120 protein-coding genes, 2 tRNA genes, 1 pseudogene and 1 riboswitch (2 of these 124 running past the window's edge) are annotated in these 111,170 nt (G+C 65.0%); of the genes and pseudogenes, 65 read left to right on the top strand and 58 right to left on the bottom strand.

Features of this window, described 5'->3' with window-relative positions; all coding sequences use genetic code 11:
• On the top strand, window positions 1-1,000 hold the 3' portion of the coding sequence (locus M0209_RS02320; protein ID WP_258886631.1) for an endonuclease/exonuclease/phosphatase family protein. The gene continues 170 nt to the left of window position 1, outside the view; 1,000 of the gene's 1,170 nt are visible here — the last part of the coding sequence; its start codon lies beyond the left edge, outside the window; it ends in the stop codon at window positions 998-1,000.
• A gap of 162 nt (window positions 1,001-1,162) precedes the next feature.
• Here the strand turns inward: M0209_RS02320 and M0209_RS02315 are convergent, their stop codons facing one another.
• The 4 genes from M0209_RS02315 to M0209_RS02300 form a co-directional block, all read right to left on the bottom strand.
• The gene (locus tag M0209_RS02315; RefSeq protein WP_258886630.1) at window positions 1,163-1,606 is read right to left on the bottom strand and encodes a DUF3429 domain-containing protein; all 444 of its coding nucleotides are present in this window, start codon (window positions 1,604-1,606) and stop codon (window positions 1,163-1,165) included.
• Window positions 1,603-2,205 (bottom strand): class I SAM-dependent methyltransferase, encoded by a 603-nt coding sequence (locus tag M0209_RS02310; RefSeq protein WP_258889545.1) that lies wholly within the window; start codon window positions 2,203-2,205, stop codon window positions 1,603-1,605. The genes M0209_RS02315 and M0209_RS02310 overlap by 4 nt, the downstream gene beginning before the upstream one ends.
• Before the next feature lie 22 nt (window positions 2,206-2,227).
• Entirely contained in the window at window positions 2,228-3,469 is a 1,242-nt protein-coding gene (locus M0209_RS02305; RefSeq protein WP_258886629.1) for a DUF3419 family protein, read from the bottom strand.
• Between the two features lie 95 nt (window positions 3,470-3,564).
• Complete coding sequence (locus M0209_RS02300; RefSeq protein WP_258886627.1) at window positions 3,565-3,804, bottom strand: hypothetical protein; 240 nt, start codon at window positions 3,802-3,804, stop codon at window positions 3,565-3,567.
• Window positions 3,805-3,895: 91 nt separating this feature from the next.
• On the opposite strand from M0209_RS02300, the gene M0209_RS02295 reads away from it, so the two are divergent.
• The 6 genes from M0209_RS02295 (at window position 3,896) to rpsD (ending at window position 8,396) form a co-directional block, all read left to right on the top strand.
• A complete protein-coding gene (locus tag M0209_RS02295) occupies window positions 3,896-4,357 on the top strand; it encodes an RpiB/LacA/LacB family sugar-phosphate isomerase (RefSeq protein WP_258886626.1) in 462 nt (153 codons plus the stop codon).
• Window positions 4,358-4,366: 9 nt separating this feature from the next.
• The gene (gene glyA, locus M0209_RS02290; protein ID WP_309547046.1) at window positions 4,367-5,686 is read left to right on the top strand and encodes a serine hydroxymethyltransferase; all 1,320 of its coding nucleotides are present in this window, start codon (window positions 4,367-4,369) and stop codon (window positions 5,684-5,686) included.
• 55 nt (window positions 5,687-5,741) lie between these two features.
• Window positions 5,742-6,005, top strand: a complete 264-nt coding sequence (locus M0209_RS02285) for a hypothetical protein (RefSeq protein ID WP_258886624.1) — start codon at window positions 5,742-5,744, stop codon at window positions 6,003-6,005.
• 6 nt (window positions 6,006-6,011) lie between these two features.
• A complete protein-coding gene (nrdR, locus tag M0209_RS02280; protein WP_258886623.1) occupies window positions 6,012-6,503 on the top strand; it encodes a transcriptional regulator NrdR in 492 nt (163 codons plus the stop codon).
• Window positions 6,500-7,630 carry a TrmH family RNA methyltransferase gene (locus M0209_RS02275; RefSeq protein ID WP_258886620.1) on the top strand — a complete coding sequence of 377 codons (1,131 nt, stop codon included), beginning with the start codon at window positions 6,500-6,502 and terminating at the stop codon, window positions 7,628-7,630. Before nrdR ends, M0209_RS02275 begins: the two co-directional genes overlap by 4 nt.
• A gap of 151 nt (window positions 7,631-7,781) precedes the next feature.
• Window positions 7,782-8,396 carry a 30S ribosomal protein S4 gene (rpsD, locus tag M0209_RS02270; protein ID WP_258886612.1) on the top strand — a complete coding sequence of 205 codons (615 nt, stop codon included), beginning with the start codon at window positions 7,782-7,784 and terminating at the stop codon, window positions 8,394-8,396.
• Window positions 8,397-8,448: 52 nt separating this feature from the next.
• Here the strand turns inward: rpsD and M0209_RS02265 are convergent, their stop codons facing one another.
• Entirely contained in the window at window positions 8,449-10,416 is a 1,968-nt protein-coding gene (locus M0209_RS02265) for a S9 family peptidase (RefSeq protein WP_258886610.1), read from the bottom strand.
• A gap of 140 nt (window positions 10,417-10,556) precedes the next feature.
• On the opposite strand from M0209_RS02265, the gene M0209_RS02260 reads away from it, so the two are divergent.
• The 4 genes from M0209_RS02260 to M0209_RS02245 all read left to right on the top strand — a co-directional run bounded on the left by M0209_RS02260 (window position 10,557) and on the right by M0209_RS02245 (window position 14,578).
• Entirely contained in the window at window positions 10,557-12,185 is a 1,629-nt protein-coding gene (locus tag M0209_RS02260; RefSeq protein WP_258889543.1) for a M28 family peptidase, read from the top strand.
• 143 nt (window positions 12,186-12,328) lie between these two features.
• Complete coding sequence (locus M0209_RS02255; RefSeq protein WP_258886609.1) at window positions 12,329-13,300, top strand: agmatine deiminase family protein; 972 nt, start codon at window positions 12,329-12,331, stop codon at window positions 13,298-13,300.
• A 139-nt stretch (window positions 13,301-13,439) separates the two neighbouring features.
• Window positions 13,440-14,288: an N-carbamoylputrescine amidase gene (aguB, locus tag M0209_RS02250; protein WP_258886607.1), complete on the top strand. Its 849-nt coding sequence runs from the start codon at window positions 13,440-13,442 to the stop codon at window positions 14,286-14,288.
• A complete protein-coding gene (locus tag M0209_RS02245; RefSeq protein WP_258886605.1) occupies window positions 14,288-14,578 on the top strand; it encodes a hypothetical protein in 291 nt (96 codons plus the stop codon). The genes aguB and M0209_RS02245 overlap by 1 nt, the downstream gene beginning before the upstream one ends.
• Here the strand turns inward: M0209_RS02245 and M0209_RS02240 are convergent.
• A complete protein-coding gene (locus M0209_RS02240; protein WP_258886604.1) occupies window positions 14,556-15,215 on the bottom strand; it encodes a uracil-DNA glycosylase in 660 nt (219 codons plus the stop codon). The two genes, M0209_RS02245 and M0209_RS02240, sit on opposite strands and share 23 nt — an antisense overlap.
• 224 nt (window positions 15,216-15,439) lie before the next feature.
• Between M0209_RS02240 and folK the strand changes: the two genes are divergently transcribed.
• The 8 genes from folK to M0209_RS02200 all read left to right on the top strand — a co-directional run bounded on the left by folK (window position 15,440) and on the right by M0209_RS02200 (window position 22,042).
• Window positions 15,440-15,796, top strand: coding sequence for a 2-amino-4-hydroxy-6-hydroxymethyldihydropteridine diphosphokinase (gene folK, locus M0209_RS17395; protein WP_408988170.1), 357 nt, complete (start codon window positions 15,440-15,442; stop codon window positions 15,794-15,796).
• Window positions 15,797-15,816: 20 nt separating this feature from the next.
• Window positions 15,817-15,892 (top strand) — tRNA-Lys (locus M0209_RS02230).
• Between the two features lie 213 nt (window positions 15,893-16,105).
• A riboswitch (cobalamin riboswitch) is annotated at window positions 16,106-16,333 on the top strand.
• A gap of 83 nt (window positions 16,334-16,416) precedes the next feature.
• A complete protein-coding gene (locus M0209_RS02225; RefSeq protein WP_258886601.1) occupies window positions 16,417-18,345 on the top strand; it encodes a TonB-dependent siderophore receptor in 1,929 nt (642 codons plus the stop codon).
• Between the two features lie 55 nt (window positions 18,346-18,400).
• The gene (locus M0209_RS02220) at window positions 18,401-18,934 is read left to right on the top strand and encodes a hypothetical protein (protein ID WP_258886600.1); all 534 of its coding nucleotides are present in this window, start codon (window positions 18,401-18,403) and stop codon (window positions 18,932-18,934) included.
• A 208-nt stretch (window positions 18,935-19,142) separates the two neighbouring features.
• Window positions 19,143-19,481: a hypothetical protein gene (locus M0209_RS02215; protein ID WP_258886599.1), complete on the top strand. Its 339-nt coding sequence runs from the start codon at window positions 19,143-19,145 to the stop codon at window positions 19,479-19,481.
• Entirely contained in the window at window positions 19,481-20,548 is a 1,068-nt protein-coding gene (locus M0209_RS02210; RefSeq protein ID WP_258886598.1) for an alpha/beta fold hydrolase, read from the top strand. The genes M0209_RS02215 and M0209_RS02210 overlap by 1 nt, the downstream gene beginning before the upstream one ends.
• Complete coding sequence (locus M0209_RS02205; RefSeq protein ID WP_258886597.1) at window positions 20,545-21,111, top strand: GNAT family N-acetyltransferase; 567 nt, start codon at window positions 20,545-20,547, stop codon at window positions 21,109-21,111. The genes M0209_RS02210 and M0209_RS02205 overlap by 4 nt, the downstream gene beginning before the upstream one ends.
• Before the next feature lie 136 nt (window positions 21,112-21,247).
• Complete coding sequence (locus M0209_RS02200; protein ID WP_258886596.1) at window positions 21,248-22,042, top strand: triacylglycerol lipase; 795 nt, start codon at window positions 21,248-21,250, stop codon at window positions 22,040-22,042.
• 116 nt (window positions 22,043-22,158) lie between these two features.
• Here M0209_RS02200 and M0209_RS02195 read toward each other — a convergent pair whose 3' ends face one another.
• The 10 genes from M0209_RS02195 to M0209_RS02150 form a co-directional block, all read right to left on the bottom strand.
• A complete protein-coding gene (locus tag M0209_RS02195; RefSeq protein WP_258886595.1) occupies window positions 22,159-22,491 on the bottom strand; it encodes a phasin family protein in 333 nt (110 codons plus the stop codon).
• Entirely contained in the window at window positions 22,488-23,993 is a 1,506-nt protein-coding gene (locus M0209_RS02190) for a wax ester/triacylglycerol synthase family O-acyltransferase (protein WP_258886594.1), read from the bottom strand. Before M0209_RS02190 ends, M0209_RS02195 begins: the two co-directional genes overlap by 4 nt.
• Window positions 23,994-24,101: 108 nt before the next feature.
• Window positions 24,102-25,502: an amino acid permease gene (locus M0209_RS02185; RefSeq protein WP_258886593.1), complete on the bottom strand. Its 1,401-nt coding sequence runs from the start codon at window positions 25,500-25,502 to the stop codon at window positions 24,102-24,104.
• An 11-nt stretch (window positions 25,503-25,513) separates the two neighbouring features.
• Entirely contained in the window at window positions 25,514-28,687 is a 3,174-nt protein-coding gene (locus tag M0209_RS02180; protein WP_258886592.1) for a cytochrome P450, read from the bottom strand.
• Between the two features lie 89 nt (window positions 28,688-28,776).
• On the bottom strand, window positions 28,777-29,871 hold the full coding sequence (locus M0209_RS02175) for a histidinol-phosphate transaminase (RefSeq protein ID WP_258886591.1): 1,095 nt from the start codon (window positions 29,869-29,871) through the stop codon (window positions 28,777-28,779).
• A 140-nt stretch (window positions 29,872-30,011) separates the two neighbouring features.
• On the bottom strand, window positions 30,012-31,127 hold the full coding sequence (locus tag M0209_RS02170) for an OmpA family protein (RefSeq protein WP_258886590.1): 1,116 nt from the start codon (window positions 31,125-31,127) through the stop codon (window positions 30,012-30,014).
• 189 nt (window positions 31,128-31,316) lie between these two features.
• Complete coding sequence (locus tag M0209_RS02165) at window positions 31,317-31,817, bottom strand: DUF2793 domain-containing protein (RefSeq protein WP_258886589.1); 501 nt, start codon at window positions 31,815-31,817, stop codon at window positions 31,317-31,319.
• A gap of 13 nt (window positions 31,818-31,830) precedes the next feature.
• Window positions 31,831-33,990, bottom strand: a complete 2,160-nt coding sequence (locus M0209_RS02160) for a phage tail protein (RefSeq protein WP_258886588.1) — start codon at window positions 33,988-33,990, stop codon at window positions 31,831-31,833.
• 3 nt (window positions 33,991-33,993) lie between these two features.
• Complete coding sequence (locus M0209_RS02155; protein WP_258886587.1) at window positions 33,994-34,365, bottom strand: NlpC/P60 family protein; 372 nt, start codon at window positions 34,363-34,365, stop codon at window positions 33,994-33,996.
• Window positions 34,355-35,182 (bottom strand): DUF2163 domain-containing protein, encoded by an 828-nt coding sequence (locus tag M0209_RS02150; RefSeq protein WP_408988169.1) that lies wholly within the window; start codon window positions 35,180-35,182, stop codon window positions 34,355-34,357. Before M0209_RS02150 ends, M0209_RS02155 begins: the two co-directional genes overlap by 11 nt.
• A 24-nt stretch (window positions 35,183-35,206) precedes the next feature.
• On the opposite strand from M0209_RS02150, the gene M0209_RS02145 reads away from it, so the two are divergent.
• Complete coding sequence (locus M0209_RS02145) at window positions 35,207-35,629, top strand: hypothetical protein (protein ID WP_258886585.1); 423 nt, start codon at window positions 35,207-35,209, stop codon at window positions 35,627-35,629.
• Window positions 35,630-35,833: 204 nt separating this feature from the next.
• Here the strand turns inward: M0209_RS02145 and M0209_RS02140 are convergent, their stop codons facing one another.
• From M0209_RS02140 to M0209_RS02035, 22 genes and pseudogenes are all read right to left on the bottom strand, one after another.
• Window positions 35,834-38,161, bottom strand: a complete 2,328-nt coding sequence (locus M0209_RS02140; RefSeq protein WP_258886584.1) for a DUF2460 domain-containing protein — start codon at window positions 38,159-38,161, stop codon at window positions 35,834-35,836.
• 151 nt (window positions 38,162-38,312) lie between these two features.
• Window positions 38,313-38,891 (bottom strand): tail tape measure protein, encoded by a 579-nt coding sequence (locus M0209_RS02135; RefSeq protein WP_258886583.1) that lies wholly within the window; start codon window positions 38,889-38,891, stop codon window positions 38,313-38,315.
• Entirely contained in the window at window positions 38,884-39,084 is a 201-nt protein-coding gene (locus M0209_RS02130) for a phage tail assembly chaperone (protein WP_258886582.1), read from the bottom strand. The genes M0209_RS02135 and M0209_RS02130 overlap by 8 nt, the downstream gene beginning before the upstream one ends.
• Window positions 39,074-39,352 carry a gene transfer agent family protein gene (locus M0209_RS02125; RefSeq protein WP_258889542.1) on the bottom strand — a complete coding sequence of 93 codons (279 nt, stop codon included), beginning with the start codon at window positions 39,350-39,352 and terminating at the stop codon, window positions 39,074-39,076. The genes M0209_RS02130 and M0209_RS02125 overlap by 11 nt, the downstream gene beginning before the upstream one ends.
• A 26-nt stretch (window positions 39,353-39,378) precedes the next feature.
• Window positions 39,379-39,786, bottom strand: coding sequence for a phage tail protein (locus M0209_RS02120; protein ID WP_258886581.1), 408 nt, complete (start codon window positions 39,784-39,786; stop codon window positions 39,379-39,381).
• 22 nt (window positions 39,787-39,808) lie between these two features.
• Window positions 39,809-40,198 (bottom strand): hypothetical protein, encoded by a 390-nt coding sequence (locus M0209_RS02115; protein ID WP_258886580.1) that lies wholly within the window; start codon window positions 40,196-40,198, stop codon window positions 39,809-39,811.
• Window positions 40,195-40,719 (bottom strand): head-tail connector protein, encoded by a 525-nt coding sequence (locus tag M0209_RS02110; RefSeq protein ID WP_258886579.1) that lies wholly within the window; start codon window positions 40,717-40,719, stop codon window positions 40,195-40,197. The genes M0209_RS02115 and M0209_RS02110 overlap by 4 nt, the downstream gene beginning before the upstream one ends.
• A 152-nt stretch (window positions 40,720-40,871) precedes the next feature.
• A complete protein-coding gene (locus M0209_RS02105) occupies window positions 40,872-41,393 on the bottom strand; it encodes a hypothetical protein (protein WP_258886578.1) in 522 nt (173 codons plus the stop codon).
• Window positions 41,394-41,397: 4 nt separating this feature from the next.
• A complete protein-coding gene (locus M0209_RS02100; protein WP_258886577.1) occupies window positions 41,398-41,904 on the bottom strand; it encodes a hypothetical protein in 507 nt (168 codons plus the stop codon).
• 10 nt (window positions 41,905-41,914) lie between these two features.
• Window positions 41,915-42,418, bottom strand: coding sequence for a hypothetical protein (locus tag M0209_RS02095; protein WP_258886576.1), 504 nt, complete (start codon window positions 42,416-42,418; stop codon window positions 41,915-41,917).
• On the bottom strand, window positions 42,415-42,735 hold the full coding sequence (locus tag M0209_RS02090; protein ID WP_258886575.1) for a hypothetical protein: 321 nt from the start codon (window positions 42,733-42,735) through the stop codon (window positions 42,415-42,417). Before M0209_RS02090 ends, M0209_RS02095 begins: the two co-directional genes overlap by 4 nt.
• A gap of 137 nt (window positions 42,736-42,872) precedes the next feature.
• Window positions 42,873-43,937 carry a phage major capsid protein gene (locus tag M0209_RS02085; RefSeq protein WP_258886574.1) on the bottom strand — a complete coding sequence of 355 codons (1,065 nt, stop codon included), beginning with the start codon at window positions 43,935-43,937 and terminating at the stop codon, window positions 42,873-42,875.
• A 186-nt stretch (window positions 43,938-44,123) separates the two neighbouring features.
• Window positions 44,124-44,483 carry an HK97 family phage prohead protease gene (locus tag M0209_RS02080; RefSeq protein ID WP_258886573.1) on the bottom strand — a complete coding sequence of 120 codons (360 nt, stop codon included), beginning with the start codon at window positions 44,481-44,483 and terminating at the stop codon, window positions 44,124-44,126.
• Entirely contained in the window at window positions 44,480-44,734 is a 255-nt protein-coding gene (locus M0209_RS02075) for a DUF6127 family protein (RefSeq protein ID WP_258886572.1), read from the bottom strand. Before M0209_RS02075 ends, M0209_RS02080 begins: the two co-directional genes overlap by 4 nt.
• 152 nt (window positions 44,735-44,886) lie before the next feature.
• Window positions 44,887-45,336, bottom strand: coding sequence for a hypothetical protein (locus tag M0209_RS02070; protein ID WP_258886571.1), 450 nt, complete (start codon window positions 45,334-45,336; stop codon window positions 44,887-44,889).
• 1 nt (window position 45,337) lies between these two features.
• Window positions 45,338-45,784: a hypothetical protein gene (locus M0209_RS02065; RefSeq protein WP_258886570.1), complete on the bottom strand. Its 447-nt coding sequence runs from the start codon at window positions 45,782-45,784 to the stop codon at window positions 45,338-45,340.
• Between the two features lie 8 nt (window positions 45,785-45,792).
• Window positions 45,793-46,878, bottom strand: a complete 1,086-nt coding sequence (locus tag M0209_RS02060) for a phage tail tip lysozyme (RefSeq protein ID WP_258889541.1) — start codon at window positions 46,876-46,878, stop codon at window positions 45,793-45,795.
• Window positions 46,879-46,902: 24 nt separating this feature from the next.
• Window positions 46,903-48,021 (bottom strand): annotated as a pseudogene (locus M0209_RS02055) (phage portal protein); the annotation flags it as partial.
• A 9-nt stretch (window positions 48,022-48,030) separates the two neighbouring features.
• Window positions 48,031-49,347 (bottom strand): DNA-packaging protein, encoded by a 1,317-nt coding sequence (locus tag M0209_RS02050; protein WP_258886569.1) that lies wholly within the window; start codon window positions 49,345-49,347, stop codon window positions 48,031-48,033.
• Window positions 49,340-49,768: a hypothetical protein gene (locus tag M0209_RS02045; RefSeq protein WP_258886568.1), complete on the bottom strand. Its 429-nt coding sequence runs from the start codon at window positions 49,766-49,768 to the stop codon at window positions 49,340-49,342. The genes M0209_RS02050 and M0209_RS02045 overlap by 8 nt, the downstream gene beginning before the upstream one ends.
• Window positions 49,769-50,035: 267 nt before the next feature.
• The gene (locus M0209_RS02040) at window positions 50,036-50,674 is read right to left on the bottom strand and encodes a glutathione S-transferase family protein (protein ID WP_258886567.1); all 639 of its coding nucleotides are present in this window, start codon (window positions 50,672-50,674) and stop codon (window positions 50,036-50,038) included.
• Between the two features lie 78 nt (window positions 50,675-50,752).
• The gene (locus tag M0209_RS02035; RefSeq protein WP_258886566.1) at window positions 50,753-51,364 is read right to left on the bottom strand and encodes a LysE family translocator; all 612 of its coding nucleotides are present in this window, start codon (window positions 51,362-51,364) and stop codon (window positions 50,753-50,755) included.
• 157 nt (window positions 51,365-51,521) lie between these two features.
• Between M0209_RS02035 and M0209_RS02030 the strand changes: the two genes are divergently transcribed.
• The 4 genes from M0209_RS02030 to M0209_RS02015 all read left to right on the top strand — a co-directional run bounded on the left by M0209_RS02030 (window position 51,522) and on the right by M0209_RS02015 (window position 55,331).
• On the top strand, window positions 51,522-52,061 hold the full coding sequence (locus tag M0209_RS02030; protein ID WP_258886565.1) for a glycine zipper 2TM domain-containing protein: 540 nt from the start codon (window positions 51,522-51,524) through the stop codon (window positions 52,059-52,061).
• A gap of 258 nt (window positions 52,062-52,319) precedes the next feature.
• Window positions 52,320-53,867 (top strand): tyrosinase family protein, encoded by a 1,548-nt coding sequence (locus M0209_RS02025; RefSeq protein ID WP_258886564.1) that lies wholly within the window; start codon window positions 52,320-52,322, stop codon window positions 53,865-53,867.
• Window positions 53,868-53,895: 28 nt separating this feature from the next.
• Window positions 53,896-54,672, top strand: coding sequence for a DUF2182 domain-containing protein (locus M0209_RS02020; RefSeq protein WP_258886563.1), 777 nt, complete (start codon window positions 53,896-53,898; stop codon window positions 54,670-54,672).
• Window positions 54,673-54,686: 14 nt separating this feature from the next.
• Entirely contained in the window at window positions 54,687-55,331 is a 645-nt protein-coding gene (locus tag M0209_RS02015) for a DJ-1/PfpI family protein (protein ID WP_258886562.1), read from the top strand.
• A 4-nt stretch (window positions 55,332-55,335) separates the two neighbouring features.
• Here M0209_RS02015 and M0209_RS02010 read toward each other — a convergent pair whose 3' ends face one another.
• Window positions 55,336-56,412: a DUF2855 family protein gene (locus tag M0209_RS02010; protein ID WP_258886561.1), complete on the bottom strand. Its 1,077-nt coding sequence runs from the start codon at window positions 56,410-56,412 to the stop codon at window positions 55,336-55,338.
• Between the two features lie 227 nt (window positions 56,413-56,639).
• Here M0209_RS02010 and pnuC point away from each other — a divergent pair, with 227 nt between their 5' ends.
• On the top strand, window positions 56,640-57,209 hold the full coding sequence (gene pnuC / locus M0209_RS02005) for a nicotinamide riboside transporter PnuC (protein ID WP_258886560.1): 570 nt from the start codon (window positions 56,640-56,642) through the stop codon (window positions 57,207-57,209).
• Window positions 57,206-57,742, top strand: coding sequence for an ATP-binding protein (locus tag M0209_RS02000; RefSeq protein ID WP_258886559.1), 537 nt, complete (start codon window positions 57,206-57,208; stop codon window positions 57,740-57,742). The genes pnuC and M0209_RS02000 overlap by 4 nt, the downstream gene beginning before the upstream one ends.
• Before the next feature lie 139 nt (window positions 57,743-57,881).
• On the opposite strand, the gene M0209_RS01995 is transcribed toward M0209_RS02000, so the two are convergent.
• Window positions 57,882-58,340 (bottom strand): DUF6456 domain-containing protein, encoded by a 459-nt coding sequence (locus M0209_RS01995; RefSeq protein ID WP_258886558.1) that lies wholly within the window; start codon window positions 58,338-58,340, stop codon window positions 57,882-57,884.
• A gap of 94 nt (window positions 58,341-58,434) precedes the next feature.
• Here M0209_RS01995 and M0209_RS01990 point away from each other — a divergent pair, with 94 nt between their 5' ends.
• The 3 genes from M0209_RS01990 (at window position 58,435) to M0209_RS01980 (ending at window position 59,547) form a co-directional block, all read left to right on the top strand.
• A complete protein-coding gene (locus tag M0209_RS01990; RefSeq protein WP_258886557.1) occupies window positions 58,435-58,998 on the top strand; it encodes a helix-turn-helix domain-containing protein in 564 nt (187 codons plus the stop codon).
• Window positions 58,995-59,429: an ABA4-like family protein gene (locus M0209_RS01985; RefSeq protein ID WP_258886556.1), complete on the top strand. Its 435-nt coding sequence runs from the start codon at window positions 58,995-58,997 to the stop codon at window positions 59,427-59,429. Before M0209_RS01990 ends, M0209_RS01985 begins: the two co-directional genes overlap by 4 nt.
• Before the next feature lie 42 nt (window positions 59,430-59,471).
• Window positions 59,472-59,547: transfer RNA gene (locus M0209_RS01980), tRNA-Val, on the top strand.
• A gap of 105 nt (window positions 59,548-59,652) precedes the next feature.
• Here M0209_RS01980 and M0209_RS01975 read toward each other — a convergent pair.
• Entirely contained in the window at window positions 59,653-60,843 is a 1,191-nt protein-coding gene (locus M0209_RS01975) for a hypothetical protein (RefSeq protein ID WP_258886555.1), read from the bottom strand.
• 116 nt (window positions 60,844-60,959) lie between these two features.
• Here M0209_RS01975 and rimO point away from each other — a divergent pair, with 116 nt between their 5' ends.
• Window positions 60,960-62,288, top strand: coding sequence for a 30S ribosomal protein S12 methylthiotransferase RimO (gene rimO / locus M0209_RS01970; protein ID WP_258886554.1), 1,329 nt, complete (start codon window positions 60,960-60,962; stop codon window positions 62,286-62,288).
• A 1-nt stretch (window position 62,289) separates the two neighbouring features.
• Here rimO and M0209_RS01965 read toward each other — a convergent pair whose 3' ends face one another.
• A complete protein-coding gene (locus M0209_RS01965) occupies window positions 62,290-63,435 on the bottom strand; it encodes a serine hydrolase (RefSeq protein WP_258886553.1) in 1,146 nt (381 codons plus the stop codon).
• A gap of 96 nt (window positions 63,436-63,531) precedes the next feature.
• On the opposite strand from M0209_RS01965, the gene M0209_RS01960 reads away from it, so the two are divergent.
• The 4 genes from M0209_RS01960 to argC all read left to right on the top strand — a co-directional run bounded on the left by M0209_RS01960 (window position 63,532) and on the right by argC (window position 66,559).
• Complete coding sequence (locus M0209_RS01960) at window positions 63,532-64,929, top strand: M17 family metallopeptidase (protein ID WP_258886552.1); 1,398 nt, start codon at window positions 63,532-63,534, stop codon at window positions 64,927-64,929.
• A 112-nt stretch (window positions 64,930-65,041) separates the two neighbouring features.
• Window positions 65,042-65,353, top strand: coding sequence for a MarR family transcriptional regulator (locus M0209_RS01955; protein ID WP_258889540.1), 312 nt, complete (start codon window positions 65,042-65,044; stop codon window positions 65,351-65,353).
• On the top strand, window positions 65,298-65,660 hold the full coding sequence (locus tag M0209_RS01950; protein WP_258886551.1) for an SH3 domain-containing protein: 363 nt from the start codon (window positions 65,298-65,300) through the stop codon (window positions 65,658-65,660). The genes M0209_RS01955 and M0209_RS01950 overlap by 56 nt, the downstream gene beginning before the upstream one ends.
• Window positions 65,657-66,559 carry an N-acetyl-gamma-glutamyl-phosphate reductase gene (gene argC / locus M0209_RS01945; RefSeq protein WP_258886550.1) on the top strand — a complete coding sequence of 301 codons (903 nt, stop codon included), beginning with the start codon at window positions 65,657-65,659 and terminating at the stop codon, window positions 66,557-66,559. The genes M0209_RS01950 and argC overlap by 4 nt, the downstream gene beginning before the upstream one ends.
• Window positions 66,560-66,598: 39 nt before the next feature.
• Here the strand turns inward: argC and M0209_RS01940 are convergent, their stop codons facing one another.
• A complete protein-coding gene (locus M0209_RS01940) occupies window positions 66,599-67,177 on the bottom strand; it encodes a peroxiredoxin (RefSeq protein ID WP_258886549.1) in 579 nt (192 codons plus the stop codon).
• 76 nt (window positions 67,178-67,253) lie between these two features.
• Entirely contained in the window at window positions 67,254-68,204 is a 951-nt protein-coding gene (mltG, locus tag M0209_RS01935) for an endolytic transglycosylase MltG (RefSeq protein ID WP_258886548.1), read from the bottom strand.
• A 149-nt stretch (window positions 68,205-68,353) separates the two neighbouring features.
• Between mltG and M0209_RS01930 the strand changes: the two genes are divergently transcribed.
• Window positions 68,354-69,034 (top strand): SIMPL domain-containing protein, encoded by a 681-nt coding sequence (locus tag M0209_RS01930; RefSeq protein ID WP_258886547.1) that lies wholly within the window; start codon window positions 68,354-68,356, stop codon window positions 69,032-69,034.
• Window positions 69,035-69,044: 10 nt separating this feature from the next.
• Here the strand turns inward: M0209_RS01930 and fabF are convergent, their stop codons facing one another.
• The 3 genes from fabF to radA all read right to left on the bottom strand — a co-directional run bounded on the left by fabF (window position 69,045) and on the right by radA (window position 72,060).
• Complete coding sequence (gene fabF / locus M0209_RS01925; protein WP_258886546.1) at window positions 69,045-70,301, bottom strand: beta-ketoacyl-ACP synthase II; 1,257 nt, start codon at window positions 70,299-70,301, stop codon at window positions 69,045-69,047.
• 80 nt (window positions 70,302-70,381) lie between these two features.
• Window positions 70,382-70,618, bottom strand: coding sequence for an acyl carrier protein (locus tag M0209_RS01920; protein WP_258886545.1), 237 nt, complete (start codon window positions 70,616-70,618; stop codon window positions 70,382-70,384).
• Between the two features lie 80 nt (window positions 70,619-70,698).
• Entirely contained in the window at window positions 70,699-72,060 is a 1,362-nt protein-coding gene (gene radA, locus M0209_RS01915) for a DNA repair protein RadA (protein ID WP_258886544.1), read from the bottom strand.
• Between the two features lie 251 nt (window positions 72,061-72,311).
• Here radA and M0209_RS01910 point away from each other — a divergent pair, with 251 nt between their 5' ends.
• A complete protein-coding gene (locus M0209_RS01910) occupies window positions 72,312-75,398 on the top strand; it encodes a calcium-binding protein (RefSeq protein WP_258886543.1) in 3,087 nt (1,028 codons plus the stop codon).
• 35 nt (window positions 75,399-75,433) lie between these two features.
• Here M0209_RS01910 and M0209_RS01905 read toward each other — a convergent pair whose 3' ends face one another.
• Entirely contained in the window at window positions 75,434-76,660 is a 1,227-nt protein-coding gene (locus M0209_RS01905) for a Coenzyme F420 hydrogenase/dehydrogenase, beta subunit C-terminal domain (RefSeq protein WP_258886542.1), read from the bottom strand.
• A gap of 104 nt (window positions 76,661-76,764) precedes the next feature.
• Here M0209_RS01905 and M0209_RS01900 point away from each other — a divergent pair, with 104 nt between their 5' ends.
• Together M0209_RS01900 and M0209_RS01895 are read left to right on the top strand one after the other, a co-directional pair.
• A complete protein-coding gene (locus M0209_RS01900; protein ID WP_258889539.1) occupies window positions 76,765-77,478 on the top strand; it encodes a response regulator in 714 nt (237 codons plus the stop codon).
• Window positions 77,471-78,730: a HAMP domain-containing sensor histidine kinase gene (locus M0209_RS01895; RefSeq protein ID WP_258886534.1), complete on the top strand. Its 1,260-nt coding sequence runs from the start codon at window positions 77,471-77,473 to the stop codon at window positions 78,728-78,730. Before M0209_RS01900 ends, M0209_RS01895 begins: the two co-directional genes overlap by 8 nt.
• A gap of 132 nt (window positions 78,731-78,862) precedes the next feature.
• On the opposite strand, the gene M0209_RS01890 is transcribed toward M0209_RS01895, so the two are convergent.
• Window positions 78,863-79,798 carry an intradiol ring-cleavage dioxygenase gene (locus M0209_RS01890; RefSeq protein ID WP_258886532.1) on the bottom strand — a complete coding sequence of 312 codons (936 nt, stop codon included), beginning with the start codon at window positions 79,796-79,798 and terminating at the stop codon, window positions 78,863-78,865.
• A gap of 98 nt (window positions 79,799-79,896) precedes the next feature.
• Here M0209_RS01890 and M0209_RS01885 point away from each other — a divergent pair, with 98 nt between their 5' ends.
• The 10 genes from M0209_RS01885 to M0209_RS01840 all read left to right on the top strand — a co-directional run bounded on the left by M0209_RS01885 (window position 79,897) and on the right by M0209_RS01840 (window position 89,328).
• Window positions 79,897-82,101, top strand: a complete 2,205-nt coding sequence (locus M0209_RS01885; protein ID WP_258886530.1) for a patatin-like protein — start codon at window positions 79,897-79,899, stop codon at window positions 82,099-82,101.
• 85 nt (window positions 82,102-82,186) lie between these two features.
• Window positions 82,187-82,504: a hypothetical protein gene (locus M0209_RS01880; RefSeq protein WP_258886529.1), complete on the top strand. Its 318-nt coding sequence runs from the start codon at window positions 82,187-82,189 to the stop codon at window positions 82,502-82,504.
• On the top strand, window positions 82,501-83,172 hold the full coding sequence (gene pyrF, locus M0209_RS01875; protein ID WP_258886527.1) for an orotidine-5'-phosphate decarboxylase: 672 nt from the start codon (window positions 82,501-82,503) through the stop codon (window positions 83,170-83,172). Before M0209_RS01880 ends, pyrF begins: the two co-directional genes overlap by 4 nt.
• 13 nt (window positions 83,173-83,185) lie before the next feature.
• Entirely contained in the window at window positions 83,186-83,755 is a 570-nt protein-coding gene (locus tag M0209_RS01870; RefSeq protein ID WP_258886523.1) for a hypothetical protein, read from the top strand.
• Between the two features lie 2 nt (window positions 83,756-83,757).
• Window positions 83,758-84,399, top strand: coding sequence for a phosphoribosylanthranilate isomerase (locus M0209_RS01865; RefSeq protein WP_258886521.1), 642 nt, complete (start codon window positions 83,758-83,760; stop codon window positions 84,397-84,399).
• A 116-nt stretch (window positions 84,400-84,515) separates the two neighbouring features.
• Entirely contained in the window at window positions 84,516-85,724 is a 1,209-nt protein-coding gene (gene trpB, locus M0209_RS01860; protein WP_258886519.1) for a tryptophan synthase subunit beta, read from the top strand.
• A 244-nt stretch (window positions 85,725-85,968) separates the two neighbouring features.
• Window positions 85,969-86,748 carry a tryptophan synthase subunit alpha gene (trpA, locus tag M0209_RS01855; RefSeq protein ID WP_258889538.1) on the top strand — a complete coding sequence of 260 codons (780 nt, stop codon included), beginning with the start codon at window positions 85,969-85,971 and terminating at the stop codon, window positions 86,746-86,748.
• Window positions 86,745-87,596: an acetyl-CoA carboxylase, carboxyltransferase subunit beta gene (gene accD, locus M0209_RS01850; RefSeq protein ID WP_258886517.1), complete on the top strand. Its 852-nt coding sequence runs from the start codon at window positions 86,745-86,747 to the stop codon at window positions 87,594-87,596. The genes trpA and accD overlap by 4 nt, the downstream gene beginning before the upstream one ends.
• Window positions 87,596-88,807 (top strand): folylpolyglutamate synthase/dihydrofolate synthase family protein, encoded by a 1,212-nt coding sequence (locus M0209_RS01845; protein WP_258886512.1) that lies wholly within the window; start codon window positions 87,596-87,598, stop codon window positions 88,805-88,807. Before accD ends, M0209_RS01845 begins: the two co-directional genes overlap by 1 nt.
• A gap of 92 nt (window positions 88,808-88,899) precedes the next feature.
• The gene (locus M0209_RS01840) at window positions 88,900-89,328 is read left to right on the top strand and encodes a DUF6628 family protein (RefSeq protein ID WP_258886510.1); all 429 of its coding nucleotides are present in this window, start codon (window positions 88,900-88,902) and stop codon (window positions 89,326-89,328) included.
• Here the strand turns inward: M0209_RS01840 and M0209_RS01835 are convergent.
• Window positions 89,325-90,656 carry an AmpG family muropeptide MFS transporter gene (locus M0209_RS01835; RefSeq protein WP_258886509.1) on the bottom strand — a complete coding sequence of 444 codons (1,332 nt, stop codon included), beginning with the start codon at window positions 90,654-90,656 and terminating at the stop codon, window positions 89,325-89,327. The genes M0209_RS01840 and M0209_RS01835 overlap by 4 nt on opposite strands.
• A 102-nt stretch (window positions 90,657-90,758) precedes the next feature.
• Between M0209_RS01835 and M0209_RS01830 the strand changes: the two genes are divergently transcribed.
• Genes M0209_RS01830 through rsmD form a run of 3 tightly spaced genes read left to right on the top strand, consistent with a single transcriptional unit; the run spans window position 90,759 to window position 93,597 of the window.
• Window positions 90,759-91,985 carry an aromatic ring-hydroxylating oxygenase subunit alpha gene (locus tag M0209_RS01830; protein WP_408988168.1) on the top strand — a complete coding sequence of 409 codons (1,227 nt, stop codon included), beginning with the start codon at window positions 90,759-90,761 and terminating at the stop codon, window positions 91,983-91,985.
• Entirely contained in the window at window positions 91,985-93,052 is a 1,068-nt protein-coding gene (locus tag M0209_RS01825; RefSeq protein ID WP_408988167.1) for a pseudouridine synthase, read from the top strand. The genes M0209_RS01830 and M0209_RS01825 overlap by 1 nt, the downstream gene beginning before the upstream one ends.
• Window positions 93,049-93,597, top strand: coding sequence for a 16S rRNA (guanine(966)-N(2))-methyltransferase RsmD (rsmD, locus tag M0209_RS01820; RefSeq protein WP_258886508.1), 549 nt, complete (start codon window positions 93,049-93,051; stop codon window positions 93,595-93,597). The genes M0209_RS01825 and rsmD overlap by 4 nt, the downstream gene beginning before the upstream one ends.
• Here the strand turns inward: rsmD and M0209_RS01815 are convergent.
• Window positions 93,588-94,043: a GNAT family N-acetyltransferase gene (locus M0209_RS01815; RefSeq protein WP_258886502.1), complete on the bottom strand. Its 456-nt coding sequence runs from the start codon at window positions 94,041-94,043 to the stop codon at window positions 93,588-93,590. The two genes, rsmD and M0209_RS01815, sit on opposite strands and share 10 nt — an antisense overlap.
• Window positions 94,033-95,292 (bottom strand): MFS transporter, encoded by a 1,260-nt coding sequence (locus tag M0209_RS01810; protein ID WP_258886500.1) that lies wholly within the window; start codon window positions 95,290-95,292, stop codon window positions 94,033-94,035. The genes M0209_RS01815 and M0209_RS01810 overlap by 11 nt, the downstream gene beginning before the upstream one ends.
• 28 nt (window positions 95,293-95,320) lie before the next feature.
• Between M0209_RS01810 and M0209_RS01805 the strand changes: the two genes are divergently transcribed.
• From M0209_RS01805 to M0209_RS01775, 7 genes are read left to right on the top strand one after another with little or no spacing between them, the layout of a single operon-like run.
• Window positions 95,321-95,497: a stability determinant gene (locus M0209_RS01805; protein WP_258886498.1), complete on the top strand. Its 177-nt coding sequence runs from the start codon at window positions 95,321-95,323 to the stop codon at window positions 95,495-95,497.
• Entirely contained in the window at window positions 95,490-95,765 is a 276-nt protein-coding gene (locus tag M0209_RS01800; RefSeq protein WP_258886496.1) for a type II toxin-antitoxin system RelE/ParE family toxin, read from the top strand. Before M0209_RS01805 ends, M0209_RS01800 begins: the two co-directional genes overlap by 8 nt.
• A gap of 20 nt (window positions 95,766-95,785) precedes the next feature.
• Window positions 95,786-96,712: a DMT family transporter gene (locus M0209_RS01795; RefSeq protein ID WP_258886494.1), complete on the top strand. Its 927-nt coding sequence runs from the start codon at window positions 95,786-95,788 to the stop codon at window positions 96,710-96,712.
• Between the two features lie 10 nt (window positions 96,713-96,722).
• On the top strand, window positions 96,723-99,017 hold the full coding sequence (locus M0209_RS01790) for an ATP-dependent helicase (protein ID WP_258886489.1): 2,295 nt from the start codon (window positions 96,723-96,725) through the stop codon (window positions 99,015-99,017).
• 28 nt (window positions 99,018-99,045) lie between these two features.
• On the top strand, window positions 99,046-99,396 hold the full coding sequence (locus M0209_RS01785; RefSeq protein WP_258886487.1) for a DUF6516 family protein: 351 nt from the start codon (window positions 99,046-99,048) through the stop codon (window positions 99,394-99,396).
• Window positions 99,393-99,761 (top strand): helix-turn-helix domain-containing protein, encoded by a 369-nt coding sequence (locus M0209_RS01780; protein WP_258886486.1) that lies wholly within the window; start codon window positions 99,393-99,395, stop codon window positions 99,759-99,761. Before M0209_RS01785 ends, M0209_RS01780 begins: the two co-directional genes overlap by 4 nt.
• Before the next feature lie 19 nt (window positions 99,762-99,780).
• The gene (locus M0209_RS01775) at window positions 99,781-100,437 is read left to right on the top strand and encodes a hypothetical protein (RefSeq protein ID WP_258886484.1); all 657 of its coding nucleotides are present in this window, start codon (window positions 99,781-99,783) and stop codon (window positions 100,435-100,437) included.
• 4 nt (window positions 100,438-100,441) lie between these two features.
• On the opposite strand, the gene M0209_RS01770 is transcribed toward M0209_RS01775, so the two are convergent.
• Window positions 100,442-100,648: a HigA family addiction module antitoxin gene (locus tag M0209_RS01770; protein ID WP_258886482.1), complete on the bottom strand. Its 207-nt coding sequence runs from the start codon at window positions 100,646-100,648 to the stop codon at window positions 100,442-100,444.
• 106 nt (window positions 100,649-100,754) lie between these two features.
• On the opposite strand from M0209_RS01770, the gene M0209_RS01765 reads away from it, so the two are divergent.
• The 5 genes from M0209_RS01765 to cysK all read left to right on the top strand — a co-directional run bounded on the left by M0209_RS01765 (window position 100,755) and on the right by cysK (window position 104,690).
• The gene (locus tag M0209_RS01765; RefSeq protein ID WP_258886477.1) at window positions 100,755-101,000 is read left to right on the top strand and encodes a type II toxin-antitoxin system Phd/YefM family antitoxin; all 246 of its coding nucleotides are present in this window, start codon (window positions 100,755-100,757) and stop codon (window positions 100,998-101,000) included.
• Entirely contained in the window at window positions 100,997-101,422 is a 426-nt protein-coding gene (locus M0209_RS01760) for a type II toxin-antitoxin system VapC family toxin (protein WP_258886475.1), read from the top strand. Before M0209_RS01765 ends, M0209_RS01760 begins: the two co-directional genes overlap by 4 nt.
• Before the next feature lie 295 nt (window positions 101,423-101,717).
• On the top strand, window positions 101,718-102,395 hold the full coding sequence (locus M0209_RS01755) for a L,D-transpeptidase family protein (protein ID WP_258886474.1): 678 nt from the start codon (window positions 101,718-101,720) through the stop codon (window positions 102,393-102,395).
• A gap of 76 nt (window positions 102,396-102,471) precedes the next feature.
• Entirely contained in the window at window positions 102,472-103,779 is a 1,308-nt protein-coding gene (locus M0209_RS01750; protein ID WP_258886473.1) for an MFS transporter, read from the top strand.
• Entirely contained in the window at window positions 103,776-104,690 is a 915-nt protein-coding gene (gene cysK, locus M0209_RS01745) for a cysteine synthase A (protein ID WP_258886472.1), read from the top strand. The genes M0209_RS01750 and cysK overlap by 4 nt, the downstream gene beginning before the upstream one ends.
• 1 nt (window position 104,691) lies before the next feature.
• Here cysK and M0209_RS01740 read toward each other — a convergent pair whose 3' ends face one another.
• Complete coding sequence (locus tag M0209_RS01740; protein WP_258886470.1) at window positions 104,692-105,660, bottom strand: MarR family transcriptional regulator; 969 nt, start codon at window positions 105,658-105,660, stop codon at window positions 104,692-104,694.
• Window positions 105,661-105,815: 155 nt separating this feature from the next.
• Between M0209_RS01740 and M0209_RS01735 the strand changes: the two genes are divergently transcribed.
• Complete coding sequence (locus M0209_RS01735; protein ID WP_258886469.1) at window positions 105,816-106,841, top strand: sigma-54-dependent Fis family transcriptional regulator; 1,026 nt, start codon at window positions 105,816-105,818, stop codon at window positions 106,839-106,841.
• Here M0209_RS01735 and M0209_RS01730 read toward each other — a convergent pair.
• Both M0209_RS01730 and M0209_RS01725 read right to left on the bottom strand, forming a co-directional pair.
• Entirely contained in the window at window positions 106,838-107,026 is a 189-nt protein-coding gene (locus M0209_RS01730) for a hypothetical protein (RefSeq protein WP_258886467.1), read from the bottom strand. The genes M0209_RS01735 and M0209_RS01730 overlap by 4 nt on opposite strands.
• Entirely contained in the window at window positions 107,023-107,619 is a 597-nt protein-coding gene (locus tag M0209_RS01725) for a flagellar assembly protein FliH (protein WP_258886466.1), read from the bottom strand. Before M0209_RS01725 ends, M0209_RS01730 begins: the two co-directional genes overlap by 4 nt.
• Before the next feature lie 23 nt (window positions 107,620-107,642).
• On the opposite strand from M0209_RS01725, the gene M0209_RS01720 reads away from it, so the two are divergent.
• The gene (locus M0209_RS01720; protein WP_258886465.1) at window positions 107,643-110,111 is read left to right on the top strand and encodes a TonB-dependent receptor; all 2,469 of its coding nucleotides are present in this window, start codon (window positions 107,643-107,645) and stop codon (window positions 110,109-110,111) included.
• A gap of 144 nt (window positions 110,112-110,255) precedes the next feature.
• Here M0209_RS01720 and M0209_RS01715 read toward each other — a convergent pair whose 3' ends face one another.
• Both M0209_RS01715 and M0209_RS01710 read right to left on the bottom strand, forming a co-directional pair.
• Complete coding sequence (locus M0209_RS01715) at window positions 110,256-110,807, bottom strand: sigma-70 family RNA polymerase sigma factor (RefSeq protein ID WP_258886464.1); 552 nt, start codon at window positions 110,805-110,807, stop codon at window positions 110,256-110,258.
• Between the two features lie 132 nt (window positions 110,808-110,939).
• On the bottom strand, window positions 110,940-111,170 hold the end of the coding sequence (locus M0209_RS01710) for a M20/M25/M40 family metallo-hydrolase (protein WP_258886462.1). It continues 1,284 nt past the right edge of the window; 231 of the gene's 1,515 nt are visible here — the last part of the coding sequence; its start codon lies beyond the right edge, outside the window; it ends in the stop codon at window positions 110,940-110,942.

Below are 111,170 nucleotides of genomic sequence, written 5' to 3'. Positions count from 1 at the left end.
CGGCGATGGCGGCGGTTACGACCGCACCCCCGAATCGATGTTGTACATCGCCGAGATCATCGACGCGTTCGACCTGGTCGCGGTTCAGGAGGTCAATCGCGACCTGAGCAAGTTTCAGGAATTGCTCGAGGACCATCTGGGCAACGAGTGGGACTATCTCGTCACTGATACCACCGGTGGCAAGGCGTCCGACCATGGGCCGGGAAACAACGAACGCCTCGCCTTTCTCTACCGCAGGTCGAAGGTGCAGTTCTGCAAGGAGACCGGCGAAATCGTGCTGCCCGACGGTCAGGAAATCGTTGCCCCCGGCGCGACGGCTGGAACCGGCTCGAAAGTGCAGTTCGCCCGCACGCCCTTTTCGGTCTCGTTCCGCTGTTCCTGGCTCCGGTTCAAACTGTGCACGGTCCACATCTTCTTCGGCGAGGGCGCTGCGGGACTCGCGCAGCGCAAGGATGAAATCGAGAAGCTCGCACAGTTCCTCGCCGACCGTCAGCAGGACGAAGGCGATGCCATGGTCAGGCAAGCCAAGGCGCGCAAATGGACGCGGCCCGAGGATGCGCGCTGGGACTCCAACTATATCCTGCTCGGCGATTTCAACATCATCTCACCCGAGCACGAGACGATGAAGGCCCTCGAAGCAGCAGGTTTCGTCGCGGCAACCAAGACCAACCCCAGCAACCTCGACGGGACCAAGCATTACGACCAGATTGCGGTCAAATCGGCACATCCCGGTTTCAAGGTCGTCAAAAGCGGCGTCTTCGACATGCTCAAACATGTCTACCGCGACGAGGATGCGGCCTTTTACGTCGATACGGTCAAGCCGCCGATCATGGCCATCGACAGCAAGAAGCAGCCGCGACCGCGCGACAAACAGATCGCCTATTTTGCCGACACCTATCGCAAAAACCAGATGTCCGACCACAAGCTGCTCTGGTGCGAACTCCGCGTCGACTATGCCGAAGCCTATCTCGACGACATCATCAAGGCCGCGACGCCCTGACGCAAAACGGCCAAGCGCGGCGACAGACTGCCTGTCGTCGAATCTGGGGTAGCTTGATGCGGCGGGCCATAGCCGCTGCCGGGGAACGGTGGTCGCACAGCTCGGTGTGTGGCGACAGTGATCGCTCTAGCGTAAAGTCTCTTTTCGCGATGTCGACACGCGCTAACGGGTCGCAAGCAGCAGGGTCAATGCTCCAAGCCCCGGTGAGAGAATGAGACGCAATCCAAGCAGGTTTTTGTCGATCAGCCCCAGCTGAAACAACGCACGATCGACCAAAATCGATAGCAACAGTGCAATTCCGAGGAGCACCAGGGACGGCCCCGGCCATGTCGTTCCGTTCATCCAAGGAATGCCGCTGGCGAACGCGATCAGGCTCGGCGCAACTGCGGCGACGTAAAGCCATTCCGGTGCCTCCTTCCGGCTCGCCGCCACGCCCCACCACAAACCGCCGAGAAAGCTGAGAATCAGGGCCGCATAGAAATATCCTGCCGCAAGACCGATGAAGCGATCAGCCTCGCTGAACGTGGCCAAAACTGCGGCGATCTGTGGCAGCAACCCAGCCAGACCGAGAACGGCAGCCATGCGGGGCAACGGTGCTGCGCTCATCGCCGCAACTCCCCGCTCCATGCATAACCGCGAAACAGCGGGCGGCATGCAAAGGTGGGATCGAGCGACTTCAGGAAATCGAACAGTCCGGCACGCGGCTCGACATCGAACTTCGTGAGCCACGCTTTCATGCCGCGTCCGAACCACCCCGGCAGCCGTTCGAACTGGCCGAAATCGATGAGGTGCAGAGCGCCGCCGGTGACGCTCGCGCCTTGACGCAACGCAGCCTGCCAGTCGGGGATCATCGACAGGGTATAGCTGAACAACACACGGTCGAAAGTTGCCGCGCCGAACAACGCAGCGGCATCGAAATCGGTCGCATCGGCCTGTTGCAGCACGATCCGATCAGACAATCCGGCGCGGGTGACGCTGGCGCGAGCGGTGGTCAACATTTCCTCGCTGATGTCGAGGCCGTAGAGTTTTGCTGCCGGATAGCGCTTCGCAACAGCGATCAGGTTGCGCCCGGTGCCGCAGCCAACCTCGAGCACGGTCCCGCCCGACGGCACGTCCAATCGCGCAATCAACCGGTCACGGCCGAGCAGGTAATATTTGCGCGTCAGATCGTAGAAATGCCGCTGGCGCGCGTAGATCGCATCCATCCGCGCCTTGGTATCGGCCACGTCAGCCCTTCAGCACGTACAAGTGCACACCGCCGTAGATCGACGAACGATCCCGCTTCGTAAAATCGAGCGACTCCGCCGCGCGATAATCCCAGCGATCCAGAATCGCGTCGGGCACCCGTCCCGGCAGCAAGGTCGGCGCTGCGGCCGTGCGGAACAGGACCCGCGCACCCGGTTTCGCCGTGCGCGTGATCTCGCTCCACAGCGACGTCAGCAATTCGTCAGTCATCCAGTCCTGCGCGTCGAGCAGAATGTAGCGGTCGCGGCTCGCAGCGGGCAGCGACGCCAGATGCTCGATGAAATTGGCGTGGAGCATCTCGACGCGGTCGATGCGCCCCTTCACCGCGTCGTAATTCGCCGGTTCGAGATACGGGGGCAGCGAGGCACCCGCGCCGCGTTCGTAGCGCCGCCCGAATGCCTGTTGCGCGAAATAATTGTCCTTCACATCGAAATCGCAGGCGAGCTTTTCGAGCCGTTCCTTCAGCACCGCACGGATGCCGTTGGGACTGTCCCCGGCCAGCGCTTCGTACTGCGCAGGCGGAATGCCGAGGCCGAACAGCGAAGCCGGCTGGTCGATCAACCACCGCACGAATTTCTTGTCGAACACCGGGGCCAGCCGCGTCTCGAAAATGCGGCGCTGCTCCTCGACCGATCCGGCGTCGAGCACTTCCTTTAGGTCGATGCCGTACAGCTTGCCGAGCAAATGGGCGGTGCCGATAAAATTGCCGAGCAGCCCGCGCTTGTAGATATTCTTCGCGAATCCGCCGATCCGCCGCCGCCCGACCATATCGCGGCCCTCCCAATAGCGGCGTGTCGGTTCGTCGAGGTGGGGACGCAGAAACTGGCGGTAAGCGGCAAGATTTGCCTTACTGTCCGCCGCGCCGAAGAAGCGGTAGAGCGCGTCGTAATCCGGCAAGTGGCGGACAGCCGCAATCTTGAGCTTGTTGTATGCGACATGCGCGGTGTTGAGATCGACTGCGGTGATCGCCTTCGGATCGGCGGTCAGGTAGCTCAGCACATTGCACCCGCCGCTGGCGATCGTGACGATATGACTGTCGGGCGTAATCGCCAGCGCTTCCATATCGACGACGGGGTCTTCCCAGATCTGGGCATAGACCAGACCCCGGAATGCGAAGGTGAAAGCGCGCTCGAGCAACCCCGCTTTCGATGCGGCCTCATGCTGGTGGACGGCCTTTTGCACGGCGGCGTTGCGCGGTGCCTTGGTCGTAACGGTCGAGGACATCGGGGTCGGGTCTCCAGGGCGCTCGCGCATGGCGCGACTATGTCCGCGCTGTGACGCCGCCGTGACGGTTTCGCAAGCCGCAGTCCGCGCTGCGCCTATTGTTCGCCACGATCCTTTTTGGCGGCCTCTTCGTCCTTGCGGTCCTGTTCGCTGCTCTGGACCGGCACGGGCGCGGTGCTTTCGGCCGGGGGAGCGGTGGCGCTGTCATCCTGCACCTCGGTCACATCGTCGGCGATCATGTTGTTGGCGGCAACATCCTGGACGTTGTTCTGGGGCGGGGGAGATCCGCAAGCGGCAAGGGCCAGGAGCGGTGCAGCGATGATGTAAATTTTCATGTTCGACAGATTGGACAGATTGAATGCAGCGGTCAACTTCTCCGCAAAGCGGGTGGCAATCATTGCACAGTCTGCCTAGAGGGCAGTTGCAATGACCGCCCGCCCCGCCCCGCTCGCAATTGCGCTCGCTTCCGACCACGCCGGGTTCGAGATGCGGACGATGCTGGCGGACTGGCTGCGGATGCAGGGGCATGAAGTGGCCGACCTCGGTCCGCACGACACCGCCTCGGTCGATTATCCCGACTATGGGTATAAGCTCGCGTCTAGCATCGCGTCGGGCGACGCGGCGTTCGGGGTCGCGGTCTGCGGCTCGGGCATCGGGATATCCATTGCGGTCAACCGCAACCCCGCGGCGCGCTGTGCGCTGGTGTCCGACACGCTGTCGGCGCGCTTGGCCCGCGAGCATAACGACGCCAATGTCATCGCGTTCGGCGCGCGTCTGATCGGTCCAGATACCGCCAAGGATGCGCTCGCCACTTTCATCGCCACGCCCTTTGCCGGCGACCGCCATGTCGGACGCGTCGCCAAATTGTCCCAGCCAACGCTCGCCTAAGGAACCCGCATGAGCAGCCAGCCCCTTTCCGCCGCCCATGACATGCATTCGGACGGATTCTTCACGCGCGGTCTCGCCGAGGCGGACCCCGAAATCGCGGGCTGGATCGGCAAGGAACTCGGCCGCCAGCGCGACAAGATCGAGCTGATCGCGTCGGAGAACATCACCAGCCTCGCCGTGCTCGAGGCGACCGGATCGGTGCTGACCAACAAATATGCCGAGGGCTATCCGGGCAAGCGCTATTATGGCGGCTGCGAATATGTCGACGAGATCGAGACGATCGCGATCGAGCGCGCCAAGAAATTGTTCGGGTGCAATTTCGCCAACGTCCAGCCCAACAGCGGTAGCCAGATGAACCAGGCGGTGTTTCTGGCGCTGCTCCAGCCCGGCGACAGCTTCATGGGCCTCGACCTCGCCGCCGGGGGCCATCTGACCCACGGGTCGCCGGTCAACATGAGCGGCAAGTGGTTCAAGCCGATTCCGTACACCGTACGCCAGGACGACTGCCGCATCGACATGGGCGAAGTCGCACGAATCGCGCGCGAGAACCGGCCCAAGCTCATCATCGCGGGCGGCACCGCCTATTCGCGCGAATGGGACTGGGCGGGCTTCCGCGCAATTGCCGATGAAGTCGGCGCAGTGCTTATGGTCGATATGTCGCACATCTCGGGGCTGGTCGCGGGCGGCGCACATTCGTCGCCGATCCCGCACGCGCATGTGACAACATCGACGACGCACAAATCGCTGCGCGGCCCGCGCTCGGGCATCATACTGACTAACGACGAAGCACTAGCGAAGAAGTTCAACTCGGCGATCTTCCCGGGGCTTCAGGGCGGGCCGCTGATGCACGTCATCGCGGCCAAGGCCGTGTGCTTCGCCGATGCGATGACCCCCGAGTTCAAGCACTATGCGCGTGCCGTGGTCGAAAATGCCAAGGCGCTCGCGGCCAGTCTGGAAGAGCAAGGCCTCGACATCGTATCGGGGGGCACCGACAATCACTCGATGCTCGTCGACCTGCGGCCCAAACAAGCCAAGGGCAAACATGCCGAGCATGCGCTCGACCGCGCTGCAATCACCTGCAACAAGAACAACATTCCGTTCGATACCGAGAAGGCGACCTTGACCTCCGGGCTGCGGCTCGGGTCGCCGGCGGGTACGACGCGCGGTTTCGGCCCCGCCGAGTTCCGTCAGATCGGCGTATGGATCGCCGATGTCGTCGAGGGTCTCCGCAAGAACGGCGAAGCGGGCGACGCCCAGATCGAAGCGCGGGTGGCGCGCGAAGTGACCGAGTTGTGCGGACGTTTCCCGATCTATCCGACGCTCTCTTGAACGAGGTGTATTAGATTACTATAACAGTTGCTCCACAACCCAAGGAGTGAAAGCCATGGACCCGACCGAAAACGACACGCTGAAGCCCGAACCGACCGCGAGCGACGCAAAATCCGTCGGCACGAAAATCGTCGAGACGCTCGACGCTGTCATCGACGACACCGGCGACCTGATGGGCGGATCGAAGGCGGCCAAGGTCGCAGGCGGTGCCGCCATCGGCGTGGTCGCGGGCGTGATCCTGCCGTTTTCGATCCTTACCGGCGCGGTGATCGGCGGTGCCTATGCCGCGTGGCGCCAGTCGCAGCGCAAGGACGCGTAGAACCGCGTGCGCTGCCCCTTCTGCGCCCATGACGATTCGCAGGTAAAGGACTCGCGCCCGACCGAAGACGGCGCAGCGATCCGGCGGCGGCGGCAGTGCGAAGGGTGCGGTGCGCGCTTCACGACGTTCGAGCGCATCCAGCTGCGCGAATTGACCGTGCTGAAAAGCGAGGGGCGGCGCGAGACGTTCGAACGCGACAAGCTGGCGCGGTCGGTTGCGCTCGCCTGTCGCAAGCGCCCGGTGACGGGCGGGCAAATCGACCAGATGGTGTCGGGCATCCAGCGGCAGTTGGAGACGCTCGGCGAACAGGAAATCACCACCGCGCAGATCGGCGCGCTGGCGATGGAGGCGCTCAAACGCCTCGACAGCGTCGCGTACATCCGGTTTGCGAGCGTCTATAAGGACTTCGCAGAGGCGCGCGATTTCGAGGAGTTTGCGGGGAGCGTGAGGGAAGTGGCGGATCCCAACCATCCCGTGCTGCCAATGGGGGACGGGTGAGTTTCTGGACGTATATGCTGCGCTGTGCGGACGGGACGTATTACGTTGGTGAAACTGCGGACCTCGACGCACGGGTTTGGCATCATCAAGAAGGGGTGGTGCGCGGCTACACCTACTCGCGGCGTCCTGTTGAGCTTGTCTGGTCCGAAGCATTCGAAGAGCGCGCACAGGCACGAGAAGCTGAGCGCGTTCTCAAGGGCTGGTCGCGCACCAAGAAAGAAGCCTTCCTCGCGGGCAACACCGAACGCTTCAAATTTTTCTCGCGCAAGCCCGCCGAAAGAAAGCTCTTCGCCGAGCGCCAGCGAGGTGCTCCTTCGAGCGCCAGCGAGAATGTGGTGGGAGAGAACCTCGCTAACGCTCGGCGGAGCACCTCGCTAACGCTCGGCGAAGAGCAATCTGCGGCCACGACGTCTCCCCAGCCCGCCATCGTCCTCGTCCGCCCCCAGCTCGCGGAAAACATCGGCAAGGCGGCGCGCGCGATGCTCAATTTCGGGCTGACCGACCTGCGCCTCGTATCGCCGCGCGATGGTTGGCCGAACCCCGATGCCGGACCCGCCGCTTCGGGTGCGGATAGTGTCATCCGCGATGCCAGACTCTACGAAACCGTTGCCGATGCCGTCGCCGATTGCGCGCATGTCTATGCAACCACTGTCCGTAAGCGCGGCGTGACCAAGCCGGTCGTCGACCCCGCAGAGGCGGCTTTGCTCGTTCGCGCCGCACCCGAACGCTCGGCGATCCTGTTCGGGCCGGAACGCGCAGGCCTCGAAACCGATGATGTCGCACTCGCCCGCACGATCCTGACCGTGCCGATCAACCCCCAGTTCGGTTCGCTCAACCTCGCGCAGGCGGTTATTCTCGTCGCCTATGAATGGTCGAAGGGCGCGAGCCTGTCGCAACCGCCCAAGGTCGCGACCGAACCGCCCGCGCCGCAGGACGAACTCGAAGGGCTGGTGCTCCAGATCGACGCCGCACTCGACCATGCCGGATTCTACTTCCCGCCGGACAAGGTGCCGACGACCAAACGCATGGTCCGCTCGCTGCTGACCAAGCCCGGCTGGAGCACCTACGAGGTCCGCACCCTGCGCGGGATGATCGGCGCGCTGGTGACACCGCGACCGAAGGGTTGACCAAAGCCCCTTCCCCCGCCATAGGCGCGCGCTTCGCAATTGACCCCGCACGCCTGGTGAAGCGGTGGTCCTGCCCGGTCCCTCCAGATCGACGTAGCGCGGACCCAGGCAACTAACAGCCCGACAAGGGCACGCAATTGAAGGATGACTTATGTCGAAGCGTCAAAGCGCGAAGCACAAACTCGACCGGCGTATGGGCGAGAACATCTGGGGCCGCCCCAAATCGCCTGTCAACAAGCGCGAATACGGCCCCGGCCAGCACGGCCAGCGCCGCAAGAGCAAGGTCAGCGACTATGGCCTGCAGCTGAAAGCCAAGCAGAAGCTGAAGGGCTATTACGGCGAAGTCACCGAAAAGCAGTTCAAGAAGCAGTATGTCGAGGCCGCGCGGATGAAGGGCGATACGTCGCAGAACCTCATCGGCCTGCTCGAGCGTCGCCTCGACATGATCGTCTATCGCGCCAAGTTCGCGCCGACGATCTTCGCCGCGCGCCAGCTGGTTTCGCACGGCCACATCCGCGTCAACGGGGTGAAGTGCAATGTCGCGTCGCGCCGCTGCGACGTCGGCGACGAGATCACGCTAGGCAACAAGGCGCAGGAAATGGCGCTGGTTATGGAAGCCCAGAGCCTGCCCGAGCGCGACATCCCCGAATATGTCGTGATCGAGGGCACCGCGAAAGCGACCTTCAACCGCGTCCCGACGCTGGACGAAGTGCCGTATCCGGTGAAGATGGAACCGAACCTCGTCGTCGAGTTCTATTCGCGCTGATCCCTCGGTCGGCACCAGACAAAAAAAGGGCGGCCCGCAATGGCCGCCTTTTTTATTTCATCCCCATGCTGGTCCTCAAAAAGGCGTCGCTTCGCCGCAGCAAGTCTGCGCGCACGCCCGAATCGATCAGGCTGTGTTGCAGCCCGGGATACAGGATGAATTCGACCGACTTGTTTGCCGCTTTCAACCGCTCGTTCATCAGCTTGCTCGCCGAAACCGGCACATTCTGGTCGAGATCGCCATGGGCGAGCAGGACCGGTGCGGAAATTCTGGCGGCATTCTGTGCCGGCGAACCCTCGACAATGTGCGGACCCGAACCGATGAAATCGCGGGCCATGTCTTCACCCGAATATTCCTTGAGATCGCGTTTCAGCGAAGCGAGGTCGGTTACCGGTGCAATCGCGACAATTGCCTTGAACAGACCCGGTGCCGTCACCCCCGATTGCAATGCGGCATAGCCGCCATAGGACCAGCCGACGATGGCGAGCTTGGCCGGATCGGCGATCCCCTCAGACACCAGCCAGCGACCCGCGTCGTTGACGTCGCCGATTGCGGCTTTCCATGATTTGAACCCGTTGTTCTGGAACCAGCTGTCGCCATAGCCGGTAGAGCCGCGGAAATTGGGCTGGAGCACGGCATAACCGCGGTTGGCATAATATTGCGACAGCCAGTCGAAGCCCCATTCGTCGCGTGCACCGGGCCCGCCGTGCGGCATGACAATGGCGGGCAGCTTCTTGCCGTCCGACCCCGGCGGCAAGGTCAGATATCCGGGCACGAGGGTGCCGTCCGCCGCCTTGACCTGCACCGCCTTCACCGTCGCGAGCGGAACTGCGGAAAGTTCGGAACGGCTGAGCAGCAGCGGTTTCAGCTGCTTGGTCGCCTTGTCGAATAGAAAGTAGCGTCCGGGATCGTTATCGGCACCGGCCCAGATCAACAGCTTTTGTTCGTCGTCGCTTGCCCCCATGAAATTGATCAGCGGCGTTTTGGGCAGGGCCTTGGCGAGGCCCGCCGCCAGCTTGGCCAGGCCCGGATCGAAATAGACGGCCTGCCGCCGCTCGGTGGCAAAGGTCACGCCGACGATGCGCTGTGCACGACCCAGCCGCATCAGGCCGTCGATGTCGACATCGGGCCGCGCAAAGACCAGGTCTTCGCGGCTCGATCCGTCGAGCGCGCGCTTGAAAATCGCCATTCGTCCGTCCTTGCGAACGAAGCCATAGGCCTCGTCGGCGACGCCATCGACCGCAATGGGATTGAATCCCTCGTCGGTCACACGTTCCAGCCGCCCGAACGCTTCCCAATCGGTCTTGCCCTGCCGCCGGAACTTGTAATCGACATAGCGCAGGTCGTAGCCATAGCCCCCGCCGCTGGGCAGGACGCCCATCATGCGGACGGCCCCGCGTCCGTCGGTAATAAATTCCAGCGCGGATTTGACCGGCTTGACCACCCGTTCGCTGGCCAGGCTTTCGGTGTCTACACGTTCGACAGCGACACCGTCGATGCTGCCGCCGATCGCTTGCACATCGGCACCTATCTTTGGAATGACAACGCGGGTCAGCAGGACCGACCCGTCCTTTCCGGGCATCCAGTCGATCACATCCCCGCCGAAATAGGACAGCATGATCTGGTTCGAGGTGTCGCGCTTGGAGATCATCTTCACATTGGTGCCGTCGAAATTGATGCCGACCATGCGCGAGCCCGTGGTCGGCACACCTCCCTCATTCTGGATAGAATAGACCTGACACACCACGCGCGTATTCGACGCCCAGTTGCACCGCCCCAGATGTTCGGGCTCGCCCGTGGCGACCAGAGTCCGCAGCGGCTTTTGCGTACCCGCCACGTCGGTGAAGTACAGCGCACTGCCCTTCGTCTTGTCGGGCGTGACAAAGGCGATGCGCGTCCCGTCGGGCGATAGCGCGACGGATGAGATCGATTCGCGGGCACCGAAAGCCACCGCCGGATCGGTCTGTGCGACTGCCGGGGTCGCCACCAGCACCGCACATATTCCCCAAACCCGATTCATCGCCCGCTCCCCGTGTCGCAAGATTTGCGTCATCGTCGCGCGGTCGCCTGCCCCCTGTCAACCGCCATTGCCGATGCGCCAAGCCTTTGTCACAAGGGGGCAATCAACCGATTTCAGGAGGTTCGCCCTTGCCCCGTTTCATGCTCGTATCGCTGGCGCTGCTCGCGTCGACGTCCGCCCTTGCCGCCCCGTCAGGCAAGGCCCCGACCGTCCCGGTCCAGACACTGAAGGACGTCACGCGCATCCTGTCGTCGGACGCCTATGCCGGTCGCGCACCTACGTCGCCGGAGGAAGCCAAGACGATCGCCTATATCGTCGCCCGCATGAAGGCGGCGGGGCTGAAACCCGGCAACAAGGGGTCGTGGACGCAGGACGTGCCGATGGCCGAGGTCTCGGCGAACCCCACCCCGCTGACCTTCACGGTCGATGGCAAGCCGCCGCTGGCGCTCGCCTACAAGACCGACATGGTGATCGGCACGTCGCGGCTGGTGCCGAACGTCGACATCAAGAACAGCGAGGTCGTCTTCGTCGGCTACGGCATTACCGCGCCCGAACTCGGCTGGAACGATTATGCGGGCCTCGACGTCAAAGGAAAGACCGTCGTCATCCTGATCAACGATCCCGACTGGGAGACCAAGACATTGGACGGCCCCTTCGGCGGGCGCGCGATGACCTATTACGGGCGCTGGACGTACAAATATGAGGAAGCCGCGCGGCAGGGTGCGGCGGCGGCGATCATCGTCCACGATACCGAACCGGCCGCTTATGGCTTCGGCGTGGTCGTCTCGTCCTGGGCCAAGCCGCGCCTCGGCCTCGACGCGAAGGACAATCATATGTCCGACAGCGCGGCGATCGGCTGGATGACGCTCGACGGCGCGCGGCGGGTGTTCGCCCAGGCGGGTCAGGATTTCGACCTGCTCCGCACCGCGGCCAAGGCCAAGGGCTTCGCGCCCGTCCCGCTCGGCTCGACGATGAGCATGTCGATGACCAACGGTATCAAGCGCCAGATGTCGAAGAACGTGGTCGGCATCCTGCCCGGCAAGGTGCGGCCCAACGAATACGTCCTGTATTCGGCGCATTGGGACCATCTCGGCCGCTGCCTTCCGGTCAAGGGCGACGGCATCTGCAATGGCGCGGTCGACAATGCGAGCGGGACGGCGGGCCTGATCGCCATGGCCGAAATGCAGGCCAAGGCAGGCCCCGCCGCGCGGTCGCAAATCTTCCTCGCGGTGACGGCGGAGGAAAGCGGGCTGCTGGGTTCGGACTATTACGCGAAAAACCCGGTCTATCCGCTCGGGCGCACCGTCGGCGGGGTCAATATGGACGGACTCAACGTTGTCGGCCCGGTGCGCGATGTGAAGGTCGTGGGCCCGGGCCTCTCCGAACTCGATGGCTATGTGACGCGCTGGGCAAAGGCGGGCGGGCGCACCATCTCGCTCGATACCGATCCCGAGAAAGGCTATTACTTCCGCTCGGACCACTTCAGCCTGGCCAAGCTCGGCGTGCCGATGCTTTATGCCGAGAGCGGCGAAGACCTGGTGAACGGCGGCACCGCTGCAGGGCGCGCGGCGGCGGAGGACTATACCACCAACCGCTACCACAAGCCGCAGGACGAATATCGCGCCGACTGGAACTGGGGCGGCGCGGTGCAGGATTTGACGATGTACTACGGCATCGGTCGCGAGCTGGCGGACGGCAAGGCGTGGCCGAACTGGGTGGCAACGTCGCAATATCGCGCGATCCGCGACAAGAGCCGCGCGGGGAAGTAGGCGACAAACCCCTTCCACTGTGTGGAAGGGGCGATGCGAGGCATCGGGAAAGGCCTGAACCGGTGGCGTTCGTGCCTTTCCCGGCTTCGCCGCGCTCCGCCGCCCCTTCCACTTGGTGGAAGGGGTAAGCTAAGGGCCGGTCCATGACCCACTTTCCCCCCGAATGGTCCCCGCATGAGGCGGTGTGGATCGGCTTCCCCAGCGCGCCCGACCTGTGGCTCGACGACCTCGACGGCGCGCAGGAGCAGGTTGCGGCGTTTGCGCGTGCGGTTCACGCCGATGGCAAGGGCGAACAGGTGCGGCTGGTCTGCGCGAACGAGGCCGCCGACCGCGCGGTCGTGCTGGCACCGGGCGCGCAAATCCTGCTGATGCCGTTCTTCGACATCTGGCTGCGTGATACCGGGCCGCTGGTGCTGAACCGCGACGGCGCGCGGATCGCGCTCGACTATCGCGGCAACGGATGGGGCGGCAAATACCCCTCCCCGCTCGACGATGCGCTCGGCGGGCTGCTCGCAGCGAGCGCCGCGCTCCCCCGCGAGCCGCGCCACATGATCCTCGAAGGGGGCGCGATCGATGTCGACGGCGCGGGGTTGCTGGTGACGACCGAACAATGCCTGCTCAACCCCAACCGCAACCCTTACATGACCCGCGACGACATCGAGGCCGAACTGAAACTGAGCCTTGGCATCGAGCGCGTGCTGTGGCTCGGCGAGGGGCTGAAGGGCGACCACACCGACGGCCATGTCGATAACCTCGCGCGGTTCGTTGCGCCGGGCGTGGTCGCGATCCCCGAGCCCGACGGCCCGGACGATCCCAATGCCGATATCTATGCAGACGCCTGGGCACGAGCGAAGGGCTTCGGCGTGACCGTCGTGCCGATGCCCTCCCCCGGCCGCATCGAACTCGACGGCGAAGTCGCGGCGGCGAGCTACATGAATTTCTACATCGGCAATGCGGCGGTGGTGGTGCCGGTGCACGGCGCGGCGAACGACGACGCGGCAGTGAACGCGCTCAAACCCTATTTCCCCGACCGTGTTGTCGTCGGGCTGCCCACCGACCATATCCTGACCGGCGGGGGGAGTTTCCATTGTATTTCGCAGCAGGTGCCGGTGTGAAGGAAAGCGCAGGGACCGCAACGCCGACTTCCCTGAGCTTGTCGAAGGGCTTTTCTTCTTTCCGCAGTGCCGAAGAAGAAGGAAGAGGCTTCGACAAGCTCAGCCAAGTCGGCGTTGAGAGCGGCGACGCGAGGACAAAATGACCAAGATCACTGTCGCTGCGATCCAGTGCGCCCTCCCCGGCCCGCTCGCCGCTAACCTCGCCACCGTCGAGGCGCATGTCCGCGAGGCCGCGCAGCATGGCGCGAAGATCATCCTGCCGCCCGAACTGTTCGAGGGGCCGTATTTCTGCAAGGTGCAGGAGCTCGATCCGTTCGCGACCGCCGCGGCGACCGCCGAGCACCCGAGCGTGGTCGCGATGCAGGCGCTCGCCAAGGAGCTGCAGGTCTATATCCCGACCAGCTTCTTCGAGCGCGACGGGCAGCATTATTACAACAGCCTCGCGATGATCGACGATGCGGGCGACGTCATGGGCGTCTACCGTAAGAGCCACATCCCCGACGGACCGGGCTATAGCGAGAAATTCTATTTCCGCCCCGGCAACACCGGGTTCAAGGTGTGGGACACGCGCTACGGGCGCATCGGCATCGGCATCTGCTGGGACCAATGGTATCCCGAAACCGCGCGCGCGCTGATGCTGATGGGCGCGGACATATTGATGTTCCCGACCGCCATCGGCGACGAGCCCGAAGCGGAGGAGCTCGACACCTCGCGGCTATGGCGGCGCGCGATGGTCGGCCATGCGGTGTCGAACGTCGTGCCGGTGGTGGCAAGCAACCGCATCGGACGCGAGGGGGACCAGACCTTCTACGGCCACAGCTTCATCGCCAACGAACGCGGCGATCTGGTCGCGGAGTACGGCGCGGCGGAGAGCGGCGTGCTGGTCGCGGAATTCGATTTGGCCGAAGCCGCGAAAAACCGCGCGGCGTTCGGGTTCTTCAGGGACCGGCGGCCCGACCTTTACGGGCGGCTGGTGGAGGATGTTTGATGAAACGGGCGATGCTCTCAGCCTTAATGTTGGCTGGATGCACGCACGCGCCTGTCGTGGTCGAGTTAAATGATTGGCGAATTGTCGCCGATAATTCGTGCGAACTCAGGCTTGGAGATGGCTATGTTACATCGGCCAAATTCGCTTCAGAATTGGTGCTGAAGCAGCCGAGTGTAAAAAATGTCGAGCTTCGCACTGCGCGAGATATGCCGTATCGCTGCATAAGCGAGTTCATCTACGTCTCGCAGCGTTCCGGCATCAAAAAAATCAGATTTGTGCCCCAAAAGTAACAGCCCGCTCAAACACCGCCTCGAACATTTCGCGCGTCAGGCGGCCCGTATTCTGGTTGTACCGCGAGCAGTGATAGCTGTCGATCAGCACGCGACCGTCGGGCATGCGGTGTTCGGCCAGATGCGCGAACCGCGCCTTGGGCAGCCGCCCACCCATCGCCTTCACCGCCGACTGGTGCGCGATCTGGCCGAGTGCCACGACGACGCGGACATTGGGCAGCGCCGCCAGTTGGGTTTCGAGGAAGGGGCGGCAAGTGCGGATTTCCTCGGGCGTCGGCTTGTTTTCGGGCGGCAGGCATTTGACCGCGTTGACGATCATCGCGCCGTTCAGCGCCAGCCCGTCGTCGACCTTCGCCGCATACAGCACCTCCGCCAGCCCGAATTTGGCGAGCGTTTCATAAAGCAGCGGCCCCGACGCATCGCCGGTGAACGGCCGCCCGGTGCGGTTCGCGCCGTGCTTGCCGGGGGCGAGGCCGACGATGGCAAGCCATGCGTTCGGGTCGCCAAACGCCTGCACCGGCGCGTTCCACCATCTCGGGAATTCAGCCTGACACGCGTGGCGATAGGCCACGAGGCGCGGGCACAGCGGACAATCGCGCGGCGGTTCGGTTTCGGGGATGGGGCTTACGGGGAACATGCCACTCGCCTAAGCACAGGCGCGTGGGCGCGCAAACTTATCTCATCGCTCTGGGAAGCAATCGGCGCAGCCGTTTCGGATCGCAAGAGCGCTTGCTTGCGCTGCTAATGGCGGGCGATTCCCCTCTCCGCATCTCCGCGTCTCCGCGTGAAACCGACCCTTCTTTTTTCACGCGGAGACGCGGAGAAGCGGAGGAAGAAAAAAGGCTTATTGCGCTGTCGCGCGTGGTTTCGTCCTCGCCGCTCGGCCCCGGCAAGCGGCGTTACGCCAATGCCGTAGCGCTGATCGAGAGCGACCTCGCCCCGCCCGCGCTACTTGCCCTCTTCAAGTCCATCGAGCGCGCGCACGGTCGCCGTCCGGGCCGCCGCTGGGGTGACCGGGTGCTCGACCTCGACATTATCGGCTGGTCGGGCGGGATATGGGCAACGCGGACATTGAGCATTCCGCACCCCGCGTTCCGTGAACGCCGGTTCGTGCTTGCGCCGCTGGTCGAAGTAGCGCCGGACTGGCGCGACCCCGTTACAAATCTTGCGGCAAGACACCTGCTCGCGCGTCTTGACCGCCGACGCCCTCGCTCATAGGGGACGCGCTCTCGGAAATGGGGCTCGTAGCTCAGTCGGTAGAGCAACGGACTTTTAATCTGTAGGTCCCGGGTTCGAATCCCGGCGAGCCCACCATTGCGAAGGGGCCGCGCTGCAATAGCGCAGCTATTGCACACTGGCCCCGAGCGCGGACGGCGAAGCCCGCAGGGCTATCGACCGACGGCGCGGCTTTGCCGCGACGCGCCTCCCACATGACACCGTGTCCCCTCACCCCGCCGCGCTTCGCGCGTGTCGCCCTCTCCCCAGAGGGAGAGGGAAGAAGGTTGCGCTGCACTGCAACACCGGCTACCCGCCACGCCCGTGACAGGTTCCCGAGAGGGATCAAAAGGGAAGCCGGTGCAAACCCGGTGCTGTTCCCGCAACTGTGACCGGCGAGTTCTCTCCTCGCACACCACTGGGCGAGGTGGATCGTAGCCAACATTGTTGGCGGTTCGATCCACCCACGAAATGTCTGGGAAGGTAGGAGAGCGCAGCGACCCGGGAGCCAGGAGACCTGCCTGTCGCGGTCGGTCCTTTGTCCGTGCGGGAAGACGCGGGCGATCGGGGGAGCACCCTCGCGTGACGACAATCGTGTGTTGTTACGTTCGAGGAGAAGACCCGTGTCCCGTTTCAAAATTGCCGCCGCAGCGATTGCGCTGCTCCCTGCCGCCGCGTTCGCGCAAGACAATACCAGTCTCCCTGCGCGTTGCGGGCCGGGTGTCGAGCGAGAGGTCGATCTTGGTGACGGAAGCGTATTCCCGGCAGTCAGCTGCAAATCCACCGATATCACCGTCACCGCGACGCGCGTAGCTCAGCTCAGAAACGAAACGGGCCTGTCGATCACGTCGTTGAACCGCACCCAAATCGAATCCCGCCAAACCACCTCCGTCGCCGACCTTCTTTCCACCACCCCTGGCATCACCGTCAGCCGTAACGGCGGCGCAGGACAGCCAACCGCGGTCCGCATTCGCGGGGCGGAGGGCGATCAGACGCTCGTCCTGCTCGACGGTGTGCGCGTCAACGATGTGTCGGCGACCGGCGGCGGATTCGATTTCGGCAATCTGCTGGCGGGCAACATCGAGCGGATCGAAGTGCTGCGCGGGCCGAATTCGGTCCCCTGGGGTAGTCAGGCCATCGGCGGGGTCGTCAATATCGTCACTGCCCCCCCATCCGGCGGGTTCAGCGCGGCGCTGAATGCCGAATACGGGTACAGCAACGCCAAGAAGCTCGTCGGCAATGTGCGCGGCGGTTTCGGCCCCGTCCGCGCGTCGTTCGGCGGCGGGTATTTCGACGACGACGGGATTTCGGCGTTCAAGCTGGGCACCGAGCGCGATGGCTATCGCCAATACGCCGCCAACGGCCGCGTCGAGATCGACCTTGCCGACAGCGTAACGCTCGACCTGCGCGGCAATTATGCCGACAGCAAGGTCGGCTTCGACGGCTTCCCGCCGCCGTTCTTCGCCTTTGCGGACACGACCGGGTTCAGCACGACGAAGCAGGCGTTCGGCTATGCCGGGCTCAACGCGGCGCTGTTCGGCGGGGCGCTGAAGAACCGGCTGGCCTTCACGATTTCGGACACAAATCGCGCGAGCTATTCCAGCGCGACGGCGACGGCGTCCCGATTCAAGGGCCGCAGCGAGCGGTTCGAGTATCAGGGCGATGCAACCGTTTCAGGCTGGCTGCGCGCGGTATTCGGCGTCGAACACGAAAATTCGCGCTTCAGCGATGCGACGACAACCTATCGCACCGGCGTCACCAGCGGCTACGCCCAACTGATCGCCAACCCGGTCGCGGCGCTGACCCTCACCGGCGGCGTCCGCGTCGACGATCACCGCACCTATGGCACCAAAGCGACGTTCAGCGCGAACGCGGCATGGCGGATCGGCAGCGGCACGGTGCTGCGCGCGAGCTATGGCGAAGGGTTCAAGGCCCCGACGCTCTACCAGCTCTATGGCTTTTACGGCACGACGACACTCAGCCCCGAAACTGCGCAAAGCTACGATCTGGGCGTCGAACAGAGCCTGGTCGAGGGGACGCTGAAGATCGGCGCGACCTTGTTCCACCGCGACACGACAAACCAGATCGATTTCACCACCACGGCAGCGCGACCGAATGGCGTCTATGTCAACACCGCCCGCACCCGCGCGCAGGGGTTCGAGACGTTCGTCGAGCTGCGCCCGTCGCGGACGTTGGTGCTGAATGCCAATTACACCTACACCGATGCGAAGAACCGGCTGACCGACACGGTTTTGCTCCGCCGCCCGCAGCACAGCGTCAACGCCAATCTCGACTGGACCCCGCACGACTGGCTGCGGCTGGGCGCGAGCGTGCAGACCGTCAGCGACAGCCGCGACAGCGATTACCAGACGTTTTCGCCGACCAGCCTCGACGGTTACACGTTGCTGAGTCTGCGCGCGTCGGTGTCGCTGGGCGAGCGGTTCGAACTCTATGGCCGCGTCGAAAATCTGACCGATACCCGATACGAAACGGTGTCGGGATACGGAGTCAATGGCCGCAACGCGCATGTCGGGGTGCGGGTGAAACTGTAAGATTGGCGAAACCGGGCAGCGCTGCTACGTTGCCCGGTAACAGGGGACTAAAACGATGACCAAGCAAACCGCCACCGCTGCACTGCTCTGGACTGCCGTGCTCGGCGCAAGCGCAATTTTCGGGAGCTGGTTCTTCGCCTGCGTCTTCCCCTTTGCTGCCATGGCGACGATTGCCGCGATGACGCTCGACCTGCGGCGCGGCGCGGCGCTGGTGGTGGCCACTTGGTCTGCCAACCAGATCGTCGGCTTCACGCTGATGAACTATCCGCAAGACGTCCCCACGGTTGCGCTCGGCATTTCGCTCGGGATCGGCGCCCTCCTCGGCTTCGTCGCGGCCCGGACCGTGCTTGCCCGGTTGACGCAGCCTGTAGCGGCAGTCGCAGCATTGGCCGCAGCATTCGTGACGTATGAGGCCGCGATCTACGTCGGTGCGCTGGGCTTCGGCGGAACCGATACCTTCTCGCCCGCGATCATCGGCGGCGTCGCGCTGAACGATGCGATCTGGTTCGCGGCGCTGCTCGGCCTGCGTGCCCTGTTGACCCGCACGTTGCCCGCACAGTTCGGCACGCAGATCGCCGCCCGCGCCTGACCGGCGGAACCTGCACGCCGCTTCTTCGTTACCCTGCCGTAACGCCGGATCGCCCGGCCTTGCGGGAGTATTCGCCTTGAAGGGTATCTTGCTCTGGCTGATCGGTATTCCGATCCCGGTCATCATCCTGCTCTATCTGTTCGTATTCAGATAGGGGGCGACGGCGGCAGGGGTTGACCACGGCCGCTTTCGGCACGACGATTGCAGAATGACCCAGACCCCTGTCGATCCGATGGCCATGTTCCGCGACGCGGTGAACCAGTGGGAAAGGCTGGCGAACGAATACGGCAGCAAGTTTCTCGCCCGCCCGGAAGCGGCACAGGCGATGCATTCTGCGACGGCGGCGGGCCTGCAGGTCCAGAACGCGGTGCAGGATGCCATGGCGAAGGTGCTGAGCGCCGCCAACATGCCGAGCAAGGGCGAGATCGAGGCGCTGGGCGAACGGCTGACGCGGATCGAAGCGGCATTGGCGCGGATCGAGGCCGGGGGCGGCAACACGGCCCCCGCCACACCCAAGCCGACACGCGGGCGCAAGCCGGCAGCCTGATGAGCGACGCGCCCGACCTGCTCGAACAATCGCGGGTCGAATTCGAACGCGCCATGCTGCGCAACATCAAGGGGCTGGAGTATTTTGCTTCGTCCGCGCCGGTGCTGGGGGCGAGCGCCAAAGAGACGTTGATCGCGCGCGGGCCCCTGCGCTTTTATCACTACAAGCCGCTGGTGGACGACGTGTACCGCGTCCCCGTCATGCTCGTCATGGCGACGACCAACCGCGGCTATATTTTCGACATGGTGCCGGGCCAGAGCTTCGTCGAATTCCTGCTGAAACAGGGCTTCGACGTGTTCATGGTCGATTGGGAAGCCCCGCGCCCCGACGAGAAGCACTTGGGCATGGAAGACTATGTCGGCGATTTCCTGCCGCAATGCGTGGCCAAGGTTGCCGAGGTCACCGGCGAGCCCGACCTTTCGGTTGTCGGCTATTGCTTCGGCGGCGTGCTGTCGATCCTGTGGGCGAGCCTCTACGCGGGCGACAATCTCAAGAACCTCGTGACGTTCACGACTCCGGTAAATTTCGAGGGTATGCCGCTGTTCCAGGCATGGTCGGACAAGCGGTTTTTCGACGTCGACCGGCTCGTCGATACGCTCGGCAATTGTCCGGCCGAGATGCTCTATACCTCGTTCGATATGCTGCGCCCCGGCCAGCGCGTCGCGGGCAATATCCGGCTGTGGGACAACCTCTGGAACGACGAATTCGTTAAATCTTACCGCATGTTCGACCGCTGGAGCGCCGATATGCTGCCGCTGGCGGGCGAGTATTTCCGCCAGACGACCAAGCAACTGATGTGGGACAACGCGCTGATGAACCGCACGATGACCGTCGGCGGGCGCGACGTCGACCTGTCGCGGATCACCGTGCCCTTCCTGCATGTGACCGCCGAACACGACCATATTGTCCCCGCTGCCGCGTCCGAACCGCTGATCGATATGGTCGGCTCGACCGACAAGCAGGCGGTCGTCCTGAAGGGCGGGCACGTCAGCCTGGTCGCGGGCGGCAATGCCATCAAACGGCTATGGCCGCAGATCGACCGCTGGCTGGGGGAACGCAGTACATGACGACGACACTCGACTGCGGCGGCATCTGGGTCAGCATTCGTCCGTTCGCGCGCGCGGATGCGACCGGCGTGGCGGAGTTTGCTGCATCGCTGCCCGAACATGACTTGCTGTTCCTCAGCCGCGACATCAAGCATGCCCGTGTGATCGAAGCGTGGACCGACGCCGTGAACGCCGGCGAAATCGACAGTCTTGTCGCCACTGCCATGATCGACGGCGTGGACACGGTGGTGGCGACGACCGCCATCGTGCGCGATCCGCTCGGCTGGTCGCCGCATGTCGCCGAGGTACGGCTGCTGGTGTCGGCGACGATGCGCGGCAAGGGGCTCGGCCGCGCGTTGCTCGACGCCAGCATCGAGCTCGCGCGCGAGGGCGGCGCGACCAAATTGATGGCCCGCATGACCCCCGACCAGCGCGGCGCGATCACCTTGTTCGAGGAAGCCGGATTTCGTGGCGAGGCGATGTTGCGCGATCAGGTGAAGGGGCGCGACGGCGCGTTGCACGACCTCGCCATATTGTCGCTCGATGTCGGGCGCGGCGATGCACGGCGCGAAGCGCTGGTCTGACCACCATTGCTGCTTGCAAATGCTGCAAGCGATCGGTTGCACAACAAAACGCTCGACAAGCGCGCCCTTTCGGGCAGGATGCGCGTTAGGTACGCAAGCCAATAGAGCCGCGACCGTTCGCGAGAAGGATTTTTACGTGCAAGCACAGACACATGAGCCGATTGCACCGCCGTCGAAATTGCTGGCGCTGACCGAACTCGGGCGCGCGGTTTTCGAATTTGGGACGCTTCCGGTGGCGGCACCCCTCCTGCTGAGCGCGCCACGCGGTGACGGCCATCCGGTGATGGTACTGCCCGGCTTCACGACGACCGACCTGTCGACGACCGTGCTGCGGCGTTATCTGCGCCAGCTCGGTTATGACGCGCACGCCTGGGAACTGGGCCGCAACCTCGGTCCGAAGGCAATCGGCTGGGAAGGCGAGAAGCTGATTGCTCGCCTCGAAGCGATTTACGCGAAGACCGGCAAGAAAGTCAGCCTCGTTGGCTGGAGCTTGGGCGGCATACTCGCCCGTCAGCTCTCGCGCCGCCGTCCCGATCTGGTGCGGCAGGTTATCACGCTCGGCTCCCCCTTCGCTGGGGATCCGCGCGCGACCAATGTCTGGAAAGCCTATGAGTGGATGACCGGGCAACGGCTCAAGGACGAAGACACGCAGCGCCAATTGCACGAAAGCGAGTTGGCGCCACCGGTGCCCTCGACCGCGATTTTCTCGAAATACGACGGCATCGTTGCGTGGCAGAATTGCCTCGAACCCGAAACCGCGACGACCGACAATATCGAAGTTGCCGGCAGCCATTGCGGGCTGGGGGTCAATGGCACAGTGCTCTACGCAGTAGCCGACCGGTTGGCGCAGGCGGAGGGCGAGTGGAAGCCGTTCGAGCGCAAGGGGCTGAAAGCGATCCTGTACCCGTCATCGGGGCACAAGGTTCACTGAGAATATCAGGGCTGCCGTCACCCCGAACTTGTTTCAGGGTCCACCCATCCGCCAAAACAGCCGTGCATGTTGAAGGGTGGATGCTGAAACAAGTTCAGCATGACGGCATGATTGGTTTAGTCCTTACCCGGCCGCCAAGCTGCCATCGCGTCGCGTCCGAATTGCGCGATCAGGTCGCCGACTTCCTTGACCTGAGTCATCGACCGGGCACCCTGTTCCTTGACATAGTCAGTCTGGATTTTGGCGAGATCGCTCACCGATTTGACGCTCGCTGCCGAACGCATCGCGGCAAATGCGGCGCGGGTGTTTGCCTCAGCGTGGTCGATCACCTTGTTGTTAAGCGCGGCGGCATTGCCCGCAGCGTTGGTCGCCGCATCCTTGAGCGACTTGCCTGCTTTTTTGACGCTCTCTGCGGCCTTTTCGCTCATTTTCTCGCCCTTGGCCATCATGCTGTCTCCTTGATCTTGCGGGATTTCGCGGTGGACTTTGCTGCTCTCTTTGCTGCGGCCTTGGGCTTGGGCGCAGCCGCCGGTCCGGCCTTGGCCGCAGCGAGCAACTCGCCGAACGACTGGCGTAGCGCAGCCGCATAGGCATCGGGATCGGGCATCATGTCGCGGTCGCAGGTAAAGCTGATCGCGATCTCGTCGACATAGGAATAAATGGTGTTGATGAGCCCCATCGAGTCGAAGATCGGACCCAGCCCGTACATCTTGACCATTTTCGCGCCGGCAAAATACAGCGGCACCCGGCTGCCCGGCACATTAGTTGCGACGACATTGAACACCGGCGCGGTTGCATTGGCGACGCCGAGCCGCGTGTAGAGCCGTGCGCCAAGGCCCGCGAGGCCGCTCGGGATTAGCTGCGAATAATCGGTCAGCGTCCGCGCGCCGACGGCGTTGGTCAGCCCCTTCGAATTCACCGCATCGGCGTGGATATGCGCGAGCCGTTCCATCGGATCAGCGATGTGCGTGCCCAGACTCACGACCATCGCCGAAACCAGATTGCCGAGCGCCGCCTTCTCATTCTCCTGCCGCACCGAAATCGGGGCCATCGCGGTCAAATTTGCCTCGGGCAGTTCGCCCTTGCCCTCGAGATAGATACGAAGGCCGCCGCCGATAATGGCGAGGATCGCGTCGTTGACCGTCGCGCCCGGCAATGCTTCCTTGATTGCACGCACATCGTCGAGCGGGAACGGCACCCCGTCGAACACCCGGTGCGACGACACCTTGGCATTGAAGCGCGTCTTTGGCGGCACCCGCGCGCCCGCAATCGACAGATCGCCCTTGGTCAGTTCGCTCGCCAACCGCGCGATGCCGGGCACCGAGCGCGCCACCGTCTCGAGGTACTTCTGCGGCTGGCGCAGCGCGTTAAAATAGCCGCTGATGAGAAGGTCGGCGATGCCGGGCTTGCTGTCGGGCTTCCATTCTTCCTCGGGGAAACGGTTCGACTTGTCGGGCGACAGATCGTGGACCGCCGCCGACATTTCGACACCTGACATGCCGTCGATGGCGGCGTGATGGACCTTTGCGACCAGCGCAAAGCAACCCTTCGGCAGGCCCGGAATATTGTCGAGCCCCTCGACGATCACGAATTCCCACAGCGGCTTGGTCAGGTCCATCGGGCGCGAATGCAGCCGCGCAACCTGGATGCACAATTGCCGCCAGTCGCCGGGCGACGGCAGCGCAATGTGCCGGACGTGATATTCGATGTCGAAATCGGGATCCTGGATCCAATAGGGGTGGTCGATGTCGAACGGCACCCGCACCAGACGTTCGCGGAACGACTTCGCGCCGCCCAACCGGCTCTCGATGAACTGCAGGATGTCCTTGAACCGCACAAAGCCGTTCGGTGCCGTCGACGGGTCGTAGATACCGACCGATCCGATGTGCATCGGCGTCGTCGGCGTTTCCATGTAGACGAAACTGGCGTCCTGCCCGCTCAGCTGTTGCATCCGGCTCTCCCCATGCGCTCTATGGCGCGGTGTCGGATGGCATGCTGGACCGGTTTGCCGCGCGCGGCAAGAGTGCGAATGGTGCCGGATTGTCCTGTTGCGAGGCGCTCAAACAGCAACAGCGTGGCGACGTGCCCACAGGAAATACACCGCCAGTCCGACGGCGTTCCAGATCAGAAAATAGAGCTGGGTCCGGCTCGGCAGGCTGGCGAACAGATAGAGACACCCGAGCGCCCCTGCGACCGCCACCGGAACGCCCAATGGCACCGTGAACGGCCGCAGCGCGTCGGGCGCACGGCGACGCAGCACGACCAGACAGACGCAGACGGCAACAAACGCAGCCAGCGTACCCGCATTGGCGAGTGCCGCGATCTCGCCGAGCGGCAACAGCCCTGCCAGCACCGCAACGATGGCAGCAGTCATCAGCGTGATCCGCACCGGCGTGCCGCGCGCCGATACGCGCGCAAGGCTGGCGGGAAGCAGGCCGTCGCGCGCCATCACGAAGAAAATACGGCTCTGACCGTAAAAGAACGCCAGCAGCACCGTCGGCAGCGCAATCACGGCTGAGGCTGCTAGGAAGGTCGCCGCCCCGCCCTGCCCGATTTCGCGCAGGATGAGTGCCAGCGGTTCAGGGCTACCGGCGAAGCGCGTGTAAGACAGCGCGCCGACCGCCGTCACCGCGACCGCCATATAGATCGCCACGCACGCCAGCATCGATCCGACAATACCGATGGACAGGTCGCGCCCGGGATTTTTCGTCTCTTCCGCCGCCGTCGAAATTGCATCGAATCCGTAGAACGCGAAGAAGATGATCGCTGCCGCCGCCATCACCCCGCGCTCGACGCCGTCGGCGGCAAGCGCCTTGGGGAAGCCATAGGGCATGAACGGTTCGAGGTTTGCGCCGTTGAAATGCGGCAAGGCGACCGCGACGAATACGGCCAGTGCGATCAGCTTCACGACCACGAGCAGCGCATTCAGCGTCGCGCTTTCGCGCGTGCCGATGCAGAGCAGCCCTGCGACGACGGCGATAATGAACACCGCAGGCAGGTTGACGATCCCGCCCAGTTCGGGCCCCTGTGCGAGAACCATCGGAAAGCCGAAGGTCGCGTGCAGCAACGGTGCAGCATAGCCGGACCAGCCGACCGCGACAGTGGAGACAACCAGCGAATATTCGAGGATCAGGCTCCAGCCGATCACCCAGGCAATGATCTCGCCCAGCACCGCATAGCTATAGGTATAGGCGCTGCCCGATGCGGGCATCATCGTTGCCATTTCGGCATAGGCCAGCGCCGCGCACGCACAGATTCCGCCTGCAATGGCAAAGGACAGGATCACCGACGGACCGGCAAGGCCTGCACCGACGCCGATCAGCGTCAGGATACCGGTGCCCACGATCGCGCCAACGCCGAGCGCGACCAGATGCGGCCAAGACAGCGTGCGCGCGAGCCGGTGATGCTCGGGCTGATCGTCGCCGAGGACGATGATTTTCTTGCGAAACAGCGAACTCAAGACAGCTTCCCCTATTTCCCGAACCCGAACACGTCCTGATGATACACGCCGTCCTCGATCAGCCCCTCGAGCCAGGTCGAGCCTGCAAGGTGATCCCCACCGGTCTTGTCCGCATGGATGCGGATCAGCGTGTCGCGCACCGCCGGAGCCATGAATCGCCCGTCGCCGCACAGGAAAATCTGGCCGCCCTTTTGCACCACGTCCCACACCCCATCGCGCGCGGCCCAGATCGCGTCCTGGACATAGCGGTGCGGATGCCCCGGCACCTGCGAATAGGCTATGTGCAGGTCGATCACCCCGTCGGCGGCCCAGCGCTCCATTTCGTCGCGGCACAGCCAGTCGTGATCGGGATGCCGCGCGCCGAAGAACAAATGACACGGCGCAGTTGCGTTGAGCGCGGCGCGTTCCTGGATGAACCCGCGTAAGGGGGCGAAGCCGGTGCCGGGGCCGATCAGCACCAGCGGCACCGCCCCGTCCTGCGGCGGCGCGAACGGCGGGTTGGGCCGACGCAAATAGGCGAAGATGTGCTCGCCGACTCCGAGGTCGCGCATGTGGGTCGAGGCAAAACCCTGATGCGTGCCGACCCCCGACCAGGCGGGTGCCTGCACCGTGCCGACGATCAAATCGCAGGCGTCGGGGCTCTCGAGCGGTGAGGAGGCAATCGAATAGAAGCGCGGCGCGACCGCCGACGACAGTTCGACGAAACTGTCGAGGCTGAGTTCGGCAGCAGGATACTTTACCAGCAGCCCAAGGAGCGTCAGCCTTTTTTCGGCGACTTCCGCCTGCCACGCAGCATCGTCCGCCAGCTTCGCCAGCTCGGCCTTCGTATTCGGACAGCGCGTTTGTGCCACCACCACATCGAGCGCGCGGCGCGGTATCGGATCCTGGATCTCGACGAAGTCGGTGAGCAACTGCCGCACTGTCACCGTGCGTCCTATCGGCAGATGGCGGAATCTCCCGCTCGACCCCGACGGCACCACCTGCATGGCACCGGGCACGCCGAGCCGTTCGATGGCGAGATCGACATGCTCCTTCCGGTTGCGCGCATAGACCGCGATATGGTCGCCCGCCGCATAGACCTGCCCCTCGGGCAGCTTGACCGTGATAAACCGCGTCGAGCCGCGCGGCGGTTCCTGTGCAAAGTCCCACAGGCCATCGGCGGGCCGGATCAGTTCGTCGTTGCGGACGATTTCCATTTCGACTGCTTGATCGGGCAGCACGGCGGCACGCGCGTCGCGCCCGTCGACAACCTGTAACGACAGGCCAGAGGCCTTGACCGCCTCGCCCTTGCTGCCGAGCGCCGCCCACAGGTCTTTCAGGAACGCGGCGACCCCGCCGTCGAAATCGCCATCGCCATTGGCTTCGCCGCGCGGGCACAGCCGCTGCGCGCCGGTCGCCTCGAATGCGGCATCGATTTTTTTCGGGAAGGCCTGATAGTTCGGCCATTGCGAGTTGCCGATGCCGAGCACCGCAAACCGCGTTTCTGGCCATTTGGCCTCGGCGAATTGCCCTGCGTCGATGGCGGCCTCGGCGGCGAGCGCACTGTCGGGCGCGCGGCCGTTATACGTGGCAGTCACCGCCACGATCACCCGGTCCTCGGGCAACGTGTTCAGCGCCTCATCCATCGAAATGGCGCGCGCCTCGAACCCGTCGTTGCTGGCGCGCTCGACGATTTCCTCGGCAATGTCGCGGGCGGTGCCGAGCGATGTGCCATAGATCACCGACAGCCGCTGCCCGGCGCCCGCTGCCGAGCCGATGTCGCCGGTTCCGCTCTCGATCCGGACCGGTTCGGCGACGGTCAGCCGCTCGCCGGGTTTCCGCATCCGCACCCGCATCCAGAAATCGTCGGGTTTGATCGACAGCGATTCCTTGAGCGTCATGCGGTAACCGCGCCGGTCGGCGATCGCGAATTTCTGGAGGATCATCGCGATCGCGAGCTTGGCCTCGACCAGCGCGAATTGCCGCCCGATGCAGGCGCGCGCGCCGTTTCCGAACGGCTTATAGGCGTGCGGATGATGTTCGGCCTCGGCATCGGGCAGCCAGCGGTCGATATCGAACTCTTCGGGCGCGTCCCATGCGCTGGGATGGCGTTGCAGGCCCGGCGCATAGATATTGACCGGGCGGTCCTTGCGGAGCTTCCACTTGCCGCCGATCACCTGGTCTTCATGCGGCCCGACCGAAAAGGCTGGCGCGGTCGGCCACAGCCGCTGCGTCTCCTTGACGATGCGCTCGATGACTTTCAGATGCGCGAGATGCTCGTACGCAGGGCGCGTATCGCCCGGCAGCACGCGGTCGACCTCCGCATAGGCCTGGGCGAGCACCGCCGGGGCCTTGAGCAACTCCATGAACGCAAAGGTCAACAGCCCCGATGTCGTCTCGTGCCCGGCGATCAGGAACGTCAGCACCTGATAGCGGATGTTGAGGTCGTCCAGCCCCTCGCCGGTTTCGGGATCGACGGCGGTCAGCATCAGGTTGAGCAGATCTTTCGCATCGGTCGGATTGGCGCGGCGCTGCGCGATCACGTCGTCGACCAGTGTGTTCATTGTCCCAATGTCGGCGTTGAACTGCGCGGTCGATTTTTTGGCGAACTTTTGCTGGATCGGCAACCGCGTGATCACGTTCAGCGCCTCGCCCAGCGCTTCGCCCAGCGACAGCAGGAACGGGTCGAGTTCGTCGTGCTCGAAACTTTCGAAGCGGTGCCCGAACCCCGCAATGGCAATGCTGTCGAGCGTCAGCCGCGTCATATCGTCAGCGACGAGGATGTCCTCGCCTGCCAATCGCGTCCATTTGGCGACGAGCTTGTCGCAGACCTCGAGGATCAGGTCGTAATAGCCGCGCATCGACCGCTGGCTGAACGCGGGCAGCAGGATACGGTGCGCCTTGCCCCAGTTCGCTTCCTCACTGAACGCCGTGAATAGCCCGTCTCCGGCAAATTTACGAACGACGCGCAGGCCGGGTCCGGGGATTTTGCGGAAGCGCGTTTCGTCGCACAGTTCGGCGACCAGATCGGGATGCGTCACGAAAATGCCAACACGGCTGCCGAAGCGCAGCTTGAAAATGCCGGGATCGACGAAATCCTTGGATACGCCGAGCAAGTGCCCGATCAACCCGGCCTTGGGAATCTGGTGGAGGTTGCCGACCAGCGGCAGCGTCTTCGGTGCGGGTATCGTCGCAGTATCGGTCATCGGCTCTCCGGCCCCCCTCGCTCGAGGAAGAGCCTAGACTGCCAATCTCTATCCGTCATCAACGGAAACGGCGGCGATCGTGCTACCGCCTACGCCTCGACCACCTCGCGCAGCGCCGCAATCAGGCCGCGCGTTTCGGCCTCGGTGCCGATGGTCATCCGCAACCCCTGCGGCAGACCCTGTCCCGGCACCCAGCGCACGATAAAGCCGCGCTGCATCAGCGCGTGATACGCCGCTTCGGCGCTCAGCGCGCCTTCGAACAGCACCAGCACGAAATTCGCCTTCGACGGCACGGCGCGCAAGCCCGCGTTACCCAGCTTCGCGATTTCGTCGCTGAACCAGGCCCGCCAGCGCGCATTTTCGTCGCGGCTGGCCGTAATGAAATCGGCGGCACCTAGTGCAGCAATTGCAGCTTCCTGCCCCGCCGTGGTGCAGCAAAACGGGGCACGAATGCGATGCATCGCCGCAATCGCCTCAACCGGCCCATAGCCCCAGCCGATGCGCTCGGCCGCCAGACCATGAATTTTAGAAAAGGTGCGCGTCACGACGACATTGGCAGCGGTGCGCGCAAGTTCGAGCCCGCCATCATCCTCATCCGCTTCGAGGTACTCGGCATAGGCCTGGTCGAGGACAAGCATGATGTGCCCTGGCAGCGCCGCATGGAGCCGCGCAATTTCGCTGCGCGGCGTGTAAGTACCGGTCGGGTTGTTCGGATTGGCGACATAGATGATCCGCGTACGCTCGTTCACGCAGGCCAGGATCGCATCGACATCGGTGCCATACTCGCTGTCCGGCGCCACAACCGGCGTCGCGCCGACGCGACGCGCGGCGATGTCGTATACGGCAAAGCCATAGCGGACATAGATCACCTCGTCGCCGGCGCCGGCATAAGCTCCAGCGACCAGGTGCAGCAATTCGTCCGAGCCGGTCCCATAGATCACCCGCTCCGGATCGAGGTCGTGATGCGCGGCAATGGCCTCGCGCAGACGATGGGCACTGGCGTCGGGATAACGCGACAAGTCGTCGCGGTGCGCGGCAAAGGCGTCTGCGGCCTCACGCGACGTACCAAGCGGATTCTCGTTCGACGAGAGTTTGGTCACAGGCACATCGCCCTCGCCGGTCGAGCGACCGGGAATATAGGGCGCGATATCCATGATCCATGATTTGGGGAGCGGTGCAGTCATGCCGCGCCCCTACGCGGCGTCAGGCGGGAAGCGCAAGATTATTACGCGATGGCGGCCAGGCCAGCCTATGCCGTCCAACGAAAAAGGGCCGGTCTTTCGACCGGCCCCCTTCGTTTCCAATCCTTGCGGACCGGAGTGGCTTACATGCCGGCGCCAGCGCCATACATGATTTCCACGCGACGATTCTGCAGTTCGCGAACGCCATCGGCGGTCTGCACACGCAGGTTGGTTTCGCCGAGCGCCTTGGTGGTGATGACACCGCCCGAGATACCCTTCGACTGCATGTACGCGCTGACACCGTCGGCACGACGCTGCGAGAGACCCAGGTTGTACTTGGGCGTACCCGACGTGTCGGTGTAGCCGCGAAGTTCGACCTGTGCCGAGCCGCAATTGGCGTAGTTGGCAACCGCGCCGTCGAGGATGCTGGCAGCCTCAGGCGTGATGTCCGACTTGTCCCACTCGAAGAACACGATGAACGGTCCGGGAGTGCAGGGTGTCGCCATCGGCGGCGGCGGAGCAGGCTCCGGCGGCGGGGGGGGCGGCGGCGGGGGAGGCGGCGGGGGCGGCGGAGCCGCCGGTTCGCCGAAGTTGTAGATCAGGCTCCCGAGGATCGAGTGCGAACGGAAGCGCGAACGGTTCGCACGGCCCAGCGCATCGATCGTATCGACGCCATCGGCGTTGAAGAAGCGATACTTCAAGCCCACATCGACGTGGTCGCTGAGCGGCGCACGAACACCGGCCAGCACCTGATAGGCAAAGCCCGTATCCGAGTCGTTCATGAACGCCCCGTTCGGATTGATCGACCAGTTCGAATACTTCACGCGGGCAACACCGACACCGCCGCCGACGAAACCGCTGACACCCGAATCGTCGCCGAAATCGAGCAAGCCGTTCATCATGAAGCTGAGAACCGAAGTCTTACCGGACATCGGTCCGGTACCGGCCCCGGCGTTCGCGGCGCCCGGCGCACGATACGTCGCCAGCGTGCTGGTGTACGCGTCGTTCTTGGCTTCCTTGTAGCCCACTTCGGCTTCGAGGCGGAACGCACCGAAGTCGTAGCCGATGATGCCGTCGACATCATACGCGTTCTTGATGTCGGCCTTGGCGGCACCGACCGTGGTACCGATGTCGAAGCTGATATCTTCGACGATCGCGGCACCGCCTTCGACCCCGATGTACCAGGCTTTGTCGCGAGCGAGCGCCGGGCCCGCAATCGCGGTGGAGGCAAGCGCCATGGCAATGGCAAGCTTCCGCATAAAAATCCCCTTTCCGTTTGTCACGATGGACAGCGTTGAATGCCCTAGCCAAAGCAGTGCTGCGGTGCAAGCGCCCAAATCGGTCAAATTGTTGCCGAAATGTCGCACAAGTCACAGGTAATGCCGACTGGAACGGGGGGCGTAACCATCGATCCTCGCAAAGGTTCCCGATATTCGTGGTCCGGCGCGCTAAATCGCAATAAGCCCGTGGGTGCGCAGGGCAGCGAGAATGGCCAGGACAGACGACCGCGCCTCCGAGTCGATCACCGCGCCGCCGACGGGACCGGCAATTGCCCCGAGGCGCGCGCCGATCACTTGCAGGCCATCGAGCGTCAGCGTCCTGCCGGTGAGCGCACCGCCGATCCACCCCGCTGCCGTTCGCCTGAACGGCATGGCGTCGGCAGCGCTCCACACGACCATACCCTCGAACGGCGCCACGAACCGCCAGCCGCCCGACGTCCACACGGCGAGCGCTCCGGCATGCCCCGACCAGGCGCCGGTGGGCGACAGGCCGACGATCCACCCCTGTCCGGGCACAGGTGCGGTAGGTACGCTGGCGGGCGAGACGGCGGCGACCACCGGCTGCACAATGGCATCGAGCAGCGCCAACGCCTCGTTATGCGTCATTTCCTTTTGCGCCTGCGCTGTCGCCAGTAATGGCAGCGCAAGGCGATCGGTCTGGAGTGTCATTGCCTTTCCCCTGTCAGATCGGATCGATGGTGAAGCCGAGCGGCGGCGAAAGCGCCGCGTCGCCCGACTGGCAGATCGTGAAAGTCATGGCCGTCGCCCCGCCAGCGATATCGGCGGCACGCATCGCCGCCGTGTAGGTGAACAGCGGCTCGCTCGTTTCCGCGCTGCCGCCCACCCAGCTAACTCGGTACGCCTCGCGCTCCTCGCCGAGCGGTACCTCGATGCCGTCCCGCCATGCCCAACCGGCCCGGCTCCGTCGCGTCCATCCGATGACCGTGTCGCCCGACGGCAAGCGGGTCGCCGTCGGGCGAACAGGCGACAAGGGCCGAATGGCGCGCATCACGGTCGCACAACTCGCCAGCGGCCAAGGTGCCGAGTCGCCAATGCCAGAGGCCATGACGCGTATCCCCGGCACCGATTGTGCCATGGGCAGGATCAGCGCCGTCGCCTCCTCGAATAGCACGAACGGCGTACCGATCGCGTGGGTCGCGACAGCGTCCTCTGTCCCCCGTCGTCCGCGCCACAGTTCGGACAGCCGCCAGCGCCCGGACGACACCGGGGCGGCTCGTCCGAACTGGATCGCCTCGCCGCCGATCATCGCGCGATTGGCTCCGGCGAGCAGCGCGGCGGTATCGGCATCGGACAGCGTCATCGCGGCGTTGAGCAATACGATCTCGACGCTGTCGATCCGGTCGATCAACCCTGTCGGGCCCGCGGCCAGCACCGTTGCCGTCGTTCCCATCGTCGCTGGCAGCGCCGTCGTCCCGACCGGCGTATAACTCGCACCATCATCGACACTCGCCAGCAGTGACGCCCGCCGCCAGCCCGGCGACACGCCCGCCGCAACCACGCCGAGAACCGGGACCGTAACCGGCGTGTCGGCCATCGGCGGCAAGTCCAGCACCCGAAGGGTCGTCGGCCCGTGCACGGCGTCGACTTGCGCGACATTGCGCCCCGGATCGACCGCCGCGTTGCTCGCCGCTGCCGCATCAGTCCGTACCAGATCGAGCTGCACGGTCATCCGCTCGAACCTCAGCTCGGTGACGCGCCAGGCCTCGCCTTCGATGCTCAGCCGGTCGCCGGGGCGCGCCGCCATCGCCCGCCACGGCAGCGATACAGAGGCCCGCCGACGCTCGATCCCGCGCCGCGCCAGCGCGCCCGTGGCAATCGCATGGGCCGCAGCGGCATCCAGCGTCGCGGGCAGATCGACCCGTTCGTCGCGCAGTCCCGGTCCCTCGCGCCGCGCCCGTTGCAGCCCTGCCTGATAATCGCGCGACGGATCGAGATAGGCGACGGTCAGTGCCGCCGCCGTCGTATCGAGCGATGCAATGTCGCGCGCAACTTTCGCGACACGACCCGCCGTCGTGCTCGCGCCCAAATCGAGCGCTGCCACGGACGCTCCCGCGACCGGCGCAAAGCGAAGATGCGCTCCGCCTTCATCCCGGCAAATCATCGGAAAGGCAGGTTGCACCGCCTCGGCGACGGCCCGTACGCTGCCACCGGTCGCGGCAAAACCGGTGACGCCCGGCCCCGGTTCGGCACTCACCCCCGCCAGTTCGGCAAGCATCGCCCCGACCGCGACCGGTCCCTCGTCTGCCACAACTTCGAACGACAGCGACGGAATACGGTTGCCATAATCGCCAAGTTGCAGCCCTTCGAACACCGCATAGGCCGACCCGCGCCACGCACTCGCATCGGTCCCTTCCGCCGAAGCGACCAAGGGATCGACCACCTGATCGGCGTCGCCGTCGTGAATCCGCAACGCGCCCAGCTCGACCTTCAGATCACCCGCCGACCCGCGCAGCAGCTTGCCATCGGCCCAGATGCGTTCGACCCGCACGATGCGCCGTCCTGACAGCAGCACCGCGAACGACGCGCTATAGCTATAGGTGTCGGTCGCCGCCCTGCCCTTGCCGTTGCTCTGCGTCTTCTTGGTCTCGATCAGGTCGGTTGCCCAGATCACCGTCCCCGCCACGCGCACGCGCCCGAACAATTGCGGGATTTGCGCGCCATAGGTCGAGGTTTGCACCGCCAGATCGGTCAGCTGCGGCCCTTGCCGCGCGGCGGGCTTGAACACTGCCTGGTCGATCGCCTGTCCGGCAATTGCGCCGATGGCGCCGCCGATCGGTCCGCCGAGTGCACTGCCGACCGCTGTCAGTATGAGCGTTGCCATCGCCTATCGCCCCCACATGCTCAGCACCGGCCAGCACGGCCACCCCGGCGTTTCGACCACGCGACGCAACCCCGCATCGGCGTGGATCAGGCTGTCGCCGGTCCAGATGCCAAGATGCAGCTGCGCCGGTCCCGCGTTCAGCACGAAGATGTCCCCCGGCTTGACCTTGCGCCGCCGCCGGAACCGCATCGCGCGCAGCGGTCCTTCAAGGAATGCCGGATCGCATGTCCGCAGCGCATAGCCGCTCGGGATCTCGCCCCGCCGCCACGCCAGCGCGACCAGCCCGACACAATCCACACCGCGCGTATCGCGCCCGTGCAACCGGAACGGCGTCCCCACCACAGCGCGCGCGCGCGCGACGACTCTAGCCCCCATAGCGGGTCAACAGATCGTTGCCGGGCAGATGCGGCTCACCCCGGAAATTGGCGACATTGGCAAAGCGGTCGCGGCAGGTGCCCAATTGCCGGTCGCAGCCCTCGACCAATTCGACCGCGACCGGCCCAGAAACTGACAACGCCACCACAACCGGTTCGGCCAGGGTCACGCCCGTCCCCGCCGACGCCAGCACCCGCTCGATTGTTCCCGCACGCGGCCCATCGATCCAGCGCAGCGACCCGCCCGCAAAAATGCCGTCGGCAAAGCCGGTTTCGAGCGTCACCGCCGATCCCGCAACTGCCACAACCCGCAGCCCATGCCGCCGCCCCGCCAGATCGACCCGACAGCGCCGGTCGCCGAGCGTCGCGCGGCACGACGGCGAAGTCTCCTCCGCCACCGCCGCATCGAACGCGCTCGCCACCCCGCGCAAACCCACGCTGAACGAACCGTCGCGCAACGCGACCGACCCGAACGTCCCGCGCACCAGCACGACCGCCTCGGCATCGGCGTCCGCCCAATCGACCGCACTCAGCACCAGCCGCGCCCCATCCCACCGCCCGGCGCGCAAATCGTCCTCGGTAAAAGCGCCCGAGGTCAGCGCCCCGTCGAGATCGACATCGTCCGCCTCGAACCCGCCCGACAGCCGGATCGCAGAAGGCACCATCCCCGGTGCCGCGCGATAAACAAACCCGTCGCGCGTCAGATCGCGGTCGTGCGACGTAAAGCCAAGTGCAACCCCGTCCGCCCGCTCGACCCGCCACAAAAAGGCAAGCGTCGTCAGCGGCTGGGCGTACCAGTCGGGCATTTTACTCTCCACCGTAGTGCTCGACAGACGAGCTAAATGCCGATTAAGTTCGATCCGATGTCGAAGTCGTTCAAAGCATTTTCGGTCGGAACGCTTGTCGTCGATCCGATCAATCGGGCGCTCGGAACCGAACTCGAAACCGCTGATGTCTGGGTCAGCAAGGCTTGCCACGAACACATCGCGCGCGATCACGCCGATGACTATGCGTTGATAATGGAAAATTTCGCTGAAATTATCCGTTCACCGACTTTCGCCGGACAGGATCCAAAACACGGCGAGAACTTCTATGTTGTGAGACGCATCGCAGGACCGTCGGACAACGAGCACGTCCTTGTCGCGATCGGACTGTCGGTCAGCCAATTCGGCACTTACAACGTCCGAACGGCTTACCGGATCAAGCAGGAGGATGTGGATCGACGCCGCCTGCGAAAATCGCTGATCCCAGTCTTACCGATATGAAAAAGGGGAGCCGTTTCCGACTCCCCTTCGACGCAGAATGAGCGTGTTGCCAAACACGATCTCTCGGCTCTAGGCCTCTACTCCAGTTACCCGAAGTGTGTGGGGTGGCGGTTCCCACCTCTCAGTCCAGCGTCTTTGTGTGTTGTAAGATAGATAATAGAGCCAGAAAGTCAACTTTTTGTTGACAGCCAATCAACGTCGAAATCAGTCGCTGACCTCAACTTCCCGCACCTCGATCAGCTCAACAGCCCCGACCTCCCCCGCCATAAACGTCGCCAACGACACCCCCAGCCGGTCCTCGGCAAAGCGCACTGGGACGTCGAACAGATAGCCCGCCGTCACCGTCGCGCCCGCGCCCGGCGCCACCGCGAAGTCCACCACCCCGCCCGCGCCCAAGGTCCAGCCACTCACCGCCTCGACCCCGCCGACCGCCACTCGCACCGACACCGCCACTGGCCGCGTGATTGGGCGGACTTCGGCGTCCGCGCCGTCGCCGTAACGCTTTACCAGCGCGAACCTTGTTCGCACGCCGTCGCCGGTGCCGAGCAGCTGGTCGGTCGCGTCCGGCACGCCCGTCATATTCTTCGACGAGTGATCGAGCGGGTCACGAAACCGGAACGCCTTTGCCGCCCCACGCCTTGCGCGAAAAAACGCGATCAGTGTCGCCAGATCGGCTTCCGACCGTACCCCCGGCCCCGCATCATAGCGCATCCGTGCGCTTGCCCAATCGGCGTTGCGCTGTTCATGGCCCGAGGCGGTGGTCACGACCTGCGTCGAAAACCCCGGCTCGACACTGGCCGCGCGGCCCACCGCCAGCGGAAAATCGACCTCGTCGAATTCGGTCACATCGTCCTCCCCGATACGGAAATACGTAAAGCCATCTCGCAGCACCTGCGGCAGCGCCCAGATGAATGTTTCGGCGACTTGCGGCGCGCGCTCCTCGGCAGCGGCAGCAATTTCGGTCCATTGCGCCGCGTCCTCGGGACGCAGCACGAAGCCGCTGAAATAATGCTGCCCCGCCTTGGAGTAGCCGAGCCGCGCCGTCGCCGCGTCCCACGCCCGCGCGCTCGCCCCGCGATTGCCGGTCGTGACCCAATCATAATCCTCGAGTTGCAGCACGTCGAACGCAGGCGACGCCCAGCCGACCGGCAAATTCGCGCGCTTGACCTCGGGAGCCGCCTCGTCCGCCACCGTCGGCAGATAGGCGAGCAACAACCGCTCGCACGCCGCATAATCCGCCCGCACCGCCGCATGCAGCGCCGCTGTCGATGCCGCGAGCAACGCCCCCGCCGCATCGAGCAGCGCGCGCTTGGCTGCGTTCAGCGACCCGCGCACATCGTCGATCGCCAACGGGCTGCCACCGAGAGCGGCCTTCGCCGCATCGTCATACAAACAGATGCGATGGTCCGGCATCACCCACCACCATGGCTCGCCGATCTGGAAACGCGGCGAATGGCCCGCGCTCACTGCAATCTGCACAAAAGCGCGCGCGACTGCCTGCAAATACGCCATCGCGCCGCCATGCGCAGGCGACAGCAAGGTCGACGGCGGCACCCAGCCGGTCAGTGCTGGATCGCCATTGCTCGCGCGCTGCTTCCAATCGTTCCAGCAATTGGCGTCGAACAATTCGTAGCTGAGCGAGACGATCAGCCCCAACCCCGCCGCTTTCAACCGAGCCGCCCAGTCCGCATGCCACGCCGCGCACGGGCCATTGAGTGCCCCACCGGTCAGCGACACGTAATGCCCGCCGCCGATTGCTTCGAGCCGATAGTAATGGCTCATCCCGACATAGTGGTTGACCGCGCCCCGATACCCGAGCGCAACGATATTCCGCACCAGCCGCGCGGGCGTGACGTTGTAGCTATCGTCATACCCTGTCGCGATGCCCAGCCCATGCGGCGGCACATGCACGTCGCCCAGTGCCAGCACCGATCCCGACCCGTCGCACGCGATATCGTCGAGCGTCACCCAGGCCTCGACCGGCGCAGCGAGGTTCGCTGCGGTGCCGTCGTAATCCCCCGACACCAGCGACAAGAACATCCGGTCCACATCGCCCGCCCAAACCGGATCAGCCTCGCCCGGCAGCAGGAAGCCGCCATCGAGCGCGCCGAAATCGAGACTCACGACCGCATCGGTCGGCGTCCCCACGGCATAGTTCCACAACCGCACGTACCAGCTCTTCGCCGCGCCACCCGCATCGCGACCCTCGATGGTCAGCACCGGGCCATTGACCGCATCGAGCGCTTTCACCCCCGACGACCGCCAGCGAAACCGCAACTGGCACCGGCGAAAATCGCGGTTCGTCTCATAGGCCAGCAGCGGATGATCGACCGTGTCCTCGGACGTCCAGATCAACCCCGCGAGGTCGTCCCTGCGATAAAAGGAAAGATCGACGCGCAGCCCGTGCGGGCCGCTGGTGGTCACCCCCGCCATCATCGGGCGCGGGAAATCGACCGTCCAATAAACCGGATCGAACCTTTTCACCCACGTCTGCCGCTGCTGCGACGCGGCATTGGCGAGCCAATAGGGCATAATTTCCTCCGCGCCGCAGGCACCAAAGTAAAAAACAGAAAGGAGGAGGTCTCACGCGAAGGCGCGAAGCCGCAAAGAAGTGCACTCCCTTCGCGGCTTCGCGCCTTCGCGTGAAACCGCCTTCTTCTTTCTTGAATACGCCTCCAGCGATTTACTCCACCGCCACCAGCGCCGACCGCACCGCGCGTGCCACCTGCCGCGACGAGCGCGCCAGCATTTCGGGCGCGGTGCCCGCCGGCGCGTTGATCGTCAGCGCAACCCGCACCTCGCGCGCCGCCATATTGCCGCCCGTCGCAATCGAACCGCTCGACGTCGGCACGAACAGCTCCGGCCCGCGTTCGCCGACGACATAGGCATGGCCCGGTCCTACAGGCCCGCCGGTCGCGCGCCCTGGCAGGCCGAGCACCCCGCCCAAAATGCCGCCGACCTGCGACAGCAACCCGCCCGGCCCCGGCGCCTGCCCGCCGCCGCCCAGGATCGCGCCGATGCCGCTGCGGATCGCGCTCGCCGCGATCTCGGCCAGCACCGACAGCGCGACCGATTTCAGATCGTCGAACCCGATCTTACCCGTGCGGATCGCGCGCAACAGGCTGGTCTCGATCGCGCGTCCCGCGCGGTCGGCACCGGCGGCGAACGGCCCTTCCAGCTCGGCGCGCATGACGGCAACATCGCGCGCAAAGGCGGATGTGTCGGCGCGGATCGACACGATCTTGTCGTTCAGCTCATCCATCGGGAAATCGCTCCCTCAATCTGGTCAGGTCGCCCTGCGTCGGCGGTGCCGCACCGGGCGGTGCCAGTGCGTCGAAAATCGCGGCGAGTTCGGCAGGCGTCGCTGCCCAGAACTCATCGGGTCGCCAGCCGAGGACCGCACCGGTCAGACCGGCGAGGCGCGCCGCCGCAGCCGCAAAACGATCACCGTCCACCCAATATCTGCCCGAGCAGAACACGCAGCGCGGGCGTCACGGTGCTTAGTCCCTGCCCGACGACCGCCTCGCCCAGCGCCTCCCGGGTCAGCCCTTCGGGCCGCGCGGCCAGACAGTACCAGAACAGCGCGACCAGCTCGTCGAGCTTCAACCCGCCCGACGCCGCGCGTTCGACCAGCGCGAACAGCGGCCCCAATTCCGCCTCTGCCGCGACCAGCGCGGCAAAGCTCGGTCGCAAGACGAGTTCCGCACCGCCCACCCGCACCATCGCCTCGCCCCGCGCCGTATTGGCACTCACAGCGACACCAAAGCGCCCGAGCTTTCAAGGCTGACCGCATAGCTGCGCTCACCGTTGAAATCGCCCGAATAGTCGAGCCGCGCGATCAGAAACCTGCCCTGCAACCGCTCGCCGCTTTCGAAGCTCAGCTCGCACTCCTCGAGCACCCCGTCGAGCGCGCGCGCCTTCAACCGCGTTTCGGCCGCCGAACCGGTGAAGACTCCCGCGCCCGCCACACTGACCGACCGCACCCCGGCGCCCGACAGCAGCTCGCGCCACCCGCCCGACCCCTTGTTGGTGATGACGACGCTTTCGCCGTTGATGCTGAGCTGCGTCGTCCGCAGCCCTGCCACAGTCGCATAAACGACCGGCGCAGCGCCGTTGCCGACCTTCAGCAAGAAGGCCGAACCTTTTTCCACAGGCATGATTGATCTCCTCGATTGAAAGCTATGCTGCCAAAACCCGCACACGGTGTTCGACCGTTGCGGCTTTGGTCCCGTCGGGCGCATCGAAGCTGCGCGAGCGCACCAGCACAGCCGATCCGACCTGCCAGCCGCCCAGATCGCCCGACAGCGCGGTCCCGACGTTTTCCGCCGCCGCGACCATCATCGGCAGGCGCATGGCCTGTCCCCGCGCCACCCGGATTGTGGCCACCGCGCGCACTTCGCGGCCCACGGCGTCTTTGGTGCTCCAGTCGCCCGAAACCCCGGCTTCAACCCGCGCCTGTGGCAACGCATTGGCTGCTGTCTCGCGGCGTAACCCATCGATCCCGGTGAATTCTGCCCGCGCCAGCATCCCCGCGACCACCGCCGCACGCACCGCCTCGCCCGCCGTCATGCCAGCACCATCCGGCGCGCCGCGCGCCATAGGGCCACGACACCATCGGGCAGCCCGCCGCCGTCGGCGCGGTCGCGCCCTTCATATCGGTGCGCGACCAGCTCGACGATCGCCTGGCGCACCGGCTCGGCGATTTCGGCCCAGCTTGCCGCTGCACCCGCGCGATAGGTCACCTTGACCCGTTGCGGCGTGGCAGTGGTCAGCCGCACCCGACCGACACCGTCGGCCCCGATGTCGATGGCATAGCTGTCGACCGGCAGCGCGACATCGGCGGGCGTCGCCACACCGGTGATCGACACCACTGGCCACGCCCGCAGCCGCGCCCAGTCGCCACTGGCATCAAGCGTTTCGGCAAAACTGCGCTCGACCTGCGCGATGCCGGTAAAGCTTTCGCATTGCGCGGTCGCGGCGACGATCAACGCGGCCAGCACCGGGTCATCGGCGTCGCCATCGAGGCGCAGCCAGGTTTTCGCCGCATCCACGCTCTCGGCGGACGCGACGATGGGATAGCTCGTCAGCATGGGGAATCCTCAGGAAAAAGGGGGCTTCGACAAGCTCAGCCAAGTCGGCGGGAGGGTGGCATTTCCCACCCGACTTGGCTGAGCTTGTCGAAGCCCCGGCACTACCAACCGGTCACGGCAGGCAGTCGGTTCAGGTTGAGCAGGAAGCAGCGCTAAATCGTCCGCCACCCGAGCGCGGTCAGCGCCGCTTTCATGGTCACTGCCGAAGCGGCAACCTCGCTACGGAACTGCATTTTCACGACACCGCCGGTCGCGCCGACGGCCACGATCCAGCGCCCCCAGACCGGCACATTGGTTGTCGCGGCGCGCACGCCGGTGGTCGCGCCCGACGTCGCGGCGCTGGCATTTTGCTCGACACTGTTCGACGTCGTCGTGCTGATCGGGTGCAATGCCTGCCCGCTGATCGACCCGCTCGGGATAGCCAGCGCCATCGCAACGCCTGTGGTGGTCGCCGCCGACTGGAACGTCCCTGTCAAATCGACCAGATACGTCGCATTGGCGACTGCGGTGAACGACAGACCCGTCACATCGGCCAGCGTCACCGTCGAATTGGCGACATCCGACGCCAGCTTCGCATATGTCCACGGATCGCTGCCCGCGCCGTTGACGGTGTCGCCCGCCGGCAATTCGGCAAAGCCACCGCCAACCAGTACCAGCGGATTGCGCGCGGCCACCCCCTTACGCCAGCGTGATCGGGGTTTCGGGACGAAACAGCAGCTCGGTTGCCGACAGCGCGACCCCGACAATCTGCACCGCATTGCCCGAAGTCGCAGGAGCGGTTTCACTCCGTGCGCCCGCCGTCGTCGCCAGAAACTGCCGTGCCCCCGGTGTCAGGCCCGACAGGCCGGTCAACACATTCTCTTCCGGATACACCGTGCCGCTTGCCCCGCTGGCAACCGCCGCCAGCACAAAGCCATGCGCCTCCTTACCCGCGCTCGTCGCATCGGCTTTCCGCATCCGTGGCCCGCCCGAGTTCCAGAAATTGACAAGATCGCCCGCTGCCAGGGCTTCGGACGCCTGCATCGTCCGCGCCTCGGGCGTCAGTCCGACCGGCATGACGGTAACATCGAGCTTGCCCGACGCATCGAGCTTCACGATCTTCCCCGCATCCGCCGCACCCGCCGACGTGATGTTCGCATTGATATCGGTCGGCACCCCGCCCGAAAGTTTCAGATAATCGCCCATGTCGAACTCCCTAAAGCCGCGCCACAATGCGCGGATTGATGTTGATGCTCGTCGGTCCACCCACCGTGCCGATATGCACCGCCGCCCCGACGGTCGGCACGGCTTGAGTCAGCACCCCGTCCGTCCCCAGCCACACCGGCCCCGGTGTCCAGCTCCACGAGGGTTCAACCTGTTCACCCGCGCACTGGATCGTGAGGCTCGCGCCCGCGAATGCGGCCCCGGTGGTCACCCCGAACACCGCCTGTGCCTGTGCCTCGACCGGCGAGGCGAGATACGCCTTGCCGTCCGCGCCGACCGTCACCGCCCGGTGCCCGCCGATGTTTTCGCCTGCGATGCGTGTCGCAATGCCGCCGACCGGCCCCACGGGGTCTGCCAGCCCCGGGGGTCCGATCACAGCGGCAAGCGGTTGTGGCGGATCGCTCACGGCAATCTGCTGCACCCGCCCGTCCGGCCCCGCCCAACGGGTCACGACCGGCGGATCGGGTTGCCGCCAGCGCAGCACCAGCGCGGTCATGACGTCACCGCCTCGACGATGCGGATCGCCACCGGATCGGTGATGACCACGCCCGATGCGGAAACCAGTCGCGCGTCGGCGACATAACTGCCGGGTGTAAGTGCCGCGCAAGCGGTTGCCGACAGGGTCAGCGTCCATCCGGTCGTGCCGTTTGCCGCGACCGACAATGCGGTTGCCGGGGCAGAAGCATCGACGACCGTCCGCCCCGCCGCGAGGGGTTTCAGCGCAGCGGTGACCGCCGTGACGCTGCCCGGGTCGCCGGTCAGCGCATCGAGCGCGAGCGAAAGGGTTTCGCCCCGGTGGAAGGTGTAGGTCATGCGATAACTCCAATCCTCCCCGGCACGGGGAGGGGGACCACGAAGTGGTGGAGGGGGTTCTCTACGCTTGGTTCGTTGCGCGCGGGGAGCCCCCTCCGTCACGCTGCGCGTGCCACCTCCCCGTTCTGGGGAGGAATTCAGCTCGCCGCGAACTTCATCACCTTGATCGCCTCGCTGTTCGACACCGTCCCGCCGACGCGCTTGGTCGCGTAGAAATAGACGTACGGCTTGTTCGAATAGGGATCGCGCAGGATGCTCGTCTCGGCGCGTTCGACGATCAGGTAGCCCGCCTTGAAATTGCCGAAGGCGATCGACAGGCTGTCGGCCGCGATATCGGGCATGTCCTCGGCCTCGACCACCGGATAGCCGAGCAGCATGTCGGCATTCCCCGAAATCAGCGACGGCTGCCACAGGAAAGCGCCCGTGCTGTCCTTGAACTTGCGGACGCTCGCCAGCGTCTTCGAATTCATCACCCAGGTCGCGCCCTGACGGTACGGCGGTCGCAGCGCCTGGACGAGGTCGATCAGGCGATCCTGTGGGTTCGATGCGGCAAAGGCGCCCGCCGCGCCCGACGCCACATATTGCAGCGTGCCGAACGCGCGCACCCCGTCGACCGTGTTCGCGGTCGGAACGGTCGTGAACCCCTTGGGCCGGTTGGTGCCGCTGCCCCCGACGAACGCCGCGCCTTCCGCCCGCGCGAATTCGGTCGCGATTTCGTCGGCCAGCCACGCCTCGACGTCGAACGCCGCATCGTCGAGCATGAACTGCGACGCCGCCGGATTGGCATAAAGGTCGCCCATCGGCGGCACGATCTCGTTGAAGGTCGGCGTCGCGGTTTCGGGCCGCGTCGCCGTCTCCGCTGCCCAGCCCGACGCCACGCCGTTCTGCGTCACCAGCTTGCGATACCCCGCACTGCCGACGCTCACCACGTTCGCAATCCGGCGGATTGGCGAAATCGTCTTGAGCGTCGCGTCGATCACGCTGTCAATCTCGCGCGGGACGGCAAATCCGCCGTCCGGGTTGGTCGCGCCGCTGAAACTCTTCAACTCGACCCCGACCTCGCCGCGCCGCAGATAGCCATCGGCAAACGCCTTGCGCCTTCCGTCGTCGATTGCAGTTGCGGCCAGAACGGGACGCTCGGGCGGCAGTTCGACCGTATCGAACGACGCTTCGAGCGTATCGGCCTTCACTTCATAATCCATGTTCGTTCTCCTGTTGGTGGTTGATCGGTTTCACCCGAAAGCACCGAAAAGGGTGGCCCTTCCCCAGACCTCCCGCGCTAGCGGGCAGCCGGTTTTCGATGTCTCGGCGAGATGTTGCTTTCCGCTAACGCGGGGAGCCTGTGGCGAGGGTCGCCCTTTTCGGTATTTTCGGGTGAAACCCCTTCTTCATTCACTCTCGACGGCGTGCACCCGCGCCAACGGCTGCATCGGACTTTTGACCAGACTGACCTCGACCAGCTCGAGATCGGTTAGTTGCCTGTTTGTTCCGTAACTGGCTCGCTTGACGCGGTAGCCGAACGACAGGCCCGTCCCCGGCGCGACCGGTGCGTCGACGCGCCCGATGACGCGCAACCCACGCGCATCCTCGCCCAGCATTTCCACAGTCCCGACCCGCCGCCGGGCGTCGTGCTGCCAGAACACCGGCACCGGCGCACTGGCTCCCGAGAACGCCCCGCGCCGGATCACGTCCCCGCCGCGATCGACCCGGTCGAACAGCGCGGCATATCCCGCAAAGCGCGTGCTCATCTGCGCACCAAATCGGTCAGGTTGAGCCTGACGGCGATCCCGATAAGCAGTGCCGCAAACAGCGCGCGAATGATCCAGTTGACCACCTCGCGCCGTGCCGAGAGCTTCGCATCGCGCCACGCGCCCAACAGCTCGCGCAGTTCGTTGATGTCGTCGCGCGCCGCCTCGTCGGCCAGCCCCAGCCGCGCCAGCGCACGGCGCGCGCCAAGTTCCGACGCTGCCTCAAGCAGCGCCTGTTGTTCGGTTGTCATGTCGGTGTCCTTTCGCGCCGGTGGCGCAATCAAATGTTTCGCGCGGAGGCGCGGAGAAGCGCAAGGGAGCGCACTTCTCTGCGTCTCTGCTTCTCCGCGCCTCCGCGTGAACCTGTCCAATGCCTGCGGCGCTAAACGCCGCTCAAAGCACTCTACTTCTCAAGAACAGTGTCATAACCGTCGATCACGGCGCGAGGCGGAAGCCGCCCGTCCTTGAAGTCGAGCGCCACCCACAATTTGCGGTCTTCGCCCTCGCACATCAGCACTGAAGGGCGAAAAACGCAGTTCCCATATTCTTGGACCATGTAACCGCCTACATACCGCTTCTGGTCGTCGAGCACGAGAATGCGACGTAACCCATGGTTCGTTGCGGGGGTGACGTGATCGTAAAAATAGAAACTGTACCAACGCCCGCTCAGCACGATTCGACCGATGCTGGTTATGCGTGTCCACGGTTCGAGCGAGTTGGAAATACCGTCACGCTTGAGGATGTAGAACAGCTCCTTTACCGTCACCCGCGCGAAGACCTCTGACGGCAGTGCGCACATGAGAAGAGCCGACGCCAGAATTCGGACCGATGAGCAGCGATCGATAGCACGCAATTCAGTCGTCCCCGCCCGGATTGTCGCATTCGAACTGGGTGCCGCCATCCCAGGTGTTGAACACCCAGTGGTAGCGCGGCACGACGGTAAAGCCTCCGGCCCGTTCGCCGTTCAGCGTTCCGTACCAATAGCCCCACTGGCCGAAGGCACCCGTCCCGTCCCGAACCACAAAGGTGATCTTCCGGCCATCCTTGCCACGCCATTGATAGACATTCGGATACCAGAGTCCGTTGATCTTTTTTTCGAAGCCGTGCCCCCCTACTGAAAAATAGGGTTGCGGCTCCTTATCATATACGGACTTTCCGTTGATCGTGCCGGAAAATTCGCAGTGATCATAGGAACCGTTTTTATCGTCAAAGACATATCTCGGCTGAATTTTTTTTGGCCCTGGCGAGCACTGGCACAGAACCAGAAGCAAAATAGACCACTTAACTCCCCGCTTTGCCATATTCCGCCTCATTTTCTCGTTGTCGGAAAAAATCCTTTCACCATGTTCCAATAGTCAAAGATCTCGGCGGCGATTTTTTGCCGTTCCGTAACTTGCCCACGTTTTCCCGGGCGCTCATAATCCTTTACAACGATTTTGACGGCATCGGCCAGCGTGACCGATCGTCGCAACTTGCTCCCCGCATTTTGATAGCTTCTGTCCGTTAGAGTCTTATCACTCGACAAGACGGGATCATGCAGTTCGTGATTCACAAATTCAAGCTGTTCGACATAGCTCGCATTGAAAATCGACCTGCCTTGATGAAGTAGGGCATATGTCGCTACCCTCGGATCGGTGGCTGTCCATTGTGCAATGCCGCGCCCTTTGCCACCGCCATCCTGCACCGTTCCCGGATCGAGAAAGCTCTCTTTCTTCAGGCTCGCGACGATCGCCACCGCCTGATGCGGCTGCCAACCCTTCCCGATGAAGAACGTCAATGCCTTCCGCTCGCGGTCGTTGTAAGAGTCGGCAACGGCGTCCTTGACGAGCGTAGCATAGGCCCGCGCCGCTGGCGTATCGCCGCTTCGCAGTTCTGCCTCGGTGACGGGCGGAAAGGCGCCGCCCTTGTCCAGACGTTTCTTGACCAGCTTTTCGATTTTCGTGGCGACCTGATCGCGAACCTCGGCGCTGGCCGGACGTTCGAGACGGCTCAACTGGCCATCCGGACCTGTGCCGACCCCGTAAATGAAGTGTCCGCTCGCTTGATCGCTCAAGACAGAGCGTTGCGCTATCGCGTGAAACCGCGCGGCGGCCTTGAAGTCGGGATCGGCAAGACGCTCGGCGGGTGACAGGCGCTTCCACCGCGCACTAGGTTTCTCACGCTTTGCCGATGCGGTCGTGCCTGCTCCGGCCGCGCGCGCAGGGGCGCTCGATGGCCGACGTGCGAGGCTTGCGGGCGGGTCATGATCGCCGCCGCCCGACCGGTTGCCCTGGTTCGCAAAGGTGAACCGCCCGTTCTCCAGATCATGCCACGGATTGAACTTGACCTCGACCGGCGCAATTTCCTCTGCTGCGGCGGGTTCCTCCTCCTTTGGCGCAGGCTCCGGCGCAGCCACCGGCTCTGGCACCTCGACCGGCCCTAACCCCACCGCCGCGCGCTTCTCATTGAGCGTCAGGAACCCCGCCGCCTCGACCTGCGCCCACAACCGTTCGCGGTCCTCGCTCAGCGCGCTCACCTTATCCGGATCGACCGCCAAGGTCAGCCCCGCGAAATGCGGTCGCAACCCCTGCGCCAGCGCCTCGAAAATCAGCCCCGCCATCGGCAACACCGACAGCCTCCAAAGGGCCTTGTTCGCCTCGCGGTAATTCGCATAGGTTGCGTCGCCCGGCAGGCCGAGCAGCATCGGCGGCACCCCGAACGCCAGCGCAATCTCGCGCGCCGCCGCCGCCTTCAGCCCCACGAAATCCATGTCGGCGGGCGACAGCGACAAGGATTGCCACTTGAGGCCCCCTTCGAGCAGCATCGGCCGCCCCGCATTGCCCGCGCCCGCAAAACTCGCGTCCAGCTCGGCCCGCAACCGCGCGAACTGCTCCGCCGCCAGCACCGCCCCTGGTTCGCCCGGGTCATAGACCAGCGCGCCAGAGGGCCGCGCCGCATTGTCGAGCAACGCCTTGTTCCACCGCGTCGCCGCATTGTGGATCGCAATCGCCCCCGCCGCCGCCCCCAGGCACCCGAGGCCATAATGATCGTCGAGCGGATGTGCGGTCTTCACATGCACCACCGCCGCGCGGCCCTGCGCGTCCTCCGCCGCCAGCCGCGTCACCGCCGTCCCTGCCTTGTAGAGAAACCGCGCCGGCCACCCCCGCGCATCGGCCTCGACCGTGACGCGTTCCGGGCGCAGCGCGAACAACTCGCGCGGGCGCCCGTCCGCATCGGCCAGCACCTGCACATAAGCATTGCCATGCAACAGCAAATGCATCGCCACCGTCTCGAGCAACGACTGCCCGCCCGATTTCGCCGCGACCAACGCCAGTGCCGCAGGGTCCGATGCCGCAACCGGCGCGCTCCCGACGCTCTCCGCCACCAGCCGCACCGCCCGCTGCGCCACCGGATTTCCGATATAGCCATCGCGCACCTGCGGCTCGTACGCACGCGGCCACTCGCCCAATGTGTTCGCCCCCGCCCAAGTCGAGAACCCACGCGAAAGCACCGGACGCGAACCCTCGCGCCCGGCCGATTTCCAGCCGAAGAATTTCATGTTCTGCTCCTAGAGCAACCGCACCTGCGGCCCCCGATAACGCCTGCCCAGCATCAATTCGCTCAACGCCCACACACACGCATCCGCCCGATCCGGCGAGCGGCCCGGCCCGTCATACCCGCCGCCAGAGATCAGCCCGCACAGCTCGTCCTCCAGATCGGGAAACGCACCGACATGGCGCACCTTCCCCGCCGCATAGAGCAGCGCCACCGGTTCTGCCCGCGCTGCCTTACCGCGCGAGGCGTGGACCAGCCGCACCGGCAATCCGCTGTCCGCCGCGCGCAGCACGCTCTCGACCATCTTGCCGCCGTTGTTCGCCTCTGCCACCACCCGGTCCGCACCATGTCGCGCCGCCGCCTGCGCCACCGCCCGCGCCCAGCCCTGCGGCGAGCGCCCCGCCACACTCGCATCGTCGATCACATAGCCGGTGCCGTCGCGGCCCAGCCCGCATACCACGATCCCGCACGCATCACCCCCGCTGCCGGACACAGTCCCCGCCGGAGGATCAACCCCGACGACCACCCGCACCAGTTCCGGCACTTCACGCACCCGGGCATCCTCGATCATATCGCGCGTCCATAACGCGCCCTCTACGTCGTCGATCAGCTCGCCATAAATCTCCTGCCGACCCAGACGGCTGGCACCATATTCTGCGGTCATCGCCGCGATATAGCTGGCCGCGTTGTGCCGGTTGTCGAGTGTACTCCCGTGGGTCACCGCAACGTCCGAGGCCACTGTCAGCCGCCGCAACAGGCCGATGGGCCGCGGGGTCGTCGTCACCATCACCTGCGGATGCCGGCCACGCCGCAACCCGAAGCGCAAATTCGCCCATGCCGCTTCGACCTGTGCCCATTTGGCGATCTCGTCGGCCCAGGCGAATTCATGCTCGGGACCCCGCAACCCTTCCGCATTCGCGCCCGAATAGACATAGGCGGTCGATCCATTGGCCCAGTTGAGCTGGCCGCGCGACGGTTCCCAAGTCGGCCGGTCGAGCCGAGGTCCGCACGACAGTAGCCCCGATGCACCCTCGACCATGACGCGCCGCGCCTCGTCCTCGGTCGGCCCGACAATCGCGATCCGCACACCGGGTTCGCGCGCCTTCCAGTGCACCCATTCGGCACCGGCGCGCGTCTTGCCGAACCCGCGCCCCGCCATCATCAGCCACACGTTCCAGTGCCATGGCGGCGGCAATTGATCGTCGCGCGCCCAGATGCACCAGCCGTCGGCTGCCATCGCCACCTTGCTGAGCCGCATATCCCTAAACCATTCGACCTGAAGCCGGTCATCGAGCCGGGCAATCCGCTCGATCAGCGCGGGGTCAGCCATCGTTCTTCAGCGTCGCCAGCCTCGCCCTCAGCTCGGTCCGCAATTCCTCGCCGTACATCGGCACCGGGAGTTTCGGCGGACCGCGCCGGGCAATGGTCTGCCGCGCCTTCAGCAAGCCCAGCGCAAGTGTTGTCGAGATCGTCGGGGCATCCTCGCCATCGGCCTGCTCGCCATAAGTGGCCCGACGCAGCAACAGTAGTTCGAGCCGGTTATAACCTTCGTCGATCGCTGCTTCCCATGCCTCGGCAAATTTCGCGTCGATGAGCTTCAGCTTATAGGGGCTGGTTTCCGGAACCCCGGCCAGTCTGGCGGCGGCGGCCACATTGGCGAGTTCGGCAAGCGCCGCCAGAAACGTTGCGCGCTTGTCGGCAGTCCACAGTTTGACAGTTGGAATGCCGACGGCGCGTTTAGGCTTGGCCACAGACTTCCGCTTTATCGGCATGTCGGTGCTCTCCAAAAATAAAAGGGCCGGTCAGCGCCCCTTCCGCTGGAAGGGAGCGCCCCGGCCCCGATTCGGTAATCCCAATATCTGTATTTCTAACCAAACAGCGTGACGCTGTCAAGTATTAAATGCCAAATAGGTTTTTTCTTTTCTTCGCCGAGCGCGAGCGAGGTGCTCGTTCGAGCGTAAGCGAGAACATTTTCAGCACGCTCGACATCTCGCTGGCGCTCGGCGAGGAGCAGCCCCTCAAAACCCCATCATCGCCTTGTCCGCCGCGATCAGCGTCGCAAAGCTCGGGCGCGCCAGGATCGCCGCCGTATAGGCCGCCGCACGCGGGTATTTGTCCGCATCCACCGTCAGTCCGGCATAGCTGCCGTTGACCAGCGGGCAGCACACCGCAATGTCGGCCAGCGACAGGCTGTCGCCGATCAGATAGGCCCCCGCCTCGGGCGCGATGCTTTCCAGATAGGCCAGCACCGGCGGCACCGCTTCGGCCTCAGCCTTGGCGGCCAGCGCCTCGTCGAACGGCATCTTCAGCCGCGGCGCGAGCGCACGGTTCCAGAAGATCGGCGCGAACGCCGCAAACATGATCGTGTCGGCATATTCGTCGAACCACACCGCCCGGCCCCGATCCTTCGGGTCGGCGGGGATCAACGGCGTCGCAGCATAGGCCGCGTCGACATAGTGCACGATCGCACTCGAATCGCACAATTTGTAATCGCCATCCTCGAACGCCGGAATTTTGCCGAACGGACTGATCGCCATGAATTCGTCGGACTTCGGGCCGAGGCCAGTCGGCCTGTTCTCGCACGCCAGCCCCTTCTCGGCGGCAAAGACCAGAACCTTGCGGACGAAGGGCGAAATGCTGCTGCCGTGGACGATCATGCAAAAATCCTCTCGCTGAATGCGGAAACCGCGATATCGCCCCGCGATGTAGGTTTCAACACGAAACTGGAATAGGCGTCATGCACCCAGATCGGCAAGCAGGAATGACGCTGCCACGCCGAGCATGACCAGCGCAAAGCCGCGTCGCACAGTTGCTGTCCGGCGCGGGTCGTTCAGCCAGCTATGCGCGCGGCTTCCCGCAAAGACGATCGCCAGATGGATGACTGTCGCGATGGTCACGCTGACCAGGCACAGCAGCAGCGCGCTTGACAAGGTCAGCTGTGCACCGCCCATAAATTGCGGCGCGACGACGATGAAGAAGATATAGGCCTTGGGGTTGAGCAGGTTGATCAGCGCACCGGTGGCAAAGGCGCGCCATGCCGAAGTGTCGGGCCCGGCCACCCTTGCCGCCTTCTCCGCGCCGCGCCACGCCTCGATCGCCAGCCACACCATCATCGCCGCGCCTGCAAGCCGCAGCCAGATCCACAGCTGCGGCGCGGCCTGCAGCAGTGCCGCCAGCCCGAGCGCCGCCAGCACGCCATTGGTCGACAAGCCGAGGGCCACGCCAACGACCGCCGCCAGCCCCCGCCGCCACCCTTCGGTCGCGGCAAGGCCGGCGAGCCATGCCATGTTCGGACCGGGCGTCAGCTCGATCAACAGCACGGCGAGGGCAAATCCGGCTATGTTCACGCCGTCGATCTCTCCTCGCGAAAACCGGGACGGCCGTGCGCGTAACGACCATGGCCGCAGATAGCACGGCCCGCGAAATCCCGCGCCAATTTCGTTCATGCAACGAACGGCGGCGTCCGCGCGTTCAGCGGCCACTCTCCCATACAAGGAATGTCCAATGCGCCGTATCGCCCTCCTCCTCGCCCTCGCCTCGACGACGGCAGGCCTCGCCGTCGCCGCCCCTGCCGTCGCACAAAGCCGCGCCGACGACGCCCGCTTTGCCGCCGCGCAGGACCGCATGGACCGCGAGCTCGCGCTGTTCCGCGCCGAATCGGACCGCTACCGCGCCGCACGCAACAACGGTCGCGGCTATCAGCAGCAGGGCTACAACAACGGCCAGTACAACAACGGCCAATATAACGATGAGCGCGTCGAGACCGGCTACGAGCCGTCGCGCTATTACCGCGACGATCCGCGTTATCAGGAGCGCGTGCTTGCGTCCGACGACCGCGTCTATCGTGGCAACGACGGCCGCTATTACTGCAAGCGCAGCGACGGCACGACCGGCCTGATCATCGGCGCGGCCGGTGGCGGCATCCTCGGCAACGTCATCGACGGCGGGCGTTCGCGCACGGTCGGCACGCTGATCGGCGCGGCGCTCGGCGGTCTGGCCGGACGTGCGGTGGAGCGCAATCAGGCGGAGGTGCGGTGCAGATGAGCCGCGCAAGAATTTAGCGAAGCTAAATTCGAGCGAACACGCGGCTCATCCGGCCGGCCTCTCTAAGGCGAGGACCGACGGCGACACGGCTTTGCCGGGTTGCGCCACCCTGACAAGAAACTGGCGGCGTGGGCATTCACCCACGCCGTCGCCATAACGCCCGCGCAAAACCGCTTGCCCGCAGCCCGAATCCGGCTATCCTAATTTTAAACAATAAGCGTCGCAGCCACCATCAACCCACAGCCCGGGGGAGCAGCGATGACCTTTACACGCCAGAATATCTATGGACTGGGTAGCACCTGGGCCCCGGCCGTCCTGTGGTACGCGCGCGGGGTCAAGGCGATGAAGGCGCGCGCCATTGCCGATCCCAACAGCTGGAGCTTCTACGGCGCGATCCACGGCATCTATCCGCCCTTGTGGACCAAATACGGCTATCTGTCGCCGACGATGCCCAAGCCCAAGCCCGCCGACGTCAAGCGGTACTGGGACCAGTGCCAGCACGGCAGCTGGTATTTCCTGCCGTGGCACCGCGGCTATCTGCTGGCGTTCGAGGCCAATGTCCGCGCCGAAATCGTCAAGCTCGGCGGCCCCGCAACCTGGGCGCTCCCCTACTGGAATTATTTTGCGCCGAACCAGTTCAAGCTGCCGCCCGCTTTTGCCACGCAAAGCTGGCCCGACGGCGCGACCGACAATCCGCTGTTCGTCAAACAGCGCTACGGCCCGAACAACAACGGCAATGTTTTCGTGCCGGTCAACATGGTTAATCTGAACGCGCTCGGCGATCCCGACTTCACCGGCGTGTCGAGCGGCAGTCCGGGGTTCGGCGGCCTCGACACGGGCTTTTCGCACGGCGGGCCGACGCATGGCGGCATCGAGACGCAGCCGCACGACTATGTCCATGGCCTGGTCGGCGGCGCCAATCCCGCTGCGCCGAACACCCAGCCCGGCCTCATGTCGGATCCCGACACCGCTGCGCTCGACCCGATCTTCTGGCTGCACCACGCCAATATCGACCGGTTGTGGGCGGCCTGGCGCAAGGCCGGACACACCGACCCGACCGACCCCGACTGGCTGAAGGGGCCGGGCAACACCGGTGGGCGCATCTTCTCGATGCCGATGCCCGGCGCGGTGGCGTGGGACTATACCCCGCAGCAGATGGTCAGCCTTGCCACGCTCGGCTATCAGTATGACAGCCTGACGCCCGCCGTCGCCCCCGTTTCGCCCGTGCAACCGATGGTCCGGCTCGAGGCATTGGGTGCAGGAACGGCGGCACTGGCCGGGGCCGGAGGACTGGACGATATGGCAAGCGGCAAGAACGTCGAACTGGTCGGGGCCAGCCCCAAGCCGGTGGCGATCGTCGGCAGCGATATTACCACTGCCGTCGCGCTCGATCCCGCCACCCGGCGCAAGGTCGCCGACAACCTTACCGAATCGGCGGCGCTGTCCGACGGGGCCTCGCTCGACCGCGTGTTCCTCAACCTCGAAAACGTGCGCGGTGCCGCCGATGCAACCGCATTCAGCGTCTATGTCGACCTGCCCGAGGGCACCGATCCCGCGCTCCATCCCGAGCGGCTGGCGGGCAGCATCGCGCTGTTCGGCGTGCGAAAGGCAAGTCTCGCCGACGACGAACATGGTGGCGCAGGGCTCAACTATTCGCTCGAAATCACCCAGATCGTCGATGCGCTGCATCTGGAGGACAAGCTCGACGTCGACACCCTCGGCATCCGCTTCGTGCCGACCAATCCGGTGTCGAAAAGCGCGAAGATCAGCATCGGGCGCATCAGCATCTATCGCCAGGGCCTTTGACCGCAGCGGCCGGGCAGAGGCAGCCGATGTGACCCCCGAGGCGCGCGAGCGACGGACCGTGCGGCAACCGCTGCTGGCGGCGAGCGCGCTGGCCTGGGCGCTGCTCGCGGCGGCAGCGAGCGGGCTGGCGCTCCCTGCCCTCTGTGCGGGCGTGGCGCTCGCGGCGCTCCCGGCTCCAGCCACGCCGACACCTGCGGCGATCGACCTAGCACTGGCGATGAACCCGCCGGCAACGCTCGCCATCGGCTGGGCGCTGATGCTGGCGGCAATGATGCTGCCGCTGCTTGCCGCCCCCATCCGACATGTCCGCGCACGCAGTCTGACGCGGCGGCGTGGGCGCGCGGTCGCGCTGTTCGTCGGCGGCTATGCGGCGGTGTGGATGGCAACGGGTACCGTGCTTTTGGCAAGCGCGCTGATGCTGCGGCTGGCTCTGCCGGGTTCGGCGCTGCCGCTCGCAGGCGCGCTGTTTGTCGCGGCGCTATGGCAAGTCTCGCCGCTCAAGCAGCGCTGCCTCAACCGCTGCCACTCGCTGCCCGGTCTGGCGGCGTTCGGCGCAGCGGCGGACCGCGACGCGCTGCGTTTCGGGGTGAGCCAAGGGGTCTGGTGCGTCGGCGCCTGCTGGGCGCTGATGCTTCTGCCGCTCCTTGTCGCGCAGGGGCATCTGTTCGCGATGGCCGCCGTCGCGCTGTGGCTGGCGGGCGAGCGGATCGACCGGCCGGTGCGTCCGGCATGGGCGCTGCGCTGGCCGGACAAGGCGCTGCGTCTTGTCCGCGCACGCGCCGCAATGCGGCTGCAGTTTCGTTAGGGGGGAGACGACGCATGAAACTCGGCATTCCGGTCTATCAGGGGGTCAACCTGCTCGACGTCGCCGGCCCGCTCGAAATGTTCTACTGGGTCGAATCTGCCCATGATCCGCTGGAGACCGTCGTCGTATCCGAAGACGGCGGGCCGGTCACCACGATCAACAACATCACTTTCAACGCGCAGGCGAGCTTTGCCGAGGTGCCCTCGCTCGATGTGCTGTGGGTGCCGGGCGGCGACCCCAAGGCGCTGGGCGACATGATGTCCGATCCAGCGTCGCCCTATCTCGCCTATCTGAAACAGATTGCGGCAAGCGCGACATGGGTCTGCTCGGTGTGCGAAGGCGCGCTGCTGGTCGCCCGCGCGGGCCTGCTCGATGGCCATGCCGCGACGACGCACTGGGCATTCGTGAAGTGCCTGCAGGAATTCCCCGCCATCCAGGTCGATACCACCAACGCGCGCTACATTGTGTCGCAGACGCCGGGCCAGAACCGCCTGACCGGCGGCGGCATCTCGTCGGGCCTCGACGAGGCGCTGAAGCTTATTTCGCTGCTCTACGACGACGCGACCGCGACCGGCGTTCAGGTCTCGACCCAGTATTTCCCTAAACCGCCGGTGATGGGGACTATCCCGGCAGCGCCCCCATGCATGGTCAGCTGGTAAGCCTTCAAGGCCGCACTACCACGCCGACATCCGGGCTTGCCCGCCCGTCGACCGCCGCCCGCCACGCCGGAATCGCATCGGCGAGCCCCGCTACGGCCTCGATCTTGACCAGCTTCGCCGCATCGCCTGCAAACGCACGCCAGCGGTCGGCGACCGCCGCGCCGAATCCCTTCGGCCCCAGCTCGGCAACCGTCGTCGCGACGTGATCGGGCGCGAAGAACAGTACCGGCTTCGGTCCCGCTATGTCACGCGCGCCGAAGCCGCCGCGGTTTGCCCAGTCGGTTGCCCCGACCAGACACGAGTATTTCAGGTCGTCGCCCACCGCCTCATGCAGCGCCGACAGGGTCGCCCCGTTCCCCGCAAAATCGACCGACACCGCGCTTCCCCCGCCGATCTCGGCCATCTCGTCATAACCGAGCACCTTGTCGTACAGCCCCGTCCGCTCGACGAAGCCGATGTTCCGCGCCGACGTCAGCCCGATCCGTTCGACCTGCGGCGACGAGGCCCGCGCAACATGCGCCAGCGCCATCGCGGTCTTCGACGACGCACTGGTGACGATCAGACGCTCCGCCCCATGCCACGCCTCGCGCCGGAACATCGCCTCGATCAGGAACGACGTCAGGAACAGCGGTTCGAAGACGCTCCGTACATCCTCGCCGCCCGCGACATGCCCCGGATCGGCATCGAGCCGCCGGTACTGGTTATAGACCGCCGCCCGCTTCTGCCGGTGCGCCGCGCCGTCGGTGAAACTGCCGCCGGTCACCGCGACCGGCTCGACCACCAGATGTGTCGCCATCGGCAGATAGCCATAGACCCTTTCGCCGACGGTCAATCCCGTGTCGCCCGCGTCGACGACCGTCGCATGTCCCCACACCGGCACGATTCCACGCCGTTCCCCGGCCGGGAAAAAATCCCAGTACCCGAAGGCCTCGCCGATCGCCGCATAGGTCACATTGTTGGATGTGACCGCAAACTGGTCGATTTTCAGCAGCGCCTGCCCCGCATCCAGCGGTGACAGCGCCAGCGCGTCGAGCGTCGCCTCGGCGAATGCAGTACGCGGCACGGTGATCTGTTGGGGCATGCGACTCTCCTTAGTCTTCTTCCCTCTCCCATAGGGAGAGGGCGACACGCGCGCCAGCGCGGCGGGGTGAGGGGATTTGGTTCTCCAACGGAAGCACCACGGCCCCTCACCAACTTCGACTAAGCCTCGCCAAGAGGCGAGACTAAGTCTCCATATCCTCTCCCCTAGGGAGAGGAAAGAAGTCACCCCCTATCCCCGCGCACACATTCCGCTATGCGCGTGCCGCCATGTCGCTCCTCGAAGCCATCGCCGCGCTGCTCGGCCTTGCCAACATCACGCTGATCGTGCGGCGCAGCCCGTGGAATTACCCGTTCGGCATCGCGATGGTCGTGCTCTACGCGCGGATTTTCTGGGACGCGCGCCTGTTCAGCGACGCCGGGTTGCAAGTGTTTTTCCTGATCGTGCAGCTGTACGGCTGGATCGCCTGGGTGCGCCACCGCGAAGGCGACGGGACGGTGGCCGTGCGCAAACTCGGCGTGGCGCAGCGCTGGATCTGGGTGGGCGTGTCGCTGCTGGTCGTCCTCGGCTGGGGGACGATCATGACGCGCTTCACCACGGCCAGCCTGCCCTATTGGGACGCATCCGTCGCGATGCTCAGCGTCATCGCCCAGCTGCTGATGACGTGGCGCTACCTGGAAAACTGGTGGTGGTGGATCGCGGTCAATCTGCTGTCGGTGGGGCTCTACGCGGCCAAGGGGCTGTGGCTCACCAGCGGGTTGTATACGGTCTTCCTCGTGCTCGCGGTGATCGGCTTGCTGCAATGGCGACGCCATTTGCGTGAGGCAGCCCAGCCATGAAGCGTATCTGCCTGCACGGACCCGAAAGCGTGGGAAAATCGCGCCTCGCCGCGCAACTCGCCGCACATTTCGGCACGAATTGGGTGCCCGAATACGGACGCACCTATTGCGAGGAGCACGGCACCGACCTCGACAGCGCGCAGTTGCTCGACATCGCGCAGGTGCAACAGGCGATGGCCGCCAAGGCCGAACGCGCCGCCGCGCCGCATGGCCGCGACCTGATCGTCCTCGATACCGATCCGCTGATGACGGCGGTGTGGTGCGACATGATGGGCTTACCGCGCGACCCGTGGTTCGCGGCATTCGACGACTTCGCCGATCTCTATCTGCTGTGCGACATAGATCTGCCCTGGGTCGATGACGGCACCCGCATTTACGGAGACGTGGCAACACGCGAACGCTTCTTCGCGGCATGTCGCGAAGAACTGGTTGCGCGTGGAGTCGACTGGGTTCTCGTCGGCGGGACGGGCGAGGCGCGGCTGGAGAATGCGTTGGCGGCGATCGGGAAGGCTGTTAAGCCATCGTTGGCTTAAGCCAACCTCTTCTTCGAGCGCTAGCGAGAAGCCCCGCCGAGCGTTAGCGAGGTTGTCTACATCGATTAAAGACTTCTCGCTTCGCTCGAATGAGCACCTCGCTAACGCTCGGCGAAGGGCTAAAAAAGCGTCACCCCATCTACCCCGGCAGCCGGTAAAAATCGGCCACCCGGTCGAGTGCCATTCCCAGCACCAGCCGCCCGCTACGCGCGGGCCATCCGAGCGCGCGTTCGGCGTCGGGCATGCTCTCGCAGGCGCACACCGTCCGCCACAATATGTCCGACAACCCCGGTCCCGCCATCGCGAGCGCGGCGTCGAACCGCTGCTTCGCCGCCACCTGCCCCGTCGTACGATCCGGCGCGTCGGGCGCGAGCCCGCGCGGCCCGCTCACCCCGCTCGCGTCCCAGCGCATCGTGACACTCGGCCCCAGCGACGCCCGTTCGAAATCGCCGCGCAGCTTCTCCCCCGCGTCATATTGCCGCAGCGACACCCGTCCCCGCGCGCGCAACCAGGCGAGCGGACTCTCGGACAAGTTCATCGTCACGACACGCGCCGATCCCGGGATACGCTGGTCTTTCAACTGTCGCGCCAGAGTCATTCGCTACTCCTGTTTCGAATCACCAAATGGGCTTGCCACGAGTCGCAATCTGTAGGACAGGAGAAAAATCCGTACCGGTTAAGGAGCTGCCACGATGATCACCCGCATCCGCGAAGTCCGCCGTGCAAAGAGCATGACCCTGCTCGATGTCGCGCTCGCCTGCTCGCCGCCGACCACCGCGCAGACCATCGGGCGGCTCGAAACCGGCACGCGAACCGTTTCGGTGGGCTGGCTCAACCGGATTGCCGCCGCGCTGGGCGTCACGGCGGGCGATCTCGTCGAACTGCCCGACCGCGCCGATCTCCCTGTGGTCGCGGTGCTCAGCCGCGACGGTGCCCATGCCCCGCGCCGAGAATCGGTGGTCACCCCACCGATGCCGACGGGCGACATGGTTGCCATGACGGTCGAGGATGGCATCGGCGATTACCGGCGCGGCGACGTCATCTGGTGCGCGAAAGTCGCGCCCGACAGTTACGCCGCGCTGCTCAACCGCGACGTCCTGCTCCCGCGCCCTGCGGGCCGCTTCATCTTCGGCCGCCTGATCGGCCGCGAGGGCGACCGGCTGCAAGTGCTGCCGCTCGAACCCGGCGGCAAGCAACAGATCGTCACCGATCCCGCTTGGGCCGCAAGCGCGGTGAAATTGGTGCGCGAGCTGTGACCCTCGACCAGATCTTCAGCCTTTGCTCGCTCCTCGCCTTCGCCGGCTGGATCGCGCTGCTCGCCGCGCCGCTGTCGCGCATCCCCCTGATCCGCGGCGCACGGCTGCTCTCTGCCGCGTTGGCACTCGCCTATTTCGTGCAACTGTTCACGATCACCCAGCCGGTCGAGAGCGGTAGCTTCTCCACCCTCGCGGGCGTCTCGGCGCTATTCTCGATGCCGGGCAATGTCATGCTCGGCTGGACGCATTTCCTCGCCTTCGACCTGTTTACCGGCGCGTGGGAAGTCGAGGATGCGGGCAAGATCGGCGTGCCCCACTGGGCAGTGATCGTGCCGCTGGTGCTGACATTCCTGTTCGGCCCCATCGGCCTGCTCACCTATGGCGCGATCCGGACGGCGCACAGGCTGCGGACGACCGGGCGGCCGTTCTGACGGGTTGATGCCGCCCGCACTTTGCGGCAGGGGCGTCGGCGCGGGCGATTAGCTCAGTTGGTAGAGCGCCTCCTTTACACGGAGGATGTCGGCGGTTCGAGCCCGTCATCGCCCACCACCGGTCGCGCAAGGCGTAGCGAAGCTACGACGCGCCAGCGGCGACCGGTGCGGACGGCGGCGCTAATGCGCCGACCGACGGCATGGGCTTCGCCCATGCCCAGCATTACCCCCCGGCCGAAACCATTCCGCGCAACACCCTCGGCAACAACCCCGCCAGCGCCGCATCATACTCCGCTTCCTCAGCGAGCTGCACCGCAACCCCGTCGTCGCTCGACAGGCCGGGAACGTCCGCGCCGCATTCGCGCCATACCGCCAGCATGGCCTGAAATTCCTCGGACGCCTCTTCGGGAATCGGCGCACCCGAGGCCTGCGTATCGGCCCAGCGCTGCCAATGCGCGACCGCGCCGCGCAGATCGTCGGGACAGGCATAGCGCACGTCGCGCGACCACAGCCCGATGAAGCGCGCTGTCCAGGGGAAGCCCGGCAAACGGTCAAGCGCGACGGCGGGGGAGTCGGTTGCTTCGACCTCGACGTGACTGATCTCATCGAAACCGGGTTCGCCCGGATCGGCGTCTGCTCCCTCCACAGCGACTTGGCTGAGCTCGTCGAAGCCTTGCCCAGCCTCAGCAATGGGCAAGTCAGCTTCTTGAGCAGCTTCATGGGTTTCGGCAACGAGCTCGTCGGGAATTTCGCTATCCGTTGCCTCGATCTCGACTTGGTCAACCTCGTCGAGTCCCGGTTCGGATTCCGCAACCGGAAGCGCCGGAGAAAAGGCGCCCTCGACAGGTTCGGGCAAATCGGCTTCGGGCCACGCATCCATGGGTTCAGCAACGGACTCGCTGGAAAGGTCGCTCTCCGCTGTCTCAACCGCGACGTCGCCGGGTTCGTCGAAGCCGCGTTCGGCATCCGCCGCCGGTAACGCAGCATCAGCAGCGTCTTCGACAAGCTCGGGCGTGTCGATCCCGGGGGACGTCTCCACAGCTTCCGTCATGCTCGCTTCAGGAAGATCGGTCTGATTTTCCTCTGGAACGACCAGCTCGACCGGCTCCACAGCCACCGGTCGCCCTGACGTCCGTCCGGCAAGCGCCGCCAGCCGCGATTTGGCGATGGAGTCGGCTTCCGTATCGGGAACGACCGCCGCCTTGCCGCGCACCGCTTTGGCCGGCTTCGCTGCCTTTTCCGGACGCGGACCCCGCCGCGCGAGCACGATCGATACAACGCTTGCGCCCGCAAGCACCACGCCGGCACCCGCGACCGCCAGCCCCCAGACCGAACCCTGCTGCATCCACAGCCACGCCCCGCCGAGCACCAGCGCAAACCCCGCGTAAATGCCCGAAATTCCACGCCAGTTCATGTGCCCATCCATTCGCACAAAGTTGAGCGTGCTGCCTTAATTCCATATGGTTAACATCCCGTCGCCGCACGGTGCTGGGCAAAGCCGTGCAGTTCGGCTAATGGCGCGCGCTTCCCATGGCTACCATACTTCCTCTCCCGCCCAAGGTCGGCATGGTGTCGCTCGGCTGCCCCAAGGCCTTGGTCGACAGCGAGCGCATCCTGACCAAGCTCCGCGCCGACGGCTACGGCCTGTCGCCCGACTATGCCGGGGCCGATGTCGTGCTGGTCAACACCTGCGGCTTTCTCGATTCCGCCAAGGAGGAATCGCTGGAAGCCATCGGCGAGGCACTCGCCGAAAACGGCCGTGTCATCGTCACCGGCTGCCTGGGCCAAGAGGCCGAAATGATCCGCACCCGCTTCCCCAAGGTGCTCGCGATCAGCGGCGCGCATCAGTATGAGGCCGTCGTCGGCGCGGTCCACGAAGCGGCCCCGATGCCCGCCAATGCGTTCCTCAACCTTGTCCCCGACAGCGGCCTGAAACTCACGCCCCGCCACTACAGCTATCTGAAAATCTCGGAGGGCTGCAACCACCGTTGTTCGTTCTGCATCATCCCCAGCATCCGTGGCGACCTCGTCAGCCGCCGCCCCGATGCCATCCTGCGCGAAGCCGAGAAACTGGTTGCGGCGGGCACGCGCGAATTGCTGGTGATCTCGCAAGACACCTCGGCTTACGGCGTCGATATCAAACACCAATCGCGTGAATGGCACGGTCGCGACGTCCGCGCGCACATGACCGACCTCGCGCGCGAACTGGGCAGCCTCGGTGCCTGGGTCCGCCTCCACTATGTCTATCCCTACCCGCATGTCGATCAGGTAATCCCCCTGATGGCCGAAGGGTTGGTTTCGCCTTATCTCGATATTCCCTTCCAGCACGCCGCCCCTTCGGTGCTGCGCGCCATGAAACGCCCCGCCAACGAAGCGAAAGTTCTCGAACGTATCCACCGCTGGCGCTCGATCTGCCCCGACATCGCCATCCGCTCGACCTTCGTCGTCGGCTTCCCCGGCGAGACCGAGGACGATTTCCGGTATCTGATGGACTGGCTGACCGAAGCCCAGCTCGACCGCGTCGGAGCCTTCCGTTTCGAATCCGTCGAGGGTGCCGCTGCCAATGCCCTGCCCGACCCCGTGCCCGAGGAGGTCAAGGAGGAGCGCTACACCCGCCTGATGGAACTGACCGCGCGGATCAGCGCCGAAAAGCTCGCCGCCAAGGTCGGTCGCACCCTCGATGTCATCATCGACGAAGTCGACGAAGACGGCGGCGCGACGGGACGCAGTCAGGCCGACGCGCCCGAAATCGACGGGAACGTGTTCCTGCGCGATTCCGGCGGCCTTACACAGGGCGACATCGTGCCCGTCCTGATCGAGGACGCCGACGACCACGACCTGTTCGGGGTACCCGCCTAGGCTATTTCGCCCAGTCGACCGCGCCGTATTCCCAGCGCCATGGCATGCCGGTCTCGCCCAGCACCAACTTGACGATCCCGGGGAACGCCGGTTCGGCGCGAACGTCGTTGGCCAGAATTATGACGCAACGCCGACCGCGCTCTACACAAACCCATGTGTTGCCGGTCGAATCATTGTGCCCGCCCTTCTGGAATCCGCGTCCTTGTGGGCCATTGAAAGTGATCACACCCAAGCCTGCCGCCAGCCCGACGATGCGCTTGTCGGGCGCCGCTTCGACTTGAAGCGACGGGAATTGCGATGCAGTCGTGATCGGCAGATGCGGCGCAGTCAGTGCCCGTCGCGATGCTGGCCTTAAACCCTCCCCGCGCACATAGGCACCGGCAAAGCGCGCAAAATCTGCAATCGTTGTGTCCATCGATCCAGCAGCCCGAGGCTTGCTGCGTTCGTCATGCGGCTCAACGCTCCCATCTTCCTTCCATCCGTCGGCCAAATTAGCGGCAAAATCGGCACGCCACGTCATGCTTGTTGTCTTCATGCCGAGAGGGCCGAACACGCGGCGCTGCATCTCTGCCCCGAGGTCGAGCCCCAGGCCGCGTTCGATCACGAATTGCAGGAGGATCAATCCGTCACCGGAATAGGCGTAGCGGCTGCCGGGTTCGAAATGGAACTTCAGCTTGCCGTCTGGTTCGAGGAAACCGAAATTGGCAAAGCCCGAGCTGTGCGTCAGCAGGATGCGTGGCGTCAGTCTCCGCCAGCGTTCGTCGCCCGCCAGATGCTGCCACGCTGCATAGCGCTCCTCTTCGTCGGCATATTCAGGCAAGGGCTTCGGTAGATATGCAGCGATCGGGCGATCCAGATCGAGTTTTCCTTCTTCGACCAGTTGCATCACGGTATAGGCAAACACCGCCTTGGTCAGCGACGCGCCATACATCACGGTGTCCGTCGTTAGCGGGTCACCTTTTACATTACGCGCGCCCCATGCACGAACCAGCACCGGCTTGCCGCCCTCGATAACGGCCAGCGCCATACCCTTTGCACCCGTGCGGGCCATTGCGGCGCGAACCTCGACATCGATTTGGGCAGGCGTAGCAGCACTCAGGAAGGCAGGAGCCACCAAAGCAAGAAGCGCGAGCGCATGACGGGTCAAGAACTTTTCTCCCACAACTATCCCGGTTGATAAATTAACGTTGCACGACGTCAAATTTCGCTAGGCTTTGGAGCGGACCGCTCGCTAGTCAGGGTAATGAACTCGGTCGATCACTTCAACACGCTGCTGCACCCCGACAAAGGCCAGGCAGCCCGTAAAATCCACATCACCGATAAGAAAAACTTCGATTCATGGCTGGCCGCACAGCCACCCCGCGCGCGATCCGCTGCCGCCGCGCAGAAGCTGAAACCGCTTGGCTACGCCAGCGCCATCCTTCCCGGTGAAGACGCCGAGGACTGGTCGGTCGTGACGGTGGTTTCCGACGCCGGGAAGCTGTCACCTTGGTGCCTGGCCAAACTCGCCGAGACATTGCCCGAGGGGGCCTATCGCCTCGCGACCGGTGCACCGGGGCCTGCGGCACTCGGCTGGTTGCTCGCGCACTACCGGTTCGACCGCTACCTGAAGGATGACAAGTCCGTTGGCGCGCGCATCTTGCTGACTGCCGACCCCGCCAGCATCGACGCGACCGTTCGCGAGGCTGAAGCGGTCGCGCTCGTCCGCGACATGGTCAATACGCCCGCCGCCGATATGGGTCCGCCGCAACTGGAAGCCGAGGCCGCGCGGCTTGCCAAGGCGTTCGACGCGACGCTGACCGTGACCAAGAGGCACGACCTCGAAACCGGTTATCCGATGATCCACGCGGTCGGCATGGCCGCTGCCCGCGATTTCGCGCCGCGCCTGATCGAAATCGAATGGGGGAACCCGGCACACCCCCGCCTCGCCATCATCGGCAAAGGCGTCTGCTTCGACAGCGGCGGCCTCGATATCAAGCCGTCATCGGGCATGCGCCTGATGAAGAAAGATATGGGTGGCGCTGCACACGCTTTCGCCCTCGCGCAGCTGGTGATGGCGGCGCGACTGCCGGTGCGTTTGCACCTGCTGGTCCCGGCCGTTGAAAACGCGATTGCGGGCAATGCTTTCCGACCCGGCGACGTGCTGACCAGCCGGCAGGGGCTGACGGTGGAGATTGCCAATACCGACGCCGAGGGGCGGCTGGTGCTCGCCGACGCCTTGACCAAGGCAGGCGAAAGCGACCCCACGCTGATCGTCGATTTCGCAACGCTTACCGGTGCGGCCCGCGTTGCGCTCGGTCCCGATTTGCCCGCGACCTTTGCCAATGACGACGAACTTGCGGCCGCTGTAGTGGCTGCAGGCATCGCCACCGACGACCCGTTGTGGCGGATGCCGCTTCATGCCGGATACGACGATATGCTGAAATCGGACATTGCCGATCTCAACAACTCGCCCGACGGCGGCTTTGCCGGTGCGGTGACTGCCGCCCTGTTCCTGCAACGCTTCGTGTCCGACGGGACGCCGTGGCTGCATCTCGACACCTTCGCATGGAGGCCTGCCGCGAAACCCGGTCGTCCCAAAGGCGGCGAGGCGCTGGGTCTGCGCGCGGTCTGGGCGATGCTACAGGCGCGTTTCGGCTGATCGGCGCCCACGCAACCGTTACGCTTCTCATACGTTCAGACCGGATAAATCGCCCGTGACCGATGCGGGCGGGAAGGATCCGACCGTGCCCCGTGCGATGATTACCGACTGGATGAACACCCTGCTGGATTACGTCCGGTCGGGACAGCCCGACCTGACCAACCGGCAGATGGCGCTGCTGATGGTCGTGTACGAAACCCCCGGCCCCCACACCGTGCGCGGACTCGCCCGCGATCTCAACGTCTCGAAACCGGTGATTACTCGCGCCTTGAACCGACTGGGTGCTCTCGGCTATCTGGCGCGCCAGCGCGACGAGCAGGACCGGCGAAATGTCTTCGTCGCGAAAACGCAGGCGGGGGCAGATTTTCTTGGCGAATTCGGACGACTTGTCGGCGGAGACCAGGGACGCCGCGCCGCAGCGTAGGCAGTTTCGCCTGACGGGGCCGTCGGTCGCACTCGAACCGGGCCGCTATGCGGTCCGTCGCGACCTCGCCGAAATCGCTGTCGCCGACCGCATCTTCGCCCAGCACTATGTCGAACCGGTGGCCGTGCGCCTCAACACGACGGCCATTGTCCACAGCCGCCCCGACATTGGCAGCGACGCTGTGGCAACGCTGGCATCCGGTGACATTTTCCATCTGATCGACCTCGGCCAAATCTGGGCCTGGGGTCGCGGCAACGCGGTCGGTACGATCGGCTATGTCGTCGCCACGGCGCTCGACCTGCCATGACGCGCGTATTTATCGACGGCGCGGCGGGGACGACAGGGCTCGAGATCGAAAGCCGCCTGACCGGGCGGCCCGAGTTCGACCTTGTCCGGCTCGACGATGCCCATCGCAAGGATGCCGGTGCACGGCGCGACGCGCTGAACGCCGCCGATGTCGTCATTCTGTGCCTGCCCGACGATGCCGCGCGCGAGGCAGTGGCGCTGATCGACAATCCCGCGACGCGGGTGATCGACGCCTCGACCGCGCACCGCACCGCAAAAGGTTGGACCTTCGGCTTCCCCGAACTGGTCGGGCGCGACATTGTCGCACAGGCAAAGCGCGTCTCGAACCCCGGCTGTTATTCGACCGGATTTATCGCGCTGGTTGCCCCATTGGTCCGCGCCAGCCTGATCGGCGGCGGAGCACGGCTCAGCTGCTATGCGGTGTCGGGCTATTCGGGCGGCGGCAAGGCGATGATCGCCGAATTCGAAAGCGGTGCCGCCCCCACCGCGTGGCGCACCTATGCGCTGTCGCTCGCGCACAAGCACGTGCCCGAAATGCTGCGGCATTCCGGGCTGACCCATGCCCCGCTGTTCGCGCCTTCGGTTGCAGCAACGCATCGCGGGATGATCGTCGACATACCGCTGTTCGGCGTCGATGCAGCCAAGGCACGCGACACGTTGTCGTGGTTTTACGAGGGCTCGAAAATCGTCCGCGTGCGCGAGTTCGACGAAGCCAATTTGACCATCGAACATATGGCCGGTCGTGACGGGTTGGAATTGTTCGTCTTCGGCAATGCCGAGGGCACCCAATGCCGCCTCGTCGCCGCACTCGACAATCTCGGCAAAGGCGCGAGCGGTGCGGCCGTGCAGAGCCTCAACCTTATGGCAGGCCTGCCTGAAGAAACGGGCCTGCGGGTGTAATCCGGAGAGCGGCAGCACACTGCCGCTCTCCAGATTGCCTTAGGCAGCGAGTTTTTGATCCTCGACCGCCGAAAAGTCCGGCTTCGGATTCGCCTCGAGCCACGCCAGCACATTTTCAGGCGTCGACTGCTCATAGGGATCGGTGTCGGTCCCGGCGTCATTGATGCCCGGTTCCTCGAACCAGGCCGCAATCCGGCCATTGTCGATCACCGCCGCATAGCGCCACGAACGCAGCCCGAAACCCAGATGCCGTTTGTCGATCAACATGCCCAGCCGCCGCGTGAAATCGCCGTTGCCGTCGGGCAGCAGCTTGACGTTCTTCAGGCCTTGATGCTGACCCCATTGGTACATGACGAACGCATCGTTGACCGACACGCAATAGGTGTCGTCGACGCCGAGCGTCTTGTAGGTTTCGTAATTTCCTTCGAAGCCGGGCAGCTGTTTCGACGAGCAGGTCGGCGTGAACGCGCCGGGAAGCCCGAAAATCACGATCCGCTTGCCCGCGAAAATGTCGTGCGTCGCAACATCCTGCCAGCGGAACGGGTTCGGCCCCTCCACGCTCTCGTCGCGGACACGGGTTTTCAGGGTGACATTGGGAACTTCACGACCGACGTGCATGGGAACTCCTCGCTGCTGAACACGCACCATATGTGCTGCATTGCAGCATATAACTATCGTGTCGCGAAGTTAAACCCTACATCTCGCCTTTTGCCCGCCGGTGGGCATACCATTTCTGCACATTGGCGTTGTGCTGTTCCAGCGTGTCGGCAAACGCGCTGCTGCCGTCGCCCTGCGCCACGAAATACAACGCGTTCGAGGGCGCGGGGTCGAGCGCGGCCTGAATGGCGGCCTTGCCGGGATTGGCAATCGGTCCGGGTGGCAAGCCGTTGTGGCGATAGGTGTTATAGGGATTGTCGCTGTCGAGTTCGGACCGCAAAATCCGCCGCCCGAGCGCCTTGCCTTTGGTCACCGGATAGATCGTCGTCGGGTCGGCCTGCAGCGGCATTCCGCGCTTCAAGCGGTTGCTGTACACCGCCGCGACCAGCCGCCGCTCACTGGCCCGCGCCGTTTCTTTCTCGATGATCGACGCCAGGATGATCGCTGCTTCGGGCGTCGTCACTGCCGTTGACGGCTTGCGCGCAGCCCACGCGTTCGCCAGCGCGGTCTGCATGGCCTTCTGCATCCGCGCGAGCACCCCCTTGCGGCTTTCGCCCCGGACATAGGCGTAGTTGTCGGGCAGCACCGATCCCTCCGGCGGCATCGCAATCTCGCCTGTCAGCAGCGGCGTCGCATAGAGCCGCTCGTAAACGAGGATCGAGGGCAGTCCTTCGGGGATGACGACGAAGCGCTGCAACACCTTACCCGATTGCAACAGCGCCAGGATGGCGGACGCATCCATGCCGCGCTTGATCTTGTACTCGCCCGGCTTGATCGGATCGCCCGAGCCGAAGATTTTGGCATTGGTCAGGAACGCGTCGGCGCTGTCGACAGCCCCTGCCTTTTCAAGCGCAGTCGCAGCAGCGGTGAGGCTCGAACCTTGCGGGATCACGACCTCGACGTCGCGCGGGGCGCGCCCGCCGGTGCAGCGGCTGACGGCGAAAACGACGAGCGCGACCACGGCGACCAGAAGAAGAATGCGACGCATCGGCCCGCTGTAATCAAGCAAATAGCCGCCGTCACCTCCGGCGCGTCAAAGGAGCCTTAACATATTCGGCCATATGGTCGGCTACGCAAAAACCGTTGGAAGTTCAGATGGACCGTCGTCGCGCTCTTAAACTTTCAGCCGTTGCCGTGATGCCATTTGCACTTGGAGCGGCAGTCGGAAGCGATGCGCCGTCGGCGTTCACGACCCTATCGGTGCAAGGCACCGCCTATGGCACGAAGGATACCGAGTTCGTCACGATCAGCGCGTCGAATGCCAATTTCGCGCGCAGTGCCGGACCGGCTCTCCGCGAGAATGCAAAGGTTCTCGACCGGTTGCGGCAAGCCATCAAGACGTTCGGCGTCGCTGATGACGACTTCCGCACCTCGTCTTTCGAATTCAGCGAAGGCCGCGATCCCGATGACGAGGACGGCAGCGACCGGGCAAAAGGGTTTCTCGTCAATCAGTCGCTGGCCGTCGTCGTTCGCGATGTGGGGCGAACCGGCGACGTTATTGAAAAGCTCGTCGATGCCGGTGCGAAGAACATCCGGGTCAATCGCGGCTGGGGCTATGCCGCAGCGCCGGTCGGACCCGAGCTCAGTGCATTGCGTACGGCGGCAGTCCGAGACGCACAGGCCAAAGCCGAGGACTACGCGAAGGCGCTCGGCTTGAAGATCCGCCGCGCGGTCATGGTACGCGACGGGTCAGCCTATACGACCGACGGCCCGGCTCCCGCCGCAGTGGCGCGCGCCGATGTCGCGATGACCCGTATCGATTCACCGAAATCGACACTCGTCTACAATGTCGGCGTCGAATTCGAACTCGGTCGCTGATGCACCGGTTCTAGACCGCCCGCATCACCAGACTGGCATTCGTGCCCCCAAACCCGAAGCTGTTGTTCAGCACCGCCTTCACCGGCCGCTTCTTCGCGACGTGCGGCACCAGATCGACGCCTTCCGTCCCCTCATCGGGATTGTCGAGATTGAGCGTCGGCGGCACAATCTGGTCGCGGATTGCCAGAATGCAGAAGATCGCCTCGACCGCTCCGGCCCCGCCCAGCAGATGCCCGATGGCGGATTTGGTCGAGCTCATCGACACCGTCGAGATCGCGTCGCCGAACAGCCGCTTGACCGCGCCCAGTTCGATCGTGTCGGCCATCGTCGAGGTACCGTGCGCGTTGATATAGTCGATGTCCGACGGGGTCATGCCCGCCTTCTTCAGCGCCATTTCCATCGAACGATAGGCACCCGACCCCTCCGGATGCGGAGCGGTCACATGATAGGCATCGCCCGACAGGCCGTAACCGACGACTTCGGCATAGATTTTTGCACCGCGCGCCACGGCGTGCTCATATTCCTCCAGCACCACGACGCCCGCGCCCTCGCCCATGACAAAGCCGTCGCGGTCCTTGTCATACGGGCGGCTGGCCGCCTCGGGACGGTCGTTGAAGCTGGTGTTGAGTGCCCGCGCCTGGGCGAAACCGGCGATGCCGATCGGGCATACGGTCGCCTCCGCGCCGCCCGCCAGCATGATGTCGGCGTCGTCGTCGCGGATCATTCGCGCCGCATCGCCGATCGAATGCGCGCCGGTCGAACAGGCCGTGACAACCGCATGGTTCGGTCCCATCAGGCCGTATTTGATGCTGACCTGTCCGGAGATCAGGTTGATCAGCCGCCCGTGCACGAAATGGGGGGACACGCGGCCCGGTCCCTTTTCGGCCAGCAACAGGCTTTCGCTCTCGATCCCCGGCAGTCCGCCGATGCCCGAGCCGATCGAACACCCCGCGCGCAGCCGCGTCGCCTCGTCCATTTCGGTCAGCCCGGCATCCTCGAGCGCCTGTCCGGCGGCATCGATACCATAGATGATGAACGGATCGACCTGGCGCTGGATCTTGTGGTCGACACGCTTGCCGGGGTCGAAACCCCAGGGGTGGTCGGCAGGCTTCACCTCGCACGCGATCGTGCATTTCTGGTCCGACGGGTCGAACTTGGTAATCCGCGCCGCGCCCGATTTCGACGCCAGGATGTTGGCCCAGCTCGTCTCGACATCGCCTCCCAGCGGCGTGACGAGCCCCAGACCTGTTACGACGACACGACGCATCTAAATCCCCCTAACGCAAAACAGGCCCGACCCGCATGGGGCCGAGCCTGTTCAAGCCTTGAGCCAGCGTTGAAAAAGCCTCAGCCCTTATTCGAATCGATGAAGCTGATCGCGTCCTTGACGGTCGAAATCTTTTCCGCCGCATCGTCGGGAATCTCGACGCCGAATTCTTCCTCGAACGCCATGACCAGCTCGACGATGTCGAGGCTGTCCGCGCCCAGATCGTCGATGAAGCTCGACTCTTCGGTCACCTTGTCCGCGTCGACGCCGAGGTGCTCGACGACGATCTTCTTCACCCGGTCGGCGGTCTCGCTCATGAAGGGTCCTTCTCGTTCATATGAGGTTTATTTCCCGGTCAGCCCTAATGGGGCCGAAAGGGGCGCGCAAGGGGGTGTCGCTATCCCCTGCCCAGCACATGATCGACCAGCGCGCCGAGCGATTTGAACCCGCTCGTCGCGATCCCCTCTCCCTTCACGCCACCGGGCACCCAGGCGCGCTCGAAGCCGAGCTTGGCCGATTCCTTCAATCGTAACCCGCCGTGCGCCACGGGGCGGACTTCGCCCGACAGCGCGACTTCGCCGAACGCGACGACGTCGGCGGGGATCGGCCGCTCCGAAAATGCGCTGACCAGCGCAGCGGCGACGGCGAGATCGGCAGCCGGATCGGTCAGCCGATAGCCGCCTGCGATGTTGAGATAGACTTCCGCCGACGACAGCGACAACCCGCACCGCGCCTCCAGCACCGCAAGGATCATCGCCAGCCGCCCCGAATCCCAGCCGACGACCGCGCGGCGCGGCGTTGCGCCCGATGCCAGCCGGACCGTCAGCGCCTGCACTTCGACCAGCACGGGCCGCGTCCCCTCCAGCGCCGGGAATACCGCCGTCCCCGTCACCGCCTCGCCGCGCGTCGTCAGGAACAGCGAGGACGGATTGCCGACTTCGCCCAGCCCGCCCTCGCCCATCGCGAATACGCCGATTTCATCGGTGCCGCCGAAGCGGTTCTTGATCGCGCGCAGGATGCGGTATTGGTGCGACCGCTCGCCCTCGAAGCTGAGCACGGTGTCGACCATATGTTCGAGCACACGTGGCCCGGCGATGCTGCCGTCCTTGGTTACATGTCCGACCAACACAACGGCCGACCCGCGTTCCTTGGCAAAACGGATCAGTTCGCCTGCCGACGCGCGCACTTGGCTGACCGTCCCCGCCGCGCCCTCGATCAAGTCCGAGTGCATCGTCTGAATCGAATCGATCACCAGCAGATCGGGCGCCGCCGGAAAGGTGGCGAGAATATCGCGCACCGACGTCGCACTCGCCAACCCGACGGGCGCATGGCCGAGACCGAGCCGCTGCGCGCGCAACCGCACCTGATCGGCCGCTTCCTCGCCCGAGACATAAACGACGCGCTTGCCCGCCAGCGCAAGCTTCGCCGCCGCCTGCAACAAGAGCGTCGACTTCCCGATTCCCGGATCGCCGCTCATCAACGTCGCCGACCCGGCGACAAAGCCGCCGCCCAGCGCCCGGTCGAATTCGGCGATCCCCGATGGCATCCGGTCGGGCAGCTTCGTCTCGCTGTCGAGCGCTACCAGCGCCACCGCGCGCCCGCCGTGCTGCAGATTATGCCGCGCCGAAAACGGCGTCACGACCGCGCCCGCATCCTCGACGAGCGTGTTCCACTCAAGACAGTCATCGCACTGCCCCGCCCATTTGGACGCGACCGACCCGCAGGCTTGGCAGACAAATCGCTTTTGGGGCTTCGCCATTCAGGTGACGATAACCGGTTCGGAACGATTAGAGAACAGAAAATTGACGCGGGCATGAGCACGCGCCCTCGCCGACACTGTCCTGCCCGGTGCTCCCACCTTACCGCTCGCGGTTAGGTATTAATTTCATTTGATTTTTTCGTAAAATGTCGCACCTTTGCGGCCATGACTGGGCGAAAACGAGATGCGGGCGCCGAACGCGCGATGGCGGCAGTTGCGCATCTGCAGCCCTCTTAACTTTGGACATTGCAATGACGGACATTACGGGCACCGGCGGTGCCGACAAGCTTCAGGGTTCGACCGGCGACGACATTATCCATGGCCTCGCCGGTGACGACATTGTCGCCGGGGATTTCGGCAATGACGACATTTTCGGCGATGAGGGCGACGACACGCTGGATGGCGATCGGGGCACCGACCGGCTGTATGGCGGTGCCGGTAACGACACGCTCTACTCGCGCGGTATCGACAACAGCGGCACGCCGGATTTCATGTATGGCGAGGATGGCGACGATAGCCTGATCGCCAGCGGCGCCTCGTCGGTGACGATGGACGGCGGCGTCGGCAACGATCGCTTTATCATCAGCAGCAGCGGAAGTACGACGGCGCTCGGTGGCGACGGCATCGATCAGTTCGCCTTTTACACCCGCGCAACCGCCAGCGGCGGTGCGGGTCAGGACGTATTCCGGATCGGCGACCTCCTCAACGGCGGTATCGTCACGATCACCGATTTCGCCGTTGGTGACGCGGGCGACAGTCTCGATGTGACCGCAATTCTGCAGTCGCGTACCGGCTGGAACGCAACCGCCAATCCCGTCGCGACCAATCACCTCAGGATCGTTCAGAACGGGGCCAATACCGATTTCTACTGGACGGCCGCCGGTACGGGGACGGGCACGCGATTTGCGATTCTGCAGAACGTCACCGCGTCATCGCTGACTGCTTACAACATCGGCTTTCCGCTCGGCGGTGGCGCGCTCACTGGCCAGACGATCGATGGCAACACCGGTGCCGACACGCTGACGGGCGCCGCAGGTCCGGACGTGATTCACGGACTCGACGGTTCCGACACGCTGAACGGCGGTGGCGGCAATGACATGCTCTATGGCGACGGTGACGGCGATGTGCTCGACGGCGGCAGCGGCAATGACGATCTCTTCGGCGGTTCGGGCAACGATACGCTGCTGTATCGCACCGGCGGCAATGACCGGCTTTACGGCGAGGATGGCGATGACATGCTCATCGCGGAAAGCGACTTGCTGTTTCCCGCCACAGTCAAGACGGTGCTGCTCGACGGCGGCATCGGCAACGACTATTTTGTCATTCGCCAATCCGCCACCTCGGTAACCGCGCTGGGCGGAGCCGATGCGGACATTTTCGATGTGCGGTCGAATGCAACGCTCACCGGCGGCAGCGGTCAGGATGTTTTTCGGTTCGGCGATATCGGCACGAGTTCGGCGATCACGATTACCGACTTCGTGACCGGCGATGCCGGGGACCGGCTGGAGGTTGAGGCCCTGTTGCGCGCCCGAACCGACTGGGATGGCGTAACCAATCCGTTCGCATCAGGCCATATCTGGGTCATCCGCCACGGCAATGACGCACTGCTGCAATATGACCCGACCGGCTCGGTCGATGGCAGTGATTACGAACCGATAGCGATTTTGCAGAATGTCGATCCCGCCGCTCTGACAGCATATAATCTGGGCGGGTTCATCCGCTCCGGTCCGCCCGACCCGACAGTCTCGCTCGGCTATGCCGCCTCGCTCGGCGAAAATGCAGGTGCCGTCACCCTCAACCTCAATTTCCTCTACGCATCGCGCGTGACCACCACCGCCACCTTTGCGCTCAACCCCGCGACCACGGCGGTTTTGACAACCGATTTCACGGCGAACCTCGCGCTGCGCAATTTCAGTTTTTACTTTCTGCCGGTCGGACTGCAGGTCACGACGCTGCTCAACCTCGCCACTGTCGACGATCTCGTCGATCGCGGCATCAGGACCATCGCGATCGACGTGACGGTCGCAGGGCAAGTGTTTGCCAATGGCAGCGACACCGACACGATCGTCATTTCGCTGACCGATAACGACGGCACGGCCGGCGACGACGTGATTGTGCTGGCGCCGGGCAGCAACCGCGTCGGCGGATCGGGGGGCAACGACTATATACGGGCCGATCGCAGCGCCAACACCGGCACCTACCTCGACGGTGGCGCAGGCAATGACACGCTCGTCTACGGGGCCACGATGTACGGGCGCACAGGCAATGACACTTATCTGGCGGGCGGGTTCATTTTCGAGAGTGTCGGCGAGGGCTACGACACGGTCTTCGCGGAAAACAACACCACATTGCAGGCCGGCCAGGAGATCGAGGAACTCGCCGCAAACGCGCCCGCATCGACGCTCGCGCTAAACCTGACCGGGAACGAGTTCGCCAACCTGATCGTCGGCAACGCGGGCGTCAATCTGATCAGTGGCGGCACCGGTGGCGGCGACCGCATGTACGGCCTTGGTGGCGACGACACTTATGTCGTCGATCATGCCACCGATCAAGTTTTTGAAAGCGTCGGCGAGGGCTATGATGTCGTTTTCGCGCTGGCGAGCCACAGCTTGCGGGCTGGTGCTGAAGTGGAGGAGATGGTCGCGAACTACCCCACACTTCCGGGCCGCCTCGACCTCACGGGCAACGAATATGCCAATGCCTTGTTCGGCAATGCGGGGGTCAACGTTCTGAACGGCGGCAGCGGCGGCGGCGACCGTCTCTACGGCTATGCCGGGAACGACTTTTACCTTGTCGATGATCAGAGCGATCTGGTGTTCGAGAATGCCGCCGGTGGCTATGACACCGTTTACACGCTTTCGAGCTACCGATTGGCCGCCGGGCAGTCGATCGAGGAATTGACTGCCAACCTCCCCTCTTCGACCGCAAGCCTCGATCTGACCGGCAACGAATTCGCCAATGCCCTTTATGGCAATGCGGGCGCGAACCGGCTCGCGGGAGGCGACGGGTCCGACACGCTCACCGGCTATGCTGGTGCGGATCTGTTCGTATTCGACACGACTCTCGGCAATGGCGGCGTCGATCGGATCGTCGATTTCGACGTCGGGACCGACAAGATCGCGCTCGATGACGCCATGTTCGGCGGCATGACCAGCCTGTCCGCTTCAGCCTTCGTCACGGGCAGCGCCGCTGCCGACGCTGACGACCGGATCATCTATGATAGCGTCACTGGCGCCTTATACTTCGATCCGGACGGCAATGGCGCCGCCTCAGCGGTCCAGTTCGCGACACTCGGTACCGGCCTTGCGCTCACCGCAGCCGACTTTGTGATTATTTGATCATCGGGGGCGTATCGGCGCGGTGTCCTGAGCTTTTAAGGGGCTTCGGACCTCGGCGCTTCGCTCGCCGCCGATGCCACGCCATAGGGCGCAACCAGATCCCAGATATGCGCCGGGACCATATGCTTCATCCGGCGCGGTTCTTCACGGCGAAGGTGCATGACCGTCTCGCACGCCTTCATCTCGACCCGCGTCCGCGCGAACTCCAACCCGCGCGGGCCGATTTTCGGCATCAGCCAGCCAACGATGGGCCGTACCCAGTCGGGCATCGCGCGCAGCGGTAACCCTCCGGCGGCACGCTCGACATTGGCGAGGAAACCCTTCACCGCCCCCGCGCGCTTGCCCTTGCTGCCCGGTTCGGACAGCTTCACTTCATCGTCGAGCAGCCCAAGTAATTCCGCGCCACGATCGTTGCGGACGATCAGCCATTGCTCGCCCTGCCCGCCCATATAGCCGACCGTGATATCGGCGAGCACATTGGTGTAGTCGACGCAGGTCCGGCAGGTCAGCGGAAAGAAATCGCCGGGCAGTTTGGAGATCGGCAGCTGCAGAAAGGGAATGGTCTTCACGCGGCCATCGTCGAAGCGCAGCTCCACCCGGTAATCGGCGCGAAACTCCAGATAAGTGATCGTGTCGGGATCGTCGGCCAGCAGCGCGAGAAAATCGTGAAACCGCTCGGTCGTGGTATTATCCGAACACGGGGTGCCGACGACATAGAGCCGGTCGAAACCCAGTTCGGCCTCCAGCCGCCGCAGCGCATGGACCTGACACGGGATGCCGATCACGGCGAGGCGTTTATGGCCCGCCGCCAGCGCGGGTTCGAGCAGTGCGAGCAGCGGTGCATAGCCCATCCGCATCCCGCGCACCGCCGCCATGCCCTCGGCTTTGGTGACCAGCACCGGCACGGGCCGCCATTTGTCGTTGGGGTCGGGGGCCATCGTCAGCACCGCATCGACCGCGCCGATCTCCAGCAGCCGCTCGGCAATCCGCGTGGTGATGCCGGTCCATTGCGCGCCGGGGCTGGGCGGGACGAGTGACGCGCGGACCATGCGCCGGAACGGGCCGAAGTGCAGCTCATCGGGTCGCGCCGGATCGCGTGCACGACCGTGGACCTGCGCCTCCATCGCCGGATAATCGGGCGCAATGAACTGGCACGCCCGCCCGCACCGCTTCGGGTCGTCGGTGCGCGAAATCCCGCAATCGGTGCACAGATCGCGCGGGACAGCGGGGTTGGCGAAAGCGTCGGGTGGTGAAATCGCCATTTGTGCTTCATGCACGGTGCCGCACGTCCGGCAAAGCCCGCGATTTGTTGCAGCGCTGCAATCCCGCCGATACGTCTGCCCTGCACATAGCCGGAATGGCCGACATGGACCTCAACACCCACATTCTCGTCGTCGACGACGACCCCGGCATCCGCGAGCTGACGGGACGCTTTCTGGAGGGGCATGGTTTCCGCGTCACGCTTGCCGAAAACGGTCCGGCGATGCGCGCCGCCATGGCAATCGCGCAGCCCGACCTGATCGTCCTCGATGTGATGATGCCGGGTGAGGACGGGCTGACGATCCTGCGCACGCTCGACCCGGCGACGCGACCCCCGGTCATCATGATGTCGGTCATCGGCACCGATGTGGACAGGATCATCGGGCTGGAAATGGGGGCCGACGATTACCTCCCCAAACCGGCCAACCCGCGCGAATTGCTGGCACGCATCCGGACCGTGCTGCGCCGTCGTGCACCGCCTCCAGCCACCCGCCCGGAACGCGGCGCGGACTGGACGTTCGAGGGGTGGCGCATGGACCCGGTCGCACGCGACCTGCACGATCCCGACGGCGCGAACGTCTCGCTGACCGATGGCGAGTTCCGGCTGCTGCTGGCGCTGGTCGAGCATCCCCGCCGCGTCCTGACCCGCGACTTCCTGCTGGAGGCGATGCGCGGCCATGACGCCGACCAGTTCGACCGGGCGATCGACGTCCAGATCAGCCGCCTCCGCAAGCGGCTGGCACATGACCGAACCCCCGACCTTATCCGCACCGTTCGCAACGAAGGCTATATGTTCACTGCCCCGGTGAAGCGTGGGTAGGACCACAGGCCGCCCGATTATCGCGCAGATCGTTCTGCTGGTCGCGGGCGCAGTGCTTCTGGCGACAGCGGCCTTGTTCGTCGTAACGTTCCAGGGTCCGCCGCCGTTCAAGCCACCGCTCCCCCTGACGACTGCCGCCGCCATCCTTCAAGGCAAGATTGTGCGGATGCCACCCGACCTTGATCTGCGTCCCGGCGCCCCCGTCGCTGCGGCGTTGAGCGGCCTGTCGCGCGATGCCCGCGCCGAAGCCGTTCTCGCGGGCCAGGGTCTTGCGGGCGCGCAGGTCTGGATCGCGGAACCGCTCTCTGGACGCGCCGAGGCAGCACCGGACGCCGACAACGCCGAACTGCGCGGCGGCTTCGCCATTGCCTGGGGCGGTCCACAAGGACTGCAAACGCTGTCGCGCGCGCCGGTGGGCCTGCTCAGCCGTTGGCACATGGTCACGCTCGCCGCGATGTTGGCGACCCTTATCGTGCTCATCGTCGCGGCGTGGCTGATCGCGCGCACGATTGCAGGACCGCTGCTTCGCCTAGCTGATGCCGCCGACGCGACCCGCGCCCTGCCCGACGATCCGGCAATTCCGGTCGATGGCCCCGCCGAAGTCCGGCGCGTCGCCGAAGCGCTCGCCCGGATGCGCGACCGCCTGGCGGCGACATTGGCAACGCGTACCGAGATGTTGACCGGCATCGCGCACGACATGGGCACCCCGCTCGCGCGACTGGCCTTTCACGTCGATGCCCTGCCCGAAGGCGCGCGAAACTCGGCCCAAGCTGAAATCGCCGAGGTTCGTGCGATGATCGGCAGCGTCCTGGATTTCGCGCGCGACACCCCTGCCGAATTCGGCAACGTCGATATCGCGGCGCTGCTCCGACAGGTGATCGCGGAAACATCTGCGACCCTCGACGCACCGAAACGGGCCATCGTGCGCGGCGATGCGGTGGCGCTCAAGCGGCTGTTCGGCAACCTCGTCGAAAACGCGCTGCGCTACGCCGGGGACTGTGCGGTTTCGGTAGAAAAATCGGGCGAGGCGTTTCGGATTCGTGTCATCGACCACGGCCCCGGCCTGCCCGACGACGCCGCGATCCTGTTCGAACCGTTCGTTCGCGGCGAAGTATCGCGCAACCGCGCAACCGGCGGAGTCGGCCTCGGCCTCGCCATCGCCCGCCGTGTGGCCGAAGCACACGGCGGCACGATCGTGGCACGCAACCGCGCGGAAGGCGGCGCGGAGTTCGAGGTGACATTGCCCGTGTGACACGCATCCAACCCTCTCCACTTTGTGGAGAGGGCGGCGGAGCGAAGCGGAGCCGGGAGTGGAACGATCTGGAGGCGGTCGTGCCTCTCCCGATGCTTCGCATCGCCCTCTCCGCGAAGCGGAGAGGGTTTTCTAAACCGCGATGCCGACCGTCGTCGTCGCCGTATATCCTGCCGCGACGCTGCCCGAAAATGTCGGCGTCATCACGGCCATCTGCGCCGAGCTGTTATCGCCGAAAATACCGTCGCTGGTCAGCGAGACGCTGGCGAAGCGCGAAGCGCTATTGGGATAGAGCGTCGCATCGGCATAGACCGCGCTGCACACCGCCGCCGGGATCGCCAGCTGCGACGTCAGCACCGCAAACCGCCCCGAGGTGGCATTGGCCAGGCTCGAGAACACCTCGAAGTGCATGTGCGGATAGCGACCGGCATAGCAGCCGGGGACAATCGTCGTGAAAGTCACTTGTCCGCTGGCGTTGGTGACCTGCACCCCGCGCAGATAACTTTGCGTGGGCAAATCGTAGAGCGAATAGGCACCGCTACGGTCGCAGTGCCACAGATACACCGCATAACCGGCGAGCGGCGCGCACGCCGCATTGGCATTGACAACGGTCAGCGTGATCGTGAGCACCGTGCCGGTCGCCACCGTCGTCGAACTGATGAAATTGGGACGAATATCGCTGCGGACGATACCGCTTACGGTCAAGGCGTTCGACGTCGGGGCCCCTGCCGCTGCGGTATTGGTGCCGTCGGCGGGATAGGGACCGGCGGTTTCGGTGGCGGGCACGGTGCAGGCGGTGCTGCCGCCGCTCGTTGTCGACGTTGTGCTGGTCGTGGACGTTGTCGAGGTCGATCCCGTCGTGCTCGTCGATCCGGTCGAACTTGTGGTCGTGGTTCCTCCCGACGATCCGCTGCCGCAGGCCGCAAGAAAACCGACTGTCCCGGCCGACGCCATCAGCACCAGCGCGCGTCGGCGCGCCATGATCTGCGCCTCCATGGTCTTCAGGTCATGGGCGAGGCCCAGATCGTGATCTCCGACCTCGTTCAGCGCGTGCGACTCGACCGTCATTATCCATTCCTCCTGATTTCGGCACGGCCCATATCCTTTGCCCGTTCGGCATCCGTATTTCAGTTTGTTGCAAGGCTGCGCCGTGCAAGGAATCGGTCATGAGAGAGAAGGAGTTACGCCTCGCGCTCGTCTGCTACGGCGGGATCAGTCTGGCGGTGTACATGCACGGCATTACCAAGGAGGTGTGGCACCTCGCCCGCGCCAGCCGCGCCTTTTACGACCGGACGACACCGACCGATGAGGTCGAAACGGCCTATGTCGACCTGCTCGACCTGATCGAAACCACGACAGGCACCAAGCTGCGCGTCCTGCCCGACATCGTTGCGGGGGCGAGTGCAGGCGGAATCAACGGTATTTTCCTCGCGCAGGCCGTCGCTTCGGGCCAGTCCCTCGACCCGCTGACCGACCTGTGGCTGGAGCGGGCCGATGTCGATGCGCTGCTCGACCCGGCCGCCCGCGCGCCGAGCCGGGTGTCGAAGCTATGGGCCTCGCCGATTGCCTGGGCGTTTGCGGGACGTCAGGGCGACCATTGGGACGATGGTCTCGATGCCAAGACCCGCGACGAAATCCATGCAAAGCTGACGCGCTTCGTCCGCTCGCGCTGGTTCGAGCCGCCGTTCGGGGGCGAGGTGTTCGACAACATGTTGCTCGACGCCTTCGGCGCGATGGAGGCGGGACCGCGCGGTCCCCGGCTGCTCCCCGACGAACAGCCGCTCGACCTGTTCGTCACTGTCACCGATTTCAGCGGCCATCCCGAAGCATTGCCGATCCATTCGCCGCCGACGATCGTCGAGACCGAGCACCGCCTGACCCTGTCGTTCCGCGACGAACCCGGCACGATGGCGCAACTCGGCGAGATACCCGGGCTCGTGTTCGCCGCGCGCGCCACTGCGAGCTTCCCGGGTGCATTTCCGCCGTTCACGGTCGCCGAACTCGACAGCGTGCTCGACGGGGCCGGGCGCGAATGGCCGGGGCGTGAGGCATTCCTCGCCCGCGTCCTGCCGCGCCAGGTAGCGGCCGGAACCGCCGAGACCACAGCGCTGATCGATGGATCGGTCCTGGCCAATGCCCCGTTCCGCCCCGCCATCGACGCGCTGCGCGACCGCCCCGCCCGCCGCGAAGTCGACCGGCGCTTCGTCTATATCGACCCCAAGCCGGGCCAGAAGAGCATCAAGCTGTCGGGCGACGACAAGACGCCGGGGTTCTTCACGACGCTGTTCGGCGCGCTGTCGGATATTCCCCGCACCCAGCCGATCCGCGACAATCTGGAGGCCATCGCCGGACGTACCGCCCGCATCGCGCGGACGCGGCGGATCGTCGAAGCCCTGCGCCCCGATGTCGAAACCTCGGTCGAGCATCTGTTCGGGCGCACCCTGTTCCTCGACCGCCCGACGTCGGCACGGCTGGCGACATGGCGCGCGCGCGCCGGGGAGCGCGCCGCGCGCGACGCCGGGCATTCGTACGTCGCCTATCGCGAGATCGTCCGGGCCGGAATTGCCGATGCTCTCGAACATGTAACACCGCTGCGGATCGGTGCCTCGGTGCTGCTCCATGAACTGGCCCAGCGCAGCGACCTTTCCGCGCTCGACTTGCGCTACCGTATCCGCCGTCTGCGGTTCGTCGCCCGGCGGCTGGCCGTGCTTGCCGACGAGACACCGGCGGTCGATTACGAAGGACTTCGCAAGGCCGTGTTCGCCTGTCTCGCGCGCTATCTCGAACGCGAATCGCCGAATTTCCTCGGCCAGATCGAGGCGACCGATGCGCGGACCCTGCTCGACCTGATCGCGGCGCGCTGGGACCTTGCCCGTCTCGACGCCGAGACCGACGCCGCGCTCGCAGAGGCCATCGGCGCGTGTTTCCGCACCCATCGCCGCCAGCCGCTGCTCGCCTATCTGGGCTTCCCCTTCTACGATGTCGCCACGCTCGCGCTGTTGCAGGGCGAGGGATTCGACGAGTTCGACCCCGTCATGGTCGACCGCATCGCACCCGAGGACGCGACCAGCCTGTCGGGCGGCGCGCCGGTGTTGAAAGGGATTCAGTTCAACAGCTTCGGCGCGTTCTTCAGCCGCGCCTATCGCGAGAACGACTATCTGTGGGGGCGGCTGCACGGTGCCGAGCGGCTGATCGACATCGTCATGGCCACGCTGCCGCCGGACGCGCTGGGAGCAGCGGCTGTCGTCCACGCCAAATGCGCGGCATTCGGCGCGATCCTCGACCGAGAGGGGCCGCGCCTGACGGCCATCCCCGAAGCGATTGTGGACCTTCGCAATCGGTTGGCCGCCCTAGCTCAAAAACCGGCGTAGCCGCGTTTTTGAGCAATTATCGAGCGTCTGGCAAAACAGGGACGGGCGGCCTAGACTGAGGGGACAACAGCGGAGCCCGTCGTCGATGCAATTCCTGAAGACCATATTCTGGGTGATAATTGCGGTTATCGTGGTCTATTTCGCTTGGGCCAATCCGCAGGTGGTGCAGGTCAATCTGTGGAGCGGACTCGCTTGGTTTCCCCCAATGTGGTTCGCGATGCTGACGAGCTTTCTAGCAGGACTGGTTCCGATGGCGTTGCTTTATCGCGCGACGCGGTGGACGCTCCGCCGCCGCCTCGACAGCGCCAACCGCGCGCTGACCGACACCGCGCCGCTCGTGCCGATGCGCGAGATGGCCCCGCCGGGTGCCGCACCGATTGCGCCGCCGCCCGGTGCGGCATGAGCCCGATCTGGGTCGCCATCGACACGCCCGATCTGGAGCGCGCCAAAACCATCGCGACCAAAGTCGGCCGCCATGTCGGCGGCATCAAGCTCGGCCTCGAATTTTTCGCCGCCAACGGGCGCGCGGGCGTGCACGAGATGGCCAAGCTGCACCTGCCGATCTTCCTCGACCTGAAGCTGCACGATATCCCCAATACCGTGGCGAAAGCGGTGCAGGCGCTGGGGCACCTCGAACCCGCGATCCTCACCGTTCATGCCGCGGGCGGTCGGGCGATGATGGAAGATGCCAAGGCGGCCGCCCCGACCGGCTGTAAAGTCGTCGGCGTGACGGTGCTGACCAGCCTCGACGCGAGCGATCTGGCCAGCGCGGGCGTGACCGGCACCCCGCACGACCAGGTGCTGCGCCTGACCGCCGCCGCGCGCGAGGCGGGGCTCGATGGCGTCGTCTGCTCGGGCGACGAAGTGAAAGCCGCGCACAAGCTATGGCCGCAGGGTTTCTTTGTCGTGCCCGGCGTACGGCCCGCCAATGGCGTCATCGGTGACCAAAAGCGCGTGGTAACGCCGAGGGCAGCGCTCGATGCCGGAGCGAGTATCTTGGTGATCGGGCGACCGATCACGCAGGCGGCAGACCCCGATCAAGCGGTGCGTGCTATCGAGGCGACGCTTTAGGAGGAAAAACGCAATGCTGACACTTGCACTATTGTCGATGGTTGCCTCTGCGCCAATGCCGCTGGACGGCGCGATCAAACGCTACAATGCGCTGCCCGAGGTGACATTGCCGGTGGCCATCGCCGCGCCGGACGATGCGCCGAGGGTCAAGGCGTTCGCGCTTCCCATGTGGCTGACCAAGGTCGCGCTCGACCCGGTCGAGGCCTCGGCGCTGGTCGGCCTGGTCGAGTTTCGCGGGAGCGCCTCACGCGAGGAGCGGCGGAACTGGACTGCCGGCGAATATGCCGCGGGCTTGGCCGCGCAAGCCGCGAGAAACGCCAACCATGAGCGGACCATCACGCCCAAGGGGATCGATTTCGACACGGTGACACCTCCCCTGAGAACCGTGGAGGACAAGAGCGTCATCCGTTACCAGCGGCGGCTGAGCGAGCTCGGCAGCTGCACGGGCGCGCTGGCCTCGGCGCTGACCAAGCTGCGCGCGGCGCGGCCAAGCGACGACTTCACACACTTTGCCTTCCGTGCGCGGCAAAGGCTCGGCACAGCGATGCTGCCGCCCGACACGACGTGTGTGCGCGGCACCTGATATTGTCCGTTCTTACAAAAATCTGCGGTCTCTCCACGCCTGAAACCCTCGACGCGGCGGTCGCCGGTGGCGCGAGCCATGTCGGCTTCGTGTTCTTCGCCAAAAGCCCACGCAACCTGACACCCGATGCCGCCGCCGCGCTTGCCGCGCGGGTGCCGCCGCACGTCAAATCGGTCGGGCTGTTCGTCGATCCGACCGGTGATGAGCTTGCCCGCATTCTGTCGCAGGTTCGTCTCGATATTCTCCAACTCCACGGCCACGAAACGCCCGAAACCGTTGCCCGCGTCGCCAAAACCCATGCCCGTGAGGTCTGGAAAGCCATCCCGGTCCGCAGCGCCGCCGACCGCGATACCGCTGCGCGCTACAAGGGGGCGGCAGACCTGATCCTGTACGACGCCAAGCCGCCCGAGGGTGCCGACCTGCCCGGCGGCAACGGGCTGCGGTTCGATTGGACCCTGCTCAGCGGTCACCGCCACCCGCTCCCTTGGGCGTTGTCGGGCGGCCTCGACCCGCGCAATGTCGCCGAGGCGATCCGCGTCACCGGCGCGCCGCTGGTCGACGTCTCGTCGGGCGTCGAAAGCGCGCCCGGCGTGAAGGATGTGGACAAGATTGCCGCGTTCCTTAAGGAAGCCTCGAAGACCTGACTCCTCTTCGAGCGCCAGCGAGAAGCCCGACCGAGCGACAGCGAGGTCAGCGCTGCTCGGCGGTTCTCGCTAACGCTCGAACGGGCTCCTCGCTGGCGCTCGGAGAAGAAAATATAATGACAATCGCCAACACCTTGCGCGCGCAACCTGACGAACGCGGCCATTTCGGCCAGTTCGGCGGGCGCTATGTCGCCGAAACGCTGATGCCGCTGATTCTCGACCTCGAGGCGGCGTATAACGCATCGAAGGCCGACCCCGCGTTCGCCGCGCAGTTCGACGACCTGCTCGAACATTATGTCGGCCGCCCCAGCCCGCTCTATTTCGCCGAGCGCCTCACCGAAGAACTCGGCGGCGCGAAAATCTACTTCAAGCGCGACGAGCTGAACCACACCGGCGCGCACAAGATCAACAATTGCATCGGCCAGATCCTGCTCGCGATGCGGATGGGCAAGACGAAGATCATTGCCGAGACCGGCGCAGGCCAGCACGGCGTCGCGACCGCCACGGTTGCTGCCAGATTCGGCCTGCCCTGCACGATCTTCATGGGTGCGCGCGACGTCGAGCGGCAATCGCCGAACGTGTTCCGGATGAAGCTGCTCGGCGCGGAGATCGTGCCCGTCACCAGCGGCTCGGCGACGCTGAAGGACGCGATGAACGAGGCGCTGCGGCACTGGGTCGCGAACGTCCACGACACCTTCTACATCATCGGCACTGCCGCCGGGCCGCACCCCTATCCCGAGCTTGTCCGTGATTTCCAGAGCGTGATCGGCAAGGAAGCGCGCGAGCAAATCCTCAAGCGCGAAAGCCGCCTGCCCGACCTGCTGGTCGCAGCCATCGGCGGCGGATCGAACGCGATCGGCCTGTTCCACCCCTTCCTCGACGATAGCGACGTGGCGATGCTCGGCATCGAGGCGGCGGGTCACGGGCTCGACAAGGAGCATGCCGCGTCGCTCGCGGGCGGCTCCCCGGGCATCCTTCACGGCAACAAGACCTTCCTGTTGCAGAACGACGACGGCCAGATCACCGAAGCGCATTCGATCAGCGCGGGCCTCGACTATCCCGGCATCGGCCCCGAGCACAGCTGGCTGAAAGAGATCGGCCGCGTCGAATATGACAGCATCACCGATGTCGAGGCGCTGGAGGCGTTCAAGACGCTCTGTCGTCTGGAGGGTATCATCCCCGCGCTCGAACCCAGCCACGCCATCGCCGCGGTCATCAAACGCGCACCGACAATGGCGAAGGACAAGATCATCGTCGTCAATTTGTGCGGGCGGGGGGACAAGGACATCTTCACGGTTGCGGATGCGCTGGGGGTGAAGTTGTGACACGCGATTGGCGTGGGTTAACCGCCGCGATTTGCCTTATCGGGGGCGTTTCGTTGGCCCTCACTTTTAGTCGCGCGACCGCCTTAGATATGGCTCGTCACAATGCATGGTTGATGGACAGTCGCGTCAACATGCCAGTCTTGCCCGCGCTGCCCAGAACACGTTGGGAGTTGGGAGCCCCTGCGATCATTTTGATCTTGGCAAATCTCGTTCTGACGCTTCGAATTTGGTGGAAACCGTTCAAATGACCCGCCTCGCCACCGCCTTCTCCAACGGCCCCGCGCTGGTCACGTTCGTCACCGCAGGCGACGGCCCGACCGTCGAAATCCTCGACGCGCTCGTCGCGGGCGGCGCGGATGTGATTGAGCTCGGCATGCCATTCACCGACCCGATGGCCGACGGCCCCGCGATCCAGGCCGCAAACCTCCGCAGCCTCGCGCGCGGCACGACCACCGCCGACATCTTCGTGCTCGCTCGCGACTTTCGCGCTCGGCACCCGGACGTGCCGCTCGTCCTGATGGGCTATGCCAACCCGATGGTCCGCCGCACGCCCGAATGGTTCGCGGGCCAGTGTGCCGAAGCAGGCGTCGACGGCGTCATCTGCGTCGACCTGCCGCCCGAAGAGGACGAACTCGCCGCCCCGCTGCGCGCCGCCGGTGTCGCCCCGATCCGCCTCGCCACCCCCACCACCGACGCCGCCCGCCTGCCCGCCGTGCTCGAGGGCGCGAGCGGCTTCCTCTATTATGTCTCGGTCGCGGGGATCACGGGCCTGCAAGTGGCCGCGCAGACCAGCATCGAAAGCGCGGTCGCGAAGCTCAAGGCCGCGACCGACCTGCCCGTCGCCGTCGGCTTCGGGGTGCGGACCCCCGAACAGGCCGCAGCGATCGCGAAGGTCGCCGATGGCGTCGTCGTCGGCTCGGCCATTGTCGAAATCGCCGGCCAATACGGTGCCGATGCCGCCCCGCATGTCGAGGCCTATGTCCGCTCGCTTGCCGACGCCGTCCACGCTAAGGCAATCGCATGAGTTGGCTCGACCGCGTCCGTAACCGCATCCCGTTCATCGCCAAGCGCGAGACGCCCGACAATCTGTGGATCAAATGCCCGGGGTGTTCGCAGATGGTGTTCACCCGCGAATATCTCGAAAACCTGTCGGTCTGCCCCAGCTGCGGCCACCATGGCCGCATCGGGCCGCAGGCGCGCTTCGACCAGATTTTCGAAGCGGGCTACAGCCTGCTGCCCGCGCCCAAGGTCGCCGAAGACCCGCTGAAATTCCGTGATTCGAAGAAATATCCCGACCGGATCAAGGCCGCGCGCGCCGCGACCGGCGAGTATGACGCGCTCGTCACCGCGCGCGGCAATATCGAGGGGCAGCGCGCGATTGTCGGCGTGCAGGACTTCGCCTTTATGGGCGGATCGATGGGGTTGGGCGTCGGGGCCGCGTTCGTCGCCGGGGTCGAAGCGGCGATTTCCGCCCGCGCGCCCTATATCATCTTCACGGCGGCGGGCGGCGCGCGGATGCAGGAAGGCATCCTCTCGCTCATGCAAATGCCCAAGACCACCGTCGCCATCTCGATGCTTCACGACGCGGGTCTGCCCTATATCGTCGTGCTGACCGACCCGACCACCGGCGGCGTCACCGCCAGCTATGCGATGCTTGGCGACATCCAGATTGCCGAACCCGGTGCACTCATCGGCTTTGCGGGCCAGCGCGTGATCGAAAGCACGATCCGCGAGAAACTGCCCGAAGGGTTCCAGCGCGCGGAATATCTACTCGAACACGGGATGCTCGACATGGTCACGCCGCGTGCCGAGTTGAAAGAAACGCTGTCGCGCGTGGTCGGGTATCTGATGGCGGGCAAGGTCGCGGCCTAGTGGCCGACCATGCCCGGTCGGACGATCCGGCCGTCCAGACCCAGCTCGATCGCTTCGCCCAGCTATCCCCCGGCCGCGATATCCTCGGGCTCGAACGCATCACCGCATTGCTCGACCTGCTCGGCAACCCGCACCGCCGCCTGCCTCCGGTGTTCCACGTCGCGGGCACCAACGGCAAAGGCTCAACCTGCGCCTTCCTGCGCGCCGCACTCGAAGCAGCAGGAAAGACCGTGCACGTCTACACCAGCCCGCACCTCGTCCGCTTCAACGAGCGTATCCGCGTCGCGGGCAAGCTGATCGGCGACGAAGCGCTAGCCCCGCTGCTCGCCGAAGTCCTCGATCTCGCCGAGGCACACGACATCGGCCCCAGCTTTTTCGAAGCAACCACCGCTGCCGCCTTCCTCGCCTTCAGCCGCACCCCGGCCGACGCCTGTGTGATCGAAGTCGGCCTCGGCGGGCGGCTCGACGCGACCAATGTTGTAACACCGGTCGTGTGCGGCATCGCGCAGGTCGGCATCGACCATCAGGCGTTTCTTGGTGATACGCTGGCCGAAATTGCAGGGGAAAAGGCGGGAATCGCGAAACAAGGGGTGCCGCTGGTTTGCCTCGCGCAGGAGCCCGACGCACTCGCGCAGATCGAACCCGTCGCAGCGCAGGCAGGCGCGCCCCTTCTCCTCGAAGCGCGCGACTGGCAAATCGACCTCGCCCTCACCCCCGGCCTCGCAGGCGCGCATCAAATCCGCAACGCCAATCTCGCCGCGCAGATGCTGATTGCACAGGGCATCCCCGAAACTGCGATTCGCACCGGTATCAGCGCGGCGACATGGCCCGCGCGCTTCCAGCGCCTCCCCGAGGGTCCGCTCACCCAACACGGCCCGCTCTGGATCGACGGCGCGCACAACCCGGCCGCCGCCGACGTCCTCGCACACGAACTCGCCGCACAGCCGATGCACCTTATCCTCGGCATCCTCGCCAACAAGGACGCCGACGCGATTGTGGCCGCACTCGCCCCGCATGCGCTGAGCCTCACCTTCGTCGCGGTGCCCGACCACGAAAGCCATGATCCCGTTGCGCTGGCGGCGCGATGGGGCGGGCGGGCGGCGATGTCGCTGGAGGACGCCTTGTCGTCGCGCGCCGGGACCACGCTGATCGTCGGCTCGCTCTACCTATGCGGCGAAGTCCTGCGCCTCAACGGCACTCTGCCGGACTGAAACAACCGCCTCCCATACCCCTCAAGAATTTTACGTGCGAACGCCTCGCATTAGCGTTTACTCTGTGCCGACTGCCGCCGGAGGACGCCCACATGCCCGATTCAGCCCCGCTTGCCCTGCTCATCCCGCACGCCGCGCCGGACCAGAAGACCGCGCGGACGGTGTTGATCGCGCTGCGCCGGATTGCGGCGGGCGGTATCGATGATGCCTCCGCTGCCAATTTGCTGCTCGGCAGTTTCGGCATGGGCTATCGCCGTCCGCTAATGTTTCTGCGTGTCCTAATGCAGGAAATCTCGCGCGTGTCGCGGCAACCGATCAGTATCGCGCCATGCTGCTGCCCGCGCATGACCGAGGGCGAGGCGGCGATCCTGCTCGCTATCGAGCGCGGCACCGCCCACCCCGAAGTCTCCCGCGCCGCCCTCGCCAGCATCACCGGTACGCTCGACCTGTCCCCCACGCTGTCGGTGGCGCAGGCACTGGGCGACGCGCTAAGTGATTTGGGCAGGCCGATCAGCCTCTAGGTCGCGGAGCTTTCCGCCGATACCGCCCCTGCCGTCCCCATCGCTTCATCGACCACGCCGGTACGCATCATCCACCAATAGATCAGCACGCCCGGCAGTGCGGCGACGGTCGTCAACAGATAGAAGTTGACGTAGCCGATGCCCTCGATCAGCCCGCCCGCCGTCGTCCCCGTCAACAGCCGCCCGAGGATGCTCGTCGCGGCCGAAATCAGGGCATATTGCGCCGCCGTAAACCGCAGGTCGCAGAGCGCGGAGAAATAGGCGACGAGGACCACACCGCCATAGCCGCTCGCAATATTTTCGAACCCGATTGCCGCCGCCATGCCGATATTCGAATGTCCCGCTGCGGCAAGCCCGGCGAACGACAGATTGCTGACCGCCATCAGGATGAGCGCCAGCATCACCGAACGCTTGAGGCCGAGCTTGGCGTAAACCACGCCACCGATGAAAATGCCGATGAGATAGGCCCAGAACCCGACCGCAACATCATAAAAGGCGATCTCGTCGTTGCTGAATTTCAGGTCGTCGAACAACAAGCGGAACGTCAGGTTCGCCAGCGTGTCACCGATTTTGTGCACGAGCAGGAACGCAAGAACCAGGATCGCACCGCGCCGCATGAAGAACTCGGCAAACGGCTTCCAGATCGATTCGAACACTTCGCCGACGCCGCGCCGCTTGATCTCGACCACCCGGCGCTTGGGCTCGCCCATGACCAGCCCGACGAGAACGGCGGGCAGCGCAAAGGCGGCGCAGGCGAGGTAGCCCGCCGTCCAGCCGTAACGCGCCGCCACGACCAGCGCGACCGCCGCCGCGCCCGCCGACCCGATCCGCCATCCATATTGCGACATGCCTGCGCCCGCGCCGAGCTGATGCGGCTCGAGAATTTCGATGCGATAGGCGTCGATGACGATGTCGAAGGTCGCCCCCGCAGCCCCCACGAGAATGGCCGCATAGGCGGTCCAGATGATGTCGGCCTTGGGATCGGCAAAAGCGAGGTTGGCGACCGCGGCGACCACGAGCAGCCCCGCCACGATCAGCCATGACACGCGCTGCCCCAGCGCGCCGATCACCGGCAGCCGCACCCCGTCGACGATCCAGGCCCATAGCCATTTGAAATTATAGACGAGGAACGCGAGCGTGAAAGCGGTCACCGTCTTCTTGTCGATGCCGTCCTGCGCCAGCCGCGTTGTCAGCGTCGCCGCGATCATCGCATAGGGAAAGCCCGACGATATGCCGAGGAAGAACGCGGCCAGCGGCGCGGGTTCGACATAGGGCTTGATCGCATCGCCGATGCTGCGCGTGCCGGTGTCAATTGTGGTGTCGGTCATGCGCGCCCTTCCTTTGCCCCGCGCTTGTCGGCGGAACGCCCTTGGCCTAGCCTTCTACGCAAGAACGGGGCTTCGACAAGATCGACCCCGATGGAGAGAGACTTGAACGCGCTTACCCTCGGGCAACGCACCCTCGCGCAGGAGATCGCCAACGGCACGGTGCGCGCGCCGGGCCGGATCACCCATGTCGTGGCCAGCGCCTATATCAGCCCCGACCGCTATGCCGCCGAACGCGCGGCGCTGTTCGATGCGCTGCCACAGGTGATTGCGCCGTCCGCCCTGCTCGCCCCCGGCAGTGCGGTACCGCATGACGGTTTCGGGCGACCCCTGCTGCTGACCCGCGACGCGGACGGCATCGCGCATGTCTTCCTGAACGTGTGCCAGCATCGCGGGACGCGGCTTGTCGAGGGCGCGGAGCCGGTGTGCGCGAAGCTGCTGGTTTGTCCCTATCACGCCTGGACCTACCGCCTCGACGGCAGCCTCAAGGCAATGCCGCGGCCCGAGACCTTTCCGGGACTGGACAAGGGTGAGTTCGGGTTGCGCGAGTTACCCAGCGTCGAGGCGGGCGGGCTGATCTGGGTGCTGCCCAATCCTCCCCGGAACGGGGAGGGGGACCGCGAAGCGGTGGAGGGGGCTCGACACATGAATGTCGGCTCGTGTGTTGAGCCCCCTCCGTCGGCTTCGCCGCCACCTCCCCGTTCCGGGGAGGACTTCGCCGACGCCCTCACTCTCGGCCATGACTTCGCCGCACTCGGCCTGCCCCACCTCCACCTGTTCGCACGCCGTACGCATGATGTCGCCGCCAACTGGAAACTCATCCACGACGCGTTCCTCGAAAGCTATCACGTCCTCCGCCTGCACAGCGGCAGCATCGGCCCTTTCTTCAAGGACGGCGTAACCTCGGGCGATACCGTCGGCCCGCACCGCCGCTCGGCGGTCGGGCGCGCGGCGGAGATGGGCGACCTCGACGATCTGCCCGCGCTGCGCCGCACGGTGACCTTCACTTACACATTGTTCCCCAATGCCGTCGTCATTTTCAGCCCCGACTATGTCAACCTGATGGTCCTGATGCCGCAAGGCGAGGGGCGGACGCTGGTCGAGGATTTCATGCTGATCCCCGAACCGCCGACGACGGATAAAGCGCGCGACCACTGGCAGCGCAGCTGGGACTTGCTCGACGGCCAGGTGTTCTCGCAGGAAGATTTCCGCGCCGCCGAACTCGGCCAGCAGGGGCTGGCATCGGGTGCGATTACCCAAGTGACGCTCGGCACCCTCGAAACCGGCATCCGCGCCTTTCACGACGAGGTGGAGTCGCGTATCGGCCTTTAATGTCCGAACGCCCCAAAGATTCTCAGCGCATCGCCAAACTTCTCGCCCGCGCGGGTATCGCGTCCCGCCGCGAGATCGAGCGGATGATCGAGGATCGCCGCATCGCCATCGACGGCGTGCCGCTCGAAACCCCCGCGACCATCGTCACCAGCCTCAAGGGCATCACGGTCGACGGCAACCCGGTTGCCGCGCCCGAGCCGACCCGCCTGTTCCGCTATCACAAGCCCACCGGCCTGCTGACCGCCGAACGCGACATGAAGGGCCGGGCGACGATCTATGACAAACTCCCGCCCGACATGCCGAGAACGGTCCCCGTCGGTCGCCTCGATCTGAATACCGAGGGGCTGTTGCTGATGACCACCGACGGTACGCTCAAGCGTCGCCTCGAACTGCCGACCACGGGCTTGCCGCGCAGCTACCGCGCCCGCGTTTACGGCCGCATCACGCAAGACAGCCTGGAAGAACTCATCCACGGCATTACCATCGACGGCGTCCGTTACGGCGCCATCGACGCCAATCTCGAACGGCGCACCGGCACCAATACCTGGGTCGAAATGACCATCCGCGAGGGCAAGAACCGCGAGGTCCGCCGCATCCTCGAGCATTTGGGCGTCGAGGTGAACCGCCTGATCCGCACGCAATACGGCCCGTTTTCGCTCGGCGATTTGCCGCCGGGCGCGGTCGAGGAGGTCAAGCAGCACGAGCTGGTCGAGTTCCTCAAATCGCTCGGCGAGATGCCCGCAGCGCCGGTCCACCGCGAACCCGGTGACGGAGCGCTCAGGAAGCAATGGCGCATCACGCCGAAACGCACGCCTTCTCCCTCTCCCTTTACGGGAGAGGGCGACACGCGCGCAGCGCGGCGGGGAGAGGGTCGCGGCGCGTCTGCGCCGCAAGGGACTCCGGTGCCCCAGTACCGCCCCGACCCGCCCAAAACCCCAAAGCCCCCCCGCCCCGCCGCCGCGCCACCCCGTGACGCCACCCCGGACGCGCGCGCCTCCCGCCCCAAACCCAAAGCAAGCTGGGCCAAGGCAAAACCCAAACCCAACAGCCGTCCGCGCAAGAAATGAGGATCATCTCCGGCAACTGGCGCGGGCGTCCGCTCATCGCGCCCAAGGGCACCGAGACCCGCCCAACCGCCGACCGCACGCGCGAAGGGCTGTTCTCGATGCTGGTCAGCCGCCTCGGCAGCTTCGAAGGACTGCGCGTGCTCGACCTGTTCGCGGGGAGCGGCGCGCTCGGCCTTGAGGCGCTGTCGCGCGGTGCGGCCACATGCACCTTCGTCGAACAGGACAGCACCGCCCTCGACGCGCTCCGCACCAACATCGCCAAACTGGGCGCCGCCCCGCAATGCGACGTCCGCGCGCAATCGGTGACCGCCCTCGGCCCCGCGCCTGCGCCCTATGACCTCGTGATGCTCGACCCGCCCTATCGCAGCGGCGCAGGCGTGGTCGCGCTCGAACGCTGCCTGCGGCTAGGATGGCTCGCCCCCGGCGCGCTCGTGACGGTCGAAACTGCGAAGGGTGAAGCGGTGATGGTTGAGGGGTTCGAGGCCGAAACCGAGCGGGTGTACGGGAAAGCGATGATTACAGTGCTGCGGACGGTTCAGCTGTAGGAGCCATACCAAAAGTGAGTTGCGTTGACGTCGATTATCGGAACGAACCCGTTCCTTTCATAGAAGGCTGCACCCTCAACCGTTAATGTCCGCAGCCTTACATTGTCGAAAGTTTGTCGGGCGTATTCCAATAACTGACCGAGCAACATCGAGCCTATGGACATTCTTCGGAAGCTGGCACGCACATAGAAATGCCGGATGCGGCCCAGTTTAGCCAAGGACTCGTACGGATCACGGTTCAGCCCTCCAATAGCTACCAGACTATCACTTTCGAAAGCCCCGAGAAAAATCTCGCCAGGGAGCGAAAACTGGTTCAGTTCTGGATGCCAGTTTTCGATGAGACGGCTGACGAAGTGATGGCCTTGCGCTAGCGCTTCGTGTTCGATCTGAACGATCGAGGACGGTAATGTACCAATTTGTCGGACGACAAGATTCTTATCGGACATTGCTTCGCACCAACAACGCCCCCAAACTCAACACCCCCGCCCCCGCCAGATACACCGCGACCATCGCCAGCCCGCCATGCCCCGCCAGCCACGCCGCGATGAACGGCGTCATCCCGCCACCGATCACACCGCCCACGTTGAACGCGATTGCCGTCCCCGTGTACGCCACGCGCGCCGCGAACAGGCTGGGCAGCCACGCGCCGAGCGGCCCATAGACGAATCCCATCACGACCAACGCGAGCGCCAGCCACGCGAATACCGCCCCCGGCGCGTCCGCGACCAGCATCACCGGCATCAGCGCGGCGACGACCGGCACCCCCGCGCACCCGATCATCAGGACGCGGGCCGGGCTCCACACGTCCGACAACCAACCCGCCAGCACGATGCCCGCAGCCATGAACAGGATCGCGCCGAGTTGCAGTTGCAGGAATTCGGCCCGCGCATAGCCGAGCGTCGTCGTGCCATACCCCAGCGCAAACGCCGTCGTGATGTAAAACACCGCAAAACACGCAACCGCGCCCAGCGTCCCCGCGAGGATGGCCCCGCCGTGCGTCGCGAATACCTCGGCCAGCGGCACTTTCGGCGGCGGCGCTTGCCTGAGCGCGGCGGCAAACGCAGGCGTCTCGTGCAGACTTAGCCGCACCCACAGCCCGACCCCGACCAGCACGATCGACAGCACGAACGGCACCCGCCAGCCCCACGCCTTGAAGTCGTCGGGTGACAGCACCAGCCCCAGAATCAGGAACAGCCCGTTCGCCGCAATAAACCCGACCGGCGCCCCCAGTTGCGGCACGCACCCGAACCGCCCGCGCCACCCCGGCGGCGCATTCTCGACCGCGAGCAGTGCCGCCCCCGACCACTCGCCGCCCAGCCCGAACCCTTGCCCGAAGCGCAACAGGCACAGCAGCGCGGGCGCGATCCAGCCGATATCGGCATAGGTCGGCAGGAACGCGATGAAGAGCGTCGACAGCCCCATGATGAGCAGCGACGCGACCAGCGTCGACTTGCGCCCGATGCGGTCGCCGAAATGCCCGAATGCAATCGCCCCCACCGGTCGCGCGACGAACGCGACCGCGAGCGTCGCATAGGACAATAGCAGCCCGACGCCCGGATCGCTCGGCGGAAAGAACGCTGTCCCGAACACAAGCGACGCCGCCGTCGCATAGATATAGAAATCGTAAAACTCGACCGCCGTCCCCGTCAGCGAGGCACCGAGAATGCGCGTTGTCGAAGATTTCCCCTTTGTCATCGCATCGCAAAAGCATTATTGAACGCGAATGGCAAAGCTCGATCCCATCGTCTCGGAATTCGACACCGAAGAAGACGCGGAAGCCTATGACAAATGGTTCCGCGCGCAGGTCGAGGCGGGGCTTGCCTCGAAAGGACCGTGGATACCGCACGCGGAGGTGAAGGCGCGAACAAAGGCTATCCTCGATAAATATCGCGATGCTTGAACTGGTCTGGGAGCCTCTCGCCACTGAGCAGCTTTCCGCCATTATCGAGTATATCGCGCAGCATAATTTTCCAGCAGCCGAGCGGCTCGAGCGCCAGATTCACGCGAAAGTTGAACTCGCCTGCCACGTGCCGGGCATGGGACGCCCGGGTCGCGTGTCCGAAACGCGGGAAATCGTAGCGCATCCGAACTACCTTGTCATTTACCGCGTCACGGACGAACGGCTCTACGTCATCCGCGTCCTCCACAGCCGCCAGCAATACCCCTGACCGCCCCCATCGCCACCCGCATGGGCCCGACCGAATGGGCCATATTGATCGCGCTCTCGGTGCTGTGGGGCGGCGCGTTCTTTTTTCTCGAGATCATGCTGCGCGCCTGGCCGCCGTTTACGGTCGTGCTCGCCCGCGTCGGACTGGGGGCGCTGGTGCTGTGGCTGTTCATGCGCGCCACCGGCCGCGTCATGCCGCGCGGCTGGCCGGTATGGCGCGCCTTCGCCATCGTCGCGTTCCTCGGCAATGCCATGCCGTTCGTGCTGTTCGCCTGGGGCCAGCAGCGCATCGACAGCGGCCTCGCGTCGATCCTCAACGCAACCACCCCGCTCTGGGGCGTAGTCGCCGCGCATCTGTTCACCCGCGACGAGCGCGCGACCCCGGCCAAAATCATCGGCGTCGGCTTCGGCCTTGCCGGTGTCGTCGCAATGATCGGCGGTGAGGCGCTTGAAGGCGTGGGTGTCAGGATGGGCGGCAATGCCGTCGCGCAAGGGGCCTGCCTTGTCGCCACGCTCGGCTATGCACTGGCGGGCGTCTATGCGCGCAAGTTCGTCGCGCTCGGCGTCGACCCCTGGGCGGCTTCCACCGGACAGCTTGCTGCCGCCGCGATCATGCTCGTGCCTTTCGCACTGGTCGAGGCGCCATGGACCCTGCCCGCCCCCGATGCGACCGTCATCGGCGCGACCATCGGCATGGTCGTCCTCGCCACGGCCATTCCCTATGTTCTCTATTTCCGCCTGATCGAGCGCGCGGGCGCAGGCAACGCGTTCCTGTGCACCTTCCTCATCCCCGTCGTCGCCATCTTGCTCGGCGTACTCGTGCTCGGCGAGCGGCTCGAACTGCGCCACCTGACCGGCATGGCGCTGATCGCCATCGGCCTCGCCGCCATCGACGGGCGCATTTTTGCCCGGTTCAGAACGGTTGCCCCCGGCCCCGACGTTCCCTAGCTGTTCGCCGATGAGCGTTCCCCAGCCAACCGAGTCCGATCCCCCCTATCTCCGCGGCCTCAACCCGCCGCAGCGCGATGCCGTGCTCACCACCGACGGCCCCGTCCTCGTCCTCGCGGGCGCGGGCACGGGCAAGACGGCGGCGCTGACCGCGCGGCTCGCGCACCTCGTCTACACGCGCAAGGCCTATCCGTCCGAAATCCTGAGCGTCACCTTCACCAACAAGGCCGCGCGCGAGATGCGCGAGCGCGTCCGCGCCCTGATCGGCGATGCGGTCGAGGGGATGCCCTGGCTCGGCACCTTCCACGCCATCGCCGCCAAAATGCTCCGCCGCCACGCCGAGCTCGTGGGTCTGCAGAGCAATTTCACCATCCTCGACACCGACGACCAACTGCGCGTGATGAAGCAACTGATCATCGCCGCCGACATCGACGAAAAGCGCTTCACCGCGCGCGCGCTCAGCGGCCTGATCGACGGCTGGAAGAACAAGGGGCTGGTCCCGGCCGATCTCGGCGCTGGCGAAAGTGAACTCTTCGCCAACGGCCGCGGCGGCGAACTCTACGCGGCCTATCAGGCGCGGCTGAAGGCGCTCAACGCTTGCGATTTCGGCGACCTGCTGCTCCACATGCTGGTGATCCTCAAGACGCACCGCGACGTGCTCGAACAATACCAGAACCGCTTTCGGTACATCATGGTCGACGAATATCAGGACACCAATTCGTCGCAGTATCTCTGGCTCCGTCTCCTCGCCCAGCAACGCAAGAACATTTGCTGCGTTGGCGACGACGACCAGTCGATCTACAGCTGGCGCGGCGCGCAGGTCGAAAATATCCTGAAGTTCGAGAAAGACTTTCCGGGCGCGAAAGTCATCCGCCTTGAACAGAATTACCGCAGCACCCCGCACATCCTGGCGGCGGCCAGCGGCGTCATCGCCAACAACACCGGGCGCCTCGGCAAGACGCTGTTCACCGACCTGCCCCAAGGCGATCCGGTCAAGGTCATCGGCGTGTGGGACGGGCCCGAAGAGGCCCGCCGCGTCGGCGACGAGATCGAGGCGTGGCAGCATCGCGGGCCGAAGGGGGCGAACACCCTCGACGGCGTCGCCATCCTCATCCGCGCGCAATATCAGAGCCGCGAGTTCGAGGACCGCTTCATCGCGATCGGCATGCCGTATCGCATCGTCGGCGGTTTCCGCTTTTACGAACGCGCCGAAATCCGCGATGCGCTGGCGTACCTCCGCCTCATCAACCAGCCGAGCGACGACCTTGCCTTCGAACGCATCGTCAACGTGCCGAAACGCGGGCTGGGGGACAAGGCGGTCGCCAAGATGCAGATGCTCGCCCGCGCCGAGGGTATCCCGCTCACCCACGCCGCCGCGCGCATCCTCGACACCGACGAACTGACCCCGCAGGCGCGCCGCGCGCTCGGCAATCTCGTCGGCGACATCGCGCGCTGGCGCGACATGGCGAGCAGCATGAACCACGCCGACCTCGCGCGGCAAATGCTCGACGAAAGCGGCTATACCGGCGCGCTCCAGGCCGAAAAGACCGTCGAGGCCAGCGGTCGCCTCGAAAACCTCACCGAACTCGCGCGCGCGATGGAGGAGTACGAAACGCTCGGCGACTTCCTCGAACACGTCAGCCTCGTGATGGACAACGAGGCCGCGGCGAACGAGGCCAAGGTCACGATCATGACCATCCACGCCGCCAAGGGCCTCGAATTCGACAAGGTGTTCCTCGTCGGCTGGGAAGAAGGCGTCTTCCCCTCGCAACGCGCGCTCGACGAGGGCGGGCTGAACTCGCTCGAGGAGGAACGCCGCCTTGCGTACGTTGCGATTACCCGCGCGCGCCAGTCCGCAACCATCCTCCACGCCGCCAACCGCCGCATCTATGGCCAGTGGACCAGCAGCATCCCCAGCCGCTTCGTCGCCGAACTCCCCGCCGCCCATGTCGAGCACGAAACCACAATGTCGGGCGGCGCGAGTCTCTGGCAAGCCAACTGGTCCGAACGCGCCGACCCCTTCGCCGATGTCGCTCGCGGCACAGGGCGGGGACCGGGCTGGCAACGCGCGGCGAGCGTCGGCTCAGGCTTTTCGACCGCCCCGCAACGCATCGTCGAGGCGCGCGGCCCGGCGATCAGCCTGGGGAACAAGGGGCGGGATGACCTGACATTGGGCCAGCGCGTGTTCCATACGAAGTTCGGGTACGGGGTTATTGCCGAGATCGAGGGCAATAAGCTCGAGATCGAGTTCGAGAGCGCGGGGCGGAAGCGGGTGTTGGATTCGTTTGTCACGGTGGGCGGTTGAATATGTTATCAGATAGTGATAACTAACAGTGACGATTGATCGCGACCCCTCGCTCGACGCGCTGCTCAGCCTCGACGGCGAAATCTTCGTGATCGATCCCGACGGCGGCCATTGGGTGAAGTTCGAGGTGAGGCGCACGGAAGTCACTACCGAACGACCGCATGGCTTGCGTTATTCGATGACGTTACACGCGGCGGACGGAACCCGTTTGGTCGGCTATGACAACGCCCATGCCGCGCCGGGCCATCCCCAGCCGTTCGACCATCGCCACCGGCTGCGGACGATCCGGCCCTATGATTATCGTGACGCCGCCATGTTGCTCGCCGATTTCTGGACGAGCGTCGATGCGGTCCTCGCCGAACGCGGAGTGAAACTATGACCGTCCTGACCATCGGCATTGCCAGTCCGGCCGATTACAAGGCTCGCACTATGGCCATTGCGCGCGGCGAGCATCGCCCCGCAGTTGATGAGCCAAAGCTGTGGTTCCCGTCGCTCGAAAGCCTCGCCAAAATCCTGTCGGACCGCAACCGCGCACTCCTCGCGCTCATTGCGGAGGAATGCCCGGAATCGCTTCAGGCGCTCGCCGACCGCACCGGTCGCGCAAAGTCGAACCTGTCACGCACCCTGAAGACCATGGAACGCTACGGCCTCATCCGCCTCGAACCCCGCCCGGGCCGCGCGATTGCGCCAAGGGTGGCGTACGACGAGGTGCGGTTCGAGGTTCCATTGAAGCGGGCGGCGTGAAGAAAGCTTGGGCAAAATCGTGATCAAGCTCGCTATTGCTCGACGGCAGCTTGGCACTGCACTCGCCCTGTTTTTAGACGATAAAGACCCTGTTTCAGTACATTGCCTTGCATGCGGTGGCGGTGAGCTAGCTTATCGCCTAGCGCAAAGCGTGGGCAAAGAGTCGTGGTTTGATACCACCCTAGCAGCGAACCCTACCATCCGCTGGAAGGAGCTTTTTGGTCACAGAAATCGCTTTTGGAATGCAATGAAGCACGCGACAGACCGAGAAGGGTTGCTACGGACGGATGACGACCTTTTGTCGCAGTTTAACGACGCTCAAAATGATGAGCTTCTTTTTATCTCGATTTACGATTTTGGATCGGCAAGCGAGGGCTATGCTCCCCTAGAAATGTTTCTGTTTATGTATTGGTTTAATGCTCGGTATCCCGACCTCCTCGGGCCTTGCGAGCTACAATCCCAGTCTGAAGCCTTATTTCCAGAAATCGTAAATGCCTCACGTCGAGAGGCCAAGTCGCGCTTGCGACGAGTGATTGATCGATACCGCAAAAATCCATCGTTGTGGTTGCACCGCCGGCATGATCAGCGACAGCTCATACTTAACCAGCAGGCTCATCCGCTTCCCGAAGAACCGCACCTTGCGAGACCTGATCGGACCAACGACACAGTTCATTGAGCACTCAAACCCCTACCCGCTTCACCAAAATCTCACCCTCCCTTGCCCGAACCTCGGCCAGATCATGCGCCGCCTGCATCCGCATCATCGTGTCGGCCCGCACCCCGAACGCCTTTTCGAACCGGATCGCCATTTCCGCCGACAGGCCCGCGTTGCCATTGAGCAAATTGCTCATCGCCTGCCGCGTCACGCGTAGCCGTACCCAAGTCACCGTCACCCCGGCTCGGAGGCCGGGGTGACGGATAGAAATCGGGTAAGGTTGGCATTCGCGACCGAAATCCGATATAGTCACCAAACTAGTCACGAAGGCCTCGCCCATGGAAAGCATCAACCTCGCCGACGCCAAGGCCCGCTTCAGCGAGATCGTCGACCGCGCCGAAGCGGGCGAGAGCATCGAGATTACCCGTCGCGGCAAACTCGCCGCGCGGATCGTGCCGCCCACGACCGACCAACCGAGAAAGCCGATCGACCTTGAGGCGCTCAGAAAGCTTCGCGAGAGCTTGCCCTATCAGACGCAGACTGCCGCCGACCTCATCCGCGAAATGCGGGACGAGGGGTATTGAGTTTCTATCTCGACACCTCGGCGATCATATCGGTGCTGGTCGGAGACGATCACTCCGACCGCGCCAATGCCTGGCTGGCCGAGCATGACGGCGGCGACATCTGCATCAGCCATTGGACGGCCCCGGAGGTGTCGAGCGCACTTGCCATCCGCATTCGACGGGACGTGCTGACGGCTGCGGGACGCGATTACGCCCTGTCGACCTGGAACCGGCTCTCGCGCGACAGTTTCCGCACACTTGCGGTCGATCAAGCAAATTTCATCCGCGCCGCCGCGCTTGTGGACCGCTACACACTCGGCTTGCGCGCGCCCGATGCCTTGCATCTGGCAATTGCCGAAGCAGCTGGGGCAACAATGGTGACGTTCGATGAGCGATTGAAAAGCGCCTGTCTGGCAGTGGGCTTGGACGTTGCCGAGGTCTGATTTCCTGCTTCGAGTGCTTCCAAAAAAAGCCCTGTCCTACAGCCCATCGTTTCAAGCATAGACTCGTCGATGACCGATTCGCCGCGCCTCACTCAATCCCCGACAGTCCGGCCACCGCACACGAACATCGGTCCGGTCTCGCGCAACAGCGTTTCAGGTGTGACCTTTGTGACCTTTGGCGGTTTTGCGTGTGTTTCGGGTTATGCTTACCGTCCCCGCACGGGACACCGCCCTGCACCCCGTGGCGGGCGTGGTGGCGTTGCGTTAAGATGCCGGTGCTATCGGGATCATGACTATGGCACGTTCCTCTTCGCTCTCGCTCAACCGTGTCGCTGCGGCACTGATCGGCACCGCCCTGCTCGGCGCGGGCGTGATCGCCCTGTGGCCGATGGCGAAGCCCGCTGCGACACAGGTCGTCTCCGCCCCGCCGAAACCGGTCGCCAAGCCCGCGACGCCGCCCGCGCCCACCGACCCCGCGCTTTATCCCATCCGTTCCGCCCTCACCATCGACCACAAGATGAAGCACGGCGAATGGGTGTGGAACGAAGCCCCTGCTCCCGTCGGCGGCCCCGATGGCGATGTCGTGCTGATCACCGTCGACCTGAAGGCGCAGATGATGTCGGTGTTCCGGGGCGGGCACGAGATCGGCGTCGCGGTGATCGAACACGGCGCGAGCGACAAGCCGACCCCGCTGGGCGCGTTCAACATCCTCGCCAAGCACGCCGATTATCGCTCCCGGACGTATGTCGACGACTCGGGCCGCGGCGCGCCGATGCCCTGGGCGCAGCAGTTGACCACCTCTGGCGTGTTCATCCACGGCGCGAAAATCCGTATCGACTGGGGCAGCAACGGCTGTGTCGGCATCCCTGACGCGTTCGCCGAGAAACTGTTCGGCGCGACCAAGGTCGGCGACCGCGTCATCATCACCGACGGCGCGGTGATGCAGGTCGGGAACAGCGTCCCCGCCGCCTGAGCACTATAGCACGGCTATCGCCTGCCCAAGGCTTGACCCCGTTGCGGCCCGGGCGTCGAGCGGCCAAAGGGAGCAGGTGACGTCTCCCCAACCCGCTTCGCCGCCCGAGTCCCCGCTGGCGATCCCCGATTTCAGGTTCTTCCTGCTCGCCCGCTTCTTCGCGAACTGGGGGACGATCCCGATGGTCGTCATCCTCGGCTATCAGCTTTACGAGACCGCGCGCGGGCCGCTCTATGGCATGGGTATCCGCGATGCCGCGTTCCTGCTCGGGCTACTCGGGCTGGTCCAGTTCGTGCCGCTGTTCCTGCTGGCACCGGTCACGGGCTGGACCGCCGACCGGTTCGAACGGCGCACTGTGGTGCGGACGGCGAACGGGGTCGATCTGCTGATCTCGGTGGCGCTGGCCGCGGCAACCTGGTCGGGTACGCTGACGCTGCCCCTACTGTTCGCGCTCGCGGCGCTGCACGGGGCTGCGCGCGGGTTCATCGGTCCGGCAAGCTCGTCGATCGTGCCCAATATCGTGCCGCCGGAACTGCTGCCCCGCGCGATCGCGATGAGCACGATTGCCTGGCAGGGGGCAGCGATCAGCGGCCCCGCCATTGCCGGTTATCTCTATGCCGCGAACACGACGGCCCCCTATGTCATGTCGAGCGTCTCGCTGGCGATCTCGATCCTCGCGCTCACGCCCATTCGCCGGGTGGTGCCGCCGCCGATGGCCGCAGATCGGCATCCGCTGCGCCAGATGCTCGACGGGCTAACCTATGTCGGCGGGCACAAGTTCCTGCTCGGCGCGATCACGCTCGACCTGTTCGCGGTGCTGCTCGGCGGTGCGACCGCGTTGTTGCCGGTTTATGCCTATGACATTCTGAAAGTCGGCTCGGGAGGGCTGGGCGCGTTTCGCGCTGCCATCGCCATTGGCTCGGCGGCAGTCGCGCTATGGTTCGCCTTCCGCCCGCTGAAGAACAACGTCGGCGTAAAGATGCTTGCCGCCGTTGCAGCCTTTGGTGCGTTTACGGCCGTGTTCGGTCTGTCGACCTCGATGCCCTTGTCGCTGGTTGCGCTGGCGGGCATCGGCGCGTGCGACATGTTCTCGGTTTATGTCCGCTCCAGCCTCGTCCAGCTCCACACCCCCGATGCAATGCGTGGACGGGTGTCGGCGGTTTCGGGCGTCGCGATCTCCGCGTCGAACGAATTGGGCGAGGTCCAGTCGGGCCTGTTTGCGGCGCTGCTCGGGCCGGTCGGCGCGGTCGTCTTCGGCGGCGTCGCGGCAGTGGCGGTGGCGCTCGGCTGGGCCTATATCTTCCCCGAACTCAGGCGCGCCCGCACCTTTGCCCCGCCAGAGAGCCTTTTGAGCAACGCCGATTTGCAGGAGAGACCCGCATGAAAGCCGCCAACATCCTCGAAACCATCGGCAACACCGCGCATATCCGCGTGAGCAAGCTGTTTCCCGATGCCGAAGTCTGGATCAAGTCCGAGCGCAGCAACCCGGGCGGATCGATCAAGGACCGTATCGCGCTCGCCATGATCGAGGACGCGGAGAAGTCCGGCGCGCTGAAACCGGGCGGGACGATCGTCGAACCGACCAGCGGCAACACCGGTATCGGGCTCGCCATGGTCGCGGCGGTCAAGGGCTATAAGCTCGTCCTCGTCATGCCCGAAAGCATGAGCATCGAGCGCCGCCGCCTGATGCTCGCCTATGGCGCGACCTTCGACCTGACCCCGCGCGAAAAGGGGATGAAGGGCGCCATCGAACGCGCCATCGAGCTAGTCGACTCGACGCCCGGCGCGTGGATGCCGCAGCAATTCGAGAACCCGGCGAACATCAACGTGCATGTCCGCACGACGTCGCAGGAAATCCTCGCCGATTTCCCCGAAGGGCTCGACGCGCTGATTACCGGCGTCGGCACCGGTGGGCATATCACAGGCTGCGCGCAGGTACTCAAAGCTGCCTGGCCGAACCTCAAGGTGTTCGCGGTCGAGCCGACGCTGTCACCGGTCATCTCGGGTGGCCAGCCGGGTCCGCACCCGATTCAAGGCATCGGGGCCGGTTTCGTACCCGCCAACCTCCACACGCAATTGCTCGACGGCGTCATCAAGGTCGATCCCGCCGATGCCAAGACAATGGCGAAGCGCGCCGCTGCCGAGGAAGGGATGCTCGTCGGCATTTCGTCGGGGGCGACGCTGGCGGCTATCGCGCAAAAACTTCCGGACCTTCCTTCGGGTTCGCGCGTGCTGGGCTTCAACTACGACACTGGCGAGCGCTATCTGTCGGTGCCCGACTTCCTGCCCGAGTAGGTTATAGCATCGCCGTCCCGGCGTGCTTCGCTTCGCCGAGGTAGTCGAGCAACTTTGCAGCGGTCGTGTCGGACAGTTCGATAAACACCCGCCGCCCGTCGGTCGGGTCGGCGACGCGCACGAAAATACCGAGATCGGTCAGAGTCCGGATCCAGCGCAACGCGGTCGTCGGCGGGACGGCCGCCGCGATGCACAGGCTCGACACCGCGACTTTCAGCCGCTCGATCCGCGCCGCCATCAGGTCGAGCATCATGTCCCATGCGGGATCGGCGAACAGCTCTCCGGCGAACAACGAATCGCGCTGACGGCGCAGGCGCAGCATCGTGCGGACATCTTCGGCGCGGACATTCTGCGGCGCACCCGATGGCGACTGGGGCGGACCGGCACGATATCCGATCAGGCCGTCGGATACCGTCCGTCGAGGCGGTTCGGCACCCGGTTCGGCATAGCCAGCCAGCACCCGTGCGATCCGCCCAACCTCTTCGGCGAGTTGCTGCAACCGGATCGTATCGACAGCGCGGTCGACTTCGGCGAGATGCAGGGCAGCCGGAATATCGGCCAGCCCGATCGCGGCCGCACGTTCCGCTATCGACGGCGCGCACAACAAACTCGCAAACGGAGCCGAAATCCTGGACGTGACAAAGTCGATGGCCGACAGGGGGAAGCTGATGATGGCGGCGCGACCCCCGTCGCTCGCGTCGGCATCGATGCGATCGAGCAGAGTGGCCACCGCACCAGAAACGACGTCGCCAGTATCGAGCAGGACGAGCGTCTCATAAGGACGATCACCTAAAGCGGCCAACGCCTCATCGATCGACATCGCGCGGGAAACGCGCCCGCCAGCCGCAGCCACCGCGCCCTGCATTTCCCCGCGCATGACCAAATCGTCCGTAACGACCCAGACGGCACGGCGACGGTCGGCAATATCGGCAAGGGCCATCTGCTCGGCTTTCGACAAGGTTTCGAACATCTGTGACAAGCCTCCTCTGGGGTCAATAGCTCCCATGTGGACATTTTATTCGACAGAATCAGTCCTATTCCCCTCCGAAGCGGAGGAAGCATTATCCATCTGTGATGTCTCGTCCCGCATGATCGATCGCGTTCGGTCAAATGAAAGACGAATTCATGTTGAATACTGACTTCCGGCAGCGGGAAAGCGTAGCGACGGAGCTTCTGCTCGGCGAAAGCGCTTCTATTCGCGCTGTCCGGACCCGGATCGATCTGGTCGCCGGCGAAACCGCATCGGTCGTGATTACCGGCCCGTCGGGGAGCGGCAAGGAATGCGTCGCGCGCGCGCTCCACCTGCGCGGCGTCCGCGCCGACAAGCCGTTTGTCGCGATAAATTGCGGCGCCATTCCCCGCGACCTGATCGAATCGGAGCTGTTCGGCCATGAGCGCGGTGCCTTCACCGGCGCGCATGGCACCCATATCGGCAAATTCGAGCAAGCCGACGGGGGCACGTTGTTCCTCGACGAGATCGGCGACATGCCCCTCGACGTGCAGGTCCGGCTGCTCCGCGTGATCGAGGACCGGTCGGTCCAGCGTATCGGTGGCAGAACGCCGATTCCGGTCGACGTCCGCATCGTGTCGGCCACCCACCGTGATCTGGACATGATGATCGGACAGGGCCTGTTTCGCGAGGACCTGTTTTACCGGCTGGCGGTAGTGCCCATCTCACTGGTACCGCTTGCCGAGCGGCGCGAAGACATTGCACTGCTGACGGCACATTTCATTGCGCGGCTCGCCCCCGGCCGGTTGCGAATCGGCGACAGCGGGCTCGACCGGCTGGAGGCGCATGACTGGCCCGGCAATGTCCGCGAACTGCGCAACCTGATCGAGCGCGCGGCGGTCCTGCATCCCGGCAAAACCCTGGACGCCTGCGATGTCGAGGCCCTTATCGCGCGCCGCAGTCGGCGGACCACCGCCGAGCCGACAGCTGCGCCGCAACTACGGATCGACCGGCCGATCGACCTCGCAAGCGAACTCGCCCGGATCGAGGCCGACTATATCCGTACTGCACTCGAACGCTCGGGCGGCGTCGTTGCGGCGACCGCGCGCCAGCTTGGCCTCCGGCGGACGACGCTGGTCGAGAAGATGCGCCGCTTCGATCTCGGTCGCCCATTCGCGGCCGGACTGGCGACCCCGATTTAGGTCCAGATCGGATCAGTCTCTCGGCGTGCCGGACATGTTTCGACGAATTGCCACAGCCGGTTTGCAGCGCGTGACAACCGCGCGCCCTCGCGGGCGAGTCCCGCCTCGGTGCATTGTTGGGCGACGCGGCGAAGGTCGTCGACGACCACCGACGACACATGTGCGTCGACTTCGCTGCTGTTCATGCCCGTCCCGCCGCACGGACGCCCCCCGGCGGAACTGTCGCATCGGGCAACGTCCGGATATCAAAGTGCGCTTCGCCGATCCTGGCAATGTCTTGCGGGTTGAGGTACACGACCAGCTCGTCAGCCAATGAAGCCAGTGAGTTAGCCAAAATCGCAACGGCTTGCCGTTCGGCTTCGATTTCAGCCTCGACCGTACGCCGTCCATCGGCAACACCGCGCGAATAAGCATCGTCAGGCAATGCGCGATGAAAATTCGGAGACCGGGCAGAGGCGTGTCGCATGGCATGGCTTTCATAGCTTCGCCGCAGCGGTGGCAATTCCCGTGCCAAGCCGCTTCCCCTCGCCAGTGCTGCAATCCGCACCGGCCGCAGCGTCATTTTCTTGACGGTACCGCCGGATTTTTGGCTGCCTAAAGTTTCACCCACCCGTGCCGTTAAAGGGAATGATGCGGGACTGGTTTGCTCTGCATCGAGGATGCGATCGGAGGTCTGGTCCCCGACGATCGCATTCGCCCCAAATGGCTCCCGGTGCATTCCCCGGTTCCCCACCCGCATCGGGAGCCACATGAACACCTGCCGCAATGCAGCATTCATGTCGTCCGGCTATGGCGGCAGTCATGCGATTCGTATCTGTAGCCGCGCTGGCGCTTGCCGGACTGTCTGTGCCAGCACTGGCCGCCCCTTCTGCAGTCGCCGAAGCGGTGCCGGCGACCGGTGCCGATCCATCTGCCACGCCCGAAATCGTCGTTACGGCCGAACGGATCAGCGGTTCGGTGATCAGCGACGTGCCACCGATCGTCGAGCTCGATGAAAACGCAGTTGAAAGTTTCGGTGCCGCGTCGATCACCGAACTGCTGTCGGCACTCGCGCCGCAAACCGGTCCGGGGCGGGGGCGGGGTGGCGGCGGTCCCGTCGTGCTGCTCAACGGCATGCGGGTATCGGGGTTCGGCGAACTCCGCGACCTGCCACCGGAGGCAATCAAGCGTGTCCAGATCCTGCCCGAAGAAGTCGCGCTGCAGTACGGCTATTCCGCCGACCAGCGCGTCGTCAATTTCATCCTCAAAGACAATTTCCGGGCGTTTACGACCGACACTGAATACGGCGGCTCGACAGCGGGCGTGCGGCGCGAAAGCGAGCTCCAGGGCACGTTGGTGCGGATCGGGAAGTCGGGTCGCCTGACACTGGGCGGCACCTACGAGACCGGCACCAGCGTCCTCGAAAGCCAGCGCAACATCGTTCAGCGCGCCACGATATTCCCGTTTGCAGATAGCGGTCTGTACCGGACGCTGCTTCCCGGTTCCGACTCGATCAAGCTGAACGGCGTTCTCAGCCGCAAGCTGACCGACACCGTATCGGCAACGATCAACGCAAGCTGGCAGCGCGATACCAGCAATGCCCTGCTCGGCGTACAGACTGCGACACTGACGAGCGGCGGGCAGACGATCACGCGAGGTTTCCTTCCGACACTGACTCGCACCGGTACCACCGATGCGCTTCACGCGGGGCTAACGATCAACGGAAATTTGTCGAAGTGGCTCTGGTCGCTGACCGGCAATTACGACCGCAATATCGCGCGCTCGGTTACGGGGCGCGGGGTCGATACTGTTGCGCTTCAGGCGCTGGCGACGGCACCGGGCACGACGTTCAATCCGTTCTCGACGGCAACGGCGAGCCCTCTGCCTTATCTGGCCATCGATTCCGCGCGGACGCAGACCGACACATCGAACGCCATCTACACGCTGTCCGGTTCGCCGCTGGACTTGCCTGCGGGTGCAGTCCGTACGACATTCCGCGCGGGGTTTGCCACGACGCGGCTCAACAGCCAGTCGGTGCGTAGCGGTATCGGACAAGCGACACGGCTGGCGCGCGATGAAGCCAACGGACGCGTCAACATCGACATACCGCTTGCCAGCCGGGATCGGGACGTCGCGGCGGTGCTCGGCAAACTGACGGTCAACGGCAACATTGCCTATCGCAAGCTGTCGGATTTCGGCGGATTGCTGAGCTTTGGCTATGGCCTCAACTGGCAACCGGTCGAAGGGCTGACCTTTCTCGCGAGCGCGCTCGGCGCGGATACCGAGCCGGGGATCGGCGATCTCGGCAATCCGGTCGTCTCGACGCCGCTGGTGCCGACCTATGATTATACGCGCGGAGAAACCGTGCTGGTCACACGCACCTCGGGCGGCAATCCCGCGCTGCTCAAGGAGCGCCAGCGCGACACCAAAGTCTCGGTGAACTACCAGCCGCCCAGCCTGAAAGGGTTGACGATCGGGGTCGATTATTTCCGCAACCGTAGCACCAATCCGGTCGCGAGCTTCCCCGTGCTGACCCCCGACATCGAAGCCGCCTTCCCCGGCCGCGCAACACGTGACGCGAGCGGGCGGCTGGTCAGCATCGACGGACGCCCGGTCAATTTCGCCGCGACCCGCAGCGATGTGCTGCGCGTCGGTTTCACCTTCCAGAAGGAGTTCGGCCAACCTGCGGGCGGGCGCGGCCCGGGCGGCTTCCCCGGTGGCGGTGGCGGTCCACCGCCCGGCGCCGGACCGCGTCCCGGAGGTCCGGGCGGTGGAGGTTTCGGCGGCGGCGGTTTCGGGCGCGGCGGCGACGGCGGACGCTGGACGGTCGCGCTCTACGACAACATCCGCTTCATGGACCAGATCCAGATCCGCCCCGGCCTGCCGGTGCTCGACTTGCTCGGCGGCGACGCGACGGGCAGCAATGGCGGCAGCCCGCGCCACAGCTTCGATCTCGATACCGGATGGTTCAATAAGGGCCTCGGGATGCGCCTGACCGGCAGCTATCAGAGCGGATCGGTCGTGACCGGCTCGACCGCTGCCTCGACGCTGCGGTTCGGCGATCTGGCGACGTTCAACCTGAACGTGTTCCTGAACTTCGACAGCAAGAAAAAGCTGGTCCAGGACATTCCCTTCCTCAAGGGTGCCCGGGTAAGGCTGGGCGTGACCAATATCTTCGACACCATCCGCGACGTACGAGATGGATCGGGTGCCGTGCCGCTCAGCTATCAGCCGGGATATCTCGATCCGCGCGGGCGGTATGTGGTGCTGGATTTCAGGAAGCGATTCTAGGCGTAGCCGCCCGACGGATTAGCGGCGCTAATCCGCGAAGCGGCAAGCTCGGCCAGCGCGGCAAAGCCGTGACTGACGACTTGGGCTTTGCCCAAGTCGTGGCTTGGGAGGGGACAGTGCGGGCTCTAAAAACTGAAACCGGGCCTAGGCGAGCACTGCCCGCAACCGAGCGACACCGGCTTTCTTGATCTGGCACACCCGCGCCGCGCCGATACCGAGCCGTGCGCCGATGTCGTCGAGGCCCAGGCCTTCGACAAAATAAAGCGACAGGATTTGCGCCTCGCGCGGCGGCAACTGCGCCATGGCGACGGTCATGTCAGCGGCGCGGCCACCGGTGTCGAACACCTCGTCCGCTAGCGGCGCCGTATCGGCAATGTTTTCGACCTCGGGCTGGTCGAGCGGCCCGACATGAACGGCCGCACCGCGCCCGCCGGGCCGCTGCGCCCGCATGGCGTCCAGCATCGCCCCGCGCACGCGCACGCTGGCATAGGTCGCAAAGCTGAACCCGCGATCCTCGTACCGCCGCGCCGCTTCGACCAGCGCGACCATGCCCGTCTGGGTCAAGTCATCGACTTCGACCGCGCGGGCGATGCGTCCGTGAATGTGCCACGCCAGTTTGCGGACGAGCCGCATATGGTCATGCACAAGCCGTTCGGTGCGGTCGGTTCGGGCATAGGCAGGTGCGGCAGAAGCCATGGTCGGTCCCCCGCCTGCGGGATGCAGGCGAACGAACCACAGCAATCGCCGTGCCAGCCGCGTTAACCACGATAAGGGCGTTCGAAAGCGTCAGTGCACTGGCGAAAGCGTCAAAATCCCGTCGCTCAGGCGTCAGGAAATTGCCGCAATCTGGTACAGGAAATCGGCAAAACCCATCGTTGCCTGCGGCAGGCTCGCGACCTTGGGATTGGTCGATTCGATCACATAATATTCGTCCGGCGCGTGCGCACCCGAGCCGTGGCCAAGGCCGAAATGTCCGGCGGGGAGCGACACCGGGGGTGCTGTAAACACAGCCCCCGGCCACGACCCCGCAAGCCGCGGGTTGAGCGTCGCGGTCAACCC

Origin of the sequence: Sphingomonas sp. SUN039 (assembly GCF_024758725.1) — a bacterium.
Lineage (GTDB): Bacteria > Pseudomonadota > Alphaproteobacteria > Sphingomonadales > Sphingomonadaceae > Sphingomonas_O.
The sequence above is the reverse complement of the archived record's forward strand: the minus strand, read 5'-3'. Positions and strand labels throughout refer to the sequence as shown.

Bases quoted from the DNA above. Each gene is read 5' to 3' on its own strand.
- M0209_RS02315 (WP_258886630.1), bottom strand. From the start codon at position 1,606: ATGAGCGCAGCACCGTTGCCCCGCATGGCTGCCGTTCTCGGTCTGGCT.
- M0209_RS02310 (WP_258889545.1), bottom strand. From the start codon at position 2,205: ATGGATGCGATCTACGCGCGCCAGCGGCATTTCTACGATCTGACGCGC.
- M0209_RS02305 (WP_258886629.1), bottom strand. From the start codon at position 3,469: ATGTCCTCGACCGTTACGACCAAGGCACCGCGCAACGCCGCCGTGCAA.
- M0209_RS02300 (WP_258886627.1), bottom strand. From the start codon at position 3,804: ATGAAAATTTACATCATCGCTGCACCGCTCCTGGCCCTTGCCGCTTGC.
- M0209_RS02295 (WP_258886626.1), top strand. From the start codon at position 3,896: ATGACCGCCCGCCCCGCCCCGCTCGCAATTGCGCTCGCTTCCGACCAC.
- glyA (WP_309547046.1), top strand. From the start codon at position 4,367: ATGAGCAGCCAGCCCCTTTCCGCCGCCCATGACATGCATTCGGACGGA.
- M0209_RS02285 (WP_258886624.1), top strand. From the start codon at position 5,742: ATGGACCCGACCGAAAACGACACGCTGAAGCCCGAACCGACCGCGAGC.
- rpsD (WP_258886612.1), top strand. From the start codon at position 7,782: ATGTCGAAGCGTCAAAGCGCGAAGCACAAACTCGACCGGCGTATGGGC.
- M0209_RS02265 (WP_258886610.1), bottom strand. From the start codon at position 10,416: ATGAATCGGGTTTGGGGAATATGTGCGGTGCTGGTGGCGACCCCGGCA.
- M0209_RS02260 (WP_258889543.1), top strand. From the start codon at position 10,557: ATGCTCGTATCGCTGGCGCTGCTCGCGTCGACGTCCGCCCTTGCCGCC.
- M0209_RS02255 (WP_258886609.1), top strand. From the start codon at position 12,329: ATGACCCACTTTCCCCCCGAATGGTCCCCGCATGAGGCGGTGTGGATC.
- aguB (WP_258886607.1), top strand. From the start codon at position 13,440: ATGACCAAGATCACTGTCGCTGCGATCCAGTGCGCCCTCCCCGGCCCG.
- M0209_RS02245 (WP_258886605.1), top strand. From the start codon at position 14,288: ATGAAACGGGCGATGCTCTCAGCCTTAATGTTGGCTGGATGCACGCAC.
- M0209_RS02240 (WP_258886604.1), bottom strand. From the start codon at position 15,215: ATGTTCCCCGTAAGCCCCATCCCCGAAACCGAACCGCCGCGCGATTGT.
- M0209_RS02220 (WP_258886600.1), top strand. From the start codon at position 18,401: ATGACCAAGCAAACCGCCACCGCTGCACTGCTCTGGACTGCCGTGCTC.
- M0209_RS02215 (WP_258886599.1), top strand. From the start codon at position 19,143: ATGACCCAGACCCCTGTCGATCCGATGGCCATGTTCCGCGACGCGGTG.
- M0209_RS02210 (WP_258886598.1), top strand. From the start codon at position 19,481: ATGAGCGACGCGCCCGACCTGCTCGAACAATCGCGGGTCGAATTCGAA.
- M0209_RS02205 (WP_258886597.1), top strand. From the start codon at position 20,545: ATGACGACGACACTCGACTGCGGCGGCATCTGGGTCAGCATTCGTCCG.
- M0209_RS02195 (WP_258886595.1), bottom strand. From the start codon at position 22,491: ATGATGGCCAAGGGCGAGAAAATGAGCGAAAAGGCCGCAGAGAGCGTC.
- M0209_RS02190 (WP_258886594.1), bottom strand. From the start codon at position 23,993: ATGCAACAGCTGAGCGGGCAGGACGCCAGTTTCGTCTACATGGAAACG.
- M0209_RS02180 (WP_258886592.1), bottom strand. From the start codon at position 28,687: ATGACCGATACTGCGACGATACCCGCACCGAAGACGCTGCCGCTGGTC.
- M0209_RS02175 (WP_258886591.1), bottom strand. From the start codon at position 29,871: ATGACTGCACCGCTCCCCAAATCATGGATCATGGATATCGCGCCCTAT.
- M0209_RS02170 (WP_258886590.1), bottom strand. From the start codon at position 31,127: ATGCGGAAGCTTGCCATTGCCATGGCGCTTGCCTCCACCGCGATTGCG.
- M0209_RS02165 (WP_258886589.1), bottom strand. From the start codon at position 31,817: ATGACACTCCAGACCGATCGCCTTGCGCTGCCATTACTGGCGACAGCG.
- M0209_RS02160 (WP_258886588.1), bottom strand. From the start codon at position 33,990: ATGGCAACGCTCATACTGACAGCGGTCGGCAGTGCACTCGGCGGACCG.
- M0209_RS02155 (WP_258886587.1), bottom strand. From the start codon at position 34,365: ATGGGGGCTAGAGTCGTCGCGCGCGCGCGCGCTGTGGTGGGGACGCCG.
- M0209_RS02145 (WP_258886585.1), top strand. From the start codon at position 35,207: ATGCCGATTAAGTTCGATCCGATGTCGAAGTCGTTCAAAGCATTTTCG.
- M0209_RS02140 (WP_258886584.1), bottom strand. From the start codon at position 38,161: ATGCCCTATTGGCTCGCCAATGCCGCGTCGCAGCAGCGGCAGACGTGG.
- M0209_RS02135 (WP_258886583.1), bottom strand. From the start codon at position 38,891: ATGGATGAGCTGAACGACAAGATCGTGTCGATCCGCGCCGACACATCC.
- M0209_RS02125 (WP_258889542.1), bottom strand. From the start codon at position 39,352: ATGGTGCGGGTGGGCGGTGCGGAACTCGTCTTGCGACCGAGCTTTGCC.
- M0209_RS02120 (WP_258886581.1), bottom strand. From the start codon at position 39,786: ATGCCTGTGGAAAAAGGTTCGGCCTTCTTGCTGAAGGTCGGCAACGGC.
- M0209_RS02115 (WP_258886580.1), bottom strand. From the start codon at position 40,198: ATGACGGCGGGCGAGGCGGTGCGTGCGGCGGTGGTCGCGGGGATGCTG.
- M0209_RS02110 (WP_258886579.1), bottom strand. From the start codon at position 40,719: ATGCTGACGAGCTATCCCATCGTCGCGTCCGCCGAGAGCGTGGATGCG.
- M0209_RS02100 (WP_258886577.1), bottom strand. From the start codon at position 41,904: ATGGGCGATTATCTGAAACTTTCGGGCGGGGTGCCGACCGATATCAAT.
- M0209_RS02095 (WP_258886576.1), bottom strand. From the start codon at position 42,418: ATGACCGCGCTGGTGCTGCGCTGGCGGCAACCCGATCCGCCGGTCGTG.
- M0209_RS02090 (WP_258886575.1), bottom strand. From the start codon at position 42,735: ATGACCTACACCTTCCACCGGGGCGAAACCCTTTCGCTCGCGCTCGAT.
- M0209_RS02085 (WP_258886574.1), bottom strand. From the start codon at position 43,937: ATGGATTATGAAGTGAAGGCCGATACGCTCGAAGCGTCGTTCGATACG.
- M0209_RS02080 (WP_258886573.1), bottom strand. From the start codon at position 44,483: ATGAGCACGCGCTTTGCGGGATATGCCGCGCTGTTCGACCGGGTCGAT.
- M0209_RS02075 (WP_258886572.1), bottom strand. From the start codon at position 44,734: ATGACAACCGAACAACAGGCGCTGCTTGAGGCAGCGTCGGAACTTGGC.
- M0209_RS02065 (WP_258886570.1), bottom strand. From the start codon at position 45,784: ATGGCAAAGCGGGGAGTTAAGTGGTCTATTTTGCTTCTGGTTCTGTGC.
- M0209_RS02050 (WP_258886569.1), bottom strand. From the start codon at position 49,347: ATGGCTGACCCCGCGCTGATCGAGCGGATTGCCCGGCTCGATGACCGG.
- M0209_RS02040 (WP_258886567.1), bottom strand. From the start codon at position 50,674: ATGATCGTCCACGGCAGCAGCATTTCGCCCTTCGTCCGCAAGGTTCTG.
- M0209_RS02030 (WP_258886565.1), top strand. From the start codon at position 51,522: ATGCGCCGTATCGCCCTCCTCCTCGCCCTCGCCTCGACGACGGCAGGC.
- M0209_RS02025 (WP_258886564.1), top strand. From the start codon at position 52,320: ATGACCTTTACACGCCAGAATATCTATGGACTGGGTAGCACCTGGGCC.
- M0209_RS02015 (WP_258886562.1), top strand. From the start codon at position 54,687: ATGAAACTCGGCATTCCGGTCTATCAGGGGGTCAACCTGCTCGACGTC.
- M0209_RS02010 (WP_258886561.1), bottom strand. From the start codon at position 56,412: ATGCCCCAACAGATCACCGTGCCGCGTACTGCATTCGCCGAGGCGACG.
- pnuC (WP_258886560.1), top strand. From the start codon at position 56,640: ATGTCGCTCCTCGAAGCCATCGCCGCGCTGCTCGGCCTTGCCAACATC.
- M0209_RS02000 (WP_258886559.1), top strand. From the start codon at position 57,206: ATGAAGCGTATCTGCCTGCACGGACCCGAAAGCGTGGGAAAATCGCGC.
- M0209_RS01995 (WP_258886558.1), bottom strand. From the start codon at position 58,340: ATGACTCTGGCGCGACAGTTGAAAGACCAGCGTATCCCGGGATCGGCG.
- M0209_RS01990 (WP_258886557.1), top strand. From the start codon at position 58,435: ATGATCACCCGCATCCGCGAAGTCCGCCGTGCAAAGAGCATGACCCTG.
- M0209_RS01975 (WP_258886555.1), bottom strand. From the start codon at position 60,843: ATGAACTGGCGTGGAATTTCGGGCATTTACGCGGGGTTTGCGCTGGTG.
- rimO (WP_258886554.1), top strand. From the start codon at position 60,960: ATGGCTACCATACTTCCTCTCCCGCCCAAGGTCGGCATGGTGTCGCTC.
- M0209_RS01960 (WP_258886552.1), top strand. From the start codon at position 63,532: ATGAACTCGGTCGATCACTTCAACACGCTGCTGCACCCCGACAAAGGC.
- M0209_RS01955 (WP_258889540.1), top strand. From the start codon at position 65,042: ATGAACACCCTGCTGGATTACGTCCGGTCGGGACAGCCCGACCTGACC.
- argC (WP_258886550.1), top strand. From the start codon at position 65,657: ATGACGCGCGTATTTATCGACGGCGCGGCGGGGACGACAGGGCTCGAG.
- M0209_RS01940 (WP_258886549.1), bottom strand. From the start codon at position 67,177: ATGCACGTCGGTCGTGAAGTTCCCAATGTCACCCTGAAAACCCGTGTC.
- mltG (WP_258886548.1), bottom strand. From the start codon at position 68,204: ATGCGTCGCATTCTTCTTCTGGTCGCCGTGGTCGCGCTCGTCGTTTTC.
- M0209_RS01930 (WP_258886547.1), top strand. From the start codon at position 68,354: ATGCCATTTGCACTTGGAGCGGCAGTCGGAAGCGATGCGCCGTCGGCG.
- fabF (WP_258886546.1), bottom strand. From the start codon at position 70,301: ATGCGTCGTGTCGTCGTAACAGGTCTGGGGCTCGTCACGCCGCTGGGA.
- M0209_RS01920 (WP_258886545.1), bottom strand. From the start codon at position 70,618: ATGAGCGAGACCGCCGACCGGGTGAAGAAGATCGTCGTCGAGCACCTC.
- radA (WP_258886544.1), bottom strand. From the start codon at position 72,060: ATGGCGAAGCCCCAAAAGCGATTTGTCTGCCAAGCCTGCGGGTCGGTC.
- M0209_RS01910 (WP_258886543.1), top strand. From the start codon at position 72,312: ATGACGGACATTACGGGCACCGGCGGTGCCGACAAGCTTCAGGGTTCG.
- M0209_RS01905 (WP_258886542.1), bottom strand. From the start codon at position 76,660: ATGGCGATTTCACCACCCGACGCTTTCGCCAACCCCGCTGTCCCGCGC.
- M0209_RS01900 (WP_258889539.1), top strand. From the start codon at position 76,765: ATGGACCTCAACACCCACATTCTCGTCGTCGACGACGACCCCGGCATC.
- M0209_RS01890 (WP_258886532.1), bottom strand. From the start codon at position 79,798: ATGACGGTCGAGTCGCACGCGCTGAACGAGGTCGGAGATCACGATCTG.
- M0209_RS01885 (WP_258886530.1), top strand. From the start codon at position 79,897: ATGAGAGAGAAGGAGTTACGCCTCGCGCTCGTCTGCTACGGCGGGATC.
- M0209_RS01880 (WP_258886529.1), top strand. From the start codon at position 82,187: ATGCAATTCCTGAAGACCATATTCTGGGTGATAATTGCGGTTATCGTG.
- pyrF (WP_258886527.1), top strand. From the start codon at position 82,501: ATGAGCCCGATCTGGGTCGCCATCGACACGCCCGATCTGGAGCGCGCC.
- M0209_RS01870 (WP_258886523.1), top strand. From the start codon at position 83,186: ATGCTGACACTTGCACTATTGTCGATGGTTGCCTCTGCGCCAATGCCG.
- trpB (WP_258886519.1), top strand. From the start codon at position 84,516: ATGACAATCGCCAACACCTTGCGCGCGCAACCTGACGAACGCGGCCAT.
- trpA (WP_258889538.1), top strand. From the start codon at position 85,969: ATGACCCGCCTCGCCACCGCCTTCTCCAACGGCCCCGCGCTGGTCACG.
- accD (WP_258886517.1), top strand. From the start codon at position 86,745: ATGAGTTGGCTCGACCGCGTCCGTAACCGCATCCCGTTCATCGCCAAG.
- M0209_RS01840 (WP_258886510.1), top strand. From the start codon at position 88,900: ATGCCCGATTCAGCCCCGCTTGCCCTGCTCATCCCGCACGCCGCGCCG.
- M0209_RS01835 (WP_258886509.1), bottom strand. From the start codon at position 90,656: ATGACCGACACCACAATTGACACCGGCACGCGCAGCATCGGCGATGCG.
- M0209_RS01825 (WP_408988167.1), top strand. From the start codon at position 91,985: ATGTCCGAACGCCCCAAAGATTCTCAGCGCATCGCCAAACTTCTCGCC.
- rsmD (WP_258886508.1), top strand. From the start codon at position 93,049: ATGAGGATCATCTCCGGCAACTGGCGCGGGCGTCCGCTCATCGCGCCC.
- M0209_RS01815 (WP_258886502.1), bottom strand. From the start codon at position 94,043: ATGTCCGATAAGAATCTTGTCGTCCGACAAATTGGTACATTACCGTCC.
- M0209_RS01810 (WP_258886500.1), bottom strand. From the start codon at position 95,292: ATGACAAAGGGGAAATCTTCGACAACGCGCATTCTCGGTGCCTCGCTG.
- M0209_RS01805 (WP_258886498.1), top strand. From the start codon at position 95,321: ATGGCAAAGCTCGATCCCATCGTCTCGGAATTCGACACCGAAGAAGAC.
- M0209_RS01800 (WP_258886496.1), top strand. From the start codon at position 95,490: ATGCTTGAACTGGTCTGGGAGCCTCTCGCCACTGAGCAGCTTTCCGCC.
- M0209_RS01795 (WP_258886494.1), top strand. From the start codon at position 95,786: ATGGGCCCGACCGAATGGGCCATATTGATCGCGCTCTCGGTGCTGTGG.
- M0209_RS01790 (WP_258886489.1), top strand. From the start codon at position 96,723: ATGAGCGTTCCCCAGCCAACCGAGTCCGATCCCCCCTATCTCCGCGGC.
- M0209_RS01780 (WP_258886486.1), top strand. From the start codon at position 99,393: ATGACCGTCCTGACCATCGGCATTGCCAGTCCGGCCGATTACAAGGCT.
- M0209_RS01765 (WP_258886477.1), top strand. From the start codon at position 100,755: ATGGAAAGCATCAACCTCGCCGACGCCAAGGCCCGCTTCAGCGAGATC.
- M0209_RS01755 (WP_258886474.1), top strand. From the start codon at position 101,718: ATGGCACGTTCCTCTTCGCTCTCGCTCAACCGTGTCGCTGCGGCACTG.
- cysK (WP_258886472.1), top strand. From the start codon at position 103,776: ATGAAAGCCGCCAACATCCTCGAAACCATCGGCAACACCGCGCATATC.
- M0209_RS01740 (WP_258886470.1), bottom strand. From the start codon at position 105,660: ATGTTCGAAACCTTGTCGAAAGCCGAGCAGATGGCCCTTGCCGATATT.
- M0209_RS01735 (WP_258886469.1), top strand. From the start codon at position 105,816: ATGTTGAATACTGACTTCCGGCAGCGGGAAAGCGTAGCGACGGAGCTT.
- M0209_RS01730 (WP_258886467.1), bottom strand. From the start codon at position 107,026: ATGAACAGCAGCGAAGTCGACGCACATGTGTCGTCGGTGGTCGTCGAC.
- M0209_RS01725 (WP_258886466.1), bottom strand. From the start codon at position 107,619: ATGAATGCTGCATTGCGGCAGGTGTTCATGTGGCTCCCGATGCGGGTG.
- M0209_RS01720 (WP_258886465.1), top strand. From the start codon at position 107,643: ATGCGATTCGTATCTGTAGCCGCGCTGGCGCTTGCCGGACTGTCTGTG.
- M0209_RS01715 (WP_258886464.1), bottom strand. From the start codon at position 110,807: ATGGCTTCTGCCGCACCTGCCTATGCCCGAACCGACCGCACCGAACGG.